Annotated in this window: 106 protein-coding genes and 3 tRNA genes (2 of these 109 cut by a window edge); 59 read left to right on the top strand and 50 right to left on the bottom strand. The window is 69.8% G+C overall.

The window, feature by feature from the left end:
* Both AB0H56_RS07085 and AB0H56_RS07080 read right to left on the bottom strand, forming a co-directional pair.
* Positions 1-353: the 5' portion of a serine/threonine dehydratase gene (locus tag AB0H56_RS07085; RefSeq protein ID WP_357158498.1), read on the bottom strand. The gene continues 568 nt to the left of window position 1, outside the view; 353 of the gene's 921 nt are visible here — the first part of the coding sequence; the start codon lies at positions 351-353; its stop codon lies off the left edge, out of view.
* A 53-nt stretch (positions 354-406) separates the two neighbouring features.
* Positions 407-2473 (bottom strand): cytochrome c oxidase assembly protein, encoded by a 2067-nt coding sequence (locus tag AB0H56_RS07080; protein WP_357158495.1) that lies wholly within the window; start codon positions 2471-2473, stop codon positions 407-409.
* Positions 2474-2608: 135 nt separating this feature from the next.
* Between AB0H56_RS07080 and AB0H56_RS07075 the strand changes: the two genes are divergently transcribed.
* Positions 2609-2682, top strand: a tRNA-Arg gene (locus AB0H56_RS07075).
* A gap of 220 nt (positions 2683-2902) precedes the next feature.
* A complete protein-coding gene (locus AB0H56_RS07070; protein WP_357158493.1) occupies positions 2903-3238 on the top strand; it encodes a DUF4333 domain-containing protein in 336 nt (111 codons plus the stop codon).
* Between the two features lie 39 nt (positions 3239-3277).
* Here the strand turns inward: AB0H56_RS07070 and AB0H56_RS07065 are convergent, their stop codons facing one another.
* Positions 3278-3748 carry a DUF1214 domain-containing protein gene (locus tag AB0H56_RS07065; RefSeq protein ID WP_357158490.1) on the bottom strand — a complete coding sequence of 157 codons (471 nt, stop codon included), beginning with the start codon at positions 3746-3748 and terminating at the stop codon, positions 3278-3280.
* Between the two features lie 277 nt (positions 3749-4025).
* Between AB0H56_RS07065 and AB0H56_RS07060 the strand changes: the two genes are divergently transcribed.
* Positions 4026-4586, top strand: a complete 561-nt coding sequence (locus AB0H56_RS07060) for a helix-turn-helix domain-containing protein (protein WP_357158487.1) — start codon at positions 4026-4028, stop codon at positions 4584-4586.
* Positions 4587-4616: 30 nt separating this feature from the next.
* Here AB0H56_RS07060 and AB0H56_RS07055 read toward each other — a convergent pair whose 3' ends face one another.
* Both AB0H56_RS07055 and AB0H56_RS07050 read right to left on the bottom strand, forming a co-directional pair.
* Entirely contained in the window at positions 4617-5726 is a 1110-nt protein-coding gene (locus AB0H56_RS07055) for an alpha/beta fold hydrolase (RefSeq protein ID WP_357158484.1), read from the bottom strand.
* 91 nt (positions 5727-5817) lie between these two features.
* Complete coding sequence (locus AB0H56_RS07050) at positions 5818-7332, bottom strand: NAD(P)/FAD-dependent oxidoreductase (RefSeq protein ID WP_357158481.1); 1515 nt, start codon at positions 7330-7332, stop codon at positions 5818-5820.
* A gap of 59 nt (positions 7333-7391) precedes the next feature.
* On the opposite strand from AB0H56_RS07050, the gene AB0H56_RS07045 reads away from it, so the two are divergent.
* From AB0H56_RS07045 to AB0H56_RS07030, 4 genes are all read left to right on the top strand, one after another.
* Positions 7392-8510 carry an AraC family transcriptional regulator gene (locus tag AB0H56_RS07045; RefSeq protein WP_357158478.1) on the top strand — a complete coding sequence of 373 codons (1119 nt, stop codon included), beginning with the start codon at positions 7392-7394 and terminating at the stop codon, positions 8508-8510.
* Positions 8511-9120: 610 nt separating this feature from the next.
* On the top strand, positions 9121-9375 hold the full coding sequence (locus AB0H56_RS07040) for a hypothetical protein (RefSeq protein WP_357158475.1): 255 nt from the start codon (positions 9121-9123) through the stop codon (positions 9373-9375).
* 67 nt (positions 9376-9442) lie between these two features.
* A complete protein-coding gene (locus tag AB0H56_RS07035) occupies positions 9443-11299 on the top strand; it encodes a TetR family transcriptional regulator (protein ID WP_357158472.1) in 1857 nt (618 codons plus the stop codon).
* 195 nt (positions 11300-11494) lie between these two features.
* On the top strand, positions 11495-13321 hold the full coding sequence (locus tag AB0H56_RS07030; protein ID WP_357158469.1) for an acyl-CoA dehydrogenase: 1827 nt from the start codon (positions 11495-11497) through the stop codon (positions 13319-13321).
* A gap of 6 nt (positions 13322-13327) precedes the next feature.
* Here the strand turns inward: AB0H56_RS07030 and AB0H56_RS07025 are convergent, their stop codons facing one another.
* Both AB0H56_RS07025 and AB0H56_RS07020 read right to left on the bottom strand, forming a co-directional pair.
* Positions 13328-14443 (bottom strand): Zn-dependent alcohol dehydrogenase, encoded by a 1116-nt coding sequence (locus tag AB0H56_RS07025; protein WP_357158466.1) that lies wholly within the window; start codon positions 14441-14443, stop codon positions 13328-13330.
* A gap of 25 nt (positions 14444-14468) precedes the next feature.
* On the bottom strand, positions 14469-15821 hold the full coding sequence (locus AB0H56_RS07020) for an NAD-dependent succinate-semialdehyde dehydrogenase (protein ID WP_357158464.1): 1353 nt from the start codon (positions 15819-15821) through the stop codon (positions 14469-14471).
* 274 nt (positions 15822-16095) lie between these two features.
* On the opposite strand from AB0H56_RS07020, the gene AB0H56_RS07015 reads away from it, so the two are divergent.
* Positions 16096-16797, top strand: a complete 702-nt coding sequence (locus AB0H56_RS07015) for a TetR/AcrR family transcriptional regulator (RefSeq protein ID WP_357158461.1) — start codon at positions 16096-16098, stop codon at positions 16795-16797.
* A gap of 215 nt (positions 16798-17012) precedes the next feature.
* Entirely contained in the window at positions 17013-18518 is a 1506-nt protein-coding gene (locus AB0H56_RS07010) for an amino acid permease (RefSeq protein ID WP_357158458.1), read from the top strand.
* Here AB0H56_RS07010 and AB0H56_RS07005 read toward each other — a convergent pair.
* Genes AB0H56_RS07005 through AB0H56_RS06995 form a run of 3 tightly spaced genes read right to left on the bottom strand, consistent with a single transcriptional unit; the run spans position 18505 to position 22217 of the window.
* Positions 18505-19731, bottom strand: coding sequence for a helix-turn-helix domain-containing protein (locus tag AB0H56_RS07005; RefSeq protein WP_357158455.1), 1227 nt, complete (start codon positions 19729-19731; stop codon positions 18505-18507). The two genes, AB0H56_RS07010 and AB0H56_RS07005, sit on opposite strands and share 14 nt — an antisense overlap.
* 34 nt (positions 19732-19765) lie before the next feature.
* Positions 19766-20689 carry an alpha/beta fold hydrolase gene (locus tag AB0H56_RS07000; RefSeq protein ID WP_357158452.1) on the bottom strand — a complete coding sequence of 308 codons (924 nt, stop codon included), beginning with the start codon at positions 20687-20689 and terminating at the stop codon, positions 19766-19768.
* Entirely contained in the window at positions 20682-22217 is a 1536-nt protein-coding gene (locus tag AB0H56_RS06995) for an NAD(P)/FAD-dependent oxidoreductase (protein ID WP_357158449.1), read from the bottom strand. The genes AB0H56_RS07000 and AB0H56_RS06995 overlap by 8 nt, the downstream gene beginning before the upstream one ends.
* Positions 22218-22535: 318 nt before the next feature.
* Between AB0H56_RS06995 and AB0H56_RS06990 the strand changes: the two genes are divergently transcribed.
* Positions 22536-22997: a hypothetical protein gene (locus tag AB0H56_RS06990; RefSeq protein ID WP_357158446.1), complete on the top strand. Its 462-nt coding sequence runs from the start codon at positions 22536-22538 to the stop codon at positions 22995-22997.
* 151 nt (positions 22998-23148) lie between these two features.
* Here AB0H56_RS06990 and AB0H56_RS06985 read toward each other — a convergent pair whose 3' ends face one another.
* A complete protein-coding gene (locus tag AB0H56_RS06985; RefSeq protein ID WP_357158443.1) occupies positions 23149-23835 on the bottom strand; it encodes a TetR/AcrR family transcriptional regulator in 687 nt (228 codons plus the stop codon).
* 108 nt (positions 23836-23943) lie between these two features.
* The gene (locus tag AB0H56_RS06980) at positions 23944-24498 is read right to left on the bottom strand and encodes a helix-turn-helix domain-containing protein (RefSeq protein ID WP_357158440.1); all 555 of its coding nucleotides are present in this window, start codon (positions 24496-24498) and stop codon (positions 23944-23946) included.
* A 351-nt stretch (positions 24499-24849) separates the two neighbouring features.
* On the opposite strand from AB0H56_RS06980, the gene AB0H56_RS06975 reads away from it, so the two are divergent.
* Together AB0H56_RS06975 and AB0H56_RS06970 are read left to right on the top strand one after the other, a co-directional pair.
* On the top strand, positions 24850-26289 hold the full coding sequence (locus AB0H56_RS06975) for an APC family permease (protein ID WP_357158437.1): 1440 nt from the start codon (positions 24850-24852) through the stop codon (positions 26287-26289).
* A gap of 38 nt (positions 26290-26327) precedes the next feature.
* Positions 26328-27236: an NAD(P)-binding domain-containing protein gene (locus AB0H56_RS06970; protein WP_357158435.1), complete on the top strand. Its 909-nt coding sequence runs from the start codon at positions 26328-26330 to the stop codon at positions 27234-27236.
* A 57-nt stretch (positions 27237-27293) separates the two neighbouring features.
* Here the strand turns inward: AB0H56_RS06970 and AB0H56_RS06965 are convergent, their stop codons facing one another.
* The 7 genes from AB0H56_RS06965 to AB0H56_RS06935 are packed head-to-tail and all read right to left on the bottom strand — an operon-like array spanning position 27294 to position 35737.
* Positions 27294-28868 (bottom strand): AMP-binding protein, encoded by a 1575-nt coding sequence (locus AB0H56_RS06965; RefSeq protein ID WP_357158432.1) that lies wholly within the window; start codon positions 28866-28868, stop codon positions 27294-27296.
* Complete coding sequence (locus AB0H56_RS06960; RefSeq protein WP_357158429.1) at positions 28861-30309, bottom strand: NAD(P)/FAD-dependent oxidoreductase; 1449 nt, start codon at positions 30307-30309, stop codon at positions 28861-28863. Before AB0H56_RS06960 ends, AB0H56_RS06965 begins: the two co-directional genes overlap by 8 nt.
* A gap of 54 nt (positions 30310-30363) precedes the next feature.
* The gene (locus AB0H56_RS06955) at positions 30364-31128 is read right to left on the bottom strand and encodes a gamma-glutamyl-gamma-aminobutyrate hydrolase family protein (RefSeq protein ID WP_357158426.1); all 765 of its coding nucleotides are present in this window, start codon (positions 31126-31128) and stop codon (positions 30364-30366) included.
* Complete coding sequence (locus AB0H56_RS06950) at positions 31125-32231, bottom strand: Zn-dependent alcohol dehydrogenase (RefSeq protein WP_357158423.1); 1107 nt, start codon at positions 32229-32231, stop codon at positions 31125-31127. The genes AB0H56_RS06955 and AB0H56_RS06950 overlap by 4 nt, the downstream gene beginning before the upstream one ends.
* Before the next feature lie 57 nt (positions 32232-32288).
* On the bottom strand, positions 32289-33785 hold the full coding sequence (locus AB0H56_RS06945; RefSeq protein ID WP_357158420.1) for an aldehyde dehydrogenase family protein: 1497 nt from the start codon (positions 33783-33785) through the stop codon (positions 32289-32291).
* A 28-nt stretch (positions 33786-33813) separates the two neighbouring features.
* Positions 33814-35181: a glutamine synthetase gene (locus AB0H56_RS06940; RefSeq protein WP_357158417.1), complete on the bottom strand. Its 1368-nt coding sequence runs from the start codon at positions 35179-35181 to the stop codon at positions 33814-33816.
* Entirely contained in the window at positions 35171-35737 is a 567-nt protein-coding gene (locus AB0H56_RS06935; protein WP_357158414.1) for a hypothetical protein, read from the bottom strand. The genes AB0H56_RS06940 and AB0H56_RS06935 overlap by 11 nt, the downstream gene beginning before the upstream one ends.
* A gap of 218 nt (positions 35738-35955) precedes the next feature.
* Here AB0H56_RS06935 and AB0H56_RS06930 point away from each other — a divergent pair, with 218 nt between their 5' ends.
* The 8 genes from AB0H56_RS06930 to AB0H56_RS06895 all read left to right on the top strand — a co-directional run bounded on the left by AB0H56_RS06930 (position 35956) and on the right by AB0H56_RS06895 (position 43437).
* The gene (locus AB0H56_RS06930) at positions 35956-36918 is read left to right on the top strand and encodes an alpha/beta hydrolase (protein ID WP_357158412.1); all 963 of its coding nucleotides are present in this window, start codon (positions 35956-35958) and stop codon (positions 36916-36918) included.
* A 68-nt stretch (positions 36919-36986) separates the two neighbouring features.
* Positions 36987-38009: a dihydrodipicolinate reductase gene (locus tag AB0H56_RS06925; RefSeq protein WP_357158409.1), complete on the top strand. Its 1023-nt coding sequence runs from the start codon at positions 36987-36989 to the stop codon at positions 38007-38009.
* A 101-nt stretch (positions 38010-38110) separates the two neighbouring features.
* Positions 38111-38974 carry a phytanoyl-CoA dioxygenase family protein gene (locus tag AB0H56_RS06920; protein WP_357158406.1) on the top strand — a complete coding sequence of 288 codons (864 nt, stop codon included), beginning with the start codon at positions 38111-38113 and terminating at the stop codon, positions 38972-38974.
* 40 nt (positions 38975-39014) lie between these two features.
* Complete coding sequence (locus AB0H56_RS06915) at positions 39015-40286, top strand: aminotransferase class III-fold pyridoxal phosphate-dependent enzyme (RefSeq protein ID WP_357158403.1); 1272 nt, start codon at positions 39015-39017, stop codon at positions 40284-40286.
* Positions 40287-40405: 119 nt separating this feature from the next.
* Positions 40406-41074, top strand: a complete 669-nt coding sequence (locus AB0H56_RS06910) for an MspA family porin (protein ID WP_357158400.1) — start codon at positions 40406-40408, stop codon at positions 41072-41074.
* A gap of 54 nt (positions 41075-41128) precedes the next feature.
* Positions 41129-41794, top strand: a complete 666-nt coding sequence (locus AB0H56_RS06905; RefSeq protein WP_357158397.1) for an MspA family porin — start codon at positions 41129-41131, stop codon at positions 41792-41794.
* 83 nt (positions 41795-41877) lie between these two features.
* Positions 41878-42750: a phytanoyl-CoA dioxygenase family protein gene (locus AB0H56_RS06900; RefSeq protein WP_357158395.1), complete on the top strand. Its 873-nt coding sequence runs from the start codon at positions 41878-41880 to the stop codon at positions 42748-42750.
* Between the two features lie 63 nt (positions 42751-42813).
* Complete coding sequence (locus AB0H56_RS06895) at positions 42814-43437, top strand: TetR/AcrR family transcriptional regulator (RefSeq protein ID WP_357158392.1); 624 nt, start codon at positions 42814-42816, stop codon at positions 43435-43437.
* Positions 43438-43489: 52 nt separating this feature from the next.
* Here AB0H56_RS06895 and AB0H56_RS06890 read toward each other — a convergent pair whose 3' ends face one another.
* Positions 43490-46711: a cytochrome P450 gene (locus tag AB0H56_RS06890; RefSeq protein WP_357158389.1), complete on the bottom strand. Its 3222-nt coding sequence runs from the start codon at positions 46709-46711 to the stop codon at positions 43490-43492.
* Positions 46712-46938: 227 nt separating this feature from the next.
* Here AB0H56_RS06890 and AB0H56_RS06885 point away from each other — a divergent pair, with 227 nt between their 5' ends.
* The gene (locus AB0H56_RS06885; RefSeq protein WP_357158386.1) at positions 46939-48000 is read left to right on the top strand and encodes a zinc-binding dehydrogenase; all 1062 of its coding nucleotides are present in this window, start codon (positions 46939-46941) and stop codon (positions 47998-48000) included.
* Positions 48001-48012: 12 nt separating this feature from the next.
* Here the strand turns inward: AB0H56_RS06885 and phaZ are convergent, their stop codons facing one another.
* Positions 48013-48822 carry a poly(3-hydroxyalkanoate) depolymerase gene (phaZ, locus tag AB0H56_RS06880; protein ID WP_357158383.1) on the bottom strand — a complete coding sequence of 270 codons (810 nt, stop codon included), beginning with the start codon at positions 48820-48822 and terminating at the stop codon, positions 48013-48015.
* Positions 48819-50039: a helix-turn-helix domain-containing protein gene (locus AB0H56_RS06875; RefSeq protein WP_357158380.1), complete on the bottom strand. Its 1221-nt coding sequence runs from the start codon at positions 50037-50039 to the stop codon at positions 48819-48821. Before AB0H56_RS06875 ends, phaZ begins: the two co-directional genes overlap by 4 nt.
* Positions 50040-50304: 265 nt before the next feature.
* On the opposite strand from AB0H56_RS06875, the gene AB0H56_RS06870 reads away from it, so the two are divergent.
* The gene (locus tag AB0H56_RS06870) at positions 50305-52071 is read left to right on the top strand and encodes an alpha/beta fold hydrolase (RefSeq protein ID WP_357158377.1); all 1767 of its coding nucleotides are present in this window, start codon (positions 50305-50307) and stop codon (positions 52069-52071) included.
* A gap of 124 nt (positions 52072-52195) precedes the next feature.
* Positions 52196-54403: an MMPL family transporter gene (locus AB0H56_RS06865; protein ID WP_357158374.1), complete on the top strand. Its 2208-nt coding sequence runs from the start codon at positions 52196-52198 to the stop codon at positions 54401-54403.
* Between the two features lie 9 nt (positions 54404-54412).
* Here AB0H56_RS06865 and AB0H56_RS06860 read toward each other — a convergent pair whose 3' ends face one another.
* From AB0H56_RS06860 to AB0H56_RS06850, 3 genes are all read right to left on the bottom strand, one after another.
* Positions 54413-55609, bottom strand: coding sequence for a cation:proton antiporter (locus AB0H56_RS06860; protein ID WP_357158372.1), 1197 nt, complete (start codon positions 55607-55609; stop codon positions 54413-54415).
* A 69-nt stretch (positions 55610-55678) separates the two neighbouring features.
* Positions 55679-57730, bottom strand: coding sequence for an acyltransferase family protein (locus AB0H56_RS06855; protein ID WP_357159186.1), 2052 nt, complete (start codon positions 57728-57730; stop codon positions 55679-55681).
* A 152-nt stretch (positions 57731-57882) separates the two neighbouring features.
* Entirely contained in the window at positions 57883-58386 is a 504-nt protein-coding gene (locus tag AB0H56_RS06850; protein WP_357158369.1) for a GtrA family protein, read from the bottom strand.
* Between the two features lie 347 nt (positions 58387-58733).
* Here AB0H56_RS06850 and AB0H56_RS06845 point away from each other — a divergent pair, with 347 nt between their 5' ends.
* The 5 genes from AB0H56_RS06845 to AB0H56_RS06825 all read left to right on the top strand — a co-directional run bounded on the left by AB0H56_RS06845 (position 58734) and on the right by AB0H56_RS06825 (position 63861).
* Entirely contained in the window at positions 58734-59429 is a 696-nt protein-coding gene (locus AB0H56_RS06845; protein ID WP_357158366.1) for a phosphodiesterase, read from the top strand.
* Positions 59430-59747: 318 nt separating this feature from the next.
* Positions 59748-61118: an ATP-binding protein gene (locus AB0H56_RS06840; RefSeq protein ID WP_357158363.1), complete on the top strand. Its 1371-nt coding sequence runs from the start codon at positions 59748-59750 to the stop codon at positions 61116-61118.
* A gap of 61 nt (positions 61119-61179) precedes the next feature.
* Positions 61180-62043, top strand: coding sequence for an ABC-2 family transporter protein (locus AB0H56_RS06835; protein ID WP_357158360.1), 864 nt, complete (start codon positions 61180-61182; stop codon positions 62041-62043).
* Complete coding sequence (locus AB0H56_RS06830) at positions 62036-62869, top strand: ABC-2 family transporter protein (RefSeq protein ID WP_357158357.1); 834 nt, start codon at positions 62036-62038, stop codon at positions 62867-62869. Before AB0H56_RS06835 ends, AB0H56_RS06830 begins: the two co-directional genes overlap by 8 nt.
* A gap of 2 nt (positions 62870-62871) precedes the next feature.
* Positions 62872-63861: an ATP-binding cassette domain-containing protein gene (locus AB0H56_RS06825; protein ID WP_357158354.1), complete on the top strand. Its 990-nt coding sequence runs from the start codon at positions 62872-62874 to the stop codon at positions 63859-63861.
* Positions 63862-63867: 6 nt separating this feature from the next.
* Here the strand turns inward: AB0H56_RS06825 and AB0H56_RS06820 are convergent, their stop codons facing one another.
* Complete coding sequence (locus AB0H56_RS06820; protein ID WP_110039425.1) at positions 63868-64188, bottom strand: hypothetical protein; 321 nt, start codon at positions 64186-64188, stop codon at positions 63868-63870.
* A 345-nt stretch (positions 64189-64533) separates the two neighbouring features.
* Here AB0H56_RS06820 and AB0H56_RS06815 point away from each other — a divergent pair, with 345 nt between their 5' ends.
* Entirely contained in the window at positions 64534-65064 is a 531-nt protein-coding gene (locus AB0H56_RS06815; protein WP_357158351.1) for a DUF4254 domain-containing protein, read from the top strand.
* Between the two features lie 4 nt (positions 65065-65068).
* On the opposite strand, the gene AB0H56_RS06810 is transcribed toward AB0H56_RS06815, so the two are convergent.
* From AB0H56_RS06810 to AB0H56_RS06800, 3 genes are read right to left on the bottom strand one after another with little or no spacing between them, the layout of a single operon-like run.
* Positions 65069-65383 carry a hypothetical protein gene (locus AB0H56_RS06810; RefSeq protein ID WP_357158348.1) on the bottom strand — a complete coding sequence of 105 codons (315 nt, stop codon included), beginning with the start codon at positions 65381-65383 and terminating at the stop codon, positions 65069-65071.
* Entirely contained in the window at positions 65384-66532 is a 1149-nt protein-coding gene (locus AB0H56_RS06805; protein WP_357158345.1) for an acyl-CoA desaturase, read from the bottom strand. It abuts the gene before it with no gap.
* A gap of 35 nt (positions 66533-66567) precedes the next feature.
* Positions 66568-67659: a ferredoxin reductase gene (locus AB0H56_RS06800; protein ID WP_357158342.1), complete on the bottom strand. Its 1092-nt coding sequence runs from the start codon at positions 67657-67659 to the stop codon at positions 66568-66570.
* Between the two features lie 170 nt (positions 67660-67829).
* Here AB0H56_RS06800 and AB0H56_RS06795 point away from each other — a divergent pair, with 170 nt between their 5' ends.
* The gene (locus tag AB0H56_RS06795; RefSeq protein WP_357158339.1) at positions 67830-68450 is read left to right on the top strand and encodes a TetR family transcriptional regulator; all 621 of its coding nucleotides are present in this window, start codon (positions 67830-67832) and stop codon (positions 68448-68450) included.
* Between the two features lie 125 nt (positions 68451-68575).
* On the opposite strand, the gene AB0H56_RS06790 is transcribed toward AB0H56_RS06795, so the two are convergent.
* Positions 68576-69910, bottom strand: coding sequence for an MFS transporter (locus AB0H56_RS06790; RefSeq protein ID WP_357158336.1), 1335 nt, complete (start codon positions 69908-69910; stop codon positions 68576-68578).
* A gap of 114 nt (positions 69911-70024) precedes the next feature.
* Here AB0H56_RS06790 and AB0H56_RS06785 point away from each other — a divergent pair, with 114 nt between their 5' ends.
* Together AB0H56_RS06785 and AB0H56_RS06780 are read left to right on the top strand one after the other, a co-directional pair.
* Entirely contained in the window at positions 70025-70579 is a 555-nt protein-coding gene (locus AB0H56_RS06785; RefSeq protein WP_357158333.1) for a PadR family transcriptional regulator, read from the top strand.
* Positions 70576-72606, top strand: coding sequence for an NADPH-dependent 2,4-dienoyl-CoA reductase (locus tag AB0H56_RS06780; protein ID WP_357158330.1), 2031 nt, complete (start codon positions 70576-70578; stop codon positions 72604-72606). Before AB0H56_RS06785 ends, AB0H56_RS06780 begins: the two co-directional genes overlap by 4 nt.
* Before the next feature lie 345 nt (positions 72607-72951).
* On the opposite strand, the gene AB0H56_RS06775 is transcribed toward AB0H56_RS06780, so the two are convergent.
* Positions 72952-74067 carry a phosphotransferase gene (locus AB0H56_RS06775; protein ID WP_357158327.1) on the bottom strand — a complete coding sequence of 372 codons (1116 nt, stop codon included), beginning with the start codon at positions 74065-74067 and terminating at the stop codon, positions 72952-72954.
* 218 nt (positions 74068-74285) lie between these two features.
* Here AB0H56_RS06775 and cmrA point away from each other — a divergent pair, with 218 nt between their 5' ends.
* The 3 genes from cmrA (at position 74286) to AB0H56_RS06760 (ending at position 77048) form a co-directional block, all read left to right on the top strand.
* Complete coding sequence (gene cmrA, locus AB0H56_RS06770) at positions 74286-75089, top strand: mycolate reductase (protein ID WP_280339940.1); 804 nt, start codon at positions 74286-74288, stop codon at positions 75087-75089.
* Between the two features lie 151 nt (positions 75090-75240).
* On the top strand, positions 75241-76572 hold the full coding sequence (locus AB0H56_RS06765) for an alanine racemase (protein ID WP_357158324.1): 1332 nt from the start codon (positions 75241-75243) through the stop codon (positions 76570-76572).
* A gap of 119 nt (positions 76573-76691) precedes the next feature.
* Positions 76692-77048 carry a hypothetical protein gene (locus tag AB0H56_RS06760; RefSeq protein ID WP_357158321.1) on the top strand — a complete coding sequence of 119 codons (357 nt, stop codon included), beginning with the start codon at positions 76692-76694 and terminating at the stop codon, positions 77046-77048.
* Positions 77049-77105: 57 nt separating this feature from the next.
* On the opposite strand, the gene AB0H56_RS06755 is transcribed toward AB0H56_RS06760, so the two are convergent.
* Positions 77106-78773, bottom strand: a complete 1668-nt coding sequence (locus AB0H56_RS06755) for a helicase HerA-like domain-containing protein (protein WP_357158318.1) — start codon at positions 78771-78773, stop codon at positions 77106-77108.
* A gap of 166 nt (positions 78774-78939) precedes the next feature.
* On the opposite strand from AB0H56_RS06755, the gene orn reads away from it, so the two are divergent.
* Both orn and AB0H56_RS06745 read left to right on the top strand, forming a co-directional pair.
* Entirely contained in the window at positions 78940-79578 is a 639-nt protein-coding gene (gene orn / locus AB0H56_RS06750) for an oligoribonuclease (RefSeq protein ID WP_167456361.1), read from the top strand.
* Between the two features lie 55 nt (positions 79579-79633).
* Positions 79634-79709 (top strand) — tRNA-His (locus AB0H56_RS06745).
* A 45-nt stretch (positions 79710-79754) separates the two neighbouring features.
* Here the strand turns inward: AB0H56_RS06745 and AB0H56_RS06740 are convergent.
* Entirely contained in the window at positions 79755-80138 is a 384-nt protein-coding gene (locus AB0H56_RS06740; protein WP_357158313.1) for a VOC family protein, read from the bottom strand.
* Here AB0H56_RS06740 and AB0H56_RS06735 point away from each other — a divergent pair.
* Together AB0H56_RS06735 and AB0H56_RS06730 are read left to right on the top strand one after the other, a co-directional pair.
* A complete protein-coding gene (locus tag AB0H56_RS06735; protein WP_357158310.1) occupies positions 80137-80538 on the top strand; it encodes a TetR-like C-terminal domain-containing protein in 402 nt (133 codons plus the stop codon). The two genes, AB0H56_RS06740 and AB0H56_RS06735, sit on opposite strands and share 2 nt — an antisense overlap.
* A 6-nt stretch (positions 80539-80544) precedes the next feature.
* Positions 80545-81855, top strand: coding sequence for an FAD-binding oxidoreductase (locus tag AB0H56_RS06730; RefSeq protein ID WP_357158307.1), 1311 nt, complete (start codon positions 80545-80547; stop codon positions 81853-81855).
* Positions 81856-81949: 94 nt separating this feature from the next.
* Here AB0H56_RS06730 and AB0H56_RS06725 read toward each other — a convergent pair whose 3' ends face one another.
* Entirely contained in the window at positions 81950-82474 is a 525-nt protein-coding gene (locus tag AB0H56_RS06725; RefSeq protein WP_357158304.1) for a CGNR zinc finger domain-containing protein, read from the bottom strand.
* Between the two features lie 25 nt (positions 82475-82499).
* Here AB0H56_RS06725 and AB0H56_RS06720 point away from each other — a divergent pair, with 25 nt between their 5' ends.
* On the top strand, positions 82500-82676 hold the full coding sequence (locus AB0H56_RS06720) for a hypothetical protein (RefSeq protein WP_357158301.1): 177 nt from the start codon (positions 82500-82502) through the stop codon (positions 82674-82676).
* Between the two features lie 106 nt (positions 82677-82782).
* Positions 82783-83127 (top strand): hypothetical protein, encoded by a 345-nt coding sequence (locus tag AB0H56_RS06715; protein WP_357158298.1) that lies wholly within the window; start codon positions 82783-82785, stop codon positions 83125-83127.
* Positions 83128-83188: 61 nt separating this feature from the next.
* On the opposite strand, the gene AB0H56_RS06710 is transcribed toward AB0H56_RS06715, so the two are convergent.
* On the bottom strand, positions 83189-84397 hold the full coding sequence (locus tag AB0H56_RS06710; protein ID WP_357158295.1) for an Ig-like domain-containing protein: 1209 nt from the start codon (positions 84395-84397) through the stop codon (positions 83189-83191).
* 351 nt (positions 84398-84748) lie between these two features.
* Between AB0H56_RS06710 and AB0H56_RS06705 the strand changes: the two genes are divergently transcribed.
* Together AB0H56_RS06705 and AB0H56_RS06700 are read left to right on the top strand one after the other, a co-directional pair.
* Positions 84749-84821: transfer RNA gene (locus tag AB0H56_RS06705), tRNA-Lys, on the top strand.
* A gap of 173 nt (positions 84822-84994) precedes the next feature.
* A complete protein-coding gene (locus tag AB0H56_RS06700) occupies positions 84995-85144 on the top strand; it encodes a hypothetical protein (RefSeq protein WP_357158292.1) in 150 nt (49 codons plus the stop codon).
* Between the two features lie 86 nt (positions 85145-85230).
* Here the strand turns inward: AB0H56_RS06700 and AB0H56_RS06695 are convergent, their stop codons facing one another.
* Complete coding sequence (locus AB0H56_RS06695) at positions 85231-86244, bottom strand: AraC family transcriptional regulator (protein ID WP_357158289.1); 1014 nt, start codon at positions 86242-86244, stop codon at positions 85231-85233.
* Positions 86245-86406: 162 nt separating this feature from the next.
* On the opposite strand from AB0H56_RS06695, the gene AB0H56_RS06690 reads away from it, so the two are divergent.
* The 5 genes from AB0H56_RS06690 (at position 86407) to AB0H56_RS06670 (ending at position 91204) form a co-directional block, all read left to right on the top strand.
* The gene (locus AB0H56_RS06690) at positions 86407-87612 is read left to right on the top strand and encodes a lipid-transfer protein (protein WP_357158286.1); all 1206 of its coding nucleotides are present in this window, start codon (positions 86407-86409) and stop codon (positions 87610-87612) included.
* 16 nt (positions 87613-87628) lie between these two features.
* A complete protein-coding gene (locus AB0H56_RS06685; protein WP_357158283.1) occupies positions 87629-88063 on the top strand; it encodes an SRPBCC family protein in 435 nt (144 codons plus the stop codon).
* Positions 88064-88065: 2 nt separating this feature from the next.
* On the top strand, positions 88066-88929 hold the full coding sequence (locus AB0H56_RS06680) for a MaoC/PaaZ C-terminal domain-containing protein (protein ID WP_357158280.1): 864 nt from the start codon (positions 88066-88068) through the stop codon (positions 88927-88929).
* A 100-nt stretch (positions 88930-89029) separates the two neighbouring features.
* A complete protein-coding gene (locus AB0H56_RS06675) occupies positions 89030-89911 on the top strand; it encodes an SDR family oxidoreductase (RefSeq protein ID WP_357158277.1) in 882 nt (293 codons plus the stop codon).
* A gap of 24 nt (positions 89912-89935) precedes the next feature.
* Positions 89936-91204, top strand: a complete 1269-nt coding sequence (locus tag AB0H56_RS06670) for an acyl-CoA dehydrogenase family protein (protein WP_357158274.1) — start codon at positions 89936-89938, stop codon at positions 91202-91204.
* Here the strand turns inward: AB0H56_RS06670 and AB0H56_RS06665 are convergent.
* From AB0H56_RS06665 to AB0H56_RS06650, 4 genes are all read right to left on the bottom strand, one after another.
* The gene (locus AB0H56_RS06665; RefSeq protein WP_357158272.1) at positions 91144-91365 is read right to left on the bottom strand and encodes a hypothetical protein; all 222 of its coding nucleotides are present in this window, start codon (positions 91363-91365) and stop codon (positions 91144-91146) included. The two genes, AB0H56_RS06670 and AB0H56_RS06665, sit on opposite strands and share 61 nt — an antisense overlap.
* Before the next feature lie 131 nt (positions 91366-91496).
* Positions 91497-92210, bottom strand: coding sequence for a hypothetical protein (locus tag AB0H56_RS06660; RefSeq protein WP_357158269.1), 714 nt, complete (start codon positions 92208-92210; stop codon positions 91497-91499).
* On the bottom strand, positions 92207-93283 hold the full coding sequence (locus tag AB0H56_RS06655) for an alpha/beta hydrolase fold domain-containing protein (protein WP_357158266.1): 1077 nt from the start codon (positions 93281-93283) through the stop codon (positions 92207-92209). The genes AB0H56_RS06660 and AB0H56_RS06655 overlap by 4 nt, the downstream gene beginning before the upstream one ends.
* Positions 93280-94812: an NAD(P)/FAD-dependent oxidoreductase gene (locus tag AB0H56_RS06650; RefSeq protein WP_357158263.1), complete on the bottom strand. Its 1533-nt coding sequence runs from the start codon at positions 94810-94812 to the stop codon at positions 93280-93282. The genes AB0H56_RS06655 and AB0H56_RS06650 overlap by 4 nt, the downstream gene beginning before the upstream one ends.
* Before the next feature lie 197 nt (positions 94813-95009).
* Here AB0H56_RS06650 and AB0H56_RS06645 point away from each other — a divergent pair, with 197 nt between their 5' ends.
* A complete protein-coding gene (locus tag AB0H56_RS06645; RefSeq protein ID WP_357158261.1) occupies positions 95010-96248 on the top strand; it encodes a helix-turn-helix domain-containing protein in 1239 nt (412 codons plus the stop codon).
* A 41-nt stretch (positions 96249-96289) separates the two neighbouring features.
* Here AB0H56_RS06645 and AB0H56_RS06640 read toward each other — a convergent pair whose 3' ends face one another.
* Entirely contained in the window at positions 96290-97654 is a 1365-nt protein-coding gene (locus tag AB0H56_RS06640) for an FAD-binding oxidoreductase (RefSeq protein ID WP_357158258.1), read from the bottom strand.
* 733 nt (positions 97655-98387) lie between these two features.
* On the opposite strand from AB0H56_RS06640, the gene AB0H56_RS06635 reads away from it, so the two are divergent.
* Both AB0H56_RS06635 and AB0H56_RS06630 read left to right on the top strand, forming a co-directional pair.
* Entirely contained in the window at positions 98388-99017 is a 630-nt protein-coding gene (locus AB0H56_RS06635) for a transglycosylase SLT domain-containing protein (RefSeq protein ID WP_357158255.1), read from the top strand.
* A gap of 74 nt (positions 99018-99091) precedes the next feature.
* A complete protein-coding gene (locus tag AB0H56_RS06630) occupies positions 99092-99433 on the top strand; it encodes a hypothetical protein (protein WP_357158252.1) in 342 nt (113 codons plus the stop codon).
* Here AB0H56_RS06630 and AB0H56_RS06625 read toward each other — a convergent pair whose 3' ends face one another.
* Positions 99434-100054, bottom strand: a complete 621-nt coding sequence (locus AB0H56_RS06625) for a LysE/ArgO family amino acid transporter (RefSeq protein ID WP_357158249.1) — start codon at positions 100052-100054, stop codon at positions 99434-99436.
* A 71-nt stretch (positions 100055-100125) separates the two neighbouring features.
* Between AB0H56_RS06625 and AB0H56_RS06620 the strand changes: the two genes are divergently transcribed.
* The gene (locus AB0H56_RS06620) at positions 100126-101022 is read left to right on the top strand and encodes a LysR family transcriptional regulator ArgP (RefSeq protein ID WP_357158246.1); all 897 of its coding nucleotides are present in this window, start codon (positions 100126-100128) and stop codon (positions 101020-101022) included.
* A gap of 5 nt (positions 101023-101027) precedes the next feature.
* On the opposite strand, the gene AB0H56_RS06615 is transcribed toward AB0H56_RS06620, so the two are convergent.
* A complete protein-coding gene (locus tag AB0H56_RS06615) occupies positions 101028-101831 on the bottom strand; it encodes an alpha/beta fold hydrolase (protein WP_357158243.1) in 804 nt (267 codons plus the stop codon).
* 180 nt (positions 101832-102011) lie between these two features.
* On the bottom strand, positions 102012-102992 hold the full coding sequence (locus AB0H56_RS06610; RefSeq protein WP_357158240.1) for a helix-turn-helix domain-containing protein: 981 nt from the start codon (positions 102990-102992) through the stop codon (positions 102012-102014).
* Positions 102993-103044: 52 nt separating this feature from the next.
* Between AB0H56_RS06610 and AB0H56_RS06605 the strand changes: the two genes are divergently transcribed.
* The gene (locus AB0H56_RS06605; protein WP_357158237.1) at positions 103045-103440 is read left to right on the top strand and encodes a cupin domain-containing protein; all 396 of its coding nucleotides are present in this window, start codon (positions 103045-103047) and stop codon (positions 103438-103440) included.
* 6 nt (positions 103441-103446) lie between these two features.
* Here the strand turns inward: AB0H56_RS06605 and AB0H56_RS06600 are convergent, their stop codons facing one another.
* A complete protein-coding gene (locus AB0H56_RS06600; protein WP_357158234.1) occupies positions 103447-103911 on the bottom strand; it encodes a MarR family transcriptional regulator in 465 nt (154 codons plus the stop codon).
* A gap of 66 nt (positions 103912-103977) precedes the next feature.
* Here AB0H56_RS06600 and AB0H56_RS06595 point away from each other — a divergent pair, with 66 nt between their 5' ends.
* A complete protein-coding gene (locus tag AB0H56_RS06595) occupies positions 103978-104946 on the top strand; it encodes a pirin family protein (protein ID WP_357158231.1) in 969 nt (322 codons plus the stop codon).
* A 124-nt stretch (positions 104947-105070) separates the two neighbouring features.
* Positions 105071-105367, top strand: coding sequence for an excalibur calcium-binding domain-containing protein (locus AB0H56_RS06590; RefSeq protein WP_110039384.1), 297 nt, complete (start codon positions 105071-105073; stop codon positions 105365-105367).
* Positions 105368-105489: 122 nt separating this feature from the next.
* Here the strand turns inward: AB0H56_RS06590 and AB0H56_RS06585 are convergent, their stop codons facing one another.
* Positions 105490-105717, bottom strand: a complete 228-nt coding sequence (locus AB0H56_RS06585; protein ID WP_232997148.1) for a DUF3618 domain-containing protein — start codon at positions 105715-105717, stop codon at positions 105490-105492.
* A gap of 80 nt (positions 105718-105797) precedes the next feature.
* On the opposite strand from AB0H56_RS06585, the gene bcp reads away from it, so the two are divergent.
* Positions 105798-106271: a thioredoxin-dependent thiol peroxidase gene (gene bcp / locus AB0H56_RS06580; protein WP_110039601.1), complete on the top strand. Its 474-nt coding sequence runs from the start codon at positions 105798-105800 to the stop codon at positions 106269-106271.
* A gap of 4 nt (positions 106272-106275) precedes the next feature.
* Here the strand turns inward: bcp and AB0H56_RS06575 are convergent, their stop codons facing one another.
* Positions 106276-106998, bottom strand: a complete 723-nt coding sequence (locus AB0H56_RS06575) for a TetR/AcrR family transcriptional regulator (RefSeq protein ID WP_357158227.1) — start codon at positions 106996-106998, stop codon at positions 106276-106278.
* Positions 106999-107116: 118 nt separating this feature from the next.
* Between AB0H56_RS06575 and AB0H56_RS06570 the strand changes: the two genes are divergently transcribed.
* Positions 107117-108055, top strand: coding sequence for an ATP-binding cassette domain-containing protein (locus tag AB0H56_RS06570; protein ID WP_357158225.1), 939 nt, complete (start codon positions 107117-107119; stop codon positions 108053-108055).
* Between the two features lie 26 nt (positions 108056-108081).
* Positions 108082-108867 carry an ABC transporter permease gene (locus AB0H56_RS06565; RefSeq protein ID WP_357158222.1) on the top strand — a complete coding sequence of 262 codons (786 nt, stop codon included), beginning with the start codon at positions 108082-108084 and terminating at the stop codon, positions 108865-108867.
* A 79-nt stretch (positions 108868-108946) separates the two neighbouring features.
* On the opposite strand, the gene AB0H56_RS06560 is transcribed toward AB0H56_RS06565, so the two are convergent.
* On the bottom strand, positions 108947-110164 hold the full coding sequence (locus AB0H56_RS06560; RefSeq protein WP_357158219.1) for a hypothetical protein: 1218 nt from the start codon (positions 110162-110164) through the stop codon (positions 108947-108949).
* A 313-nt stretch (positions 110165-110477) separates the two neighbouring features.
* Between AB0H56_RS06560 and AB0H56_RS06555 the strand changes: the two genes are divergently transcribed.
* Entirely contained in the window at positions 110478-111098 is a 621-nt protein-coding gene (locus tag AB0H56_RS06555) for a TetR/AcrR family transcriptional regulator (protein WP_233001701.1), read from the top strand.
* 15 nt (positions 111099-111113) lie between these two features.
* Here AB0H56_RS06555 and AB0H56_RS06550 read toward each other — a convergent pair whose 3' ends face one another.
* A complete protein-coding gene (locus tag AB0H56_RS06550) occupies positions 111114-111551 on the bottom strand; it encodes a holo-ACP synthase (RefSeq protein WP_110039378.1) in 438 nt (145 codons plus the stop codon).
* A gap of 11 nt (positions 111552-111562) precedes the next feature.
* Positions 111563-114711: the end of a fatty acid synthase subunit beta domain-containing protein gene (locus AB0H56_RS06545; protein ID WP_357158216.1), read on the bottom strand. The gene runs 6190 nt beyond the window's last position; the window shows 3149 of its 9339 coding nt (coding positions 6191-9339); its start codon lies off the right edge, out of view; it ends in the stop codon at positions 111563-111565.

The following is a 114711-nucleotide window of genomic DNA, read 5'->3' as shown; positions in this document are numbered from 1 at the left end:
CCGTGCCACAGGACCTCGGCGCCGTGCGCCCACATCGCCGCGACCTTGGTGTGCGGCGCCGATTCCGGCACCACGACGGTGCAGGTCTTGCCCAGCTGGGCCGCCGCCAGCGCGACCGCGATGCCCGCGTTGCCCGCCGAGGCCACCACGACATGCTCGGCGCCGTCGCCCGCGGCGAGCAGCGCGTTGAGCGCGCCGCGCACCTTGAAGGTGCCGCCGTGCTGCAGGAACTCGAGTTTCAGCGTGACCGGCACCGGGCCGTCCGGACCGTCCACGCTGGTGTGGAAGACCGGGGTCTTGCGGACCCGGCCGGTCAGTCTGCGCCGCGCCGCCCGTACCTCGGTCCGCAGCACACGATGTGGTCTGCCGTCGGGTGAGGATTCGGGCTCCGGCTCACCGCATCGGCTCACCGGCGCACCTCGCCGTCACGCCGCGCGAGTTCGGCGTACATCGCGTTGTAGGCGGTGAGCTCGGCGTCGTTGTCGCGATCGGCGGCCCGGTCGGTGCGCTTGGCCAGGCGCTGGTCACTGCGCGACCACTGGATCAGCAGGGCCAGCATCACCACGACCAGCGGCACCTCGCCACTGGCCCAGGCGAAGCTGCCACCGTTGCGCTGATCGGCCAGCAGGTCGATGTTCCAGCCCAGGTCGAGGGTCCGGTAGAACCAGCCGCCGAGCACGGTGTTCATGCTCATCAGCGCGATGCCGAAGAAGGCGTGGAACGGCAGGGTGCCGAACACCATCGCGAGCTTGGTCAGCGGCGCGACCTCGCGCGGCTTCGGGTCGATGCCGATCACGACCCAGTAGAACAGGTAGCCGCTGATCAGGAAGTGCGCGTTCATCATCAGGTGCGCGGCATGCGAGTCGACCGCGGCGTCGAAGATCCCGCCCAGGTACAGCGCGTAGAACCCGGCGACGAAGATCACCGAGGCGACCACCGGCTGGGTCAGGAACCGCGAGACCGGGTTGTGCACCGCGGCCAGGATCCACTCGCGCGGACCAGGCACTCCCTCACGTCCCGCAGGCGGCAGCGCGCGCAGCGCGAGCGTCACCGCGCCGCCGAGGGCGAGCAGGATCGGCGCCAGCATCGACAGTGCCATGTGCGCGCCCATGTGCACGCTGAACATGGCGGGTGCGTACCGCCCGACCCCCGAGGAGGTGGCGAGCAGCAGCACCAGGCAGCCGCTGCACCAGGCGATGGTCCGCCCGACCGGCCAGGCGTCACCGCGCTTGCGCAGCCGCCACACCCCGAGCAGGTAGAGCGCGGCCAGGACGATCGCGAGGGTGCCGAAGATCAGGTCGAAGCGCCAGTCGAACAGCAGCCTGCCCACCGACGGCGGGCCTGCGAGGGTGTAGCCGAGCTCCACCTCGACCGGCGTCGGGATCGAGACGGGCGGGGGCGGCGGGGTGCGGCCGAGGCCGACGGCCAGGCCGATGGTCGCCGCGAAGATCAGCGTCTCGACCCCGGCGAACCGGATCAGCGCGGAGCGGTCGCGCGGGTCGGCGGCCAGCGCGGGCAGCGCCGCCCTGCGCTGCAGGTAACCGAGCACCCCGAGCACCAGCAGCGCCGCCGCCTTGGCCAGCACCAGCTTGCCGTAGGTGGTGCTGAACAGGTCCGAGGCGGGCACCCGGACCCAGGCGTTCACCACGCCGCTGAGCCCGATCACCACGAACGAGATGGTCGCCGCGAGCGAGAACCGCCGCGCGGCGATGTCGACGCCGGGGCCGCCGCGCAGCGCGTAGGCCAGCACCGCGATGAGGCCGCCCACCCAGACCGCGGCCGAGACCATGTGCAGGATCAGTGAATTGGTCGCCACGTCGTGGGAGCCACCGGAGGACGAGTGGCCCGTCAGCGCCAGCGGCATCATGGTGATCAGCGAGCCCGCCAGCAGCAGCGGCGTCCAGCTCCAGCGCAGCGCCAAGCGGCACAGCACCACCAGGATCAGCGCGAACACGGTGGTCGTTCGCCAGGCGCCCGCCACCTCGACCTGCGTGATGACCGGCCACAGCACCTCGGGCCGCCAGATGTCGCCGACCGGCTGTCCGGTCGTGTCCGAGACCGTCAGCGGCACCAGCAGCGCCGCGCTCACCGCCCAGACCAGCGCCGAGTGCCCGGCCCTGCGCACCGCGCGGTACCCGCCTGCCTCGAGCAGTCCGCTGTCGCGCGGCGGCAGCAGGAAGGCCGCGAACAGCAGCGAACCGACGGTCACCGCGGCGGCCAGATCGGCCACCGCGCGCAAGGCGGGCAAACCATATGTTGTGATCGGCCCCGGATCGGGTATACCCAGCAGACTCAGCGCCTGCGCCGCCGACAACCCGACCACGATCGCCGCCACGAAGGCGGCGATCGCACCCGCGACAACACTCAGCACCCCGAAGGACGCGGCGTTCCCCGTCGGCGCCGCCCGACCCGGTTCCGCCGGTGGCGCGCCGTCCTCGGCGGTACCAGCGGAGGGGTCTTGCGATAACGACATGCCAACGAGGGTAGTTCGGCCTGCTCGGAGCCGCCTCGAGGGGGCATCGCTCCCAACCCGCCTCCCGACCTGGTCGGTCGCTATACTTTTCGCGCTGGACACCGGGGCCGAGTTCGGCCAAGGTGGATGCGGACTGCCTCCGTAGCTCAGTTGGATAGAGCAAGGGCCTTCTAATCCCTAGGTCGCAGGTTCGATTCCTGCCGGGGGCGCAACACGGCCCTGATCAGTAGAAATGCTCGATCAGGGCCGTTGTCGATCCAGAGCCGACGTTGCATCAGACAGGAACTCCCGAGCGGGCGGCACAGCGCCGCGCCTCGGCGGGATCGTCGAGTTCCGTGATGGCGGAAGGCAACAACGGTGGCTTGAACGGCGCTGACGGCCGGCAGCTCAGTCCTTGTCAGCGGGAGGGGTGGCGGTTAGGAATATCGGGTGGCTGATCAACAGAATGTCGCCCGGATCGTGACGGCCGTCTCCTCGGTCGTGGTCGCGGTGTGCGCGGTGGTGGTGACGGTGAAGGTGGCCGGCGCCGATCTCGACCCGGCCGATCCACCGCGGGTGCTGGACCAGACGGCGCTGGAGCAGCAGGTGGCGAACCGGTTGCAGGGTGTGCGGGAGGAGCCGGTCGGCCGGGTGACCTGCCCCGGGTCCGTACAGGTCATCGTGGGTAACCAGTTCGACTGCGAGACATGGGATTACCTGAAGTCCGCGAAGGTGCGCGTCGCGATCATCAGCGATCAGGGCGAGATCGAGGTGACCAGGTCGTGAAGTGACCGGTCTTCGTGTACCCGGCCGCGATGCCGTTCGCTACGACGCTTCGGTGAGCGGTGGTGGCGCCCAGCCACCGTTGGGGACGAAGGGTTTCGGCACGTAGCAGCGGAAGGTCAGGGCGAACGGTTTTCCCGCCGCCGAGGGCAGCCAGTTGGATTCGGGGACGCCGGTGACCGGTTCGGGTCCGACAGCGAGGACGAGGGCGCCGTCGGGCTCGTAGGTCAGGGGTGAATGGTCGTTGAAGTTGTAGCGGTGCAGATCGTTCGGGATGACCCGGTAGTCGGGCACCGAGACCAGGATGATCGACCAGTAACCCTCGACCGCCGAGGCGGGCAGGTTGTCGGCGGGCATCCCGCCAAGCCACCGGTTCACATAGGGCGCGATGCCGGTCAGGGCGTACTCGCGGAACTCGGGCACGACCCGGTCACGGAGGAAGCGCTCGACGCGGTCCCGTTCGCCGGGATGAGCAGCCAGCCAGGCCGCGATCGAGCCGGCCAGGATCTGCATCCGGCAGGCCACCGGGGAGACGTCGGCCGCGTGACCGCGCCGTCCGGGTCCTCGCCCAGCTCGATACGCGCCAGCATCTTGGCCTTGCCCGAGTGCAGCTCGATGCGGGTGGCGTCCTCGGGAATGCGCGGGGCGGTGCCCGGTTTCACGAGGGCGAAGGCACCGTCGGGTTCGGACGGGGTGGTGCGGTCGTTGATTTCGGGTGAATTCCCTCGGATCTTCTTGAGGGCTGTCCAAGATAGAGTGGTTCGCGGGTCGCGATGAGTCAGGACTGGTGATGCCGAGAAACAGACGCCCCCGGGATCGGGAGGAGAAGCGCGCCGAGATCGTCGCCGCCGCGCGGCGGTTGTTCACCGAACAGGGGTACGACGCGGTTCCGGTGAGCAGGATCGCCAAGGACGCCGGGGTGGTGTCGAACACGCTGTACTGGTATTTCCGGGACAAGGACGCGGTCCTGACGGCGGTGCTTGATGAGGTACTGGCCGAGTCGATGGACCGGTACGGCGAGGTTCTCGACACCGACATCGTCGATCGATTGGTGTGGGTCGTCGCGGAGTTGGAGCACGTGAGCCGGTTGGTGACCACCGTGCACGCGCGCGCGAAGGAGTCGGAGGCCGTTCGGGACTGGCACGAGGCGTTCCACGCGTTGGCCGAGGGCTTGTTCCGGGCAGATCTGGCCATGATCGGGGTTCCCGGGAACGAGCTGGATGCGATGACCTCGATCGGGGTGTTCGTGGTCGAGGGACTCCTGATGCACCCGGTCGACGACGAGCGCAAGCGCGCGGTGATGGAGACGTTGATACAGAGCGCCCGCGGAATGGCCGTAGCCGCCCGCTGAAAACAGCGGGCGGCTGGGCAAGCCGCGGATCTAGCTCGCGGCGTCGGCGAATTGCTTCGACAGGAAGTCGATCTGGTCGCGGACGGCGTCTTCGAAGTAGGTGCCGAGGTAGATGTCGAAGTGGTCGCAGGGGTAGTTCTCCACCTGGACATGAGCCAGGCCCCGCGCGTGGCGCTCGGTGGGTTCGGCGGGGGCGGCGGCATCGTTGTCGCAGACGCACAGCAGGGTCGGGACGCCGGAGCGAGCCATGGCGCGGCCGGGCCGGTAGAGCGGTAGCCGCAACGCCAAGCGGGCGGCCAGTGCGTTGGCGGCGTCGAAGTCGTTGTCCGGGCCGTGCAGCACGCCCCAGACCGAGTCGCGGCCCACCGTGGTGACGGGCTCGCGTTCGTCGCTCGTCAGCTCGATGTTCTGGGCCAATCGCGCACGAACCGAGGGCAGGCGTCGCAGGACGGCGCTGGTGCGGCGGGACAGCCGGGTGCCGGGCGGGAGCAGCGCCGACGCGCCGGCGATGGCGTCGCGTGAGGCGACGAAGGCGGGCATCCACGAGGTTCCGGCCATCGGCAGCAGAATCGGCTTGATCCCGAGCCAGGAGCACGCGGTGTCGAGAATGCCCGCGGCCATCAGCGCGACAGCACTCAGCGGCCCGGTGCGCAGTCGTGCGATCAGCGAGGCCGGTCCATCGGTGAACGGACATTGCGCGACGATGGCCGCGACCTGCGGGTTGCCGCTGCCGACCTGCAGGACGTGTCCACCACCGAATGACGTGCCCCACAATGCGATCCGTTCGACATCGACCTCGGGGAGGGTACGCGCGAAGTCCAGAGCGGCACGCCAGTCGGCGAGTTGGCGATCGATGTCGAGGAGCTGACGCGGCTGTCCGCCGCTGGCCCCGAGGTGACGGTAGTCGAAGACCAGCACCGTCCAGCCGCTCGCGGCGAACCGTTCGGCGAACGCCGCCAGGCGCATCTCGCGCACCGCGCCGAGCCCGTGCCCCATGATCACCGTCGGCCGAGGCTCGGACACACCGGGCGCGGTGTACAACCACGCCGCGCACGGCACGCCGTCGGAGCGGAACTCCACATCGCGCCGCCGAATCGCCGCAGCGGCCCCACCTCGATCGATCGGCTCGTCGGTAGCCATGACTTGATTCCTTCCGCTCGGCGAACCCACCGTTCTTGAACGTCGCCCAAGAACGGTGACACGGCTACGGTAAGCGCTTCTTGAATGTCAGTCAAGAAGCTGTGGCGCTGTCGGATTCTCGCGAGACCGCCGTGGTGTGGAAGTCGGCGAGCGAGAACGTCGCCGTCCGTCGGGCATACTCCGAGACCAGCCCCGGCCAGTTACTGGAGATGCGGCCGGAAGCGGATTTGTACCAGCTCACGCAACCCGCCCACGCCGAGCCCGCGAGGCGTCGCTGGATCTCGTCGTCGTAGCGTTGTTCGACCTCCGCGCGGATCTCCACGACCGCACCCGGGCTGCGCACCACCACCTCGACGGCTTGCCGGATGTAGCGGGCCTGCCGTTCCAGCATGTAGATGATCGAACCGGTACCGAGGTTGGTGTTGGGGCCGTACATGACGAACATGTTCGGAAACTCCGGAACCGTCATGCCCAGGTGAGCGCGGGCGCCCTCGGCCCACGCGGCACGGAGTTCGCGGCCCGCACGCCCGCACACCGTGATCGGTCCGAGGAATTCCTGGGTCGCGAATCCGGTGCCGTAGATGATCACATCGACCGCGTGCTCGACGCCGTCCGCGGTGCGTATTCCCCCCGCGGTGATCTCGGTGACGCGTTCGGTGACGACCTCGACGTTGGGCTCGGCCAGGGCGGGATAGTAGTCGTTGGCGAACAGCACTCGCTTACAACCGATCGGGTAGTCGGGTGTCAGCTTCTGCCGCAGGGCCGGCGAGGCCACCTGCCGCCGCAGCTGCCACCGCGCCGCGGCTTCGACCGCGGCGCTGATTCGCCGGTTGCCGGTGATACCCAGCGTCCACACCTCGCCCAGGGTCCACCACAGTCCGCGTTCGAGTTTCTGCAGCAGCGGAAGTCGCCGGAACGCGGAGTGGTGGATCGACCGGTACTCACCGTCCGGTTTGGGCAGGATGTAGGGCGCCGAACGCTGGAACAGGGTCAACTGCGCCACCTGCGGTCGAATGCGCGGCACGAACTGAATGGCGCTCGCGCCCGTGCCGATCACCGCGACCCGCCGTCCTCGCAGGTCGCAATCATGGCGCCACTGCGCTGAATGAAACGCCACGCCCTCGAAACGCTCGTGTCCCGCGATGTCGGGCATCGCCGGACGGGACAACTGCCCGGTCGCGGGCACGAACACCCGGGCGCGTATCGCACCGCCGTCGGCGGTGCGCAGAACCCACAGCCCCTCGGACTCCTCGAATCGGGCGGCTGTCACCTCCACGTCGTACCGGATCCGGTTCCGCAGGTCGGGCGCGGACGCGATATCGGTCAGGTAGCTCGCGATCTGCGCCTGACCGGCGTAGCGCCTGGCCCAGTCCGGCTTCGGCGCGTAGGAGAACGAGTAGTACGGCGAGGGCACATCGCAGGCGGCACCCGGATAGGTGTTCTCGCGCCACACCCCGCCCGCCCCCTCCGCCTTCTCCAGGATCACGAAATCGCTGATCCCCGCCCGCAGGAGCTCATTGGCGATCGCCAGCCCGGCGAAACCCGCTCCGACGATGGCCACCGACACCGTGTCCGCCGCGCTTGTTGTCCCATCTCGCATGGTCATCGACGCTAGCCACGGACCATCGCGCGGCGTAGATCCGCGCGGCCAGAGAATTGACAATTTTGGCCAAACCCGCGCGCGGTTTTGTAAACTCGCTGGTCATGACGGGATCCATCCCGGCCGCGGCGGTGTCGGGCCACGATTTCCCCCGCTCCGTCGCCGGCGTCGCCCTGATGTCGGAGTTCGCCTGCGACCACGGCCTCTCGCTCGAGCGGGCACTCGACGGCTCAGGGCTCACCCCAGCCCAACTCACCGACCCGCACCTGCACGTGTCAGCGGCGCAGGAACTCGCCGTCGCCACCAATCTGGCCATTGCGCTCACCGACGAAGAGCACCCGGGGCTCGACCTCGGCCGCAGATACCGCACCACCACCTTCGGCATCTTCGGATTCGCCTGCCTGGCCAGCCCTACCCTCGGTGACGCACTGTCGTTCTTCCTTCGCTACTTCGACCTGACCTTCGCCTTCTGCGTTCCCCGCGTCGAACTGTCCGAGGCCGAGGTGATCGTGCGACTCGACGACAGCGCCCTCGCGGCACCGGCACGGCAATTCCTCCTCGAACGCGACGCGGCAGCCATCCTCACCGTGATCGAAGACCTCTTCCCTGGCCAGTTCGCGCCGACGCGAGTCGAGATCCGCCGCACCCGACCAGCCTCGACCACGCCGTTCGAGGACGTGTTCCACCAGCTTCCGATCTTCGACCGACCCGAGAACATCGTCGCGTTCGACCCGCACCTGCTCACCCGGCCGCTCCCGCGCGCCGATCCGCGCACACTGGCCCAGTGTGAAGAGCAGTGCCGACAGCTGGTCACCGCGCGCCGACACCGCCACGGCATCGCGGCGCGGGTCAGAGACCTGCTCACCCACGTCGACCTCGACACAGCGGGGCCCGACGAGGTCGCCCGGGCGCTCCACATCAGTACCCGGACCATGCGGCGACGACTCGGCGAAGCGGGCACCAGCTACCAGATCCTGCGTGACGAGGTCCGCGAAACACTCGCCGAACAGATGCTCGGCACCGGCGCGCTCTCAGTCCACGACGTGGCCATCCGCCTCGGCTATGCCGAATCCGCGAGCTTCATCCACGCGTTCAAACGCTGGAAGGGATTGACCCCCAGACAGTTCCAGCTCACCTCCCGCGCCGCCTCCGCACCGACCCCACGCGCCGCACCGCGCGGCTAGCACCGGCCGACAATTCGAAACGCGGTGAACTCCGCCGGGACTGCTCGACGCGGAGTTCGGCGCGGCGGGTCTTGACGGGATCAGCGTTGCCGGGGTCGTCCATGCGTTCTAGATGCCGGCGTCGCGGTCGGTGCCAGCCAGTGGGCAGCGGCCTCCGCCGTTGTTCGTGCCGGCGGTGCAGCAGGGCCACGACGCCGGGTGTTCGACTCCGCGCCGCCACCCATAGCGCCGAGACCGAGGACGGTGAGCGCTGCGTTCCCCGGTGCCACGCCGCGTTTTCCGGCCCGGTGCGACCGGGGAGCGGATATCTTCACGCCCATGAGCAGCTCAGACACGGTGTTGCCCGCCACTTCCGGCGGACGTCGCCTCTCCTTTCCGATGTTCGCGCTCGTCGTCGTCGTCTACCTGGCGATCATCCAGCTCGGTGGCCTGCTCATGAGCGAATTGTCCGGCGAGGACGACTATCTCAGTACCCGGGCGCTGTTCTTCGGCATGATCGTCCCGCTCGGTGCCGCGCTGGTGTTCACCTACGGTGTGATCGCCTACCTGGGCTGGCTGCCGCGGGTCCTGCACGACGACCGGCCGACCCGGTCGTGGGATCACCCACGGTGTGAGCGCGCTGCCGCAGGCGATCATCGTCAGCGTCGCGGGCTACTTCTTCTACCTCACGCGCCGAGTGAGCCGCGGCAACACCGTCAACTCCGTGCTGCACGGTCTGTTCGATTTCACCCTGCTCACCGGCACCGCGATCCTGGCCGAACAGACCGTCTACCCCGGCACCCTCCTGCCGATCCTGCTCTACCCCGTGCTTGCGATCATCCTGCTGGTCAAGCGCCGCGGCATCGAACCGGCCGCGGCCGCCTGACGTTCGCTGCCGCGTCCCGGATACTCTGAATACTCGAGTATCCAGACTTGATCGAACAAGGAGCGGTATGGCCAGAGTTGCCTCGGCGACCGGACCGTACGGCGGTCGCTCGGCGAGCGAGCGGCGGGCCGAGCGACGGGCCCGGCTCCGGGAGGCCGGGTTGGCGACCTTCGGTGCGGGCCCCGGCTACCGGGAGACCCGGCTGGCCGATCTGTGCCGGGCCGCCGGGCTCTCGACGCGGCAGTTCTACCAGGAGTACGACACCGTCGAGGACCTGCTGTGCGAGCTGTACCTGCACGTCGACCGCATCGTCGAACAGCACGTGCTCGACGAGGTGGACCGGGTCGCCGCCCTGCCGATGCGCGCCAGGATGGCGGCCATGGTCCGCGCGTACCTGTCCTACGCCACCCGCGATCCGCGGTGCGCCCGCATCGCGTTCGTCGAGGTCGCCGGGGTGAGCCCGCGCGTGGACGGGCAGCGGCGGCAGAGCCGCGCGCGCTGGGTGGAGCTCATGTGCTCGCTGCTCGACAGTTTCGCGAGCCGGGGCGAACTCGCGCCGCGTGACCATCGGCTCACCGCCGCGGCCTTCGTCGCCGCGGTCGACGGGCTCATGCGGGACTGGGCCGCGGGCTGGATCGAGACCACGATCGACGAGCTCACCGACGAACTGCTGCGGATGCTGCTCGGTTCGCTGGGCGCGGCGCCGGATCCGGCGCCGCCAACGCCGCGGCCCACCGAACCCACGGTCCGGCGCAGGCCACGCGACCGCAGGGCCATGATCGTGCGGGCCGCCGACGACGCGTTCGCCGAGCACGGCTATCACCGGACGTCCATGGCCGATATCGCCGGGGCGGTGGGCATCACCCCCGGCGCGCTGTACCGGCATTTCCGCACCAAGCAGGAACTGCTCGGGTCGTGCCTGCGCGAAGGGCTGGACGGGATCCTCGCGCGGGTCGACGCCGCGTGCGCCGGCGCGGCACCCGCGGATGCCGCGCTGCCCGCATTGGTGCGTGAGTCGCTGCGGGCGCGGGGTGTCGCGCGCCTGTGGCAGCTCGAGTTCCGCAACCTGACCCCGGTCGATCGGGTGGGCATGCTCGCTCGCGCGGTCCGGCTGACCCGCCGGATCGAGGCCGCTGTCGCGGCGCGGCGCCCCGATATCGCGGCCGGGGAACGGGACGCGCTCGGCTGGGTGGTGCTGTCGGTGGTGACCAGTCCGTCGCACCATCGCACGCGGTTGCCCGAGGACGCCTTCGCCCTGCTCCTCGACGCGGTGATCGACGCGGCCATCGGCGTCGAGTTCCCGCGCGGCGATGCCCCAGCCGGCTCCGAACACGGTGACACACCGAGTGATCCGGGGCGCGAGCCGCGCACCGAACAACTCGTCGACGCCGCCGCCCAGCTGTTCAGCGAGCGGGGTTTCGCCGCGGTCAGCATCGAGGACATCGGTACCTCGGTCGGCGTGCGCGGCGCGGCGCTCTATCACCACTTCGCGAGCAAGTCCGATCTGCTGGACGAGATCATCGATCGCAACAACCGGTGGATCCAGCAGTACACCGACCGGGCCCTCGCCGAGGGCGGCGATCCGCGCGACTCGCTGCGGCTGGTCCTGCGCTACTACGTCGACTTCGCCCTGGACCGACCCGATCTGGTCGGCACCGCGGTCAGCGAGGCAAGGCACCTGCCCGACGACGCGGCGGCCCGCTATCGGCGCATCCATCGGGAGGGCATCATCGGGTGGGCGCGGTTGCTGCAGTCGGTGCGCCCCGAGCTGACGATGCCGACCGCGCGAGTCCTGATCCACGCCGTCACCACCGTGGTCAACGACGCGGTCCGCAATCCGCGGCTCACCCGCCGCCCGGATCTGGTCGCCGAACTCTGCGCGCTCGGTGAGCGGATCGCGCTCGCCGAGCTGCCGGCACCTTAGTAAATGGTGACTTGAAGACTGGATCCACAAATATGCCCAGTTCACAGCCTCAATATTCGCTCTCGTCCACTTATCGTTCATTCACTTACTCTTGCGGAGCCGCCGTGCTTGCGCCATCATTGGCCGCGGCGCGCAGTGCGCGCAGTTCAGCAACCGTCCCGTTCGAGGCGGGGCCAGGCGAGAGGTGCAGGTCCGGTGGGCCACTACAAGAGCAATGTTCGCGATCTGGAGTTCAACCTCTTCGAGGTGTACGGGCTCGATACCGTCCTGACCGCGGGGGCCTTCGGCGACCTCGACGCCGACACGGTGCGCACCATGCTCACCGAGGCGGCCCGGCTCGCCGAGGGTCCGGTCGCCGCGCCCTTCGCCGAAACCGACCGCACGCCACCGGTGTTCGATCCGGCCACGCATTCGGTCCGGCTCCCCGAGCCGTTCAAGAAGGCGGTGCGCGCCTGGCTCGACGCCGAGTGGCCACGCATCGCCAAGAGCGAGCACATCGGCGGGGTGCCCGCGCCGGCCATGGTGGGCTGGGCGATCAACGAATTCGTGCTCGGCGCGCAACCGGCCGCGTACATGTACACGACCGGGTCGCTGATGGCGAGCGTGCTCGACGAGGTCGGCACCGACCAGCAGCGGCAGTGGGCCGCCCAGATGGTCGAGCACAACTGGGGCGCCACGATGGTGCTCACCGAACCCGACGCCGGCTCCGATGTCGGCGCTGGGCGCACGAAAGCCGTCCGGCAGGAGGACGGCACCTGGCACCTCGAGGGCGTGAAGCGCTTCATCACCTCGGCCGACTCCGACGATCTGTTCGACAACATCGTCCACCTGGTCCTCGCCCGGCCCGAGGGCGCCGGCCCCGGCACCAAGGGCCTGAGCCTGTTCATCGTGCCCAAGTTCCACTTCGACCACGACACCTTCGCCCTCGGTGACCGCAACGGCGTCTTCGTCACCAATGTCGAGCACAAGATGGGCCTCAAGGCCTCGGCCACCTGCGAGCTGACCCTCGGCGGGCACGGTGTTCCGGCCGTCGGCTATCTGGTCGGCGAGGTGCACAACGGCATCGCGCAGATGTTCAAGGTCATCGAGGAAGCCCGGATGATGGTCGGCACCAAGGCCATCGCCACCCTGTCCACCGGCTACCTCAATGCCCTCGACTACGCGAAGTCGCGCGTGCAGGGCCCCGACCTGACCCGGGCCGCGGACAAGACCGCCCCCAAGGTCAGCATCATCCACCACCCCGACGTCCGCCGGTCGCTGCTGCTGCAGAAGGCCTACGCCGAGGGCCTGCGGTCGATCTACCTCTACACCGCCGGGCACCAGGATCCCGCTGTCGCCCAGCATCTCTCGGGCGCCGACGCCGATCTCGCCGCCCGCGTCAACGACCTGCTGCTCCCCGTCGTCAAGGGCGTCGGCTCCGAACGCGCCTACCAGTACCTGACCGAATCGCTGCAGACCTTCGGCGGCTCCGGCTTCCTGCAGGACTACCCGATCGAGCAGTACATCCGCGACGCGAAGATCGACTCGCTCTACGAGGGCACCACCGCCATCCAGGCGCAGGACTTCTTCTTCCGCAAGATCGCGCGTGATCGCGGGGTGGCATTGGCGCACCTGCTCGCGCAGGTCAGGGCCACCGTGAAGTCCGACCTCGACGGCGGTGAGCTCGCGGCGGCGAAGACCCTGCTCGGCCGGGCCGTCGAGGACGTCGAGGAGATGGCGGGCGCGCTCACCACCCATCTCCTCGCGGCCGGTGAGCAGCCCGAGCGGATCTACCAGGTCGGCCTGAACGCGGTCAGGTTCCTGCTCGCTGTCGGCGATCTCCTGGTCGCGTGGCGGCTGCTCGTCGGTGCCGAAATCGCGCTCACCGCACTGGATTCCGGCCGTGACGAGGCGTTCTACCGCGGCAAGGTCACCGTCGCCGCCTTCTTCGCCGAGACCGTGCTCCCGCACCTGAGCGCCGAACGGGTGGTGATCGCCGGGACCGGCCTCGCCGCGATGGAACTCGACGAGGCCGCCTTCTGATCGGTCTCAGTACTTGATCACCGAGCGGATCCCGATGCCGCGCTTCATCTCCTCGAAACCCGCGTTGATGTCGGCCAGGTCGATCACGCGGGTCACGAGGGCGTCGAGATCGAGCCTGCCGTGCAGGTAGTGCTCGACGAGCAGGGGGAAGTCGGCGGCGGGATTGCTCGAGCCGTAGTTCGAGCCGATGAGGGACAGTTCCTGATCGGACATGACGAACGGATCGATCGAGATCTTCAAGCCGTCGGCCACCTGGCCCGCGACCACGGCGGTGCCGCCGCGGGCCAGGACGCCGTAGGCGGCTTCGATGGTCTGCGGCAGGCCGATGGCCTCGATGGCGACGTCGACACCGCGCCCGTCGGTGAGCCGGGCGATGCTGTCGGCCAGGTTCGCGTCGGCGCTGTTGATCACCTCGGTCGCGCCGAAAACCTTGGCCTGTTCGAGCTTCTCGTCGGAGATGTCGGCGGCGATGATCCGGCGCGCGCCCACCAGGCGCGCACCCTGGATCGCGTTCAGTCCCACCCCACCGCAGCCGATGACGAGCACGGTGTCACTCGGCCGCACGCGGGCGGTGTTGACCGCGGCGCCGACGCCGGTCGTCACCGCGCAGCCGATCAGCGCCGTGGTCTCGCACGGAGCGTCGGCCGGGATCGGGATCGCCGCGGATTCGGGCACCATCGCGTACTGGCCGAAGGTGCCGAGACCGGCGAAGCTCAAGATGTCGCCGCCGTCGCCCCTGGTGATCCGGGAGCGGCCGTCGAAGGACAGGTGGTTGGCCGAGTGCTGGCTGACCATGTCACACAGGACGGGCCTGCCGGTGATGCAGTAGCGGCACCGGCGACACGACGGTGTCCAGGACAGGACGACGTGATCGCCCGGCGCGAGGGCGGTCACCCCGTCGCCGACGCTCTCGACGACCCCGGAGCCTTCGTGTCCGAGGATCATGGGCGCGGGCACGTCCCACTCGCCGACGAGCACGTGCAGATCGCTGTGGCACAAGCCGGTCGCCTCGAGCCGGACGAGGACGTCGCCCGGCGGCGGGGTCGAGGGGAGCGACACCTTCTCGATGGTCAGTGGTGCGCCGGGCGCGGTGAAGACGGCGGCGTCGAATTCGATGGTCATGGCAGGTCCTTCGGTGGGGGGTCGGTCAGCGGGCGGTGCGGATGAGCTTCTTGTTGGCGAACTCCTCGATCCCCGCCCGGCCGAGTTCGCGCCCGAAGCCCGACCGCTTGACGCCGCCGAACGGCAGCTCCACGCCGTCGAGACCGACACCGTTGACGAAGACCATGCCCGCCTCGATCCGGTCGGCGACCCGCAGCGCCTGCTCGGGATCGGTGGTGAAGACGTAGGAGCCCAATCCGTACGGCGTGGCGTTCGCCAGCTCGACGGCCTCCGCTTCGGACCCGGCCCGGTAGACCGTCGCGACCGGGCCGAAGAGTTCCTCGGTGGCCGACGGGGAGGTGGGCGGCAGCTCGGTCAGCACGGCGGGCGGGAAGTACGCGCCGTCGCGCTGTCCCGCGCCGGTCAGCGTCGCGCCCGCCGCGACGGCTCGCTCGAGCTGGTCCGCCAGGCGTTCGGCGGCGGCGACCGAGGACAGCGGTGCGAGCCCGTCGGCCATGGCGAGCACCCGCGCGGTGAACTTGCCGAGGAACTCGTCGTACAGCTCGTCGGCGACGATGAACCGCTTCGCGGCGTTGCAGGCCTGACCGGTGTTCTCGAACCGGGCGTCCACCGCCGCCTGGACCGTCGCGTCCAGGTCGTGCGTGGACAGCACCACGAACGGGTCGGAACCGCCCAGCTCGAGCACGACCTTCTTCAGGTTCCGGCCCGCGATCTCGGCGATCGTCGCGCCCGCGCGCTCCGAGCCGGTGAACGACACACCACGCACCCTGGGGTCGGCGATGGCATCGGCGATCTGCTCATGGGTCGCGTACGTGTTGACGTAGCAGCCCTCGGGAAAGCCCGCCTCGGTGAAGATCCGCTGCAACGCGGCGGCGGATTCCGGACACTGCGGCGCGTGCTTGAGCACGATGGTGTTGCCCAGCGCGAGATTCGGCGCCGCGAACCGGGCGACCTGGTAGTAGGGGTAGTTCCACGGCATGATGCCGAGCAGCACGCCGATCGGCTGGCGGCGGACGAACGCGTCGCCCTCCCCCGCGAGCAGCTCGACCGGCTCGTCGGCGAGAAACTTCTCGGCATTGTCGGCGTAGTACGCGTAGATGGCCGCGCTGAACTCGACCTCACCGACGGCCTGGTCCATGGGCTTGCCCATCTCGCGGTGAATGATCTCGGCCAATTCACCGGCGCGGGCATTGTGCAGCTCGGCGACAGTGCGCAACAGGTCGGCGCGCTGTCGCACGTCGGCTTGTCGCGACCATTCCTGATAGGCGGTCGTGGCCGCGAGCAGCGCCGCGTCCACCGACTCGTCGGTCGCCGTGGGGTATTCCCGAATCACGTCGCCGGTGGCGGGATCGACCACGGCGTACAGGGGCGTGTTCACGGTATTGACTCCATTCCGCCCGTGATCGGGCTCGGACTCTGCGTATTCGTCGACAGTCGGCGGCGGTGCGGCGCCCGGAAAACCTGCGATCGGACCGGCCGGGCAGGCGACGAGAGGTTCGGACAGGAAGACCCCTGTCTTGCGAACGAACATTCGTTAAGGTAGCCGCCCACCGTGTGGACCGTCAATAGGTCGTGGCACGTCACCATGAATTCCGGCGAGTGCGCGCACACCGAGCGGCTCGCACGCACACGGGCGACGTAATCTGACCCCCATGGGGCTACCAGGCGGACAGACGACACCGGAACGCGACGCGACGCGGCCCGCCGCGAGCCCATCTGGCCTCGACTCCGCCACCGAAATCGCCAGCCTCAGCAGGGTTTTCGATCTCGATGTCAGCCGCGAACGCATCCTGGCCGCGGCGATCACGATCGTCGCCGAACGCGGGTTCGGCGCCTTCACGGTCCGGGAGGTCGCCCAGGCCGCCGGTCTCAAAGCGCCCGGTCTCTACAGCCATTTCCCCTCGAAAGAGGCGATTCTTACCGAGGCGGTCTCCCGGGTCCTGGCGGATTTCATCGCCAACGCGAACTCCGTGGCAGGCCGCGATCCCGGCGAAGAGCTGCGGGAGACGGTCCGCAGGCACGTGCTCTACCAGATCGACAACATGCACATCGCGCGTGTCACCGACCTCGTGCTCAACACGGCCACCGCCGCGCCTTTCCTCTCGGCCGACGACTACGACCGGCTGCTCTTCGAGCAGCGCGCGTACCTGGACCTGGTGCGCGAGCGCGTCGCGGCCTTCGCGCCCGCCCTGCCCGCACCCGCCGTCGTCGTGGTCTCGAACGCGATCGTGGCGATGTGCGATCGCGTCGCGAACTGGTTTCCGGCGGACGACGCGCTCAGCGCGGACGAACTCGCCGACCTGCACTGGCAGATGGCGCGCGCGATGCTCGCCGAACTCGCCGCGGCCTCCTGACCTGCCGCGGGCCCCGATCGCCGCACCGACGAGCGGTGCGCCGGATCGGAGATTTCCGGGGAGTTACGACTCTGTCAACCCGTTGACAGCCGTCATCCGGCGCCAGTAGCGTCCCGCAACCAAGCGAACGAATATTTGTTCGCAACGTAGCGGGTGGTGCGACCCCGCTGCACCGAACCCGGCGGGGCCGCCGGACTCCCAGATAGGTAGGTCGGATGACTGCCGATGAAGATCGAATTCTCGAACAGCTCGGTTACTCCCAGCAATTGGACCGATCCGTCACCGCGTTCGCCTCGTTCTGCGTGGGATTCGCGGTGATCAGCGCGACCACCGCGGTCTACGCCGGCTTCGGTTTCGGAGTGGGCACGGCCGGACCGGCCTTCGTCTGGACGGTGCCCGTCGTGGTCGTCGTGTTCGCGCTCTGGGCGGTGATCGCCGCCGACCTGGCCGTGAAACTCCCCCTGGCCGGCTACGCCTATCAATGGACGAGCCGACTCGTTCATCCCTCTCTCGGCTGGTTCACCGGCTATCTCGGATTGATCGGATTCATTTCCGGATTCACCGGCGTCGCCTACACCTTCTCGGTGTACTTCGCTGGACTCATCGGATGGGATGCCACCACACCCGAATTGGTCGGCACCACGGCGATCGTGTTGCTGGTCTGCGTTCTGATCAACGTCTACGGTATTCGCCTGGCGACGGCGATCAACAATCTCGGTGTGCTGCTCGAAATCTTTCTGACGGTGGGCATCACGTCGTTCGTGCTCATTCTCGTCGTGCTGGTCAACCGGGACGGTCAGCCGCTCAGCTACTTGCTGACCTCGGGTGAAACTGTCACGTCCCCTTATGTTTTCGCGTGGATGGTGGCGAGTCTGGGTGCGATGTTCGGGCTGCTCGGCGTGGAAGCGCCCGCCGACATCGCGGAGGAGACCAAATCCGCGCGCCGCGTCATTCCCCGCACGATGTTTCTCGCGCTCGCGACGGCGGCGGCCATCGAATTCTTCATGTATGTCACGTTCTTGCTGGCCACCGGCGACCCCGCGGCCGTCGCGGGCAGCGCGACACCGATCCAGGAGATCATCGCCACGCAGATCTCGCCCCTGTTCGCGGACTTCGTGATCGCCATCGCGCTCACGAACATCCTGGTGTGTGTCCTGGCGAACATGCTGGTGGCGACGCGGCTGCTCTACGCCATGTCACGCGACAACATGACGCCGTTCGCGCGGGTCTTCGGCACCGTGTCGGCCAGGCACCGGGTGCCCGCGGCCGCGGTGTGGGGAACCGCGGGTGTTTCCGCGTTCTTCCTGATCACGGCGTTGTTCAGCGAGCAGGCGTTCGCCTACATCCTGGGCATGGCGACGATCGGCTACTTCGGGGTCTACATCCTGACGACGGCGGGCATGCTGTTCGCCGACGCTCGCGGGACGTTCCCGCCCGCGGAGCCCGGCCTGTTCGACCTGGGCCGTTTCCGCAGGCCGGTCCATGTCGCGGGTCTCGTCGGCTTCGCGCTCGTCATGGCCGCGCTGGTGCTGCTGCCCGACTTCCGGCCGAATCTGGTGCCCCTGCTGGTGCTGCTGGCGTTGGGCTTCGCCTGGTGGCTGTTCGTCCTCCGGCAGCGCATCGCCGCGGGCACCGCGGGCCCCCGTGGCAACGCACACGCCGGCGGCGGAAACCCGCTCGGACCGAATGAGGCCGCGCCGCAAGCGATCACGGGGCCGTGATGTCCGGCGCGAGGTCGAGCACCAGCAGGGCGGCGGCGACATGGGTGGGGTTGTCCTCCACCTTGACCAGCGACAGCTCGTTGGCCCGGGAGACCCGTCGCTCGACGGTGTTGCGGTGGGCGTAGAGGTCGGCGGCCGCGCGCGTGGTGTTGAAGCCACACTGCACATAGGTCAGCAGGGCCTGGCGCAGCACCACGTCCGCGTCGGCGAGCGGGCCCAGCGTCTTGGTGACGAAACGCCGGGCGCCCGCACGGTCTTTGGTGAGGCCGTCGATGAGTTCGACATCGGCGTAGGCGGTGAACTGCCGGGTCGCGCCGAGCCGGATGATCATGGCTTGGGCGGCGAGAGCGTCCTGGTGGCTGGATCTGAAGCCATCGAGTCCGTGCCCGGGGCGGCCGACCGCGCCGCGCACGTCCTCGGCCTTCGCCACGATCTTCCTGACGTGGCGAAGGTCCGGGGTCGCGGAATCGGAGAGCCAGAGCCACCGCGAGGTGGCGCTCGCCCGCGCCACGAGGGCGCTGCGTCCCACGGTCGCCGAACGGACGGCGGCGACCACCTCGTCCAGCGCGCCCGCCTGCTCCGGATCGTCGGTCCACAACACCAGACCGACGTGTTCGCGCGACATCCGGTAGCGCAGGCGGCCTTCCGCGAGATCCTCGGTCATGGGCGCCCCGCCGGCGATCAGCTGGATCAGGGCGATCGCCTCGGCATCGGCGTTGCCCATCGCGGCCGCGAGACTCGCCTCGCGCATGGCCGAGACCGAGTCGACGGCGTACTGCGCCAACGACTTCGCCGACACGTCGAGGACCTCGACGAGCAGGTCGGGGCTCGGACAGTGCGCCACGCATTCCTCGAGCCAGCGGCGCCAGCCGATGGCGAGGGCCACCCGCCACCCGCCGACGAAGTCCGGCGCGATGCCGCGGGAGACGAGGTCCTGGATGTAGGCCGCCGTCCGCGGGCCGACATAGGGCTCCACCCGCCGCCCCGGTCGCTGCACGTTCGAGGTGAGCCACTGGACGACGTCGGAACGGTTGAGGTGCAGGTCCTCCTCGACGAGGGAGGCGTCCGCGAGCAGGGCGGGCTCGTTCTGTGCCGTGAGGGTCGGCCCCGCGATGGCCTCGCTCAGGGCGTCGGTCTCGGTCAGCAACCGCTGGCACAGCGACCGGATCGCCTCGGCGACCTCGGGCGCGGGCAGGGGCCACAGTTCCTCCATGTTTCCCAGTCTGCCCTGTTCCCGGGGGCCCGCCTCACGAGAGTTCGACGTGGTCGCCCCCTTCGCTCACCCGGTCCGCGTGCTGGGCGATGTATCCGGTGATCGGCTCGACCAGCGCCTCCGGAAGATGGTGCCCCATCCCGGGAATGACGACGTGCTGCGCCGAGCGGATCGCGGCGACCGTCGCGGCACCGCCGCTGGGATGCACGAGCAGGTCCCGATCGCCGTTGATGACCAAGGTCGGCGCCACGATCCTGGCCAGTTGCGCGGTCCGGTCGCCGGAACGCTGGATGGCCTGGATCTGGCGCGCCACACCCGCGGCCGTGTCGCCGGTGCCGCGATCCCAGCCGTGCGCGGCCAGCGCGGCTTCGGCGGCATCGTCGATGGGGTACGCCGTTCCCGCGACGTGCTCGGTGATCCGCAGGTGGGCGCGCACCGCCGCGGTCCTCGTGCGCGCGGGTGGGGCGGCGAGCAACCGGATCGTCGAGACCGCCGGCTTGCCGACATCGCTCGCCCCGGTGGTCGAGTAGAGGGAGGTCAGGGACAGGACCCGCCGCGGTCGCGTCGCGGCGATCGTCTGCGCGATCATGCCGCCCATCGAGCGCCCGACCAGGTGCACCTGCGTGATCCCGAGATGGTCGAGCAGGCCGACACCGTCGTCGGCCATGTCGGCCAGCGTGTAGGCGTCGTCGCGGGGTCGGCCGAGCACCTGACGCCACAGCGCGGGCGCAGGCGTGCTCGCGAACGTCGATCGGCCGACGTCGCGGTTGTCCATGACGACGACCCGGAAGCCCCTGGCCACCAGCGCGTCGACGAACGAGCCGGTCCAATAGGTGAGGTCCTCCCCCAGACCGGCGATGAGCAGGATCGCGGGATCGGTCGCCTCCCCGAAGTCGCGGAAGCAGATCGTCATCCCGGTGGGGAGCGTCGCGTACCGGTCGACGGTGTTGTCAGACATGCGCCTGCCGCCTTTCGTCTCGATCCGACGCGGTCGACCGGCGCACACCGAATTCGAGGTGCTCGTCGGCCACCGGACCGCGCAGGGCCTTGGCGTCCTCGGGGTAGGACATCGCCATCCGCCACGGTGCTGTCGGGCCCTGCTTGGGCAGGATCTTCTCCCCGCGTTTGGCGTACCCGGCCTTCAGGTCCATGACCGGCCTGCGCGCCATGCCCGGCAGCGGGACCGGGACCGCGCTGTCGTAGTCGTTGGCGTCCATGTGCGCGACGAGGTCGACGAAGTAGCGGCACATCAGGCTCACCTTGAGCGTCCACGACGAGGTCGTGTAGCCGATGGCCATCGCCCAGTTCGGGATTCCGCTCAGCAGCATCCCGCGGTAGGCGACCGAGTCGGCGATGTCGATCTCGCGGCCGTCGACCGCGATCGGCATCCCGTCGAAGAGCCGCATGTTCAGCCCCGTCGCGGTCACGATGATGTCGGCTTCGAGTTCCTCGCCCGAATCCAGCACGATGCCGCGCTCACTGAACCGCGCGATCGAGTCGGTGACGACCGAGGCGCTGCCGGACTTGATCGCGTCGAAGAAGTCGCCGTCCGGCGCCAGACACAGCCGCTGATCCCACGGGTCGTACGGCGGGTTGAAATGCTTGTCGACATCGAATCCGGCGGGCAGCCGCTTGATGTTCTCGCGCCGGATCAGCGCGCGACCGGCCTTGGGAAACGTCCGCAGCCCCGTGACGATCGCGTGTTCGAGCCAGATGTTCTTGAACCGCGTCGCGGTGTACCCGCGCCGTGCGCCCAGCAGTTTTGTGAGGGCGAGCGCGACCCGGTCGACGCGCGGCGCCGCCATGACGAAGGTCGGGGTGCGCTGCAGCATCGTCACGTGCCGCGCGGCGCCCGGCCCGGTGGCCATCGCGGGCACCATCGTGATCGCGGTCGCGCCGCTGCCGATGATGACGACGCGCTTGCCGCGGTAGTCGAGATCCTCGGGCCAGTGCTGGGGATGGACCACCACGCCCGCGAAGTCGTCGCGTCCGGGGAACTCCGGTGCGAATCCCTGGTCGTACCGGTAGTACCCGGTGGCGGCGAAGACCCAGCTCGCGCGCATCGTCCGCAGGGTGGTCGATCCGGTGGCGGGGTCGGTCACCTCGACGGTGAGCGTCCACCGCGCCTCCGCCGAGGACCATTCCGACCGCACGACCCGGTGCCGGAACCGGATCAGGGGTGCCAGGTCGTTCTCCTCGACCGTCTCCTGGAGGTACTCCCGGATCAGGGGCGCGTCGGCGATCGCGGCCTGGTGGCGCCACGGCTTGAACTCGTAGCCGAAGGTGTGCAGGTCGGAGTCCGAGCGGATGCCCGGGTAGCGGAACAGATCCCAGGTGCCACCGATGTTGTCGCGGCCCTCCAGCACCGCGAGCGACTTCCCGGGAAGTTCCCGGCTGATGTGCGTCGCCGCACCGATTCCCGAGATTCCCGCGCCGATGATGACGACGTCGAACTCCTCGACGGCGTTCGAGACCCCTGCTGTCATGACTGCACACTCCTCGTTCGTCTTTCCGATGTGTCCACTGTCACAAGCGGTGGTCCCGGGGCACTACGACAGCGCGCACCTGCTTCGGTGGGTGCCGGTGCAGCGTGCACTGCTCCCGACACGACGAGCGCCGAGCGCACGTCCTCGCCGCCGGGGGTGCACGGTGCACCCGGGCGCGGTACAAGGAGGTGCGCGGTGTCGTTGTCCGCGCGGCCAGGGCTTGTGACAGTGGGAGATCACCGGATCTCGAGCCGATTCAGGAAGCGAGTGCGCACCGATGGACAGCGACACCCTGGGATACCGCGCGGGCGGCGCGCGATGACATGGCGGGCGACCTCGTCCTCGCGCGAGGAGATCGCGGCCGCGGCGATGGCGCAGGTGAAGTACTACAAGCAGCGCTGCGGGATCACCGCGTTCCTGCGGGCCGGAAGCGGGCGGATCTTCGTCCCGGCCGGGATCGTCGGCGCGATCGTGGCGCCCGCCGCGCAGGCCGCCACCCTGGTGCGGCGGCTGCCCCTGGTGGTGCCTGCGATCGTGCACCGCCAGGTCGGCCGGCGCACGACCTGGACGCTGCTCACCGCACCCGTTCCCGACCACCTGCGCCGCAGTGCGCGGACGCGGGAAGTCCTGGACCGCTGCGGCGCGGGCCTCGTCGACGAGGGCGACGAGATCGCGCTGCCCTCCCCCGGCGACCCGGCGCTGCGCTGGCACGGTGGCGCCCCGACCGACCGCTACCGGCCCTCGCCGGTGTCGATCCTCACGGCCATGCACGGTCGGTGAACCGCCGTGCCAGCGCAGCGTTCACCGCGCCCGGGGGAACCCGACACTCACCTCAGAGTCGTCGCGGGCACGGTCGTGGCCGACTTCCGCGGCTGCCGCACCGCGGTCCGGAACTTCGTGCGCGACTGGCTTTCTCGCCCTCATCCCACGATCATCGTCGAGGAGATCCGCAGCGGGTTGCTCCCGGTCCGGCGAATGCCGTGCGAGAGCCTGTGGATTCTCTGACCAGCGCGGGCTCGGCCGCCGGGACCGCGTGCGGCGCCGACAACCACATGTCCAGCAGGTCGGCGAGAGTGTCGGCCTGCCCGGCGGCGAGGTCGCGGTCGGCGAAAGCCAGCCAGTTCACCGCGAATCCGTCGGCCATCACCGACAGCACGTGGGCGATCTGCTCGGTGGTCCGCGGCGCGCCCGGTTCCGCGCGCGCCGCCGCGTCGAGGGTGGCGCGCGCGGCCCGATAGGCCTGTTCGTAGACCGTGGCGGCCGAGCCTGCGCGCTGTCGCCGCGCCCAGTTGACCAGCTCGACGACCGCCGCGGCGTGTTCGGGCTGCTCGAGGTAGTGCGTCGTCACCCGGCGCAGGATGCCGTGCGCGACCGCGGCGAGATCGCCGTCGTGGTCGCCGCCGGCGATCACCCGGTGCAGCTCGCGCGCGATGTGGTCGTTGACCGCGGCGAGCAGCAACTCCTTCGACGAGAAGCAATACCGCACCGTCGCCGTCGGCATGCCCGCCCGCTCGGCGATGCGGCGGGTCGTCGCCCCGTCGACCCCGTGCGCGGCGATCACGTGGACCGCGGCGGCGACGAAGTCCCTGCGCCGCTCGACAGCCGGAATACGAGCCACCGCGCGGCCCCTCCTCGGGCTTGATCGTTTGATTCAATCAATCGTATCAGGCCGCCGCGGCACGCGTGCCGGACATCACCCCGGCGCAGATCCGCTATCGACGGCCGGCTAGGCGCCGATGCTGCGGCACATCGCCGGGATGCCCGCGCAGAAGACGTCGAGATAGGCCTCGACGCGTTCCGGATCCTGGTGCGCGGCCCATTGCACGACCAGCGCGTCGCTGGTGGAGATCAGCACCGAGGCGAGCGCCCGGATGCCCTCCGCGCGCGCCGACGGGCCCGCCGCTCGCTGCAGGATGTCGGCCACCGCACCCAGGTAGACGTCATACGACTCGGCCGCGAGCGCGGGCCGGTTGCGGACCATCCACAGATAGAGATCCAGCTGCGCCAGCGCGTAGGCGGGCTGCTCGACGACGAAGCGGCCCGAGAACCGGACGAGGTCGGTGGCGGTGGACTGCAGATCCCCCAGCTCGATCTCGGCGAACGGCTCGGTGGCCCGGGCGGCGAGATTCTCGAAGACCGCGCGGAACAGACCATCCTTGTCCCGGAAGCAGTAGTGCAGCGAAGCCAGCGGCGCGTCGGCCGCGTCGGTGATCCGGCGGGTCGTCGCGCTCGCGACGCCGTGTTCGGCGATGACGCGCACCGCGGCCTCGAGAATCTGCACGGAACGATCCGCTGTCGGCACGTGAGCCAACCTGATCCACCCCTCTCGCTCGTCGGCGTCGTGACGCGCCGCCAATCTTGACTGAATCAAGCGTACAGGCCCCACGACGCCTGTTGATCATGCGCGCCGCGGCGCCACGACCGGCCGCGACAGGCTCGCACGCAGAGCAATCAAACAATTGAATCAATCGATTTAGTCGAATCACTTGATCAAGCGCTTAGTCACCTCTATCGTTCGATGTGCCTCAGGTCACAGTCGTGCCTGTCCGATACGCCCTCCACCGCGAAGGTGAACCCGGTCACCGGCCGTGACCTCGGCTTGCTCGAGTCCACTGAACGAACGGATATGCCGATGACCATCGACGACCCCAATGCCCCACCGGTGCAGCAGGATTCGGAGGGGGCCCAGCAGCTACGGGGCAACCTGGGGATCATCCAGCTGGTGTTCACCGTGCTGGCGTTCAACGGCCCGCTCGGCGTGGTGGCCGCGTTCGCACCCGTGGTGATCGGCTACGGCAACGGCATCGGCGCACCCGCCGCCTACCTCGCCGCGGCGGGCATCGTCGCCTTGTTCGCCGTCGGCTTCATCAAGATGTCGCGCCACATCGCCAATCCGGGCGGCTTCTACTCCTTCGTCACCGCCGGACTCGGCAAGCAGATCGGGCTCGGCGCGTCCTTCCTCGCCGTGACCTGCTATTACATCCTGCTGTTGGCCGTGTACGCGGTCGCCGGTGTCTACCTCGAGATCGTCATCGGCGGCCTGCCGTGGTGGATCTGGGCGCTGGTCCTGCAGGGAGTGGTCGGCGCGTTCGGGTACTTCAACCTCGACTTCTCCGCGAAGGCACTGAGCGTCTGTCTGTGTCTGGAAGTCCTGTTCGTCGTCGTCTACGACCTCTTCGTGGTGGCCAAGGGCGGTGCGGCCGGCCTCAGTGCCGACTCGTTCCTGCCGGAGCACGTCCTGTCGGGCAATGTGGGTATCGCGCTGCTGTTCGGCATGCTGTGCATGGCGGGCTTCGAGGTGACCGTCATCTTCCGGGACGAGGTCCGCGATCCCGATCGCAACATCCCGCGCGCGACGTACGCCTTCATCGCGCTGATCGGCCTCGTGTACGCCGTGTCGACCTGGGCCATCATCCAGGCGATCGGTCCCGCCGACGCCGTCGCGCACACCGCCGCCGACCCGACCGGCTCGTTCCTCAGCACACTGCGCGCCTTCGTCGGTCCCGTCGCCGAGGACCTCGTCGTCCCGCTGCTCACCACGGCCGGATTCGCCGCGCTGCTCGCCACACACAACGTGCTCGCGCGCTACGCGTTCAACCTCGGCGTCGACGAAGTGCTGCCCGCGCGCATCGGCTTCGCCCACCCGCGCCACGGGTCGCCGCACCGAGCCTCGGCGGGCATCTCGGTCCTCGCGCTGATCGGTTTCCTGGCGTTCGTGGTGTGGGGCGCCGAGCCGAAGCTGCTGTACGCCCAGCTGTCCGGTGCGTTCGGCTACGGCCTGATCATGCTGATGCTGATCACCTCCGCCGCCGTCATGGTGTTCCTGACCCGCCGCCGCCCGGACGACACGACCGTCTGGCACCGGCTGATCGCGCCGGGCCTCGCGCTGGTCTGCCTCGCGGTCGTCCTCTGGCTCGCGACCACCAACATCTCCGTGCTGATCACGGCGGGGACCGGCGTCGTCGTGGCCACGCTGGCGGTGCTCTACGGCTCCGTCCTCGTCGGCGCCGCCTATGCCTGGAAACTGCGCCGCGATCGCCCGCAGACCTACGCCAAGATCGGCCGGCAGTAGCCGCTCCGACCACGAAAACTGTTAGAGGAGAAGGAATCTTGGAACAGCAATCGACATTCGACGTCGCCCTGCTCGGCTGCGGAAACATGGGCGCCGCCCTCGGGCGCGCCCTGCTGGGGGCCGGCTACCGCGTGATCGCGTGGAACAGGTCCCCCGAGAAGGCACAGGCACTCGAGCCGGACGGGGCCCGGTCGGCGGAGACCGCGGCCGAGGCCGTCGGCTCGGCGCGCACGACCGTCGCCTGTGTGCGGGCCTACGACGACCTCGAGAAGGTTCTCGCCACCGTCGACATGCCCGCCGGACACACGCTGATCAACGTGACGACCGGCGCACCCGACGACGCCGACCGGCTGCGGCAATGGGCCGAGACCCAGGGGGTGCGCTACCTCGACGGCGCCATTCTGGCTTTTCCCGAGCAGATCGGCAGCCCGGCCTGTCAGCTGCTGGTGGCCGGATCGCCGGAGGTCTGGGAATCCCACGGTGATCTCGTGCGTGCCATGGGCGGGGCGTCCCGGCACGTCTCCGCGAACGCGAACGGTGCGAACGTCCTCGATCTGGGCGGTGTCGGCGCGTTCTACGGCGTGAGCATCCTCGGCTTCATCGAGGCGGCCAGGTACGTGACGGCCTGCGGAGTCTCCGTCGACGAGCTGATGCTGGTGGCTCGGCAGCTGGACCAGATTCTGCATGCCGCGCAACAGCAGTGCGTCGACACCCTGACCTCCGGCGACTACTCGACCGATCAGGCCACCGTCGACGTCTACCACTCGGGATCGCTGACGTTCCGCGACACGATGGCCGAACGGGTCGGCCCCGCGCCCATGATCGAGGCCGCGGCGGGACTGCTCGCCCGCGGGGTCGACGCGGGCTTCGGCAAGGAATCCCTGTACGCGCTGTACAAGCTCTACCAGAACCGTGACGCGAATCAGGCTGTCGCACAGGGACAGTGACACATCGAAAAGGCCCCGGAGCGCATGCGCTCCGGGGCCTTTTCGGTGGTGCCCGCGTCAGGACGGCGAAACCTGCCCGCCGTGTTCCTCGGCCGCCCGGTCGCGCAGCAGGAACTTCTGCGTCTTGCCCGTCGACGTCTTGGGCAACGGACCGAACACGACCCGGTGGGGCGCCTTGTACCGCGCCAGCTGCCGCTTGACGTGCGCCACGAGCTCGTCCGCCGTCGCGTCGGCGCCGGGCACCAGATGCACGAAGGCCACGGGGATCTCGCCCCAGCGCGCGTCCGGGGTTCCGACGACGGCCGCCTCGAGCACGGCCGGATGTTCGGCGAGCACGTGCTCGACCTCCACGCTGGCGATGTTCTCGCCCCCGCTGATGATCACGTCCTTGCTGCGGTCGCGCAGCTCGATGGAGCCATCGGGGTGGCGCACCGCGAGGTCGCCGGTGCGGAACCAGCCGTCCGGAACAGCGTCGCCGGTCGCGGCGTCGTCGTGCAGGTAGCCGAGCATGACATTGTTGCCGCGCAGGGCGATCTCACCGATCGTCGCGCCGTCGGCCGGGACGTCGTCGCCCGCGCCGTCGACCACCCGCGGCGGCAGCGACACGAGATTGCCGACGCCCTGGCGCGCCTTCAACCGGATCACGGTCTCCTCGTCGAGGTCACGCCACTCGGGCACGGCCTCGCAGAGCAACGCGGGACCGAAACTCTCGGTCAAGCCGTAGAGGTGCGTGACGTCGAACCCGAGCCGTTCCATCCGGCGCAACACCGCGGGCGCGGGCGGCGCTCCCCCGGTCCCCACCGACACACTGAGCGACAACGGCGCGGCCGACTCGGCGTGCGCGATCGTGTCGAGCACGGCGGGGGCACCGTTGAGACCGGTGACACCCTCCTGCCGGATAAGCCGCCAGATCTCCGCGGCGTCGACCTTGGGCAGGCAGACATGCGTGCCGCCGGCCGCGGTGACGGCCCAGGTGAAACACCAACCGTTGCAGTGGAACATGGGCAGGGTCCACAGATGGACCGAGTCGGGTCCCAGCGCGAAATGACCCGCCATGGCCAGCGCCTGCAGATACGCGCCGCGATGGTGGTACATGACGCCCTTCGGCGCACCCGTGGTGCCGGAGGTGTAGTTGATCGCCAGCAGCGACCGTTCGTCGGTGACCTCCGCCTGGAACGGTGCGGCGCCCGCGATCAGCGCCTCGTAGCCGGAGTCGGGGTGACCGGCGTCGATCACCACCGGCGGCGTCGCCATCGCGGCGCACACCTCCTCGACCAGATCGGCGTACCTGGCGTCACGGATGAGCACCCCGCTGCCGGAATGCGCCAGAATGTAGGACAATTCGCGGACACCGAGCCTGGTGTTGAGCGCCACCAGGGGAACTCCCGCCCACGGCACCCCGTAGTGGGCTTCCAGGAGTTCGTGGGTGTTGGGCGCCATGATCGCCACGGGCCTGCCCGCGGCGAGTTCGCGCAGTCCGCCGGCGAGCCGACGGCACCGGTCCCGGAATTCGCGGTAGGTCCAGCGCATCTCGCCGTCGACCACCGCCACCCGCGATCCGTGCGCGGCGGCGGCCCGGTCGAGGAACGCCGTGGGTGTCATCGCCGCCCAGGCGTGCGCCGCCTCAGACATAGCGCAGCACTCCGTCGTCCACCGAGTCGAGCAGGCGCAGTGTCTCCTCGTAGTTCTGCGGGTTGAGCCACGGCTCCCGATCCCCCTGCGCGGGCATCCGATCGGCGGCGCGCTGCATGTAGCCCGAGGTCACACCCGCGCTGTAGGGCAGCCGCGGCATGGTCTCGGCGCCGGGCGGCAGCGTGGGGGTGACCTGCCGTGCGCCGACCTTGTCCATGTGCTGGAGCACCCGGCACAGGAAGTCGTCGACCACCTCGACGCGCAGCGTCCACGACGAGTTCACGAAGCCGAAGGCGTAGGTCATGTTCGGCACGCCGGAGAAGGCCAGGCCCTTGTAGGTCCAGCGGCTGCCGAAGTCGACGATCTCGCCGTCGACGTCGAAGATCGCCTCGCCGCCCATGACCACGTTGAGCCCGGTCGCCTTCACGATGATGTCGGCGTCGACGTGGGTGCCGTCGCGCATCGCCAGGCCCGTCGGGGTGAGCCGCTCGATATGGCCGGTGACCACGTCGGCCGAACCGTCCCGGATGGCCTCGAACAGATCGCCTCCGGGCACCACGCAGACGCGTTGATCCCACGGCTCGTAGTCCGGCGTGAAGTGCGCCTCGCGGACCTCGGCGCCGACGATCTCGTCGATGCCGTCGAAGATCATCTTCTTGAATTCCTCGGGGTACTGCCTGGCGTGGCGGTAGGTCTCCTGCTGGGCGTGCAGATTGCGCAGGCGGATCTGCCGGAACGCGGCCTCGGGGCCGACCTCCGCGCGCAACTGCTCGGCGTCCGGATCTACGGTCGGCGCCACGTAGACATAGGTGGGCGAGCGCTGCACCATGGTCACCTTCGCGGTCTCCCCCGCGAGGTTGGGGATCAGCGTCACGGCGGTGGCGCCCGAGCCGATCACCGCGACGTGCTTGTCCTTGTAGTCGAGGTCTTCCGGCCACTCCTGCGGGTGGACCAGCTGTCCCTGAAACGAATCCTCGCCGGGCAGTTCGGGATTGAAGCCGCCGCGGTAGCTGTAGTAGCCGGTGGCGAGGTGCACGAACCGGCAGCGCAGCCGCGACTCGCCGTCCGCACCGGTGAGCCCGAGGGTCCAGGTGCCGTCGGCGCTGCTCCACGAGGCGGAGGTCAGGCGGGTGCCGAAGCAGATCTTCGCCGTGATCCCGAACTCGTCGGCGGTCTCGCGCAGATAGTTCTTGATCGCGGCGCCGGAGGCGATGGCCTCCGGCTCGGTCCAGGGTTTGAAGCCGAAGCCGAGCGTGAACATGTCGCTGTCGGAGCGAATGCCCGGGTACCGGAACAGATCCCAGGTGCCGCCGACGGATTCGCGCATCTCGAGCACCACGAAGCTCTTGTCGGGACAGTTGCGCTGCAGATCCGCCGCGGCGGCGATGCCGGAGATCCCGGCGCCGACGATGACAACATCGACCTCGGCCAAGTCGTTCAATTCCTTCTCCTAATCCGTTGAGCTCGCCGACGACCCGGCGCTGCTGATTGCGCGCTACCGCGCCGCGACGGTGTCGTTCGCCGCGACCACACGGGCCTGCTCGACCAGCCACGGGAAACACGGCTCGAGCTCGACACCGGCCTCGGGATGCCACTGCACGCCGAGGACCGGCTTGCCCGGCAGCTCGATGGCCTCGACCACACCGTCGGGCGCCCACCCCGAGACGACCACGCCGTCGCCGGGGCGATCCACCGCCTGGTGATGCCAGGAGTTCACCCGGGTTCGGGGGCCGTACAGGGCGGCGGCCAGGGTGCCCGCGGCGAAGTCGACCGCGTGTTCGCGATCCGGGCGCCGGTCCGGGAAGGTGGCGAGCGAATAGTGCCTGATCCCCTTGTGGGGCAGATCCGGTACCAGCGTTCCGCCCAGCGCGACGTTGAGGACCTGATGTCCGCGGCAGACGCCGAGCACCGGGATCCCGCGCTCGAGCGCGTGGTGCACCAGGGCGATCTCGTAGTCGTCGCGGCGGCGGTCGATCGTCAGCATCTGGCCGCCGGTGGCGGCCGGCTCCGGCGCTGGTCCGCCCCAGAGTTCCGGATCGACATCCTGGCCACCGGTCACCACCAGCGCGTCGACGCGGGCGATGACCTCGGGTCCCGCGCTCTCATAGGGCAGTTGCACGGAGACGCCACCGGCTTCGGCGATCTTCGCGCCGAACTCCGCCCAGAACATGTCGGCCTCGGCCTCGGCCCATCGGCTGTCGACGCCGACGAGCGAGGTGGCGGGGATGCGCCTGCCGGTGACGGCGATGACGGGTTTCACGATCCACTCCTGATGTCGATGACCACGCGGGTACCGCCCGCGGTCTTCATGAGTTCGAATCCTTCGTTGATCCGGTCCAGGGGCACGATCGTCGACAGCATGTCGTCGAGATTCAGGCGGCCCTGCTCGTAATACCGGACGTAGCCGGGGATGTCGGTGGGGAACTGGTTGGAGCCCATCAGCGCGCCCTGGAGCCGCTTCTCGAGCAGGAACAGGTCCGAGCCGCGGATCGAGATGGGCTGGCTGTCGGGCACCAGGCCGACCACCGTGGCGGTGCCGCCGGGGCCGAGCATCGCGAAGGCCTGCTCCACGGTGGCGGCGAAACCGACGGCCTCGAACGAGTAGTCGACGCCGCCACCGGTGAGCTCACGCACCGCCGCCACCGCGTCGACCGCTCCGGCCCGCACGGTCGCCGTCGCGCCGAACCGCACGGCGTCGGTCAATCTGGCCTCGACCGCGTCGACGGCGATGATCTCGCGGGCGCCGGCCAGGCGCGCGCCCTGGATCGCCGCGATGCCGATCCCGCCGCAGCCGATCACCGCGACCGTCGAGCCGGGTTCCACACGGGCACTGCGGAACACCGAGCTCAGCCCGGTCACCACCGCGCAGCCGAGCACGGCGGCGGGCGCCAGCGGCATGCTGTCCGGAATGCGGACCGCGGAGTGTTCGTGCACCACCATCGCCTCGGCGAACGCGCCGAGGCGCGCCGTGGGGTGCACCGACTGCCCCCGCGTGTTGACCAGCACGGGCCGGGTGCGGCTGCCCAGCGAACCACGCCGGACACACAACGTCATCCGGCCGGACAGGCAGAACCGGCATTCCCCGCAATAGGTGCTCAAGCAGGTCACGACGTGATCGCCGGGTCGCAGCGTGCGGACCTGATCGCCCACCCGGCGCACCACGCCGGAGGCCTCGTGGCCGAGCAGGGTGGGGCAGGTGGCGGGCCAGGCGCCCTCGATCTCGTGCAGGTCGGACCGGCACAGGCCCGAGTAGTGCACGTCGACGAGCACCTCGTCCGGACCAGGATCGTCCAGGACGAGCTCCTCCAGCTCGAGCTTTCCCGGCGCGGTGTTGAGCACGGCCGCGGTGATGGTTGTTGGCAATGTCGTTCTCTCGGTCTGGCCGGCGGCGCGGCGCGATGGGTCAGGCGAGGGGCGCGGCTAGAGGGCGATCCAGGTCGTCTTCAGCTGGCTGTACTTGTCGATGGCGTACACGCCCTTGTCGGCGCCGTTGCCCGACAGCTTCCGGCCCGCGAAGGGCGTCGACGGCACGCCGCCCTCGTAGGAGTTGACCCACACGTTGCCCGCGTCGAGCCCACGCGCCATCCGGTGGATCCGCGAGACGTCGCGGGTCCACACCGACGCGGCCAGGCCGTAGTCGGTGTCGTTGGCGAGCCGGAGCACTTCGTCCTCGTCCCGGAACGGCTGGACGCAGACGACCGGGCCGAAGATCTCCGCGCGGGCGATCTGCATCGCCGGCGTGGTGTCGACGAAGACCGCGGGCGCGACCAGGGACCGCTGCTCGTCGAGTCCCTGCTCCGAGCCCGTCAACAGCGTGGCGCCCTCGGCCACACCGGATTTGATGAACTCCAGCACGGTGTCGTACTGGCTGCGGCTGCTCAGCGGCCCGAGCACGGTGTCCGGGTCGAGCGGGTCACCGATCGTGAGCGCCGAGACCTGTTCGACCACGCCACGCACCACCTCGTCGTACACCGACTGCTCCACGAACAGCCGCGTCCCGGCGGTGCACATCTGACCGGTGTTGTAGGTGAACGCCCACGCGGCGGTGCGCACGGCCTGATCGAGATCGGGGGCGTCGGCGAAGATGATGTTCGGCGACTTGCCGCCGAGCTCGAGCGACACCGTCTTCCCGTTCGACACCGCGGCGTCGCCGAGCAGCTGCAGGCCGACCTCGGTGGAGCCGGTGAAGGCCACACAGGCCACGGAGTTGTGCCTGCCCAGCGCGGTGCCGACGACCGAACCACGACCGGTCACCACCTGCAGCACCCCGTCGGGAAGTCCGGCGGCACTGCTCAATTCGGCCAGGCGCAGCGAGGACACCGACGTCTGCAGGGCAGGCTTGAGGATCACGCTGTTGCCCGCCATCAGCGCGGGCGCGAGCTTGGCCATGGCCAGGCTGATCGGGAAGTTCCACGGTGTGATCGCCGCGACCACGCCCAGCGGCTCCCGGGTGACCAGCGCGACGACGTCGGTCAGCCCGCGCGGGGAGTCGTCCATCAGCTTGTCGGCCAGCTCGCCGTACCAGCGCAGATTGCGGACCGCGGAGACGAGTTCGAGATCCCGCGCTTCGTGGACCGGCTTGCCCATCTCCCGGGAGATCATGACGGCCAGCTGCTCGGCGTCGCGCTCGATCAGATCGGCCCAGGCGATCAGGATGCGGCCGCGTTCCCTGGGCGACATCCGCGACCACACGCCACCGTCGAAGGTGGCGCGGGCCGTCGCGACCATGCGATCGACATCGGCGGTGGTGGCCGCGGGCACCGTGGTGAACTGCTCGCCCGACCACGGATCGCGCAGCGGGAGCGTCTCCCCGCTCGCCGCGTCGGCCCACTCGCCGCCCGCCCACATCCGGAAGGCGGTCGGGACGGCGGCGGCCAGCGCACGCGATCGTTCGCTGCCGGTGATCGTGTTCGTCATGGTCTGCTCTGCCTTCCGTGGATGGTGGTCATGCGAGTTCGAAGTAGCGCAACGACTCCCAGACCGAGATCTGCTCGTCGGTGCGTTCGGCCCCGGTGTGGTAGGAGAACCATTCCCACCGGCGCAGGCCCACCCAGTAGTCGACGAACTCGTCACCCAGGTAGCGCCGCAGCTGGTCGTCGGCGGCCAGCGCGGAGATGGCGTCGTAGAGGTTCTTCGGGACCACGGGAACGGTGCCGGGCGCCAGCGCCCAGGCCATCCGGTCGAAGCGCGGCGGCGGCGTGGTCTTCTCGTCGAGCCCGAGCAGGCCACCGGCCAGGAAGGCGGCCAGCGTGGAGTACATGTTGGAGTCAGAGGCGGGCAGCCGGTACTCCAGGCGGGTGGCGGACGGGCCTGCCAGCACCGCGCGCACGGCGCACGACTTGTTCGCGATGCCCCAGGTCTGCGTGGTCGGCGGGCCTTCCAGTTCCATCAGCCGCCGGTAGGAGGTGATGGTGGGCAGCGCGAAGCTGGTCGAGGCCTCGAGCGTGGCCATCACGCCGCCGAGGAAGTGCAGCATCCGCTCGCTCGGCTCGTCCGGCGCGGACGCGTCGAAGAAGATGTTGCCGTCGGCGTCGCTGACCGAGACGTTGAGGTGCGAGCCCTGCCCGTACTCCGCGGACCACTTCGACATGAAGGTCACCGACCGGCCGAGCGAGTAGGCGACCTCCCGCATGATCTGGCGGGCGCGCGCCCACCGGTCCGCGGCCGTCACCGGATCGGCGGGGGCGATGTTGAACTCGATCTGACCGGTCGCGGCCTCGTCCGACCACGCCTCCCAGGGCAGGCCGATCTCGTCGAAGCGCGCGACCACGGCTTCCATGTACTCGGTGTGGTCCGGCGATTTCGCGTGGACCAGCGCGGCACCGCTGCTGCCGCCGAGCGGCGTGAGGTTCTGGTACTGCTGCGCGCGGGCCTGATCGATGGACTCCTCGAAGACCGTCGCCTCGATCTCGACACACGCCAGCACGCTCAGGCCACGCTCGGCGTAGGCGGCGGCGATCCGCTTGAGCGCCTGCCGGGGGTCGGCCGCCACGGGTTCGCCCTGCAGGGTCCAGAGGTCGCCGATCACCGACGCCATCCCCGGCTTCCATTCGACCAGCGTGTCCTCGTCGGGCCGGAGCTCGATATCGGTGATCAGACCGTTGCGCCGCCACTGCGGGTGGTCGTAGCCGAGCGAGGAATTGTTGTTGAGGTCCAGGCCGAGGACCAGATCGGGTACCGCCACGCCCTTCTCGCGACACGAGCGGTACTTCGCCGGCGAGAGCGTCTTGCCGATCAGCACACCGTCGTGATTGGTCGCCTCGAGCCGCACGCTCGTCACCGGCGCCATGGCGCCGAACCTGTCAGACTTCACCGAACACCACCTTGAGGTTGGCGCCGAACAGCGCCGAGAAACTGGACACGGAACCGTCGACCGCGAGCTCGCCACCGGCGAGTTCGTCGGTGATCAGGGAGCGGCCGCCGAACAGGCGCGCGAGCGCCGCGGACGTGCCGAGCAGCTGGTAGCCGTTGGCGGCGGGATCGCCGAACTCGGCGGCCGCGTCCTCGTCGAAGCAGTAGACGCCGAGGCCACTGGGCACCCCCGGCACCGCGCGCACGCGGTCCCAGAACTCCCCCGCCGCCGAGCGCCAGTCGACGTCACGGCCGGACAGCAGGACCTGGACCTCTTTCGCGAAGCCGTCCATGGCCTCGCCGTCGACCTCGGCCGGTGCCGGATCGGACCAGCGCACGTCCCAGGACAGGTCGGGCTCGGAGCCGTCACCGCTCGCGGCGACGGCGATCTGCGCGCCGATGAAGGTGAGGAAGACCTGTTGCGCGTCGGTCGTCGACGAGAGGCGGACGGTACGCGGTTCATCGGTGGCGGTGAAGGTCGCACCGTGGGCGATCGCCTCGCGCAACCGCCGGGACACCGACAGAAGCATCGGTGTCGGGCCGCTTGTCACCGCCACTTCCCCGGTCACCGCGTGGCTTGTTGATTCGGGCATATCCGCCTCTCTCCATTGAGATGGTGCTCACTCCATCGAGATCGTGTGACAGAATCATGTGATCTAATCAACTGATTTGTCAATACCTGCCGATGGTCTTCCCGCGAAGAAGCGGAGGTAGGCGACCCGGAAGGGAGTCTCGGATGGGCCTGTCCGTAGCCGCGATGATCGACATGCTCGACCCGGATGAGCGGCTGTTCGCGCACGCGCTGCTCGAGCACGCGCCCGCTCCCCCGTACTCCCGCTACGGCGTGGACGGCGTGCGATCGCTCTTCGACTCCACCGCCACCGCCGCCCCACCGGTCCGGTCCGTGCACAGCGTCGAGGAGCGGACCGTCGACAGCCCGGCCGGGCCGCTGCGCGTGCGCTGCTACCGCCCCTCGGCCGCGCGGGACCTGCCCGTGTTGCTCTACATCCACGGCGGCGGGTTCGTCGTCGGGACGCTGGCAGGCGTCGACGAACTCTGCCGGACACTGAGCGTCGAGGCGGAGTGCGTCGTCGTCTCCGTCGAATACCGGCGCGCGCCCGAGCACGTCTTTCCCGCCGCAGCGGACGATTGCCTCTGGATCTACGAATGGATCCGGCGCGAGGCCGCCGCGCTCGGGATCGACCCGTCCCGTATCGCCCTGGGCGGCGACAGCGCGGGCGGCAATCTCGCGCTGTCGATCTGCACCAGTGCGGCCGCGGCGCACCGGCCCATGCCGAGCGCGCTCGTCCTGGCCTATCCCGCGACATCGAACACCCACTCCGGCCCGTCCTGGGAGGCGTTCGAGGACGCGCCGGTTCTCTGCAAGGCCGACGCCCTCTGGTTCTGGTCGAACTACGCCGCGGGCACCGACGCGGACCGGGATCCGCGCGCGGTCCCGCTGCTGTCCAGCACCCTCCACGCCCTGCCGCCGACGCTGGTGATCTCCGCCGAGGTGGACGTCCTGCGGTCGGACTACGAGCATTTCGCCGCCGTGGCCGCGCGCGCGGGCGCCGAGATCGAGGTCCGCCGGTACGACGGCGTCCTGCACGGCTTCTTCACCGAGGTCACCACGATCGGCAAGGCCGCCCTCGCCGCCACCGACGCCGCGCTCCACCTGCGCAAGCACTTCGGCGCCTGAGCGCGCTCGCACACCCCGTCAGCGATACCTCCGCGCCCCGAGCGCGCCCCAGTGAAGGAATGAGCAGAATGAGTCGAACCGGAATCGCCATCGTCGGACTCGGCGCCGTGGGCAGGGAAGCGGCCCGCACCCTCCTGACCCGCGACCGCGCGAGCGTGACCGCCGCCGTGGACCGCGACCCCGCGCTCGCCGGCCGAGATCTGGGCGAACTACTGGGCCTCGGCCCCGTGGGAGTCCCCGTCGCCGGTGACCTCGGCGCCGCGGCGGGCGCCCGCACCGCGCTGGTGGCCACCACCTCACTGCTCGCCGAGCTCGAGCCGATCGTGGCGCAGCTGGCGGCGAGCGGAGTGCACGTCGTGTCCATCTGCGAGGAACTCGGCTTCCCGTGGCGCGAGCAACCCGACCTCAGCCACCGGATCGACGAGACCGCCCGCAGGCACGGGATCGTCGTGCTCGGCACCGGCGCGAATCCGGGGATGCTCATGGACGTCGTCCCCACCGTGCTGTCCTCGCTCGTGCCTGCCGTCGACGGCGTGGTCGTGCGGCGCACCGCCGAGATGGCCGCCTACGGCGGAATCCTGCACAAGTTCGGATTCGGGCTCACCCCTGCGGAATTCACCGCCGCGGTGGCGGAGGGACGCCTGCCGGGACACTTCGGCTTCGCCGAATCGATCGGCGCGCTGTCCTGGGCGCTCGGCCTCGAATTGGACACCGTCGAGGTGGGCACACCGGAGATCGCCGTGCTCGCCGACGGGGAGCGGGTGGGCCCGCACGCACGCATCGCGGCGGGCACGGTCGCCGGGATCACCCATGGCGCCCGCGGTTCGTACCGTGACGATGTCGTCGTGGACCTGAGTATCCACTTCGGGTTCCGCCCGGATCTGGACGCGGTCGAGCTCGGCGATCGGTGGACGCTGCGGACGCCCGGCGGCGACATCGACGTGGCCGCGCCCGCCGGTTTCGCCAGCGCCCCCGCGACGGTCGCGGTCGCCTGCAACGTCGTCGACGAGGCCGCGGCGCTGGCGCCCGGCCTGCGCACGATGCTCGACCTGCCCGTTCGCTCCCTCGCGGCGAAGGGCGGGGCGTGGTGATTCCCGACCGACCCTTGACACATCGTGGTTTCCGTCACACAATCAGATCACTCGATCAGATCATTTGATTCAAACACTTGGTTTACCGAAATGAGGAGCTCATGAACGCGCCAGTGAAAGCCACCCTGCGGTCGGTGACGGAATCGACCCCCCTCGCCGAAATCCTCGCCATCGTGGCCGAGGACGGCGGCGTGATCATCGAGAACTTCCTGTCGCAGGACCAGATCGCGCGGTTCAACAGCGAGATCGAAGCGCCGCTGACCGCGCTCGCGCCCGGCTCGACCCACGACAACGAGATCGTCGCCGACTTCCACGGCAGCAACACCAAGCGGCTGACGAACCTGGTGACCCACAGCAAGACCTTCCGCGAGGAGATCCTCGACAAGGACCTGGTGCACGCGCTCTGTGACGCCACCTTCCTCGAGGAGTCCGGCACCTACTGGATGACCACCGCCCAGGTCATCGAGATCGGCCCGGGCAACAAGGCGCAGATCCTGCACCGCGACCTGGAGAACTGGTTCCCGTTCATCGGAATGGGCCCCCGGGGGCCCGAGGTGACCATCAACTTCCTGATCGCGTTCACCGACTTCACCGAGGAGAACGGCGCCACCCGGGTCATCCCCGGCAGCAACCACTGGCCCGACTTCGAGGATCGCGGCACGCCCGAGGCGACCGTCCCCGCGCTCATGCGGGCCGGTGACGTGCTCGTCTTCAGCGGCAAGACCGTGCACGGCGGCGGCGCGAACGTCACCACCGACGAGTACCGCCGCGCCGTCGCCTTCGCGCTGAACCCGGGCTTCCTCACCGGCGAGGAGGCGTATCCGTTCCTCGTCGACATGGCGATCGCCAAGCAGCTCTCCCCCCGGGTGCAGCGCCTGCTCGGCTTCCGTTCCCAGTACCCCACCGGTTCGCCCGGCCTCTGGCAGGTGGACTACACCGAGCTCGGCGACTACCTCCAGCTCTGAGGCACGACCGGTACCTCTGTCACCTCGAGCAAGGACAACCATGGGAATCGATTCCTCCGTCACCGCCTTCGAACGCACCCGGCGCAGCCTGGGCGGTGGCGTCAGCTCCGGCCTGCGGGCCACGATGCGGCCGGTCCCCCTCTTCGTGGAGCGGGGCAGCGGAGCGTATGTGTGGGACCTCGACGGCGACCGCTACGTGGACTACGTCATGGCCTGGGGGCCGCTGGTCCACGGGCACAGCCACCCGCACGTCGTCGACGCGGTGACCCGGGTGATCACCTCGATGCAGGTCGTCGGCATGGGGCATCGCCTCGAGTACGAGGCCGCCGAGGCGGTCCTGGCCTCGGTGCCGGGCGCGCAGCGGCTGGTGTGGACCAACACCGGGACCGAGGCCGTGCAGGTCGCGTTGAAGTTCGCGCGCGCCGCGACCGGCCGCCACCGCGTCGTCAAGTTCGCGAAGGCCTACCACGGCTGGCACGACAGCGTGTACGCGAGCATGGCGGCCGACGACACGGGTGAGGCGGCCGTCCCCGCCGGCCGCGGGCAGAGCCCGCACGCCCACGCCGACCTCATCATCAGCCGGTTCAACGACACCGCGGGAATCGCGGAGATCCTCGCCGCCGCCGAGGAACGCCAGATCGCCGCGGTGCTCATCGACCCGATCATGAGCAACGCCGGCGTCACGAACCCGGCGCCCGGCTTTCTCGAGACGATCCGCGAACTGTGCGACAAGCACGGCGTCGTGCTGATCTTCGACGAGGTCATCGCCGGCTTCCGGATCGCGCGCGGTGGCGCCGCCGAGAAGTTCGGCGTCCGCCCCGACCTCTCGGTGTTCGGCAAGGCGATCGCCGGCGGGTTCACCCAGAGCGCGGTCGTCGGACGCGCGGACATCATCGATCTCGTCGACGACGGCCTCACCCACGCGGGCACCTTCAACGGCAATCCGGTCGCGCTCGCGGCGGTGCAGGCCGCGATGGAGCTGTCCGCCGAGCCGGGCGCGTTCACGAAGCTGGACGAGCTGGGCGCCGCCTTCGAGACGGCGATCACCGACGTGCTGACCGCGGCGGGCGCACCGGCGGGCCTGCGCCGGGTCGGGTCGCTGTTGCAGTTCGTGCCGCACGATCAGCAGACGAGCCTGCACGGCACCGACGGGCTCTGGGCCGAGATCACCGCGGGCATGGTCGAGTCCGGCGCGGTGTTCATGCCGTCCGGAAAGATCTTCCTCAGTACCGCCCACACGCTCGCCGACATCGAGGAGACGGCCGCGCTCCTCGAACGCGTCCTCCAGCGAGCCCCCGCGCGCCCGGCGTAGCGGAGCGAGGCACCACAGCTTTTCGCACACACCAGCTCAATCGACCATTCCGATCGTCGAGCGAGTCGATGCGGCGTACCCGAAATCAGTACCCGGAATCAAAGGAGATTCGGATCATCATGAGTTCTCGTAGGGCAGGGACCCGCTCGACCACGGCGCTGGCCGTGGCCGGTATCGCCGCGGTGTCCTGCGCCGTGGCGGCCGCGGTACCCGCAGGCGCCGACGCTTTCGTGCCGCTGCCGGACGGCACCAAGTCGGGTCCGGGCGTCACGCTCACCCGCACCGGCGAACACGCACTGGTCTCGCCGTCGATGGCGGCCAACGGCGCGGGCCGGGTGGTGTGGGTATCAGGCCGCGCCAGCGCCGACGTCGCCGTCACGCCCGAGGGTGAGGTGGGCCCGACCAACGGCCCGACCGGCAGGCCGGGCAGCAACAACTCCTCGACCCACGGCGCCTCCCAGCTCAACACCGGCTACCTCGTCGGCTGCCAGGTGAGCATCGCCGACGACGCCATCGGCGCCGGGGTCTCGGGTGGCTTCTCCACCGGCGGGGTGAGCGCGGGCGGATCGATCGGGGTCAACCTCGGCCCCGGCGAGGTGAAGTTCGTGCAGATCGACTACAAGGACATCCTCGAGCCGGGGGTGTACTCGGTGGAATACCGCGACGCCGAGATCGAGATCCAGGGCTGCGCCGGCTACGCGCAGGCCCGTGCCTACACCGTGGTCGAGATCATCGGCGACCACTACTCCAAGACCTCGCTCTACGGTGCCCCGTTCAGCATCGGCTGAACCGGCCCCGTCCTCCCTCGCTTCGCGAAACCTCAAACCCCCAAGGTGAATTCGATGTTCAACCGTCAGTATCTCGCCCGCCTGGGCGTCGGCGCGGTCGCCGCCCTCGCGCTCGGCCTGGCCGCCACCCCCGCCGCGACCGCCGACACCATCGTCGGGCTGCCCGGCGGCGAACTCGTCGAGACCCTGTCCGACGGCACCGTCGTGACCGTCCGGCTGACCGGGGAGTCGGCGAATATCAACCCCTCCCTCGGCTCGACGCCGGTGCACCGCAACGCCTGGGTCTCCGGGACCGCGCGGGTCGACCTCGCCGGGACCGGCGCCGAGGCCGGTGGCCTGGTCCTGCCCGGCTACGTCGTCGGCTGCCAGGTGAACATCGCCGGCGGCGGGGTCGGCGGCGGAGTGGAAGGGGCCTCGGACTGGGAGGGCAACGCCAGCGCAGGCGCCAACACCAGCGGTGAGCTGTCGCTCGGTCCCGGCCAGGCGAAGTCGTTCTACATTCTCGACCGGGAGAAGGCCGACGACTTCGGCAACGAGTCGCACAAGGCCTACAACGTGTTCTCCGGTGGCAGCGGATCGGTGACCTGGTCCGACCAGACCATCGGCCTGTCCGGCTGCGGCGGGTACGCCCAGGCGCGCGCCTTCGTCAGCGTCGAGATCGTCACCGAGCGCGTCACCAGCTGGGTGACGCTGTGGGGCCAGCCGTTCAGCCTCGGCTGACACCTGGTCCGCCGCGGCGGCGAACCCGCCGCCGCGGCTTTCGCGAACAACGTCAACGAATCTTCCCGAACGGAGTCGAAACCATGACCGCAGTACAGCCCACCCGAGCCCTGGAGTCCGTGCCCGCCGACACCCCGATCGCCGACATCCTCGCGATCATCCAGCGCGACGGCGGCGCGATCATCAAGAACTTCCTCACCAAGGACCAGATCGAGCGGTTCAACACCGACGTCGAGGCGCCGCTGCAGGCCCTGCGCCCCGGTTCGACCCATGAGAACGAGATCGTCGCCGCGTTCCACGGCAGCAACACCAAGCGGCTGACCAACCTCGTCACCCACAGCCCGACCTTCCGCAACGAGATCATCGAACACGACCTCGTGCACGGGCTGTGCGACGCGGTGTTCCTCGAGGAGTCGGGCACCTACTGGATGACCACCGCCCAGGTCATCGAGATCGGCCCCGGCAACGCCGCGCAGATGCTGCACCGCGACCTCGGCAACTGGTATCCCTTCATCGGGATGGGCCCGCAGGGTCCCGAGGTGACCATCAACTTCCTGATCGCGTTCACCGACTTCACCGAGGAGAACGGCGCCACCCGGGTCATCCCCGGCAGCAACCACTGGGAGAACTTCGAGGACAGCGGCACGCCGGAGGCCACGATCCCGGCGGTGATGAACGCCGGTGACGCGCTCGTCATCAGCGGCAAGGTCGTGCACGGTGGCGGCGCCAATCAGACCACCGACGAGTACCGGCGCGGCGTCGCCTTCACCTTCAACCCGGGTTTCCTCACCCCCGAGGAGGCCTACCCGTTCCTGGTCGACCCGGAGGTCGCCAAGACGCTCTCGCCGCGCGTGCAGCGGGTCCTCGGCTTCCGCTCCCAGTACCCGACCGGCTCCCCCGGCCTGTGGCAGGTGGACTACGCGGATCTCGCCGACCACCTCGGTCTCGATGCCTGACCGATCCGATCACCGACTTTGTCACTCGACCAGGTTGACGGACAGAGTCGTATAGTGCTCGGCATGGCTCATGTCTCCGCGGCCGAACGCCGCCCGCAGCTCATCAAGGCGGCGATCGACCTCATGACGAGGAAGGGCGTCGCCGCGGGCAGCACCAGGGCGATCGCCGCCGAACTCGGGGTGGCACAGGCGACGGTGCACTACACCTTCGGGACGAAGGAGGACCTCTACGCGGCGGTGATGGAACAGATCACCGAGGACGTCGTCACGCAGCTCGCGGCCGCGGCGCCCGAGGGCGGCGGGTTCGAGGAGACGCTCGCCGCGCTCGCCGATGAGCTGTGGCGCAGCATGGCGGAGCCGGCGACCAACCATCAGCTGCTCACCGAACTCACCATGTACGCGCTGCGGGTCCCGCGCCTGACCGAGGCCAGGGAGAGCCACTACCGCCAGGTCCTCGGGGTGACCACCGCGCTGCTGACCGAGACGGCGGAGCGGACCGGCTTCGCGCTGGCCGAGCCGGTCGAGGTCGTCGCCCGGTTCTTCCTCGCCGGATTCGACGGGCTGACGATGCAACGCCTCAGCCTGCCCGACGGTGACGCCGAACGCGTCGGGCTGCGCGCGCTGGTCGCCGCCACCGTCGCACTCGCCGGTGGCCGGCTGACACTCACCGACGTGCGGCTCGACTGAACGAGATGACCGCCGGGGGCGCGCCCCCGGCGGTCATCTCGTTGTGTTGCCGTCAGCCTGCCCAGACATCCTCGACGAAACGCCCTGACTCGACGAGCTCGGCCAGCCAGGTGGCGGCGTCCTCGTCGGTACCGCCCGCCCACTCCCGGTGGATCCCCAGGAACGCCGCGCGCACGGCGGGCGCCATCCGGTGACCGTCGCCGCAGACGTAGACGCGCCCACCGGCGGCCAGGATCGACCACACCTCCGCGCTCTCGCGGGCGAGGCGGTCCTGCACGAAGCGGGCGCCGTCCTCGGGCGCGTGCATGAAGGTGGGGCGCATGCTCACGGCCCCGGCCGACTCCGCCGCCGCGAACTCCGCGCGATGCAGATAGTCGACCTCGGGGTGGTCGCAGCCGAAGTAGCACAGCAGGGTCCCGATCGCTCCGGCGTGCGCGCGGTCGAGGACGGCGCCGCGGAACGGCGCCAGACCCGTACCCGCGCTGACCAGGATCACCGGTACCGACGGATCGTCCGGGAGGCGGAACGACTCGCTGCACGGCAGCACCCTGGCCTGCACGATGTCACCGGGGCGCAGGGTCTGCGCGTAGTGCGAGGCGATCCCCGCGAAGGTGCCGTCGCCGGCACGGTGGGGCGCGGCCAGCAGCGAGACCATGAGGTCGACCTCGCCGGGCTGGGCCGCGGCCGAGGAGGAGATCGAGTAGTGCCGCGGGCGCAGCACCGGCAGCAGTTCGAGGAACACCTCGAAGGGCAGCTCACACGCGCGGTACTGCTCGAGCAGATCCAGCAGGCTGCGCCCGGCGCCGGTCACCCGCGCGCGGAAGGTCTCGGCGTCGGCCGCGGCGAGTTCGGCCAGCGGCTGCCGCTCGGGCGGGCAGCCGGTGTGCTCGGCGAGCACGGCGACCTGCTCCGGCGTGGCCGGGTCCTGCAGCTCGACGAAGTCGGTGAGCAGCCTGCGCAGCGTCAGCGGACGGTCGACGGGCAGGGCGTTGCGGCTGCGGCGGCGCGCGCGCAGCTGGACGGTCCGGTCCAGGTCGAGGCCGAACCGGGCGGCGACCCGCGCGACGAGCTCGGCGGGGTTGCTCGGCAGCACGGCCAGATGGTCGGCGGTGCGATAGGTGACGTCCGCGGGCAGCCGGATGCGCAGGAATCGCTTGGACCGGCCCAGTGCGTGCTCGGTGTCGACGAGTTCGTAGGCGTCGAGGACCTCCATCGGCCGCAGGCCGTGGCGGGCCGTCAAGCCGCCGAGGACCGACTCGGAGGCGTCGGCCAGTTCGTACAGTCCCTGGTCGGCGTCCGGCGCGGGCGCGTCCGGCGCGGCGCCTGCCACGGGCGTGCCGTAGCGGTCGAGCAGCGCGGTCAGCAGGTCGGCGGTCCACCGGTCGACCGCGCCGGCGAAGTCGCCGGAGGCGTCGGCCACGCCGCGCGCGAGCAACGGGGTGGCCCCCGCGGCGGCCAGGCGCTCGTCGATGAGCGTCGGGATCCGCTGGTAGGTGGCGGCCCAGTTGCGGTCGCCCACACCGAGAACCGCGTAGGTGAGGCCGTCGAGTGAGCCGGGTTCGAGGCCTTCGAGCCAGGTCACGAACTCGGCGGCGTCGTCGGTGGGGCGGCCGTTGTAGGAGGCGGCCACGATCACCAGTGGGCCGTCGAGATCGGCCAGCTTCCCGACGTAGGAGTCGAGGGCTGCGACGGTCGGGGTGAAGCCGCTGTCCTCGCCGTCGACACCGAGGTCGCCGACGATGCCCGAGCAGGTACCGAGATTGGATCCGTGCAGGAGCGTCAGTGCCGTTCCCGCCGCCCGCCGGACGGTGGTGCCCCCGGGTCCGCCGTCGACCACCGTCGTGGCCGCCGCGCGCTCGGGAATCCGGCGCTCGTCGCCGGTGCGGCGGGCCAGGTCGAGGGTGAAACCGTCGGGCTTGATGGTGAGCGAGGACTTGATCTTCAGCTGGTAATCATGGTGGTCGACCAGGCGGTACCGGTGCACGAGCAGACCGAGCAGAAGGGTGGCCTCGTGCAGGGCGAACTGACGGCCGATGCAGGCGCGTTCGCCGTTGCCGAACGGCTTGAACAGGTGCACCGAGCGCGCGGCCTCCCGCTCCGGCGTGAACCGCTCCGGGTCGAAGAGGCCGACGTTCTCGCCCCAGGCCGGGTCACGGTGCAGCGCCGGGGTGAGCACCGTCAGGGTCTCTCCCGCGCGGACGGCGTAGCGCCCGCCGATGACGGTGTCGTGGATCGGTTCGACGGCGAAGCCGGGCGCGGTGGGCCACAGGCGCAGGCTCTCGTTGAGCACCTGCCGGATGTAGGAGAGCTTGCCGATCTCGGCGTAGTCGGGGTCCGGCATGTCGGTGTCGCCCCAGAGCGCGTCCACCTCGGCCTGGGCGCGCGCCAGGACCGCGGGGTGTTTGGTCAGGTAGTAGAGCGCGAACGACAGGGCGCCACTGGTGGTCTCGTGTCCGGCGATGAGGAAGGTGATCACCTGGTGGCGGATGTTGACGTCGTCGAGCGGCCGCCCGGTCACCGGATCGTCGGTGTGCAGCATCATGCCGAGCAGATCGTCGGTGCTGTCGTCGCCGGAGGCACGGCGCTGCCGGATGACACTGTCGACCAGGTCGGTCATCAGCGCGGCATCCTCGCGGAAGCGCTGCGCCTGCTTGCGTTTGAGGAATTCCGTGCCCGGCACGGATTCGCCCTTGTCCTGGGTGAAGCCGAGCGCCCGCGCCATCGCCTCGACGAACGGGTGCAGCTCCTCCTTGCGGAAGGACTCGAAGTCGTAGCCGAAGCCGCACAGCCCGATGGTGTCGAAGGTCAGCCGCGTCATGTCGTCGGGCACGTCGACCGACCGCACCCCGGCGAGCCGATCCCACTTGCCGATGAGCGAGCGGGCCACCCCGAGCATCGTGGCGTGGTAGCCGCGCATCGCACCGAGCGAGAACGCGGGCATCAGGATGTCGTGCGCCTTGCGCCAATTCGGCTCGTGGTTGTACGCCGTGAACAGCCCGTCGCCCGCGATCTGGCGCACCTCGACCAACTCGTTGTGCACGTTCTTACGGAAGCGCGTCTCGTCCGACAGCTCCGTCACCAGGTCGAGGCCACCGACGATGACCATCTCGGTCCCGAACATCCGGACGCGGTAGATCGGGCCGAAGTCCCTGACCTCGTTCATCATGTGCTGGAGCCCGTCCGCGCCCCCGGGAATGGTGAGAGCGTGTCCGACCAGGGGCAGCGCCGGGCGTTCGGGGATCGCCTCGAGCCTGCCGACGGACGTCTCGATCATGGTCATGCCTTTCGTCGCTCCAATGCACTCGGCACCGAGCGTACAAGTGACCTTGTCACCTGACCATGTCGCCTGACAGTGTCGCTTGACACGGTCGCGCCCGGAACCGAATCAAGGGTGAGAACGTTGCCCCGAACCGCGCTTGACAGCAGACATTGTCACTCGACAAGGTTGAGTGACTTGTTCGGTCGAACAAGTCGAGTCGAGAGAAATCGAGGTCCCCCACGATGAGCACCATGCTCGCCGGACGGCTCCGTCTGGACACCCGCTCCTTCGCGGTCGAAGAGGTTCCCATCCCGGTTCCCGGACCGGGCGAGATCCTGGTCGAGGTGCGGGCCGCGGGGGTCTGCCTGTCGGATGTCCACCTGATCGACGGCAGCCTGAGCCCCTTCTTCCCGGTGGATGCCGTCACGGCGGCGGGCGCCGTCACCCTCGGCCACGAGGTCGCCGGCGTCGTCCACACGCTCGGACCCGACGTACGCGGCGCCTGGACGCCCGGACAGCGCGTGGTGCTGCAGGCCGGCGAATCCTGCGGCGACTGCGCCGGCTGCCTGCGCCGGATGATGTGCCACCGGCCCCGGACCCGCGGTCTCGACTACGACGGCGGCTGGGCGCAGTACGCGCTCGCCCGCGAGGACACCCTGCTCCCCATCCCCGACGGTCTCCCCTTCGACCAGGCCGCGATCATCCCCGACGCGGTCTCCACCCCGTACGCCGCCATCGTCGGCACCGGCGACGTGCGGCCCGCGCAGTCGGTCGGGATCTGGGGCGCGGGCGGACTCGGCGCGCACGCCATCCGCCTGGCCCGGATGGTCGGCGCGGCGCCGATCATCGCGATCGACCCGCTGCCGACGGCCCGCGAGCGCGCGCTGCTGTTCGGCGCGGACGTCGCGCTCGACCCGCTCGCGCCGGACTTCGCCGAGTCGGTCCGCGCGGCGACGGCGGGACGCGGACTCGACGCCGCGTTCGACTTCGCGGGCGTCGGCGCGGCCCGCGCGCAGGCCGCGTCCGTGCTCGCCCCGTTCGGGTCACTCGTGCTGGCCGGGCTCACCCCCGAGCCGGTGACGATCGCCGACAGCATCGACTTCTGCTTCAACGTCAATCAGGTCCGTGGCCACTACGGCTCCGAACCCGAGCATGTGGAAGCGCTGGTCGGGCTGGCCTCGGCCGGGCGGATCGACCTCGCCCCGTCCATCACCGCGCATGTGCCGCTGGCCGAGGCTGCCGACGCGGTCGCCCGCCTGGAACACAAGGTCGGCGATCCGATCCGCCTGGTCCTCACGCCCTGAGAACCGGCGGAATCACCGCTCGCCCGGCGCGCGCAGGAACTCCGCGACGCGCGGGGCGAGCTCGTCGGCGCGGGTGATCAGCCCGAGATGACCGTCCGGGTAGACGTGCAGGGTCGCATGCGGCAGCAGCCGCCGCATGATCCGCCCGTTGACCAGCGGGATGATCGGGTCGTCGGACCCGGCGAGAATCAGGGTGCGCTGCCGGATCAGCGGCAGGAACGGCAGGCTGCTCCAGCCCACCCCGGCCAGCAGTTGCAGCGCGTAGCCCGCGCCGGGTTCGCGTGGGCTGTGCCGGTGCAGGATCTCCTCCGCCAGCCGCGGCTCGTCGCGCAGCCTGCCGCCGTAGAGCGTCGCGGCGATGCGCGCGGCATAGGCGGGATCGCGGTAGCGGCGGGGCGTGATCATCTTGCTCAGCACCCGCGGGTGCGCGGGGACCATCAGCGAACCGGTCGCGGTGGCGACCAGCACCAGCCGCCGGCAGCGGCGGGGATGCTGGAAGGCGAACTGCTGGGCGAGCCCGCCGCCCCACGAGATCCCCAGCACGTCGACCTCGCCGTAGCCGAGTTCGTCGAGCACCCGGCCGAGCAGGTGCGCCAGGGTCGCGAAGGTGTAGGGCAGGCGCGGTGATTCGGAACCACCGATGCCGGGCACGTCGAACCGGACGACGGGGATCGCGGGGTCGAGCCGGTCGACGAACGGCTGCAGCAGTTCCAGGCTCGCGCCGATGCCGTTGCACAGCACGAGTGGACGCCCCGGCCCCGGCCGCACCGCGACGCGCAGCCGCCGCCCGTTCATCCGCAGCTCGCGAACGGCGGTGCTCATGGCGCCGAGGCGTCGATGCGCCGGCCGAGCTCGGGAAAGGTGCGGATCGCCTGCAGGGCGATGGTCAGGTCGCTCACCTGCCGCGGATCGTCGAGTGAGCCACCGAGATGCTCCTCGAGCCTGCGGATGCGGTGCCGGACCGTGTTCTCGTGGCAGTAGAGCAGCCGGCCCGCCTCGGCGGCCGAACCGTGGGTGTCGAGCCACGCCCGCGCCGTCGCCAGCAGCATCCCGCGCTCGTAGTCGGGCAGGACGAGCACCCCGCGCAGCACCCGCAGCACGAACACGCGCGTCGTCTCGCGGTCGCGGACCAGCAGGTCGATGTGCGGATCGTCGTCGAGCTGACGGACGTCCTTCGTCCCCGGCGGCAACGTTTCCAGCGCCACCTGCGCCAGGCGCAGGGCGCGCGCCGCGCCGTCGAGGCACCCGAAGGCCGGACTCACCCCGACGCGTCCGACGGCCACCTGGTCGAGCAGCGCGAGGATCTCCGCGGGATCGCGACGGCGCCCCAGCGACAGCACCCCGATCTCGTGGTCGGGCTGCGACCGCCAGGCCGACCCGACGTCGAGTTGCCGGAGCCGGTCCTCGAATCGCGGCAGTGGTGACGACTCGCCGTCCGGCGCCTCGGCGACGAGCACCAGGAAGGTCCCCTCGTAGGGCAGGTCGAGGAGCTTGGCGACCTCCCAGGTGCTGTGCGAGCCGGATCCCGGGCCGTCCAGGATCGCCGAAAGCAGGCCGGACCGGCGGCGGTCGGCGGCGATCACGCGCTCGCTCGTCTCCTGCCGATAGGCGTCGGTCAGCGCCAGCGAGTAGTCGTCGGCCAGCTCCCAGATGGTCGTCGCGGCGTCGAGCAGCGCGTCGACCGAGCGTCGTCCCGACCGGCGGGCCGCGTCGAGCAGCCGCTGCCACACGAAGGCGAAGCCGAGCCGGTAGGCACGCAGGACCTCCGGCAACGGCACGCCCTGCGCCGCCCGCCTGCGGCCGATCTCGCGCGGCGCCGAGACGTCGGTGTCCCGGTCGCCGCGCATGTGGCCCAGGATCTGGCGCATGTTGTCCACCAGCGATCGCCGAAGCTCTCGGTGGTCGACGATGCGCGCCTGCCGGTAGACCTCGATCTGTTCGGTGATCCGGCGGACGAGTTCGTCGGCCAGGGTGTCGACTTCGTCGTACAGAGCGCCGGCGAGCTCGGCGGCCGGCGGAGCGAGGCTGGCGGGAGGCACCTCGAAAGGCTATCCAGGCCCCGGCGCTTGCGCTGTGGCCGGCGGCGGGACTGTGCGCCGCGACACGATGGCGGCGCGGTCGTTGTCGCCGCCGACATTGGCGCCCGCCCGCCCGTCGGTCACTGTGTGTCCACGCGTTCGGCACGGTGGCCGCACCTGAGATGCGGCACTTGTCACCGACGCCGGGCAGCCACCTCTCCCCCGACGACCACCGCGCCCACTTCGACGCGGAGACATCGGAGCACGCCGCGCGGTACCCACCCGCGTGGCCCACAGGAGTGGAGGCATCATCATCACCCTCGGCACGAACCGCGACCCGGCCGCCGACGACACCCTCGCCACAGCCGACCCCGCGACCGGAGACGAACCCGAGCACGCGCTACCCCTCGACCAGATGCTGATCCAGGCGGCACTCGGCACGGCGGGCCGGTGGCTGCCCGGCCGGTCCGGCGTGCGATTCCTCGACGCGCTGGCCAAGCACCCCGATCGGGTGACGGCCCGGCTCGGTGGCCTCGTCGACGAGCTCGGCCGCATCGCCAAGGGCACCTCCACCGTGGCGCCGCATCGCAAGGATCGCCGGTTCGCCGATCCGGCCTGGTCGGCGAATCCCCTGCTGCGACGCGTCGTGCAGGCCTACCTGGCGACGGCGGCGACGGCCGAGGGCCTGGTGGCCGACGCGCCGCTGGAATGGCGCGACGCCGAGCGGATGAGATTCGTGGTGTCCAACCTCGTCGAAGCCGCGGCGCCAAGCAACAATCCGCTGATCAGCCCGGTGGCGTGGAAGGCCTTCCTGGAATCGAGCGGGTCGAACACCATCGCGGGCCCGCGCAATCTCGTCGGCGATTTCGCGAGTTCACCGCGGATCCCGACGATGGTGGAGCCCGACGCGTTCGCGGTCGGCGTCGACCTCGCGATCACCCCGGGCGCGGTCGTGTACCGGGCGCCGATGTTCGAGCTGATCCAGTACATGCCGCAGACCGACACGGTCCGCGACGTGCCCCTGCTGATCGTGCCGCCGACCATCAACAAGTACTACGTGCTCGATCTCGCGCCGGGCCGCAGCCTGATCGAATACCTCGTCCAGCAGGGGCAGCAGGTCTTCGTGATCTCCTGGCGCAATCCCGACGAGCGCCACAGCGACTGGGGCGTCGACGCCTACGCCGCCGCCGTGCTCGCGGCGTTCGACGTGGTCCACCGGATCAGCGGCGCCCCGTCGGTGCACACGCTGGCCGCGTGCTCGGGCGGCCTGATCACCGCGCTGGCGGCCGGGCACCGCGCGGCCACCGGCGGACTCGGCCCGCTCGCGAGCATGAGCCTGCTGGTCACCATGATCGACCAGAATCGCGCGGGCGTGGTCGGCTCACTCATCGACGAGGGCATCGCGCGCGCCGCGATCGCCCGCTCGGCGCGCAAGGGGTACCTCGACGGCAGGCATCTCGCCGAGGTCTTCGCCTGGATCCGGCCCGGTGATCTGGTCTGGAACTACTGGGTCAACAACTACCTGCAGGGCAAGCCGCCGCCGAAGTTCGACATCCTGTTCTGGAACGCCGACACCACGCGCATGCCCGCCGCCCTGCACCGTGACTTCATCGAGGCCGCGGTGGGCAACAAGCTCGCGACGCCCGGCGCGGTCTCGGTCCTCGGCACCCCGGTCGACCTCGGCGCGATCACCGTCGACTCCTACATCGTCGCCGGGTCGGCCGACCACATCTGCCCGTGGCGCAACTGCTACCGCAGCGCCGGGCTGTTCGGCGGCAAGGTCCGTTTCGTGCTGTCGACCAACGGCCACATCGCGGCGCTGGTGAACCCGCCGGGCAATGCCAAGGCCGGCTATCAGGTGTCGGAGGACACCTCGCTCGACCCCGCCGCCTGGCGCGCCGCCGCCGCCACCGCCAAGGGCTCGTGGTGGCCGGACTACGCCGCGTGGCTCGGTGACCGCTCGGGGCCGGACCGGCCCGCCCCGACGACCCTGGGCAACGCGGAGTTCCGCCCACTCGGGACCGCGCCGGGCACCTACGTCATGGACAGATAATCCGCCGAAGGCCCCGGTGGTGCGCTCCGAATCACACGCCGAAATCGCCGCTGACCCCGACGTTGCCAGCTGATCCTCAGGTTCGCCTGGAAATGTCGGTGGCGCGAGAGACAGAGGAGTCGGTGTGTTCAACCGTTGGGGCGACGTGGTGAGTCGCTGTCGTTTCGCGGTCATCGCGCTCGTCGGTGCCGCACTGCTGGGGCTGGGCGTGTACGGACTCGGTTTGTCCGACCACCTCACCTCGAGCGGCTGGGACGACCCCGGTTCCGAATCCGCGCAGGGCTCCCGGATCGCGGACCAGGCCTTCGGCCGCGACCACACCGCCGACGTCATCGTGCTCTACAGCGCGCCCGACGGGAAGACGATCGATGATCCGGCGTTCAGCGGCACCGTCGTCGCCGGCCTGAACCGGGCGCTGGCCGAGCATCCCGGCGAGATCGACAAGATCAACGGCGCCTACTGGCGGGTGGGTGACGCGCCCGCGGTGCCGTCGGTGTTCGGCTCGGCCGACAAGAAGCACGCGTTCGCCTCGGTGGCGCTCGTCGGCGACAACGACACCGATCTGCTGCGCAGCTACCGCGCGGTGAGCGATGCCTTCCGCATCGACGGTGTCGACGTGGAGGTCTCGGGGCTACAGGCCGTCGGCGGCACCCTCAACGACACCATCGCCACCGATGTCCACCGCATGGAACTGCTGGCCATCCCCGCGGTGGCGGTGCTGCTGTTCTTCGTCTTCGGTGGCGTCGTCGCCGCCGCGCTGCCGCTGATCATCGGCGGGCTCACCATCTTCGGCGCCAACGGCATCGTCATGGCGATCACGCACTTCACCGACGTCAACTCGTTCGTCTCCGCCGTGGTCTCGATGATCGGCCTCGGCCTGGCCATCGACTTCGCCCTGTTCATCGTCAGCCGGTTCCGCGAGGAGCTGGCCAACGGCTACGACACGCCGACGGCGGTCCGGCGCTCGGTCGCGACGGCGGGCCGCGCCGTGGTGTCCTCCGCCACGATGATCATCGCCAGCCTCGGTGGCATCCTGCTGTTCCCCCAGGGCTTCCTGCGTTCGGTCGCCTACGGCACCATCGCGACCGTCTCGCTCGCCGCCCTGACCGCGGTGACGATCCTGCCCGCCATGCTGGCCGTACTCGGCCCGCGCGTCGACATGCTCGGCATCAAACGGTTCCGCAGGACCAAGACCGCCGAGGAACTCGACAACGGACTCTGGGGCAGGCTCCCCCGCTGGGTGATGCGGCACCCCCTGCGGGTCGCCGTGGCGGTCGTCGTCGGCCTGCTGCTGCTGATCATCCCGATCAAGAACCTCGCCTTCGGCGGTATCAACGAGAAGTACCTGCCGCCCGACAACAGCACCCGGCTCGCGCTCGAGCACTTCTACGAGGTGTTCCCGCTGAAGAAGACCGACCCGATCCAGCTGGTCTTCGTCGGGGAGGACACCACCGCCATCGGCGCGGCCTGGAAGCAGGCCAATCAGGCGCCGGGCCTGGTCGGCCAATTCGGCGTGCCGAGCAACACCGGCTCCACCGATCCCGCGGTGTATCGCACCTCGGCGACGCTGGTGGATCCGACCGGCAACGCCGAGCCGACGATCGACTACCTGCGCGCCATCGACGTGCCCGACGGCGTGCGGATGTATGTCGCGGGGCAGCCCGCGATCATGGCCGACAGCATCGACACCCTGCTCGACCGGATGCCGCTGATGATCGCGCTGGTGCTGCTGGTCACGACCGTGCTGATGTTCCTCACCTTCGGCTCCCTGGTGCTGCCGATCAAGGCGGCGCTCATGAACGCCCTCGGGCTCGGTGCCACGCTCGGCATTCTGACCTGGATCTTCATCGACGGTCACGGGGCAGGGCCGCTGAACTTCACGCCGCAGCCGATCAGCGCGCCGGTCCTGATGCTGATCATGGCGGTGGTCTACGGACTCTCCACGGACTACGAGATCTTCCTGGTCTCCCGCATGGTCGAGGCGCGCGCCTACGGCGCGTCGACCACCGAGGCGATCGGGATCGGGACGGCGCGGACGGGGCGCATCATCACCGCGGCCGCGCTCATCCTGCTCGTCGTGACCGGCGCGTTCGCGTTCTCCGATCTGGTCATGATGCAGTACATCGCCTACGGCATGATCGCCGCGCTGTTCATCGACGCGACGATCCTGCGCATGCTGCTCGTCCCGGCCATCATGAAGCTGCTCGGCGACGACTGCTGGTGGGCGCCCAAGTGGGCGAAGCGGATTCAGGAGAAGGTCGGTCTCGGCGAGCCCGTCCTGCCCGACACCGTCGGCGCACCGCCGCGGCGCGGCGAACTCGTCGGGCGCTGACCCGGCGGGTCACCCGCCTTCGCGTGCGGCCGCCCGTCTGCCGAGGCGGGCCGCGAGCACGGGCGCGCCGATGCCGTGCAGCAGGATGCTGCCGCTCACCACGACCAGGGTCACCCCCACCACCAGTTCGGTGTCCGGCGAGTCCGCCATGCTGTTCATGGCCAGCAGGCCGAAGACGATCGAGGCGACGCCGCGCGGGCCGAGCGCGCACAGCATCACCCGTTCGGACAGGGTGAAACGCGACCCGATCAGCGCGAGCCAGGTCGGCACCATGCGGAACAGGGTGAGCGCCAGCAGGCCGTAGACGACCACCGTCCAGTGCAGCCACGGGCCGGCCATCGCGATCGCCCCCACGACGAACCACAGGCTCAGGCCGAGGAACTGGCCGAGGCGCTCGGTGAGCTCCAACGGCTCGTCGGGGATGTCGCGATGGGTCGCCCGGTAGGCGATGCCTGCGAGGAACGCCGCGACGAACCCGTTGCCGTCGATGAGGATCGCCAGCGTGAAGGTGAGCACCGGGATGGCCAGGATTCCGCAGCGCACGGTGCGCGGATCGGTCCAGCCCCGCGCCGCGGCCGCGGAGAGCCCGACACCGGCGGCGATGCCGATCGGGACGCCGACCAGCACCGACTTCGCCACCGCCGCCACCGCGTGTCCGAGTGCCCCCAGCGCGTCCTCGGAATCGATGGCGCGCCGGTAGGCCTCGAGGGCGAACAGCATGATCGGGGCGACGAGCCCGTCGTTGAGGCCGCTCTCGACGTTGAGCGTGTCGCGCACCCGCTTGGTGATCCTGTTGTCCCGCAGGATCGATTGCGCGGGAACCAGATCGGTCGGCATCACGATGCAGGCCACGATCAGGAGCAGGGGCCACGAATCCAGGCCGAGTACGAAACGGCCGACGACCGTGGCCACGACGATGCTGACCACGAAGGCCACCAGCATCCTCGTCACCCCGGTGTTCCTGGCGACCCGCTCCCGGATCTCGGTCGCGTCGTTGAACAGGAACAACGCCAGCCCGAACTCGACGACCCGCAGTGCCGTGCCGGTGTCGATCGTCTCCAGCAACCACTCCCTGTCGGTCAGCCCGACAGCGGCACCGGCGACGATCATCGCGACCGGCTCGGTCACGCTCCACCGGACGAGGGCTCTCGACACGCACGCCCATGCCAGCACGATGGCCATCGTCAACGCGATCGCGAGAAACATCGCCCTCCCGCGGCTACTCGAACGGTCGTTGGTTTCGCTCAGGCTACGGCTGACCAGCGGCGATCGCGACTACCACCAGCCGAGGACGGGCTGTAGTGCCCGGCCGAGTGGTCCGGCCAGGGAGCGGGAGTAGCTCGCGGTGAGGTGGTGTTCGTCGTGATAGATCAGGACGTTTCCCTCGGCCACCGAGCAGAGGGCCGGTTCGCAGACCGCGTCGCTCAGGTCGATCGGGAAGACGCTGGGGAAGGCCGAACTCGGGGCGAGGGCGGGGTTGACCGGGGCGAGGGCGTCCGCGCGGCGCATGCCGCAGGTGATGCGGTCGCCGCCGGCCGCCAGGCAGTCGGTGGCCTTGTAGCGCACGGTGCCGCGGCGCAGCCAGGGCGTGTCGCGGATCGCGACCACGTTGAGGCCGCGATCCGACAGTGCCGCCCACACGGCGAGGTAGTCGTCGGGGGTCTCGTCGCCGCCCTCGTCGCGGGGACGGGTCCCGGTGGTGAACACCCAGTCGGGGCGTTCGGCGCCGAGGCGGTCGATCACCTCGGCCGACCAGTCCCGGCAGTCCGGGTTCGGCTCGCCCATGTACAGGGCGTCGGCGGCCAACGTCAGCGGGCAGCCCATCTTCAGGTACACCTGAACGCGGAACGCGTGTTCGTCGGCGAGGACCTGCAGGGCCGGGAGCCAGTGCTCGGCATGGGAACTACCGACCAGGGCGAGGGTGCGGTCGGCCTCGGGATCGCCGTAGGTACACGTGACGACTTCGCGGGTGTCCCAGTCCGCGATGCAGCCGTCCCGGGTAGGTGGCGGGACGTCGGCGGCGGCCTCGAACAGCGTCGGCCGCAACGGTTCCACCGAGGTGGGCACGCCCGAGGCCAGGGCCTCGGCGCCGGGATAGCGCTGCGGGTTCTGCGTCTCGGCCACCGCCGCCGGGCTCGCGCGCAACGCACTCTGCCAACCGACGGTGATGACGGTCGTGACCGCGAGCAGCAGCCCCACCACGACCCAGACCGCACGGGTCGCCACCCCGCGTCGCAGCGGGAGTTCGACCCAGCGGTGGGTGAGCCAGGCCAGCACGAGCGAGATCCCGATCACCGCACTGCCCTCGGCGAGATCCGCGTGCGCGCTGCCGCTTTCGGCGAGGCAGAAGATCAGGACGGGCCAGTGCCACAGGTAGAGCGGATAGGCGTGGTCGCCGAGCCACCGCATGACCGGATGCGCCAGGATCCGGGTTGGCCACGGCCGCTCGGCGGGCGAGAGACGGGTGGCCGACAGGACCACCGCCGCGGTCGCGGCGACCGGCAGCAGCGCGGCCGGTCCGGGAAAGCGATTGGCGCCGTCGACGATCAGCCAGCCGCACAGCACCACGCCCGCGAGCCCGGCCGCGGCCAGCACACCGCCCACCCGGCGCGCGAGGACGACGTGCGGTGCGAGGACGGCGAGTCCGGCTCCGGCCAGCAGCTCCCAACCGCGCGCGAGGGTGTCGTAGTAGTTCCAGCCCTGGTGTGTCGCGGTGCCGGACGCCGCGTAGCCGAACGAGGCGAGCCCGGCCGCGACCACGACCGCGCCGAGCGCGAGGCGGGTGCGATCGGTGCGCCCGCACAGCCAGGCGAGCACCGCCACCCCCAGCAGGACGCCCACATAGAACTGGCCCTGCACCGACATCGACCACAGGTGCTGCAGCGGGCTGACCGACGGGTCGGCGGCCAGATAGTCCGACCATGTCCACGCCAGCTGCCAGTTCTGGAAATACAGCATCGACGCGAGAACCTGTGCGGCCGTGGACGACCACTGCGTATACGGCTGCCACGCGATCGTGGCCGCGACGACCGCGGCGAGCACCACCGCCATCGCCGGCACCAGCCGCCGCGCGGTCCGCCGCACCACCGCCCACGCCCAGCGCGCCCCCGCGCGCTCGGCCCGCCGCAGCACCAACCCCGTGAAGAAGAAGCCCGACAGCACCAAGAACACGTCGACGCCGCCGGAGACCCGGCCGAACCACACGTGGAAGACGACGACCAGCGCGATCGCCAGTCCGCGCAAGCCGTCCAGGTCGTCCCGGTGAACCGAAGGGGTGGAACGGCTCTCGGCGCGGGCGCGCACCGCCCCGACGCGCACACCGGTCATCGCCGTCGGCTCCCGCTCGTCGAGATCGGCTCGGGCACTGGCGAACCCGAGTTTCGGCGACGGGGAGATGACCAGCACATGACTAGTCTCCTACCACGCCCTCCGCCGCCGGGTCCATTCGCGACCGACCGACCGGTTCAGCGCGACGACGCTCAGAAGACGAAGCCGCGCAAGGCCAGAAAGCGCAGCCCGCCGACCGCGGCCATGACGGCGAGCACGGCGCCCGCCTGCGCGGCGTCGGCGAGGCCCGGCGCCCAGAAGTCCAGGCAGGCCAGCGCCGCCGTCGTGGCGAGCAGGCCGAGCAGCGCCAGCCCGCCGCCCTCCCACTGCGCGGTGAACCAGCCGACCCGGCCGGCCGCGCGGAAGGTGAGCCGCCGGTGCAGTTCGTTCGCGACCACCGTGCTGACGACCGATCCGGCGACATTGGCCACCAGCGCGCCGGTCCCGTGCAGCGCCAGGAACAGCAGGACATAGGCGATGTTGCTCAGACCCCCGACCAGCGCGAAGCGGATCAGCTGGGCGAGGACGTGCCCGCCGTTCAGGTACCGCACCGCGCGAACGAACCGGCCAGGGTAGGCGAAACCCGCGACAGGCCACAGCGCGGACAGGTCGGCGCCGGGGAGCACTCCCTGGCGGGTCAGCGGCAGCGTGGTCATGGTTTTTCCGATCGAGCGCGGGGTCGTCGTCGCCGGTGCGATGACACGACTGACTATACGTAGATGTATACGTACACGCAAGATCGCGGGACGGCCCCCGGCGCGCCGGACACCTGCCCGCCGAACTCCGCGCCGCACCGGATTCGGCGTTTATCCGGTTCCCCAGCGGGCAAGCGCACGTCGTTCACCCGAGCGACCCGCCGGGCCACCCGGCCGGCTCGCCACCGCGAAAGGAGAAGTGCTGTGTCCACACGTGCAGGCGACAACCGGCCGCACCTCGGGCCGGGTCTCGGCATGATCGAACTCGGCGTGCTCCTCGGCCGCCGGGCCACGGTGGGGCGGCGCCCGTGATCGACAAGCAGACACTCACCGACCTCCCGAATACCCTGGTGCGCACCGTGTTCGAGACCGGAGCGCGGGTCCGGCACGCCAGGGTCTTCCATCCCAGGGGCGTCCGCCTGGCCGGGCGCTTCCACGCCACGGGCGACTTCGAGCCGTTGTTCGGCACGGGCGAGCGTGCCGTCATCGCGCGGCTGTCGAAAGGATTCGGCGCTCCGGGCGGGGTCCCCGATGTGCTCGGCCTGGCCTTTCGCGTGCTCGATCACGACGACCACCCGTGGGATTTCGCCCTGGCCACCACCGGGCGCGGCGCCCTGGGCCGGTTCGTCGTCACCCCGGCCCGCGGCTGGGCGGGCGCCCGTTTCGGCTCGCTCATGCCCTACCGATTCGGCGGCGGATCCCCGGTGTGGGTGTTCGCCGACCCGCTCGACAGCAACGACCTCCCCGCGGTCGCCTCGCTGCGGGCACTGAACGACCACCTCGACCACGGCCTCCTGCGTTTCACCCTCACCGCCGACGGCCTCGGCCACCCGCCGGCCACCCTCGGCGAACTGGACCTGCGCCGCGCCGAGCCGGGCGAGCACCGCACCGACTTCTTCGACCCGGTCCTCAACCGGCCCGCCGGTGTCGACCTGGTGCCGAACCTGGTCAACCGCGTCCGCGAAGCCGCCTACAGCGGCAGCCGACGCGGGCGCGAGGACTGAAAGCCCCGGCACCACGGTGACCGCCCTCGGCTCGCATCCGGGCAGCAGCTGCGGCTTGAACTGAGGGAAGCCGCCGTGACCTGCGGCGACGACCGGTCTCGGCGGCCCCGTGTCCGATTCGGGCGGTGCGCTGCCGGAGGGCCGGTGCGGGCCGGGTAACCTTCCCCCTCATGTGGACAATTCTCGCCATTTCCGTGGTCAGCTCCGTGATCATCGCGATCCTCTTCGCGACCGGCTTCCCGGAGCACTGAGCGACATCTCGTAGCTGACCCGTTGCTGTTGACCCGCGCCACGCGGGTCGGGTGAGAAGATCGCTGGGTGCCGACCAGTAGCCAGCCCAGTGCGCGGTCCGATGACGGCCGCTCGTTCGTGATCGCGGATGCCACCGGCAGCGCGCTCGTCGCGGGGTCGCTGGCGGTGATCGCCGCCGACGGACGGCGCCAATTGGTGCTCGTCGAGGATCGGTCCGAGACCACACCGGTCCGGTTGCGCGGCAGGCTGATCGGCGAGGTGGCCGAGAACGGTATCGACACCCGCGCCGGATATCCCTTCGCCGACGGCACCGTCGAACTCGTCGACGCGGCCACGGTCCAGACCCTGCACGACACCACCGGCGCGGTGCTCGAGGTCGGCGTGAACCTCACCCCACCCGGCGGACCCGCCCGGCTGCTGCCCCGGCGATTCAACCGGCACACCTTCTGGTGCGGTCAGAGCGGCTCCGGCAAGACCTACGCGCTCGGCGTGGTGCTCGAGCAACTGATCGCGCACACCGCGCTGCCGGTGGTGATCCTCGACCCGAACTCCGATTTCGTCCGGCTCGGCGAGCTCGATCCCGCCGCGAGCGGACCGACGGCCGCGGCGCTGGCCCGGCGCGACATCCAGGTCCTGCGCCCGCGCGGCGACAACCCTTTGCGCGCCCGCTTCACCGAGCTGCCGCTGCCGTCCAAAGCCGCTGTCCTGCGGATCGACCCGATCGCGGACCGCGAGGAGTTCAACGAGCTGATCCACCTGGCCGACGAGCTCGCCGCCGCCGAACTCGACCAGGCACTGCCGAACCTGCTGGTGTCGGAGTCGGCGGCGCAGCGCCGACTGGCCCTGCGGATCGAGAACCTCGGTCTGCTCGACTGGGAGGTCTGGGCACGCGGCGACCGCGCGGTCACCGACGTGATCGCGCGGCGTCCCGACGCGACGGTGCTCGACCTCGGCGGATTCTCCACGGCCGCACAGCAGCTGGTGGTCGCGCTGGCGCTGCTCGACGAGCTGTGGGCGCGGCGCGAGGAACGACGGCCGGTCCTGCTGGTCATCGACGAGGCGCACAACCTGGCCTCACCGCGGCTGGAGTCGCCGATCGCGGTCGCGGTGCGGGAACGGCTGATCCAGATCGCCGCGGAGGGGCGCAAATTCGGGCTGTGGCTGCTGCTGTCGACCCAGCGGCCGTCGAAGGTGCACCCCGGCATCATCTCCCAGTGCGACAACCTCGCGCTGATGAAGATGACCTCGCCGGTCGACCTCGCCGAGCTCGGTACCTACTTCGGGTACGCGCCCTCGGCGCTGCTCGGCCGCTCCCCCTGGTTCCGGCAGGGCGAGGCGCTGTTCGCCGGCGGTTTCGTCCCCGCGCCCGCCCTGGTGAAGGTGAACCAGCGCATCACCCCGGAAGGCGGCGCCGACGTGGGAGTGCCGCTGCGCTGACCGGTCGCGATGGTGCCGTTTTCGTCCGGATTCGCCGGAAACGGCCTAAAGTTGACTGATTGTGTGGGGCGATGTCGAGGGGAACGGACGAGTCGCCCTCGCCGTGTTCCGTCGGCGCAGGCCGAGCACTGTCGGCGTCTACTGGAAACTGGCGCGCGCCGGATTCAAACGGCAGGCCCAGTACAAGCTGGCGATGTTCGCCGGGCTGTTCACCAACTGCGTCTTCGGTTTCGTGCGCGCCGCCGTCCTGGTCGCCGCGGTCCGCGCCGCCGGTGATTTCGGTGGCTACACCGAGGGAACCATCGGCGCCTACGTGTGGCTGTCGCAGGCGCTGCTCGGCGCGACCCAGTTCATGGGACCACCGCTGGACCTGGTCGACCGGATCAAATCCGGCGACGTCGCCATCGACTTCCTGCGCCCTGTCGACATCCAGCTGAGCTACCTCGCCACCGACATGGGCCGTGCCGCCTGCACTTTCCTGCCGCGCGGCGTGCCGAGCATCATCATCGGCGCGGCCACCTTCGGGCTGTCGATGCCGACGACGCCGCTCGCCTACCTGCTCGGGCTGGCCAGTGTGTTGCTCGCAGTGGCGCTGTCGTTCCTGTGCCTGTTCGCGGTGGCGCTGATCGGGTTCTGGGTGGTGGAGATCCGCGGGATCCGGGTGCTGTACCAGATCGTCGGCACCTTCCTCGCCGGGCTCTTCGTCCCGGTCCACATGTTTCCCGACTGGTTGCGCGTCGTCGCGATGACGACGCCGTTTCCGTCCATCCTGCAGGCCCCGATCGATACGCTGTCAGGGCGGGCCGCCGGGACACAGGCGTTGACCACCGTTGCGGTGCAGTGCTTCTGGGTCCTGGCGATCGGACTGCTCGGCAGGGTGTTGCTGCGGGCGGGACAACGCAGGCTGGAGGTACAGGGTGGCTGAACCGGATTCCGCGCGCATCGTGGCCGGGACCTGGTTCACCCCCTATCTCGCAGTATTGCGTTCGCGTGTGAAAGCACAGCAGGTGTACCGGCTCTCGTTCGCCAGCGAGGTGTTCAGCGCCTTCCTGATCGGCCTGGTCGAGTTCGCCGAGGTGTGGGTGATCTTCCACAACGTGGGCGTGCTCGGCGGGCTCGACACCGACGCCGCTCTGCTGCTCTTCGGCCTGTCCAACACCTCGTTCGCGCTGGCCCAGGTGCTGGTCGGGCATCTGGACTCGCTGCCGACGATGATCCGCATGGGCACACTCGACGCCTACCACCTACGCCCGCAACCGCTGCTGCTGCAGTTGATCACCAGCGACATCTCGCTGCGCAGGCTCGCGCGCGCCGCCGTCGCGGTGATCGTGCTGTCCATCGGGCTGTGGCGCAACGATATCGACTGGGGCATCGCCCCGGTTACCTTGATCGTGATCACCCTGCTGAGTGGAATCGCGCTGTTCTGTGGCCTTTTCGTATGCGCGGCGGGACTACAGTTCTTTCTGATCGACGGTGCCGAGCTCACCAACAGCTTCACCTACGGCGGATCCTTCGCCGCGATGCAGCCCGCTTCGGTGTTCCCCGCGCCGTTGAAGCTGTTGTTCGGGTTCGCGATTCCGGTCGCGTTCACCGCCTACGTGCCGACGATCGCATTGCTCGGCCTGCCGGGGCCGCCGCTGTTGCCTGCGTGGTCGGCGTGGTTGACCCCGTTCGCGGCGGCATGGGTGTGGATATTGGCGTTCGCGGCGTGGCGGATCGGCACGAGGCACTATCAGGGAGGAGGGGGATAGCGATGCACGAGCACAGCACCGAACCGATCATCGACATCGACGACCTCACCCGCCAGTTCACGGTCTACCGCAAGAACGGCAGCCGCTGGCGCAGACATCGCGACACCATCACCGCCGTCGACCGGATGAGCTTCCGGATCGAACGCGGCTCCGCCGTCGGCTACATCGGCGCCAACGGCGCGGGCAAGTCGACCACGATCAAGATGCTCACCGGAATCCTGGTGCCGACCACCGGCACCGTCCGCACCTGTGGGCTGGAACCGGTGCGCCAGCGCAGGGAACTGGCCGCGCGCATCGGCGTGGTGTTCGGGCAGCGTTCCCAGCTGTGGTGGGATCTGCCGCTGCACGAGTCGTTCTCGATCCTCGCGGCGATCCACCGGCTCGATCCCGACATCGCCGACAAGCGCACCCACGAACTGGTCGAACAGCTCGAGATGGCCGACACGCTCGACACCCCCGTGCGCCAGCTCTCGCTCGGGCAGCGCATGCGCGCGGAAGTGGCCGCCGCGCTGCTGCATTCGCCAGAACTGGTGATCCTGGACGAGCCGACGATCGGGCTCGACGTGATCTCCAAGCAGCGGCTGCGCGAGTTCCTGCGGGCCGAGCGGATCGAACGCGGGACGACACTGCTGCTCACCACCCACGACATGGGCGATATCGAACGGCTCTGCGAGCGGGTCCTCGTCGTCGATCACGGCAGGCTGGTGTACGACGGTTCACTCACCGGACTGGGCGCCACCGTCGGCGCGCGCCGGGTCCTCGTCGTCGATCTGGCCGCGCCGACACCGGATCTCGACGACCTGCCGTGCGGGGCGCAGTTGCTCACCAGCGAGGCGGGCGGGATGCGACAGCGGCTGGCCTTCGACGCCGAACACACCACCGCGGCGGCGTTACTGGCCGCGGTGTCGGACCGGGCGAAGGTGCGCGACCTGTCGATCGAGGAACCCGGCATCGAGGACGTGGTGCGCCGCATCTACGAGTCGGCGCGGTGAGCGGGTTCAGCTGGGCGCGTGCGGGTTTCCCGAGTACAGGCTCACTTCGCCGTTCTCCCCGAGGAAGGCGTTGACCAGCATGATCCGCTGTTCGCGCAGGTCGGTGGCCTCGGGCGCGCTGGTGGTGATCGAGATCTGCGGGATGGCGGCCCAGTTCACCACATAGCGCTCGGGCGGGCCCGCGTCGTCGGACAGGCGCGCGATCCGGAACACCGAGATGGCGCGCCGCTCCATCAGGTCACCGACCACGTCGGCGATTCGCTGCGGGTCTTCCAACGCGAACAGGAACCCGAAGGTCAGTTCGGGTGAGGACACATAGGCGGGCACATTTGTCGAGGCTAGTCCATGCGCGCGGATTCGCGGTGGGCTCCGCGGATCCGATTGCCGGAAATGCGCCGCCGCGTCACACCGGAGACGTCCGCCGGTGACTTCGCCGTAACGGTCGATAACGATTTCCACTGGCCCGGCGTTTTGTACACCATACTATTGCGCGGCCACGCCGAATCGCGCTTTCCTGAGAGAGTCCCGATTTCCCGGGTCGTCTTCCTCGCCGCAGCGTCGCGGATATTCGTCGACGCCCGGGTGGGGCTGCGTCGGCGCCGGGGAGTACACGTCCCGAGTCCTCTCCGGCTCCGCGTATCCGCCAGCTCGATATTTCCAGGGGCGTGCACCATGCCGATCGATCCCGGCCTCCGTGTGGATACCGCGCAAATTCCGCCGCCGTCGGCGTTGATCCGGGCCTTCCTGGAACACGGTGGGCCCGAGATCCGGCGCCACCCCGTGCTCGACGCCGCAGGCGGACTCGCCCGCCACCACGAACGCAGGCGTGCCGCGATCGAGACGGCCCGCGTACCGGGAATGCCGAGCAGCCGGGTGGCGGCCTGCGGCAGGGTGATCGACGACATCGATCGCGAGCGGGCAGGCCTGATCGCCCGGATCGACGAGTGGGTCGCGGTCAATGTCGCCCACCGCGCGGGCGCGTCGCTGCACACCGAGACGCTCGGCGCGGTGATCGACCGGATGGCCGCGAAATGGATCGCCGCCCAGCAGGCGCTGGGCGGCGATCCGGTCGAGATGACGACACCGCGGCAGCGGGAGGCACGCACCCATCTGCACTGGTGCCGGTTGGCCGAATTGACCGACGGCTACCGGGACCTGATCACCGATGTCACCGAGCACCGCAGGCGGCTGCCGGTGTGGTGAGGGCTCAGGCCTTGTCGGCCTTGTCGCCGGGGGCGACGTCGGCGTCGGCGTCGGCGTCGGCGAACACCGTCGGCGCCGGCTCGTCGAGGTCGACGGCCCGGCCGAACTCCGGCTCGACGTCGAGATGCTGTTCGGCGTCGCGGCGCGCGGCCGCGGCGGCCTCGTTCATCTCGATCGCGTCGGTGACGAACTCACCGATCTCCCTGGCGACCTCGGCGACGACCCCGGTGATCAGGGCCGCGATATTGCCGACATGCCTGGCACCGGAGGACGTCAATTCCTGGACGAGATCTTTGTTGCTTTCGAATTTCCCGATCATTTACACGCCCACTTCGGTTGCCTTCCGATTACGCACCACGATAACACCGGGCTTGGGCGCCCTCTTGACGAAGCGATCCGGCACCGCCAGCAGGAAGATCTTGGCCCAGACCGAGCCGATCTGCTTCGAGAAACGGCCGGTGTTGTAGGGCAGGCCGTACTTCTCGGCCAGCGCCTTCACCTCGGGCGCCATCTCCGGGTAGCGGTTGGCCGGGATGTCGGGGAACAGGTGGTGCTCGATCTGGTGCGACAGGTTGCCCGACATGATGTGGAACAGCTTGGAGCCCTTGATGTTGGCCGAGCCGAGCATCTGCCGGACGTACCACTCACCGCGGGTCTCGACCTCGGTCTCCTCCTTGGTGAACGTCTGTACACCGGCCGGGAAGTGGCCGCAGAAGATGATCGAGAAGGTCCACAGGTTGCGCACCAGGTTGGCCGCGGCGTTGCCCGCCAGCGTGTGCAGGAACAACGGGCCGGTCAGCGCGGGGAAGACCACGTAGTCCTTGAGGACCTGCTTGCCCGCCTTCCTGGCCTGCCCCTTGAGCAGCGGCTTGAGCTCGGCCCAGGTGCGCTTGCCCTTGATGATGTTGTCGGCCTCGAGGTCGTGCACCATCACGCCCCACTCGAACAGCACCATCAGCAGGAAGGCGTAGAGCGGGTTGCCCAGGTAGTAGGGGTTCCACTTCTGACCCTCGTCGATGCGCAGGATGCCGTAACCGATGTCGCGGTCCATGTCGTGGACGTTGGTGTAGGTGTGGTGCATGTAGTTGTGCGAGTGCTTCCACTGGTCGGCCGGGCAGACCGTGTCCCAGTCGAATTCGCGGGAGTTGATGCCGCGCTCACGCATCCAGTCGTACTGGCCGTGCATGACGTTGTGGCCGATCTCCATGTTGTCGAGGATCTTCGACACACCGAGCGCGGCCACGCCTGCCAGCCAGAACGGCGGCAGGAAGCCCAGGTACATCAGGCCGCGGCCGGCGATCTCGAAGCCGCGCTGGGTCTTGATGATCTTGTAGATGTAGTCGCGGTCGCGTTCGCCGAGATCGGCCTCGATGCGCGCGCGCAGTTCGTCGAGCGCCTGGCCGAGTTCCTCGACCTGATCGGGGGTCAGGATGACCGGGCCGTCTTTGCCTTCGGTGAGAATCGTCATGGCTGTGTCTCCCCTTGGTTGTGTTCGGTCGTCGTCTAGAGGGCGATGTCGACGTCGCCGACAGCGGTGTTCACGCAGATCTGGATCTGCTTGTCGGGATCGGCGTCGAGTTCGCCGGTACGCAGGTTGCGGGTGCAGCCGGAGACCTTGGTCGCCGTGCAGGAGAAGCAGATCCCCATGCGGCAGCCGTACTCCGGGGTCAGGCCCGCCGATTCGGCCTGTTCGAGCAGCGATGCTCCGGTGTTGTCGGCGGCGACGGCGCTGTCGGAGAAGGTGACCGTGCCGGTGGCCTCGGCCGGGTCGGTGGGCACCGTGGTGAGGGTGAACTCCTCGCTGTGCACCCGATCCTCGAGACCCTCGGCCTCGAACAGGGTGCGCACCGCGCGCATCAGCGGCGGCGGCCCGCAGACGAAGGTCTGCCCGCCGGCGAACCACGGCGCCACCCGCTCGAGCTCGTCGTAGTCGAAGAACCCGCTGCCGGTGGAGGTCTCACCGTCGACGACGGTGCCGGGCTCGACCGGGTACCGGTACTCCACGCGGACGTTGGGGCGGCGGTTGGCGATCGCGGTCAGCTCGGCACGGTGCGGCACCAGCTCGGGCGAACGCGCGTAGTGCAGGAAGGTGACCTCGCCGGCGAAGCCCTCGGCATCGAGGGTCCGCAGCATCGACAGTACCGGGGTGATGCCGCTGCCGCCGCTGATCAGCAGCACCCGGTCGGGGCGCCGCTCGGGAAGCGCGAACACGCCTGCGGCCGGCGCCAGGTCGACGACCATGCCGGGCTTCGCGTGCTCGTGCAGGTAGTTCGAGACCAGTCCGCCGGGGTGACGGCGGACGGTCAGCTGGATGAAGCGGTCGCCGCGGCTCTCCGGGTCGATCGGCGAGTAGCAGCGGGTGTGGCGCACACCGTTGATCGAGACGCCGATCTGCACGTACTGGCCCGCGGTGTGGCCGCGCCACTGCCGGGAGGCCCGCAGGGTGAGGGTCACCGAGTCCGGCACGGCGTGCGAGACGTGGGTGACCTCGGCGCGCAGTTCCCTGGCGGTGAGCGCCGGGCTGACGAGCTCCAGATAGCGGTCCAACGGATGCGGCGTCGTCAACGTCTGCACCAGATCGATCAGGCCAACCATGCGTCTTGCCCCTCTGCGGAAGTCCTTCGGCATGCCATTCACATTTCAGTGCACGCCTGTACACTCACTAGTGTGCCGGATGGCCCCGGCCCACTGTCAACCGGCAAAGATGTGAGCCGGGCAACATCTCGAGGGAAGCGACTATGGTGCACGGATGTATGCTCACCGATGTGACTGAGCAGGCAGGAACCCGCAACGAGCGCAAAGCGCACACCAGGGCGGCCCTCCTCGACGGCACCCTGGCGCTGGCCGCCGACCGCGGATTCGCGGCGCTGAGCCTGCGTGAGATCGCCCGCTCGGCGGGGATCGTGCCGACCGCGTTCTATCGCCATTTCGCCTCACTCGATGATCTCGGCGCCACCCTGGTCGACGAGGGCGTGACGGCGTTGCGACTCGCATTGCGCGAGGTCAGGCGCAAACCGGACGCGCATCTGGCCGATACCGTGCGGTTCGTCTTCGAGCAGGTGGGAGCCAAGCGCGCACTGTTCGGCTTCCTCATCCGGGAGCGCCACGGCGGCCCGGCGGCGCTGCGCCAGGAGATCGCGCGGGAGATGCAGCTGATCGTGCGCGAGATCGTGGCCGACCTGTCCCGGCTGCGCGCGCTCGACACCTGGAGCACCACCGAGCTCGAGATCGCGGCCGACCTACTGGTCACCACGGTCACCGACGGGATCGCGGCCTACGTCGCCGCGACACCGCGCGAGGAGGCGGCGGTGGTCGAACGCACCGTCATGCAGATGCGCCTGATCGCGCTCGGCATCGGCGGCTGGGTGCCCAAACCCGCTGACTGAGGGGTGTTTCCGCTGCTGTGGCCGCATGCGGTCCATGGTGTAACACACCGCACACCGGGGACAGCCCGAAACTCAGAGTACGGGCGTACACACAACCCGGGTCGGGCACGCGTAGTGAAGTAGCACTATTTCGCGTGGTGCGCGACGGCGGGCGCGCGCACCGGCAACAGCACGAGCAACCCCGCGGCCAGCACCACGAGCAGCCCGGCGATCCCGGCGCGGTCGCTGTGGAACACCGAGACGAACACGCCGAACAGCGCGGGCGCGAGGAACGACACCGCCCGCCCGGTGGTCGTGTACAGGCCGAACAGCTGACCCTCGCGCCCCGGCGGCGCCAGCCGCGTCAGGAACGAACGCGCCGAGGCCTGCGCCGGGCCGACGAACACGGTGAGGGCGAGCCCGAAGACCCAGAACATCACCGAGCCCGAGACCACGAGCAGCACCACCCCGCACAGCAACATCCCGATCAGCGAGGCCACGATCACCCGCTTGGGCCCGAGCCGGTCGTCGAAGCGCCCCGCCGCGATGGCCGCCGCGCCCGCGACGACATTGGCGGCGATCCCGAACAGCAGCACGTCGGCGTCGGCGAAGCCGTACACCTGCACCGCCAGCACCGCGCCGAAGGTGAACACCCCGGCCAGTCCGTCGCGGAACACCGCGCTGGCGAGCAGGAACCACACGGTGTGCCGGTCGCTGTCCCACAGCTCGCGCACGTCGCGCCACAGCACCCGGTAGGAGCCGAGGAGACCCGCCCGCGCCGCGCCGGGATCGGCGGTGGTGCGCGGCAGTTCGGGCACCGCGAACAGCACCGGCAGCGCGAAGACCGTGAACCAGACCGCGGCCAGCACGATCGCCAGCCGCACATTGAGGCCCTGATCGGTCGGCATCCCCAGCACGCCGCGGCTGTCGCCGTCACCGGCGAGGAACCCCACATAGCAGATGAGCAGCAGCACGATGCCGCCGAAATAGCCCATCGCCCAGCCGAATCCGGAGACCCGGCCGACCGTCGCCGGCGTCGACACCTGGCGCATCATCGCGTTGTAGGGCACCCCGGCCAGCTCGAACACCGCCGAGGCGAAGGCCAGCAGGGCCAGCCCGAGCCAGAGGTCGTGGTAGTCGTCGTGCACGAAGAACATCAGCGACATCGCGCCCACGGTGAGCGCGGTCAGGGTCGCCAGCGCGCGTTTGCGTGAGCCGACCGCGTCGAAGTACTGCCCGCAGACCGGCGCCGTCAACGCCACGACCAAGCCCGCGGCGGCCAGCGCCCACCCCAGCCAGGCACTGGCCGGGGTGTCGCCCGGCAGGTCGTCGCCGACCTTGTCGGTGAGATACACCGAGAACACGAAGGTGAGCGTGACGGCCTGAAAGGCCGACGATCCCCAATCCCACAGTCCCCACGCCACTACCTGCCCGCGTCCGGCCGCCTCGCCGACGGTCGCGGACGCGTTCACCTCGGTCATGGCCGAAGCGTAATGCGCGCCGGCGCGCACGGCAGGACACACGAGCGTTTCGGCATGCCGACCATCATATGAACCTGGTTGCATAGTACCGAGCGTTCCGGATACGCTCGTCCCATGGCACTCGAACACGCGCTGCTGGTCTCGCTCAGCGAACGCGCCGGGTCGGGCTACGAGCTCGCGCGCCGATTCGACAAGTCGATCGGCTACTTCTGGAGTGCCACCCACCAGCAGATCTACCGGGTGCTCAAGCGTATGGAGGATTCCGGCTGGGTGACCGTGGAATCGGTCGAACAGCAGGGAAAACCCGACAAGAAGGTGTACTCGGTGGCGCAGGCGGGCCACACCGAACTGGCCCGCTGGATCGCCGAACCCACCGAGTCGAGCCCGGCCAACTCCGAACTGGGCGTGAAGGTGCGCGGCGCCGCGTACGGCGATATCGACGCCGTGTGCGCCGAGGTCGCCCGCCACCGCGAGCAGCACGCGCGGCGCCTCGACGAGTACCAGCTCAGCGAGAAGAAATTCTTCCCGGCGCCGGATCAGCTCTCCGGCACCGCTCTGCACCAGTACCTGGTGCTGCGCGCGGGCATCCGCGCGGAGTCCGGCTACGTCGAATGGTGCGACGAAGTCCTGCAGGCCCTGCGACCGCGAAAAGGTGACCATCGCCCATGACCGCATACCCCCACCTGTTCGAACCCCTCGACCTCGGCCACACCACCTTGCGCAACCGGGTGGTCATGGGTTCCATGCACACCGGTCTCGAGGACCGCGCCTGGGACACCAACAAGCTGGCCGCCTACTTCGCCGAGCGCGCCCGCGGCGGCGTCGGCCTGATCATCACCGGCGGCTACGCGCCCAACCGCACCGGCTGGCTGCTCCCGTTCGGCGGCAAGCTCACCACCAGGACCGAGGCCTACCGGCACCGCCGGATCACCAAGGCGGTGCACGCCGAGGGCGGCAAGATCGCCATCCAGATCCTGCACGCGGGCCGCTACTCCTACATGCCGACCAGCGTCTCGGCCTCGGCGATCAAGTCCGCGATCAACCCGTTCAAGCCGCGCGCCCTCTCGGCCAAGGGCATCGAGAACACCATCGACGACTACGCCCGCTGTGCCGAACTGGCCAAGTTCGCCGGGTACGACGGCTGCGAGATCATGGGCGGTGAGGGCTATTTCATCAACCAGTTCCTCGCGCCGCGGGTGAACAAGCGCACCGACAAGTGGGGCGGCACGCCGGAGAACCGGCGCCGCCTGCCGGTGGAGATCGCCCGGCGCATCCGCGCCGCCGTCGGCCCCGACTTCATCATCGTGTTCCGTTTGTCGATGGCCGAGCTGGTGGAGAAGGGCCAGACCTTCGACGAGATCGTCGCGCTGGCACAGGAATTGGAGGCCGTCGGCGTCGACATCCTCAACACCGACATCGGCTGGCACGAGGCGCGGGTGCCCACCATCGTCACCTCGGTGCCGCGCGCGGCGTTCGTGGAGTTCACCGCCAAGATCGCCCGCAAGGTGAACATCCCGGTGTGCGCGTCGAACCGCATCAACATGCCCGAGATCGCCGAGGAGATCCTCACCCGCGGCGACGCGGCGCTGATCTCGCTGGCCCGTCCGCTGCTGGCCGACCCGGAATGGGCCAACAAGGCCAGGGGCGATCGCGCCGACGAGATCAACACCTGCATCGCCTGCAACCAGGCCTGCCTGGACCACGCCTTCGGCAACAAGAAGGTGTCGTGCCTGGTCAACCCGCGCGCGGGCAGCGAGACCACGTTGCAGCTGCTGCCGACGCGACGGGCCAAGCGCATCGCCGTGGTCGGCGCGGGCCCGGCGGGGCTGTCGGCGGCGGTGAGCCTGGCCGAGCGCGGTCATCACGTCGACCTGTTCGAGGCCGACGACAAGATCGGCGGCCAGTTCGACATCGCCCGGCGCATCCCCGGCAAGGAGGAGTTCGACGAGTCGATCCGCTACTTCCGCCGCAAGATCGAACTCACCGGCGTCACACTGCATCTGGCCAAGCGCGTCACCGCCGAGGAACTCCTCGCCGGCGGCTACGACTCGGTGGTGCTGGCCACCGGTGTGCGCCCGCGCATCCCGAACATTCCCGGCATCGACCACCCGATGGTGCTGTCCTACGCCGAACTGGTGAAGGAGGAGAAGCCGGTCGGCAAGAAGGTCGCCGTGATCGGCGCGGGCGGTATCGGCTACGACGTGAGCGAATTCCTCACCGTCGAGGGGCATCCCACGCTCAAGCTCGACGAGTGGAAGGAGGAGTGGGGTGTCGACGCCGACGACGAACAGGTCCGCGGCCAGCTCAAGCAGCCCAAGCCCGCCCCCGCCGCCCGCGACGTGGTGCTGCTGCAGCGCAAGTCGACCCCGTTCGGCAAGGATCTCGGCAAGACCTCCGGCTGGGTGCACCGCGCCGCGCTCAAGGCCAAGGGCGTCGAGCAGGTCGGCCGCGTGAACTACGAGCGCATCGACGACCAGGGGCTGCACATCAGCTTCGGCGAGAAGCGCGAGAAGCCGCGCGTGATCGAGGTCGACAACGTGATCGTCTGCGCCGGACAGGAATCGGTGCGCGAGCTCGAGGAGCCGCTGCGCGCGGCGGGCGTCGACCTGCACCTCATCGGCGGCGCCGACCTGGCTGCCGAACTCGACGCCAAGCGCGCCATCGATCAGGGCACCCGCCTGGCGGCCCGCCTGTAATCCCCTCGACCCGGTCGTCCGACGCGACGGACGACCGCCACACCGCCCCGTCCGCCGAACTCGCATCCGGTGGGCGGGGCGGTGCTCTGCGTGGTGTGCCAGCGCTCTCGGAGGAGGACGATCGGATCGGACGATCGCGAGGGTCGGCACCTGCGTGCCCCGCGCCCGACCTGCGGGCGCGGCACCGTGCCCCGCGCCCGACCTGCGGGCGCGACACCGTGCTCCGCGCCCAACCTACGGACGCGACACCGCGCTCCGAGCCCAACCGGCGGACGCGACACCGTACTCCAACCTGCGGACGTGACACCTGGGTGCGCGACAGCGTGGAATCCGGGTGCGTGGTGGCTAACCGGCGGCGGCGTCGCGGACCAGGGCGCGCAGCGAATGGCCCGTTGGCGTGCGGAACCACGCGAGGTGACCGAGAAGCCAATCCTGGTAAGCGATTTCGGCGTTTCGTGGTTGGCCGGCGACAGCGAGGAAGTAGTCGATCTCGGAGAGCTCGTAGCCGAGGTGGACCAGCGGGAGCAGGTCGGCGAGCGCGGCCTGTTCGGCGCGGTCGAGCGGGCGCACCGATCGATAACCCGCGAACAGGGCACCCACCTGGTCTTCGCGCACGTGCGCAGCGCCACCGTCGCGCAGCGAAACCCAGTCCACCGCCGTACGTTCGACGGCCGTGGCGAGGTCGAAGACGGCGGTGGTGCGGTCGGCGAGACCGAAGTCGAACACAGTGGTCACCTCGGCGCCGTCCCAGAGCAGGTTGGTGGGATGCCAGTCGCCGTGCGTCCACAGCGGCGTCACGCCGGTGAGATCGACGCGCAGGTCGGGGATCTCGGCACGCCAGTCACGATCGGCGAGGAATCGCGCCAGCGCGGGGCGCCGGGCGAGCTGCCACTCGAACGCGCTGACCGCGCTGTCGCCGTGCAGACCGGCCACCAGGGGCCGGGCCGGCCTGGCGGGTGCGTCGAACCCCTGAGCGGCCACGTGCAGTCGGGCCAGCATCGCCCCCGCTCCCGCCGCGTCCCGGGTATCGCGATACGGCGACCACGAGAAGTCGGCCCGATACCGGTCCTCCCCCACCCCCGCCCGCTGAACTTCATAGACGAATCGCGCAGGACCACAACACATCTCGCCCCCAGCATCGCGATCACCCACGGCCGCACGGACTTCGGGCACGGGGTTGCCGCGTGTGCGCAGGTGGGCCATGAACCGGTGTTCCTCAGCCAGGGCCGCCGGGTCACGCAGCCGCACCGGGAGCCGCTTGACGACCACCCGCGCACCGTCGGTCAACCGCACGCCCACCGTCGACGACAGCGGGCGCGCGCTGCGCCACTCGATCTCGGCAGGCCCGGGCCCACCCCAGGTCGCGGCGATCGCCCTGACGATCTCGTCCTCGGTCAGCGCGGGCCAGGTCGGCACGGCCGTCGGCTCGTCCCCCATCCCGAACACCTGGGCGCCGGTCACGTCCGACCTCCGCCGATCGAGGCCGTCCGTGTCGACGAGGGCGCGGCGGGGCCGCACCGGTCGGCTCGGTGGTGACCAGTCGTGGCGCCATCCTCCGGGTGGGGTGGTGCGATGTCGGTGCCTGTCATGACAGCTGTCAGCCTAGGGCCGCGGGGCCGGGTCTCCGCGATCCCGGCTCGGTCGGCGCCGTCGCGCGCAGATCCCCTAAGCTCGCCCTGGTGAGCTTGCCCTCCCCCACTGCAGACAATCGTGCCGTCGTCACCGGCGCGTCCTCCGGTATCGGCACCGCGCTGGCCGCCGAGCTGGCGGGGCGCGGCTACTCGTTGATCCTGGTCGCGCGGCGCGGTGAGATCCTCACCGAACTGGCCCAGCGGCTGACGCTGGCGCACGGGATCACCGCCGAGGTGCGCGCGGTCGACCTCGCCGATCGGACCCAGCGGGCCAGCCTGGTCGACGAACTCGCGGTGCGCGACATCGCGATCCTGTGCAACAACGCGGGCATCGCCACGTTCGGCCCGGTCGCCGAGCTGGACTTCGCCTACGAGCGCGCGCAGATGGAACTCAACGCGACCGCCGTGCACGATCTGACCCTGGCCGTGCTGCCCGGCATGCTCGAGCGCAAGGCGGGCGGCATCCTGATCAGCGGCTCGGCGGCGGGCAACATGCCGATCCCGAACAACGCCACCTACGCCGCGTCCAAGGCGTTCGCCAACACCTTCTCCGAGTCGCTGCGCGGGGAGCTCAAGGGCAGCGGCGTCCATGTCACGCTGCTGGCCCCCGGCCCGGTCCGCACGGAAACCCCCGCGCCCGAGGACGAGTCGATCGTCGACAAGATGGTCCCCGACTTCCTGTGGGTCTCCTCGGAGTACACCGCCAAGGTCTCCATCGACGCGCTGGCCCGCAACAAGATGCGCATCGTCCCCGGCCTGATCAGCAAGGGCATGAGCGTGGCGGGCAACTACGGTCCCCGCGCGGTGACCGCCCCGATCGCGGGCGCGTTCTACAAGAAACTCGGCGGCTGATCGCCCCGTGACGGGTGGCGCGTCAGCAACACGTCAGGAACGTCCGCCAGGGGGTCAAGGACTCGTCAACAGCGCGTTCGACGGCCTCCGAACGGCGTAGTCCTGGAGTCGGCCCCGCCGTCGGAGCGCGGGGGCGTCCCCAGGAGACACCGTGACGTTGCTCGAGATCTTCCCTTCGTTGCGCGCGACCACCGTGCCGCGGCTGGATCCCGCGGTCTGGCCCGCCGACACCCACTACGACGACGAGGGCCGCGTCACGCTGGGCGGAGTGGCGCTGACCGACATCGCCGACGAGTTCGGCACCCCCGTCCACGTGGTCGACGAGACCGAGGTGCGGGACCGCTGCCGGGCCTATCGCAAGCACTTCCCCGACGCCGAGATCGTCTACGCGGGCACCGCGCTGATGGTCGGCGCGGTGGCGCGCTGGGTCGCTGAGGAGGGCCTGTCGGTGCAGGTCGGCTCGGCCGGTGAGCTGTCGATCGCGCTCGCCGCCGGCATCGATCCCCGCCGGATCGTGTTGCACGGCAACGGCAAGACCTTCGACGAGCTGCGGACCGCGGTGGAGTCCGGGGTCGGGCGCATCGTGGTCGGCTCGCTCACCGAGATCACCCTGCTGGCCGCGCTGGCGGTCACCCCGCGGCAACTGCTGCTGCGCGTCGACCCGGGCATCGACGTTCCGGGCAGCCCGCATTTCGGCTTCCCGCTGGGCAGCGCGTCGTTCGAGACCGCCGTCGCCAGGATCGCCGCCCAGCCCAACCTCCGGCTCGTCGGGCTGCACTGCCATCTCGGCGCGCAGATCCACAATCCCGACCACTACGGCGAGGCGATCCGCCGGATGATCCGCGAAATGGCCTGGATCGACCACGAATACGGTCTGCTGCTCACCCACCTCGACATCGGCGGCGGGCACGCGGTGGCCTATCGCGGCGGCGACGCGGAACTGAATCTGCGCGAGCTCGCCGACATCCTCGACGACGCCCTCGACGCCGGGTGCGCGCGCCACCGCTTCCCCCGCCCCGTGATCGCCATGGAACCCGGGCGCGCGATCGTGGCCAGGGCGGGGGTCACGCTCTACCGGGTGCTCGCCGTCACCGAGACCGCCGAGGGCGGGCACCGCGTGCTCGTCGACGGCGGCGGGTGCGGCCGGGGCCGCGGGCACGACGGCGCGGTGGTGGTGAACCGGCATCCCACCGGCGCCCAGCGGACGACCTCGATCGCGGCCAGGCACACCGAGTCGGGCGAACTCCTCGCCACCGGCGTGCGGCTGCCCGCTGACCTGCGGCCCGGCGAAGTGCTCGCCGTGCCGTGCACCGGCGCCTATCACCACGGACTCGCCTCGACCTACAGCACCGTCGGCCGACCGCCGATCGTCGCCGTCGCGGGCGGCCGGACCAGGCATCTGCTGCGCCGTGAGACGACCGCGGACCTGCTGATGCGCGAGATCACGGATCCGCCGCGGCCGAGCGCGCCCGCGGCGGTGTAGCGGCCCGCATTCGCGGCCGAACAGCGGCTTGCGGGGCTGGTGGACGCCCCGGTCACGCGCCTACGATCGAGGTGGTCGGGGAATGTCAACCACACTCGACACACGGTGCGTGAAGTCCGGTGACCAGCGCACCGGAAGAGGCGATCATGAAGACCGAGACGACACACCAGGCCGGTCTGCGCCGGCTTATTCTGTGCGCGGCGGTGACCGGTGCGGCGGCCATCTTCCCGCTGACGACGGCGGCGCCCGCCGTCGCTCTCCCCGCGGCCACGCCCTCGGTGGTGCACACCAACCCCCACCACCCGCGCTGTGACAACTGGAATCACCACGACTGGGAGTACTGCGACCGCGATCGCGGCCACCGCTGCGACAAGGACTGGGGCCGCAACCACTGGAACGACCGCGACTGGGACCGCTGTGACCGCGGCCGCGGCGGCCACCACTGGTTCCCCTGGGGCTGGTTCGGCAGCAGCTGACCCACACCCATGACCTTCGGGGACACCGCACGACCTGCGGTGTCCCCCCGTCGCGCGCTAACGCCGCCGGGTGCCGAACAGGCTGCGGCTGATCTCCCGGCCCGCCGCGCTTGCCGCTGAGCGCAGGAAGCTCTTCACCGCCGGGTTCTTCATGATCCGTTCGGCCGCGGAGTCCTCCTCCCGCTGCGCCTGCGCGCGGCCCGGCGCCTGCGGCGGCTCCGGCGCCGGTTCGGCCGCGGCGACGCTGGCCAGCAGCATCTCGTAGGCCGACTCCCGGTCGACGCTCTGTCCGTACTTGCCCTGCAGCGGACTCGACAGCGCCTTGGACTTGACGGCGTCGTCACCGATGGTGTCCATCAGCGAGCTCGGCGGCGCGATCCTGGTCCAGGCGACCGGCGTCGGCGCGCCCTTCTCCGAGAGCACGGTGACGATCGCCTCGCCGGTGCCCAGCGAGGTGAGCGCCTCCTCGAGGTCGTAGACCGCCGACTTCGGGTAGGTCCGCACCGTCTTCGACAGCGCCTTCTGATCGTCGGGGGTGAAGGCGCGCAGGGCGTGCTGCACGCGGGCGCCGAGCTGGGACAGCACCGGATTCGGGATGTCGGTGGGCAACTGCGTGCAGAAGAACACACCGACCCCCTTGGACCGGATCAGCTTCACCGTCTGTTCCACCTGCTGCAGGAACGCCTTGGACGCCTCGGCGAACAGCAGATGCGCCTCGTCGAAGATGAAGACCAGCTTCGGCTTGTCCAGATCGCCCTCCTCGGGCAGCGTCTGGAACAGGTCGGCGAGCACCCACATCAGGAAGGTGGAGAAGAGCACCGGCCGCGCGGCCTGCTGACCGAGTTCGAACAGCGTGATCACGCCCTGCCCGCCCGCGGTGCGCAGCAGGTCGGCGGGGTCGAGCTCGGGTTCGCCGAAGAAGGTGTCGCCGCCCTCGGCTTCCAGATTCACCAGCGCGCGCAGGATCACCCCGGCGGTCTGGGCCGACACCCCGCCGATGCCCTTGAGGTCTTCCTTGCCCTCCGGGCTGGTCAGGTGGGTGATCACCGCCCGCAGGTCCTTCAGATCGAGCAGCGCGAGACCACGCTGATCGGCCCAGTGGAAGATCAGGCCGAGCGTGGATTCCTGGGTGTCGTTGAGGCCGAGCACCTTGCTGAGCAGGATGGGGCCGAACGAGGTGATGGTCGCCCGGATCGGCACTCCGATGCCGCCGGTGCCGAGCGAGACGAACTCCGTGGGGTACGAGCGCGGCGCCCAGTCGGTCGCGCCGGTCTCGGCGGCGCGCGCCCTGATCTTCTCGTTGTCCTCGCCGGGTTCGCTCAATCCCGACAGGTCGCCCTTCACGTCGGCCATCACCACGGGCACCCCGGCCCGCGACAGCTGCTCGGCGATGCCCTGCAGCGTCTTGGTCTTGCCGGTGCCGGTCGCGCCGGCGACCAGGCCGTGCCGGTTCATCATCCGTAGCGGAACGCGCACGCGCGCAGCGGGATCCGCGGCGCCGCCGACCATCACGGTGCCGAGTTCGAGCGCTGCGCCGTCGAAGGCGTAGCCCGCGGCGATCTCGGCGGCCTCACCGGAAGCCGCGGGCGCCGCCGATGATTCGCTGTTCGCGGCCGCGGCCTCCTGCTCCGCGGCTTCGGCGGCGGCCGCGGCCTCCGCGGCGACCCGGGCCGCCTCCTCGGCAGCCTTGCGTGCCGCTGCCGCCTTCTCCTGGGGGGTGGTCATCGCGCGTCCTCCGTCTGGTCACAACTGCCGTACGCAAGAAATGCTCGAAACGTGGTGCGGGGAGATCAAGGCAAACTGTATCGCCGCCGGTCAACTCCCGGTCCCGCCTCGCCCGCACGACACACCTGCCGCCCGGGCGCACCCGCCCACCGTTAGGGTGGCTCAGGTGTCCGACAAACTCCTGGTCTGGATGGATTGCGAGATGACGGGGCTCCGTCTCGACAGCGACAAGCTGATCGAGATCGCCGCGCTCGTGACCGACAGCGACCTGAACATCCTCGGTGACGGTGTCGACATCGTCATCCACGCCGACGACGCCGCGCTGGCCTGCATGCCACCGGTCGTCGCCGAGATGCACGCGAAATCCGGTCTCACCGAAGAGGTTCGGCGTTCCACGGTGACGCTCGAGCAGGCCCAGGCCGAGGTGCTCGCCTACATCCGCGAGTACGCGCCCACCGCGCGCACGGTTCCGCTGTGCGGCAACTCGATCGCCACCGACCGCGGCTTCATCGCCCGCGACATGCCCGAACTCGACGAGCACCTGCACTACCGCATGGTCGATGTGAGCTCGATCAAGGAGCTGTGCCGGCGCTGGTACCCGCGCATCTATTTCGGGCAGCCGGAAAAGGGTCTGGCCCACCGGGCGCTGGCCGACATCAAGGAATCCATCCGCGAACTCGAGTACTACCGCCGCACGGCGTTCGTGCCGCTGCCCGGCCCGTCGACCACTGAGATCGCCGCGGTCGCCGAAGCGGTCACCGAGGCCGTGGATGTCACCGGAACAAGCCCCCGACCAGCGGATTAGGGCCTGACGCCCGAAACACGCTAGTATCTACGGCGCCGGTGATTCACCGGCGATGGTGAGTGTAGTTCAGTTGGTAGAGCACCAGGTTGTGATCCTGGCTGTCGCGGGTTCGAGTCCCGTCACTCACCCCACCGAGGCCCAGGCCGGGAGCGATTCCCGCCCTGGGCCTCACTCGTTCACCAGGTTTCCCCGGCCTTCGGCTCGAACAGCTCGATCGGATTGCCCGACGGGTCCTCGATCACGGCCTGCCGCCCGCCCCCGCCCGCGACGATGCCGGTCCGGACGCGCACGCCCGCGTGTTCGAGCCCGGCGAGCACCTCGTCCAGATCCGGCACGGCGAGCTGGAAGCGGTTCCAGCCGCCCGGCGCCGGGGGCCTGCCCGTGTCGTCGGGGTGTCCGGCGCCGCCGGCACCGGGCCGGTTCAGGAGCAGTCTGAGTCCGTCGCGGTCGAGCATCGCGAAGCCCGCCGGAGCGTGCATGACGACGGCGAAGCCGAGCCGCTCGACGTAGAAGGGCACGGCCGCGTCGACGTCGTCGACGATGTAGCGAACGGTGATCATGCCGACCTCCTCGGTCACCTACGAAACGGTAGCGTCTCGCTATAGAACGATACCGACGGCATTCACCGGCTCGATCGTCGCCGACTGCACCCCCGCGCTCATCGATGCCGCCGAGCGCAACGCCGAGCTGCGTGAGCTGTTCCACCGATACAACGCCGAACGCCGCGCGACGCTCGTGGCCGCGGTCCGCGACGGCATCGCCACCGGGGACTTCCCCGCAGACACCGACCCCGAACTGGCCGCGACCGCGCTGGCGGGCGCCGTGATCTACCGCCGGCTGATGACCTCCGCCGCCCTCGATCCCACCGAGGTCGAGGACCTGGTGCACACGGTCCTCGGACCCGGTGTGTCACAGTCCTCTTCCCCGCGTCGTCTACCGGGTGAAGCCACGAGGGAATGAGGAAACATGGGAATCGACGCGCTGCGCACCGCCGTTCGCGGGACGGTACTGCTGCCGGGCGAGGACGAGTTCGAGCAGGCGGCGCGGCCGTGGAACACCGCCGTGCGACAGCCGGTCGCCGCCGTCGTCACCGCCGCTGACGCCGAGGACATCGCACAGGTGGTGCGCCACGCCGAGCGCACCGGCCGCACCGTGGTGACCCAGCCGACCGGCCACGGCGCCACCGGCGACATCGCCGACGCCATCCTGCTGCGCACCGGCCGCCTCGACGAGATCACCGTCGACCCGGCCCGGCGGACCGCCCGCGTCGGCTCCGGCGCCCAGTGGGGACGGATCCAGGCCGCGGCCGCCGCCCGCGGGCTCACCGGCCTGGCGGGCAGCAATCCCGTCGTCGGCGTGACGGGCTACACCCTGGGCGGCGGCTTCGGCTGGTTCTCCCGCGCGCACGGCTGGGCGGCGAACGCGGTCACCGCGCTCGAGATCGTCGACGCGGCGGGCGAGCGGCAGCGGGTCAGCGCCGACTCCGACCCGGAGCTGTTCTGGGCGCTGCGCGGCGGCGGTGGCGACTTCGGGATCGTCACCGCTCTGGAGTTCGACCTGTTCGAGCTGCCGCAGCTCTACGGTGGCCGCGTCAGCTGGCCCGCCGACCGCACCGCCGAGGTCTTCGAGACGTTCGCCGCACTCACCGCGGCGGCGCCGACCGAACTGTCGGTGTGGCTGCAGCGCTACCAGCCCCCCGGCGCGGCGCCGACCGTCGCGATCGACTTCGCCTACCTCGGCGACCCCGCCGAAGGCCGCGCGCTGACCAGCGCACTCGACACGATCACGGGCGCGCTCACCGACACCCGCGGCGCCATGACCCCCGACCGGATCGGCGCCATCACCGCCGAACCCACCGACCCCACGCCCTCGCTGTCCCGCGGCGAACTGCTCACCGACCTCGGCGACGCCGTGGTGAAGACGATCATCGAGGCACCGGTCGCTCCCCTGCTCAACATCCAGATCCGCGGGCTCGGCGGCGCACTGGCGACGGCCGAGCCCGGCGACGGCGCGCGCGGGCCGCTCACCGAGCCGTACGCGCTCTACCTGCTCGGCCTCGGCCTGCCGCACCTGGTCGACGAGGTCCGGGCCGGCTTCGCGACGATTCTCGACGGGCTCGGCACCCACATCACCGGCGCCAAGCCCTACACCTTCCTCGCCCCCGGCGAATCGGCGAGCGCGGCCTTCGACACGGACACGCTGACCCGGCTGCGCGAGATCAAGCGAACCCGAGACCCGCGCAACGTCCTGCGCGCCAACTTCCCCGTCCTGGAGTGACGACCCGACGCGGGTGACCGGCGCTCGCGGACAGCGGGCGAGTCCGGGCGCCACCCGTGCCCGCGAGGCATCGGTGGCGCGCCCGCGCAGCGGCTCACCCCGCGGCGCGCCCGGCCCGATGCCTGCGCACCGCCGCGCGGTTCGCGCAGGCCGGGCTGCAGAACCGCTGCCTGCCGTTGCGTGAGATGTCGGCGTAGGCCCGCGCGCACCCGTCGGTCTCGCAGACGCCGAGCCGGTCCATGCCGAGTCCGGTCAGGTGCAGTGCGGTGCCGACCGTGATCAGCGCGGCGATCTGCCGGTCGGTCGCGACGCCGGGGTCGCGGAAATGCAGGTGCCAGCCGTCGCCGACGTGATCGGTGAGCCGGGGCGCCGAGGCGTACTCGGCCAGTAGCGCGTTGAGCAGCTCGGCGCGGGCGGGCCGGTCCGTGCACTCGACCACCCGCCGCCAGCGCGCCAGGAAGGCCGTCACCGAGACCACGTCCGCGTCGGTCGGCGGAACGGACAGGACCAGTCCGGCGGCCGCGCAGCGCTCGGCCAGTTCCGCCGCCGAGGCACAGGGCGCGTTGAGCAGCTCGATGCCGAGCTGCACGGGCTCCCGTCCGTAATGGTTGTAATGCACAATGCCATTACATCAGACTCGGGACATGAGCAGCCACGCCTCCCACACCTGGTGGATCGAATCGTGTCATCGGACCAGCGAGGGCCTGGTCGCCTATCAACGCTGCCGCTGCGGCGTCCGGCGCGTGGTCGTCGGCGACCCCGGCGTCAGCATCTCGGCCGAGCTCCGCGGCCACGAGCACGGTCTCGCCGCGACCGCCTGACCGGCCCAACCGGTGTCATGACGAAGATCACGTTTGCCCGCTACACTCTGGACCACCGCCCAGTTGTGCGGCATCTCACGTCAGGTTCGACCGGAAAGACCCCTTGATGAAGCGTTCCACCGTCGTCGCCGTCCTCGCGGCCACCACCGCGCTCGGCCCGATCGCGGGGACCGCGGCGGCTGCGCCCGGCCTACCCCTGTCCCCGTATGTCGCCGCGGCGCCGACCGGCGATTTCGGTCTGCCCACCGAGCAACCCGAGTCCGGCTCGGCGCAGAGCGGTTCGACCACCGGCCTCGAGACCACCGGCTCCTCCGGCACCGGCTCGGCCGGGCTGCCCAACCTGGACCGCCTGCTGTTCGGCGGCCGCATCCTCTGCGGCGCGCTCGGCAGCGCCCTCGCCGTCGCGGGCGAGGCGATGATGGACTGCAGCGAGCTGCCCAGCCCCGCCTGATCCTCCCCTGGAACCACGAAGGGCCACCGGAAACATCCGGTGGCCCTTACGCTTTCGCGCGTCAGGAGACGTCGGCGTTGCCTGCCTTCCATTCCGCCCACGGGATGTTCCAGTCGCCGAGCCCGTCGACGCCGGACAGCGTGCCGCCGACGGTGTTCTTCACGATCGTGATGTCACCGCGCTTGGCGTTCTCGTACACCCAGCGCGCGTTGGCCGGGCTCAGATTCAGGCAGCCGTGGCTGGCGTTCGAGTAGCCCTGCTGCCCCACCGACCACGGCGCGGAGTGGAAGAAGATGCCGCTGTAGGAGATTCGCGTCGCGTAGTCCACCGGGGTGCGGTAGCCGTCGGGCGAGTTGATCGCGACACCGTAGGTCGAGGAGTCCATGATCAGCTTGTCGTGCTTGTCCGCGACGATGTAGATGCCGTTGTCGGTGGGCGTGGAGTCCTTGCCCATCGAGGTCGGCATGGTCATGATCACCTCGCCGTTGCGTTCGACGGTCACCTGGTGGGTGTTGTCGTCGGCGGTGAAGATCTGCGCGTCACCGATGGTGAAGAACGAGTGGATGTTGTCCTGGCCGTACAGGCCCTTGCCCAGGTCCTTGCCGTAGACGTTCACATCGATCGTCACCTTGGTGCCCGGAGCCCAGAAATGCTCGGGGCGCCAGCGCACTTCGCGATTGTTCACCCAGTAGAACGCACCCTCCACCGCCGGCTCGGTGGTGATCTTGATGGCGTCCTGCACCGCCCGGCGGTCCGGGATGTTCTCGTCGAACTGGATGGCCACCGGCTGACCGATGCCGACCACCTCACCCTCACCCGGCATCAGGTAGGGCTTGGTCTGGTTGTTCGGCGAGCTGGTGGTGAAGCTGAGCGTCGAGGCGTTCGCGCCGCCGAGACCGATGGCCGACGCCGTCAGCTGGTAGGTCTTGCCGTAGCCGAGCACCTCGGTGGTCGCCCACGAGCGCCCGTCCGCGGCGAGCTGCCCCGCGACCGCCTTGCCCTCCTTGTTGGTGAGCTTCACGTCGGTGAACTTGCCGTCCTCGACCTGGAAGGCCAGCGGCATGCCGGGCGAGACACCGACCTGCCCGTCCTTGATCGCCGATACCAATTTCGGCTTCATCAGCTCGGTGATCGGGTTACGGTCGATCGCGACCTCGACACCGGCGCCCTCCGCGGCCGAGCAAGCACTCGCGCCCAACGCGAACACCGCAAGCAGCACCACCGGGACGATCGTCCGCAGCGACCGAGGTCGCCCCCGCTTCTTACCCATGTCAACCCCGTTTCCATACCGACGCAGTCACTGTGCGCCGCAGATCCCACCGACGGTCCACGCCCGTGCCATCCACGCCGGCTGGGGCGTACGGTTCGTCGTCCCAGCCATTCTGCCAGTCAGCCTGGCCGGGACAAACGGGAAAGCCCCCGCGACACGACCAAGTCACACCCCTTAGATACGCACTCGGCCCCCGATCGTTAACAACGCGGGTCGCCCGACATCGTCGCTGGTCAGAGCCCGATTTCACTTTCCGGCCCCAAGCCTGTTAATGTTTGTTCCGCACCGGAGAGCGGGGCCGAGGGAGAAACCGAGAGGTTTTCCCCCAGAGTCGCGAGCCGAGCAACACAAGCGCCATTAGCTCAATTGGCAGAGCAGCTGACTCTTAATCAGCGGGTTCGGGGTTCGAGTCCCTGATGGCGCACAACAAGAGCAGGTCGGGCCCGATCATCGGCCCTGACCTGCTTTTTTGCGTCCCGCACCGAAACTTCGCCGATTGTGCGCTTTTCATCACAGTAGCGGGCGAGTTCACCAGGTGTTCGCTTACCTCCTTGATCCGACGCCGACGCCGACGCCGACGCCGTCGACGCGGCGGGCTTGGCGGCGATCGACCGAGCCGAACGCACCGACGGTGCCGCGACGGGCCGACCGCGGCGCAAGATCACCGATCGGGAGGCGCTGATCGAGGCCGCCCGGCACCGTCCGCGGCACCGGCTCGCGCTGTCGGTGCTGACCCGGTCACGCTGACACACAGTCGAATTCGAGTCCGGCGACGGGCCCTTCCTCGGTAGCTATCGGGAAGGGCCCGTCGCCGTCTTCGCGGCGCGGGCCGGTCAGGCGGGCGGATCCGTGGACCGGGTGGCGCGATAGTCGCTCGGCGCGCTGCCGGTCCATCGGCGAAACGCCCGGCGAAAGGCGCTGGCTTCCGAAAACCCCAAGCGGGCAGCCAGTTCCGCGATCGACTCGTCGCCGTGGACCAACGCCTCCACCGCGCGATCGCGCAGGATCTCCTCCTGGATCCGGCGCTGCGTCGTGCCTTCGGCGCGAAGCAGCCGCCGCATGTGCGGCGCGCTGACCGACAGTCGGCGGGCCACCTCGTCGGCACCGAGCCAGGGTCCGTTGGGGTTGCGTTCCATGATCGTGCGCACCCGCGCCGCGGTGGACGCGGTGCGCTCTTGGGCGTAGAGCAGCACGCCGGGCGCGTCCCGCAGGAATTCCTTGAGATCGGCCTCGTCCCGCACCACGGGTTTGGACAGCAATGCCGCGTCGAAGGAGACCGCGATCCGCGGCGCGTTGAAGCGGGGACGGACACCGAAGATGAGCGCGTATTCCTCCGCCAGATGCTCCGCGTCGAAGGGAAACTCGATGGCCCGCAACGTGATCGGCGCGCCGATCAGCCACCCGGCGAACCGGTGCACTCCCCCGGTCATCGCGAACGCGACGAGCGGATCGATCCGGGCCTGCGGTGGTTCCTCGCTGCTGAGCGTGGCCGGCCCCGCCTCGTCCACCCGCAGCGTCCACCGGATGCCGGTGGACACCTTGCCCAATTCGACCATCCGGCTCAGCGCGCTGCGCAGATCCCGGGTGTGGATGATGGTCAACCCGGCCAGCCGCAGGGTACCGCGCGACACCGGCCGAGGGCCGAGGCCCAGGAGCTCGTCGTCGGCTTGTTCCCAGAGCGCGCGAACCACGTTGGTCGCCTGCTCGGGGGTCATCCTGGCGCGGTCTTCGGCGTAGAGCCGCCAGTCCAGCCCCGCGCCACGCAGCGCCTGCTCCACATCGACACCGCGCTTCACCAGCGATTCCACCGTCGCCCGGAAGAACCGCATCGGAATTGTGTGCGCCACCCGGCTCCTCGGACTCGATTTCGGCGACCGATCCGAACGCTACCAGCGGTCGATGATCGTTTCGGTCCCCCAGGTGGCCCGTTGCAGTCCTCGTCGGCCCCGACCCGCGCTCATACCGTCATAGGAGATGGCTGAACAGCTGATCGAGGGAGAGGAAATCCTGTGACACAACGGGTATTCGTCGTCGGTGTCGGCATGACGAAGTTCGAGAAGCCGGGGCGGCGTCTCAACGACGACGGCAGCGTCTGGGACTACCCCGACATGGCGCGGGAAGCGGGCACCAAGGCGCTGGCCGATGCCGGCATTTCCTACGACGAGGTGCAGCAGGCCTACGTGGGGTATGTCTACGGCGAGTCCACGTCGGGACAACGCGCGGTGTACGAGCTCGGCATGACCGGTATCCCGGTGGTCAACGTCAACAACAACTGTTCGACCGGTTCCACCGCGCTGTACCTGGCCGCGCAGGCGATCCGCGGCGGCCTGGCCGACTGCACCCTGGCGCTCGGTTTCGAGAAGATGCAGCCGGGCTCCCTCGGCACCACCTTCGACGACCGCGAACAGCCGATGGCCAATCACATGCAGGCCCTCGCCGAGATCTCCGAGGTGCTCTTCCCGCCCGCCCCGTGGATGTTCGGCGCGGCCGGTCGCGAGCACATGAAGGAGTTCGGCACCACCGCCGAGCACTTCGCCAAGATCGGCTACAAGAACCACAAGCATTCGGTGAACAACCCGTACTCGCAGTTTCGCGACGAGTACACCCTCGACGAGATCCTCGGATCCCGAATGATCTACGACCCGCTGACCAAGCTGCAGTGCTCGCCGACCTCGGACGGATCCGGCGCCGCGATCCTGGCCAGCGAGGACTTCGTCGCCGAGCACGATCTGGCCGACCAGGCCGTCGAGATCGTCGGCCAGGCCATGACCACCGACTTCGCGTCGACTTTCGACGGCACCTGCAAGAACATCATCGGCTACGACATGAACGTCGTCGCGGCCCGCAGTGTCTACGATCAGGCCGGCCTCGGCGCCGACGACTTCCAGGTCATCGAGCTGCACGACTGCTTCTCGGCCAACGAACTGCTGCTCTACGAGGCCCTGGGCCTGTGCGCTCCCGGTGAGGCCGGCCGGCTGATCGACGACAACCAGACCACCTACGGCGGCAAGTGGGTCGTGAACCCCTCCGGCGGGCTGATCTCCAAGGGGCACCCGCTCGGCGCCACCGGGCTCGCGCAGTGCTCCGAACTCACCTGGCAGCTGCGCGGCACCGCCGAGGCCCGCCAGGTCGACAACGTCACCGCCGCCCTCCAGCACAACATCGGCCTCGGCGGCGCCGCCGTCGTCACCGCCTACCAGCGCGCCAACCGCTGAACACAAGGAGAACGCCATGGGTCACATCGAGAAGACCGCAACCCTGTCCGCCCCCGCCGAGAAGCTGATGGGCGTCATCACCGACCCGTCCACCTGGGGTGACTGGTTCACCATCCACGAGCGCTGGATGGTGGAGCCCCCCGCCACCCTCACCGCGGGCACCGCGCTGACCGCCAAGATCTTCATGCTCGGCATGGCCAACAAGATGGAGTGGGTCGTGCAGGAGGTCGCCCCGACCAAGCTGGTCATGACGGGCACCGGGATGGCAGGCGTGAAAGCGACCTTCTCCTTCGAGCTGACCCCGGCCGGCGACGAGACCGAGGTGCACGTCTCCGGTGAGTTCGAGGGCGCGCTGATCAAGGGCGCGCTGGGCAAGGCCGTCGAGAAGGACGGCACCAAGCAGCTGCAGAACTCGCTGGACAAGCTTGCCGCCCTCGCCGCCGGGGCGTGAGCATGGCCGACGTATTCGAATTCGACCGCGACGGCTTGAACCTGTGGTCGGACGAGGAACGGTTCGAGGTCACCCGCGAACGGCTGGCCGAGTACGCGGCGGCGACCAACGACCCGATCGCCGCGCACCGCGCCGGTGACGTGGGCTCGCCGGTCTTCGCCATCGTGCCGGTCTTCGACGCGCTGATGGCGCCCGCGGTCGACGTGGTACCGATGGACATCTTCGGCCGGATCACCCACGGCGAGCAGGACTTCCACTTCCACCGTCCGATCAGGCCCGGCGACAAGCTGGTCTCGCGGGGACGGGTCATCGGCTGGGAGACCAAGTCGACCGGCTCGCTGGTCTACATCCACCTCACCTGTGCCGACGAGGCGAGTGGTGATCTGGTCAACGAGCAGTACCTGTCCGGCTTCTTCCGCGGTGTGGACGCGGGTCCGAACGTCGGCGAGGCGATCCCGGTCATCGAGCCGTACGCCGACGTGAAGACGACGCCTCCGCTGGCCGAGGCCACCCACCATGTCGACGACGACCAGACCTTCCGGTACGCGCCTGCCTCGGGAGATCCGGTGCCGCTGCACCTGGACGAGGAGGTCGCCAAGGACGCCGGTCTGCCCGGCATCATCGCCCACGGGCTGTGCACGATGGCGATGGCCGGGTGGGGTGTCCTCGCCGAGGTCGCCGACTCCGACGTCTCGCGGGTGAAGCGCCTTGCCGTGCGGTTCTCCAAGTTCGTCTTCCCCGGCGACGACCTCGAGACCCGCATCTGGCGTGCCGGCGCCGAGAACGGTGTCACCACCTACGCGTTCGAGACCGTGCGGGGATCCGATGTGGTCCTGAGCAACGGTATCGCCGAGATCGCGGACTGAGAACGGTCCCCGCGCCTGTCGGGCGCGGGGACCTTCGGGGTTGCCCCGACCTGCCGCCCGCCCGGCGCGGCAGACCAAGACTTTGTACGAAGGAGTAGACATGGGTGCGTTGGAAGGTCGTGTCGCCGTCATCACCGGCGCCGGTCGCGGCATCGGACGCGAGCACGCGCTGCTGTTCGCGCGCGAGGGTGCCGCGGTCGTGGTGAACGATCTCGGCGGCAGCAACAGCGGCGACGGCAGCGACGCCGGACCGGCCGAGGAAGTGGCGAACGAGATCGTCGCCGCCGGTGGTCGCGCGGTCGCCAACACCGACAACATCGCCACCTGGGCAGGTGCCGAAGCACTTGTCGCACAGGCTGTTTCCGAGTTCGGCGGCCTCGACATCGTCGTCAACAACGCCGGTATCCTGCGCGACGGGTTCATCCCGAGCCTGTCGGAGAGCGACTGGGACGCCGTCGTCGCGGTGCACCTCAAGGGCCACTTCGCGGTGATCCACCACGCCTCGGCGTACTGGAAGGCCGAGTCCAAGGCGGGCCGTCAGCCCAACGCGGCCATCATCAACACCGCCTCCGCCTCCGGTGTCACCGTGCCCAACGCGGGCCAGGCCAACTACGGCGCCGCCAAGGCCGCGATCGCCGCGCTCACCCAGGTCGCCGCCGACGAACTGCAGCGCTACGGTGTGCGCGCCAACGCGATCGCGCCGATCGCGCGCACCCGCCTGACCCTGGCCACCCCCGGCATGGGCGCGCTCATGGCCGCCGAAGCCGCCGACGCGGAGGCCCAGGGCAGCTTCGACGCCTTCAGCCCGGCCAACATCTCGCCGCTCGTCGCCTACCTCGCCACCGACAAGTGCCCTATCACCGGCAAGGTGTTCGCGGTGCAGGGTGGCGCGATCAGCGAACTCGCGGGCTGGCACGACGTCAAGACCATCGAGACCGACGCGGCGTGGTCGATCGACGACATCGCCACCCGACTGCCCTGAGCCGACGAAATCTGGAGAACGACGATGTTCGAATGGTCTGAGACCGACGAGATGATCCGCGAGTCCGTGCGCGAGTTCATCGCCAAGGAAGTTCGTCCGCATATCGACGAACTCGAACACGGCGACCTGCCGCCCTACGACATCATGCGAAAGTTGTTCGCCGACTTCGGCATCGACGTCATGGCGGGCGAGGCCGTGGACAAGATGCTGGCCAGGGAGCAGGCGAAAGCCGATCGGATCGCCGCGGGCGAGCCCGCCCCGGAGAAGAAGAAGTCCTCGGACAAGAAGGGCGGCAACCCCCTCGCCGCGCAGGGCAGCATGGCGGCGGTGCTCATCAGCGAGCTCACCGGCGTCACCCTGGGCAGCGTCGCCGCCGTCGGCGTCAGCCTCGGCCTCGGCGCGGCGACGATCGCCTCGCGCGGCACACTCGCGCAGAAGCAGCGCTGGCTCAAAGACATCGTCACCCTGGAAAAGGTTGCCGCGTGGGCGATCACCGAGCCCGATTCGGGTTCGGACGCGTTCGGTGGCATGAAGACCTATGTGCGCCGCGACGGCGAGGACTACATCCTCAACGGGCAGAAGACCTTCATCACCAACGGTCCCTTCGCCGACACGGTGGTCGTCTACGCCAAGCTCGACGAGGGCGACGGCGGCGACAAGCGCGAACGCAAGGTGCTCACCTTCGTCCTCGACAAGGGCATGGCGGGCTTCACCCAGGGCAAGCCGTTCAAGAAGATGGGCATGCACTCCTCGCCCACCGGCGAGCTGTTCTTCGACAACGTGCGCCTGAGCAAGGACCGGCTGCTCGGGGAAACCGAGGACCACAAGGGCGGCGACGGCCGCGAGAGCGCTCGCACGAGTTTCATCGTCGAACGGGTGGGGTGCGCGATCCTGTCGCTGGGCATCATCAACGAATGCCATCGGCTGTGCGTCGACTACGCCAAGTCGCGCAAGCTGTGGGGCCAGGAGATCGGCCGATTCCAGCTCGTCCAGCTCAAGCTGGCCGAGATGGAGATCGCGCGTCTCAACGTCGAGAACATGGTCTTCAACGCGCTCGAACGGGCGGCCGCGGGCAAGATCCCGACGCTCGCCCAGGCGTCGGCCATGAAGCTGTACTCCACCCGGGCCGCGACCGAGGTGGCGATGGAGGCCGTGCAGTTGTTCGGCGGTAACGGCTACATGGCCGAATACCGGGTCGAGCAGCTGGCGCGCGACGCGAAGTCGCTGATGATCTACGCGGGCAGCAACGAGATCCAGGTGACGCACGTCGCCAAGGGTCTGCTGGCCGGCTGAGTCGATCCGGCGGCTCGCTGCAAGGCCCTCGCGGCGTTCAGCGGGCCGCCGTGCCCCATGTCGACCAGCTGGGTCGGGATCAGCACGTAGGTGTGGAACATGCGGGCGACGTGCTCGGCGAACAGCGAGCGCGACTCCGCGGGCAGGTCGTCGGCGCCCATCGACGTTCTCGTACTGATCGAGAACAGCTTGCGCGTCGGCGAAGAACTGCGCCAGCTGGTCGTCGATCATCGCCGAGATCAGGTCGTCTCGGCCGACGCCGATCGCGGCGAGGCCAGGGGTTCGGCCCGGCCTACGCGGTTGTTTCTCGCGGGATGGCGCCTTCCGGAACCGACGTGCGTTCGCCGGCCTGCGCGTTGATTCGTTCGAGGGCGAGGTAGCCGCGCGAGAAGGTCACGATCATCAGGGCCCAGATCGTCAGCGAGATGATGTAGAACAGTGTGTGGTCCGCGTCGTCGCCGGGGATCGGGAAGTAGTCGTAGATGATGGCCACGTAGGCGCCGAGCGCGGCGCCGATCGCCACCCAGGTCGCGTTGCCGCGATCGCCAGCGCGCCACAGCTTCGGGACCAGGTAGACGAACACGAACAGGGCGGCGGCGAGGTTCATCACGAGGTAGAAGATCGCCCAGCTCGGTTCCACCGCACGGGGTTCGAGGGCACGGTTGAGGCCCACCGCGATGCCGGCCACGATGGCGAGGGCCTCCACCACCCAGCTCGGGCGGTATCGGTGTGTCACCGCCATCAAGCCGAGGACGAGGATCACCGTCATACCGAACGAGCGGGAGAAGGCGTCGAAGAAGACCATGGCGTGGTAACTGAGGCTCTCGTGGTCCACGTTGATCGCGGCGAGGTACAGCACGTTCACGCCGGACACCGCCATCACGACCCATTCGAGGCCGAGCAGGAAGTTGCGGTTGCCGCGCAGCAACTTGATGCCGTAGTAGAAGCCTGCCCAGACCATCGCCAAGTCGGCGAGCAGGACGAGGATCATGCGGGTGGTGCTCATCGGAACTCCTGGAGGGTGGTGCGGATGGTGCCGGTGACCCGGTCGAGCGCGGCGCGGGCGGTGGGGCTGATGCGGGTCATCGAGACGTAGCCGTGCACGAGGCCGCTCTCACGGAAGACGCGCACCGGGACGCCCGCCTCCTCGAGGCGCCGGGCGTACGCGAGCGCCTCGTCCCGGAGGGGATCGAAACCGGCCACGGTGATCAGCGTCGGCGGCGCGCCGGACAGGTCTTCGGCGAGGATCGGCGAGACCCGCGGGTCGACCGCGTCCAGCCGGTCCGGCAGGTACAGGTCCGTCAGCCAGGCGATCTGCTTGGCCGACAGTGCGGCGTTGCCGGCGAACTCCCTGCGCGAGGGGTAGTTCCCCACCGCGTCCACGACCGGGTACATGAGTACCTGTAGACAGGGCCGGACCTGCTCGCCCGCCACGATGTTGGCCAGCACGGCGCACAGGTTGCCGCCCGCGCTGTCGCCGAGCAGCACGATCCGCGCGGGGTCGACTCCCCACTGAGCGCAGTGCTCCACGGCGAACCGCCAGGCGGTGACGGCGTCGTCGACGGGGCCGGGGAACGGGGATTCCGGCGCCACGCCGTACTCGACCGAGAGCACGTTGACGCCGGCACCGTCGGCGATCAAGCGGACGGGCACGTCGTAGTCCTGTCTGCTGCTCAGGACGAAGCCGCCGCCGTGCAGGAACAGGACCAGGGCGTTCGAGGGCACCGCAGGGCGGTACATGGTCGCGCGCAAACCGGTCGGCAGCACGATCTCCGGCTCGACACGTACGCCGGCGGGTGCCTTGTCGGCGAACACCCGGGAGTCGTTCGCGACGATCGCGCGTGCCTGCTCCGGAGTCCCGTCGCTGAAGTCCGGGGCGCCCGCGGTGGCCTTCAACAGCAACGCGATCTCGGGCGCCAGCACGTCACCGTCGGCGTTGACCACTCGCGGCGCGAGCCGCCGGAGCAGACCGCCGGGGAGGCTGCCGAGGCCGGTGAACGCGGCGCGCTGAAGCCGCTCGGCAACGCTCAACGCCGCGGGCGCCTGAACGGGCGCGAGCGCCTGGGCGGTCACGGTCATGAGAGCGCCTCTTCCGCGACGGTGCGGCCGCAGACCTCCCGCTCGAGACGCGAGCTGAACCGGAGATTCCGATCGATCACCGAGCCGCGATACATCTTCCGGTCGTCGAGAAAGACGTTCTCCATCTTCCAGGGCACGGCATCGCCCTGGCGCGGCAGATCGTTCTTGGCGCGCTGCATGTAGCCCGAGTTCAGGTCGAGCATCGAGCGGGTGCCGACGCCGTCGGGCGCGTGCGGCACGGCGGTGTCGTAGCCGTGGGTGTCCATGTGGCGCAGCAGCTCGACGATGCTCTTGCCGAGCAGTCCGATCTTGAGTGTCCAGGACGACTTGGTGTAGCCGATCGCGTTCATCCAGTTCGGCACGCCGGACAGCATCATGCCGCGGTACACCACGGAGTTGGGCAGGTCGACGGGGCGCCCGTCCACCGTCAGGTCGATGCCGCCGAACAGGCGCAGGTTCAGCCCGGTCGCGGTGACGATGACGTCGGCGTCGAGGTGCTCGCCGGACTCGAGTTCGATACCGGTGGCGGTGAACCGGCGGATGCGGTCGGTCACCACCGAGGCGCCGCCGTCGCGGATGGACGCGAAGAAGTCGCCGTCGGGCGCGAGACAGAGGCGCTGTTCCCACGGGTTGTAGGGCGGGTTGAAGTGCTTGTCGACATCGAAGCCGGCGGGCAGCTCCTTGACGTTGATCCCGCGGATGAAGCGGCGGGAAGCGTTCGGGAAGCGGGTCAGCAGCTCGACGACGGCCCAGTCGGTGAGGATGTTCTTCCACCGGGTGGCCAGGTAGCCGCCGCGCTCGCCGAGCAGGCGGGTGAGCTTCAGGCTCAGGGCGTCCACCCGCGGCAGCGTCAGGATGTAGGTCGGCGTGCGCTGCAGCATCGTGACGTGCGCGGCCGCGCCGTCACCCTTCAGCATCGACGGGATCAGCGTGATCGCGGTGGCGCCGCTGCCGATCACCACGACCTTCTTGCCGGAGTAGTCGTACCCCTCGGGCCAGTGCTGCGGGTGGATGACGTCGCCGGTGAAGTCCTCGCGGCCGGGGAACTCCGGGGTGAAGCCCTTCTCGTAGTCGTAGTAGCCGGTGGCGCCGAACACCCAGCCGGCCTTGACGACCTCGCGGCGCACGGTGCCGTCGGCCTCCGTCACGTCGACCTCGAGCAGCCACTGGGCGTCATCGCTCGACCATGCGGCCGAGACCACCTTGTGCCGGTAGCGCACGCGATCGGCCAGGCCGTTCTCCGCGACGGTCTCGGCGAGGTAGTCGAGGATCAGTGGGGCGTCGGCGATCGCGTTCTCGTTCTTCCAGCTCTTGAACTCGTAGGCGAAGGTGTGCAGGTCCGAGTCGGAGCGGATGCCGGGGTACTTGAACAGGTCCCACGTGCCGCCGAGGGAATCGCGCCCTTCGAGCAGCACCACCTTCTTGTTCGGGAACTCCCTGGTGATGTACGTCGCGGCGCCGATCCCCGAGATCCCTCCGCCGATGACGACGACGTCGAAGCACTCCGGGCCGGATACTGAGTTGCTCATCCTTCGCTACCTTCCCCGCGCCGAGCGCGTCGTGAGGTATCCAGGTTGCCGGGTCGGGTGTGGCGCACACCACATCGAATCTCAGCGTCTTGCGGGCCACAGTGGTGGAAATCTCACCCCTCCCGGCCCGCCGCCCCGATCGCCGGGGCGGGCGGCGCATACTCGTTGGCACGGCGAGCGAAGGAGGTTCGTGACCGATGACCGTGGGATCCGGTGAGCTGTGGCCCGCGCCTTCCGATCGGGTGCGCGAGCTCCTCCGCGACATCGCCGAGACCATGCTCGCCAGGCACACCGAGATTCTGGCCGACATGGAGGAGGCGACGCTGCGGGATCCCCGCTACCTGGAGATCTCCCGGGACCCCGTGCTGGCCGAGGCCAGCGACCGCGTCGGAGTCTTCTCCCTCAAGAAGTGGCTGACGGCGAACATCGCCGCGCCCGGCGCGCGAGTCGCTCCGGCGGACAGCGAGGAGACGCGAACCTACGCGCGCAACGTCGTTCTCCGCGGCCTCACCACCGACGAGGTCACCTCGTGGCGGGCCGGACAGTACGTCGTGTGGCGGTGGTGGCTCGCCGAATGCTTCCGGGCGGCAGGCGATCTCGAGGAGCTCGAGGAGCTGGTGGCGATCTCCGCGTGCTCGGTGACCACCTCCGTCGACGACGACATCGCGGCACTGGCACAACAGGTCGACGAGGTCCGCGCGGAGTTCGCGGGCGGCGCGCAGCTGCAGCGCTACGCCACCGTCGAATTGCTGCTGCAGGGTGCCGACATCGCGCAGGCACGGGCCGAGGCCCAGCTGGGTTACGCGCTGACCGGCTCACACATCGGCGCTGTGGTGTGGACGGATTCCGAGCGCAACGCGCACGCGCTCGAAGCCGTGAGCGAGCAGTTGATGCGGGCCTGCGGCGCGACGAGCAGGCTGACCGTTGTGGCGGGAACTTCCGCCCAGTGGCTGTGGATTCCGGGGAGGACCGTACCGCCCGCCGCGGATCTCGAGGAGTTGATCAGCCGCCACCCCCGGGCCCGCGTGGCGCTGGGCCGCGCGGCCGCGGGTATCACCGGATTCCGGCGAACCCACCTGGATGCCGCGGCGGCACAACGCCTTCTCGCGCGGCTCCGCTCGAATCTGGCCGTGATCCGCTACGAGGACGTCCAGATGATCGACCTGATGTCGGCCGATGTCAGCCAGCTCGATCAGTTCGTCACCGATGTCCTCGGCGACTTCGAGGACGCGAGTCCGGTCCTGCATCAGACGGTGCTCACCTGCGTCGAGGAAGGACTCAACCGGTCGAGTACCGCGGAACGGCTGTTCACCCACCGCAACACGATCGACCGGCGGCTCGCCCGCGTCGACGAACTGCTCCCCCGCCCGTTCGCCGAACGGCCGACGGAGGTCGCCACGGCGCTGACAGTGCTCCGGATCCGCGGCACGGGCTGACCGCCGCCCGCTCGCGGCGGCAGGGTCACCCCGACCGCACGTCAGCGCTTCGCGCGTCCTCGGCGACGCAGCTGCCGCCGTGCCAGCGTCTTGCTGCCGCTGAAGAAGTCGTTCATCCGGTCCACGCTCCAGACGAGCCTCAGCACCAACGGGTTCATGACCAGGTCCATCGATGCCGGGTACTTCGGGGCGTCCGACCAGATGCCCGCGAGGTCCTCCGGCATCTCGTCGTCGACGATGTAGTCGGCGATCATCTTGCCCACATACGGAACCTGACAGAGGCCGTGGCCGTTGCAGGCCATCGAGTAGTAGACGTTGTTGCCCACCTGGCCCGCGACGGACAGCCAGTCCGCGCTGATGCCGATCCAACCGCCCCAGGCCTGTGCGATGGACACATCGGCCAGCGTCGGGAACCGGTCGGCCAGGTCGGCCGCCATGTCCTGCACGAGGATCGGGGACGGAACCCGATCCGGCAGCGGGTAGCTCGCACCGCGCTCCGGCCTGCGGACCCCACAGACGATGGTGTTGCGCTCGGTGAGCCGGTAGTGGGTCATGACCTGGTGCTGGGTGATGATGCCGGACCGGCTGGTCCAATCCAGCTCGGCGAGCCGCTCGGGCGCGATGGGTTCGGTCTCGATCTCGATGACGTACAGCGGCACCGAGAGGTTCTTGGGCGTGATGTCCCATTCGCCGGCGTAGGCGCTGGTGGCCAGCACCACTTTGTTCGCCCGCACAGTGCCGTTGGGGGTGGTGAGTTCGACGATGCCGCTCGTCCTGCGGACGTCGCTCACCGGAGTCCGCTCGTAGAGCTTGACCGGCGAGTCGAGTACGGCTCGCCGTACACCTCGGGCGAGTTTGCCGGGGTTCAGCATGCCGCCGATGGCCTCTCGCATACCGCCGACGAAGCCGGTCGGAAGGCCGAGCTGCGCACGGTTGCCGACTGTCCCCTGCCCGCCGACGGCGCGCAGAATCGCCGCCTGTGTGCGGACCCTGAGCATCATGAGCGGGGAAATCGCACCCCACACCAAGCCGTTCGGCACATAGTCGCAGTCGATGTCATGGGTCTTCATGAGATCTTCCACGTAATGGCCCGCGTGCTCGGCCAGCTTAGCCATCACCGAGAGCTTGCTGCCGGAGAACAGGCCGAGCATCCGCAGGTCCCCACCCGGCGCCCCGGCGATCTGACCGCCGTTGCGCGAGGCCGAGCCGTAGCCGCAGAACTCGGCCTCCAGCAGGACGATGTCCTGGCCGCGCTCGGCGAGGCGCAGGGCGGTCGCCATGCCGCCCATGCCGCCGCCGACCACCGCGATGTCGCAGGTGAGATCGCCGTCCAGAGCGGGCTGCACATCGTCGGGTCGATCGATCCAGCCGGTGAAATTGCTGTATCTCGTGCCGTCGGTTCTCATGCTGTCCTGATCTCCCTCGACTCGTGGGTGTGACCGTGCGGTATGAAGCCTTCCCCCACTATGGCGAGCCCTTTCCGGCGTCACCATGGTGAGTCGTGGCAGGTTGGCGCGGATCGCGGTGCGAATTGCACACCCCGGCTCGAGCCGGCCCGCGGCCGCCGATGACACCCCATCGCGGAGTCATCCGACGGTCACGGCGTCGTGATCGAACCGCCATGAGGAGAAGCCCGGCAAGCCACTGCTGTCCCGATCCGGACACGCTGGAGCTGCGCAAACGCTCGTGAAACCCGATCTGGGCAAACTTTTTCTGTGAGGCGGACCACACTGATTACGGTCGCAAACCCCCTGCATACATAACGATTCCGCAACTGCCGGACGAAGCGACCAAGATCGGCATCGTTTGCCGTTCAGATCCCGTTCACCTTCTGTTAACCAGTCGTGACCATTCTGCAATCAGGTCAAAAACGGACCTGCGGTTTGGTCAGCCCGGGAGTATCCAACCTCCGGAGCGAGGGATCGAACAGCGCGTGGTCTCCCCGCAGCCAGCTGTGGAGCACCGTGCGACGCGCGGACCGCCATCGAGCGAGTCCGACCCCGACAGCGTCGCACATTCCCATACAGACAGAAACAACACATCGCCTGACCGGCGTGCGCCGCCGCGTGCGCGCTGCGCGATCCACCGCGCCCTCATGGGCCCGCGGTCGCCAGACAGAGATGAAGGAACAGAAAAGCAATGCTCAACAAAGACAAGCTCAGCACCGTTATCGGCCGTCGTTCCCGCCGTGAGGCGTTCACCGTGGCGGTCGCCGCGGTCGGCCTGGTCGCCGTAGCCGCGTCCTCCGCCGTCTCCTTCGCGGACGACAGCGTGCCCGAGCGTGCTGCCATGGTCGTCGAGCAGGCGGAGAACATCCCCGCCGTCGGCGCCGCCCCCGCCGTCGAGGCGATCCCGGCTCCGGCCCCCGCGCCGGAAGTCGCCCCCGCGCCCGCACCGGAGCCCGCTCCGGCCCCGATGCCCGAGCCCGCGCCCGCCCCGCCGGCGTACCCGGACAACCTGGACGGCTGGATTCGCCAGGCCCTCGACATCATGGCCGCCAAGGGCATCCCCGGCACCTACGAGGGCATCCACCGCAACATCATGCGCGAGTCCACCGGCAACCCCCAGGCGATCAACCTGTGGGACTCCAACGCCGCGATGGGCATCCCCTCCAAGGGCCTGCTGCAGGTGATCGACCCCACCTTCGCCGCGTACCACGTCGAGGGCACCCCGTTCGACGTCTGGAACCCGGTCTCCAACATCGTCGCGGCCTGCAACTACGCCGCGCACCGCTACGGCTCGATGGACAACGTCAACAGCGCGTACTGAGCCACCTGACGGGTGCACGCCCGCGCCCCGGTCACCACGACCGGAGCGCGGGCGTTCGTCGTAGAATCGCCCCCGTGCCAGACAGCGCCGATCAGGCACCCGATCACGCGCACTCCGACGCCGCCACCGCGAGCCGCGTCGCCAAGGCCCGCCGCCTGGCCGCCTACGTCTGGGCCCGCGATATCCGCAGCGCCGAGCTGCTCGCGCTGCCCGCGGCCACCCTGCGCAAGCTGGCCAGGGCCGCCGACACCAATCCGCCGAGCACCGGCGAGACGTGGCGGGTGGTCGCCGACCTGCTCGACCAGAAGGACGCGTGGGCCGCGCGCAATCCCGGACACGCCGCCGCCGTGCGCGCGCACGCGGACGAGAAGCTGCTGTGGGTGAAGCCGCCCGTCACGCCGTGGTCCGGGTCCTGATCAGGCCAGCAGCAGACCGGCCGCCAGCGCGAGCATGATCGCCGCGATCACCGAGTCGAGGATCCGCCAGGCGAGCGGCCGCGCGAACAGCGGGGCGAGACGGCGCGCGCCGTAGCCGAGCGCCAGGAACCAGAGCACGCTCGCCAGCATCGCCCCCGCGGCCAGGAACCACCGTTCCGGCGCGGCGTAGGTGCTGGCGAACGAGCCGAGCAGGACCACCGTGTCCACGTAGACGTGCGGATTGAGCCAGGTCAACGCGAGGCAGGTGAGCACCGACGCGCCGACGGCCACCGTCGCGCCCGCCCCCTCGGCGATCAGCGTCGACGAGCTCAGCGCCCGCCGTACCGCCAGCACGGCGTAGCCGAGCAGGAACGCCGCGCCCGCGTACCGCGCCACGGTGAGCAGGGCGGGCATCGCCTCGACGATCGTGCCGAAACCGGCGACCCCCGCGGCGATGAGGACGATGTCGGACACGGCGCACACCGCGATCACCGGCAGCACATGCAGGCCACGAATGCCCTGACGCAGTACGAACGCGTTCTGGGCGCCGATCGCCACGATGAGCGAGAGCCCGAAGCCCAATCCGGAGAGCGCGGCCAGTGCCGCGGAGGAAGCCGTCACCCGTTCGACGTTAAGAGTCCGTAGATTTTCAGGCCAGCTAATGATTCTTCAGCACCATTAGAATCTCTTACGTGGATTTCCAGCTCGACCAGTTGCGCGCGCTCGACGCGGCACTCACCGAGGGCACCTTCGACGCCGCCGCCCGGCGCTTGAACGTGACCCCGTCCGCCATCAGCCAGCGGATCAAGGCACTGGAGGAAGCGGCGGGCCGTATCCTGTTGCAGCGCTCGAAACCGGTGCGCGCCACCGACTCCGGGCTCGCCGTGCTGCGCCTGGCCCGCCAGGTCGAGTTGCTCGCCCGCGACACCGCGCGCGAACTCGGCGACGCCGATCGGCCCGCCGGCCGCGCCGCCCGCATCCCGATCGCGGTGAACGCCGACTCGCTCGAGACCTGGGTGATGCCCGCGCTCGCCGGCGTCGGCCACCTGGTGTGTGTCGAACTGCACCGCGAGGACGAGGAACACACCACCCGCCTGCTCCGCGACGGGACGGTGATGGCGGCCATCACCGCCACGGCCACGCCCGTGCAGGGCTGCCGGGTCGAGCCGCTGGGGGCCATGCGCTACCAGGCACTCGCCCGTCCGGACTTCGTCCGGCGATGGTTCCCGGACGGGGCGCGGCCGGGGTCCTACGCGCACGCCCCGATGATCCAGTTCGACCGCAAGGACGACCTGCAGTTCCGTCACGTGCGCGGCCAGTCCCCGGACCCGATCGACCCGCCGACCCATTACGTCCCGTCCTCGAACGCCTTCGGTGACGCGGTGCGGCTGGGCATGGGCTGGGGCATGCTCCCCGACCTGCAAACCGAAAAGGACAGGGCGGCAGGGACTCTCGTCAACCTGGACGGGTACGCGCACATCGACGTGCCGCTGTACTGGCAGCAGTGGAAACTCGACTCCCCCGCGCTGGGCGCCGTGGCGTCGGCCATCGCGGCGGCCGCCGCCGCGGCGCTGATCCAGCCGTCCTGACTACCTCACGCGGCGGTCAGGAATTCGACGAGGACGCGGTTGATCTCGTCGGGCTGTTCGAGGTAGCCGTAGTGGCCACAGCGTTCGATCTCGGCGTAGCGGGCGTGCGGGATGGCCTCGGCGACCTCGCGGCAGAACCGGGGCGGCACCATCTGGTCGTCGGCGAAACCGACCACCAAGCTGGGCACGGTGATCGCGCGGTAGGCCTCGCGCCGGTCCTGCGAACGGTCGAGTCCGAGCTGGGCGCGGGTGCCGGGAGTGCCCTTGCCCGAGGTGAATTCGAAGATGTCGAGCCATTCCTGTGCCTTGGCGGGATCGGCCAGGGTGTGCGGGGAGAGGTTGAGCATCGCCTTCACCGCGGCCGCGTACTCCGGCGGCAACTGGATGCCCTTGTCGTACAGCGCCTGCTCACCCCGGTTGAGCGTGCCCGAGACCGGATGCGGCCGCGCGGTCGCGGCGAACATGACCGCCTTGCCCAGCAGTTCGGGCCGCGCCAGCGCGAGTTCGGCGACGACCCGCGAACCCATCGACGTGCCGACCACGTGCGCGGGCGCGCCCAGGTGCTCGATCAGCGCCGCGGTGTCGCCGACGAGATCGGCCATGGTGATGCCCGCCGCCGACTCCGACGACGGCGCGATCCCCCGATTGTCGACCGTGGCGACCCGGAATCCGGCCTTGACCAGGGCGGGCACCTGATAGGTCCGCCAGACCCGGCCGGGGCTGCCACTGCCCATCACGAGCAGGACCAGCGGCCCCGAGCCGGTGACGTCGTAGCTGAGCTGGATGCCGTTGAGCGAAGCGATGGGCATGGCTCACCTTATCGCCACAGCGGGACGGGGTTCACCACGGAGCCGGGACCCCCTCGGCCATCCGGTCCGCGTCCGGATGCTCGAGTTGCTCAGCGAGCGCGAACACGCGGCCCCCGGGATTTCCTCCGCCCCGCTGACGGGCTCGCGCAAGGCCGTGCGGCGAGAGCGCAGGACGCCGGATCACCTTGCGCTGGCGCGGAATTGGGTGCGGTAGGCGGTGGGGGTGAGGCCGGTGGCGGCGGCGAGGTGGGTGCGGAGGTTGGCGGTGGTGCCGAGGCCGCACTCGGCGGCGACGCGGTCGATGGGAAGGTCGGTGGTTTCGAGGAGGCGGCGGGCGTGGTCGAGGCGGCGGGCGGTGAGCCAGGCCAGCGGGGTGCAGCCGAGTTCGGCGCGGAAGTGGCGATGCAGGGTGGCCACGCTGACGCGGGCGCGGGCGGCCAGGTCGGCGACCGTGAGGGGTTCGGTCGCATGGTGTTCGGCCCACTCCAGGGTCGCCGCCAGGGACGGGCCGGGCGCGCTCGGCACCGGGCGCTCGATGAACTGGCGCTGGCCGCCGCGACGGTGCGCGGCGAAGACGAGGCGCCGGGCGACCGCGGTGGCGATCTCGGTGCCGTGGTCGCGGCCGACCAGGTACAGGGCGAGGTCGAGGGCCGCCGCGCTGCCCGCCGAGGTGAGGATGTCGCCGTCGTCGATGAACAGGACCGTGTCGTCGACCTCGGTGTCGGGGAAGCGGCGGCGGAATTCGTCGGCCCACTGCCAGTGCAGCGTCACCCGTCGACCGCGCAGTACCCCGGCATCGGCCAGGGTGAACGCGCCGCTGCACATGCCGACCAGCCGCGCCCCGCGGGCGTGTGCTCGCGCGATCGCCGCGAGTACCGCCGGATGACGCGGGGCGGCGGTGTCCGGCCGGTTGGGGACGATCACCGTGTCGGCCGCATCGAGCAGGTCCAGCTCGGCCAGCCCGGTCATGGTGAAGAAGTTCTGCCGCATCGGCACCTCGCGCTGGTGCGCGCACAGCCGGAAGTCGTAGAGCAGCCCGCCCACCTCAGACCGCTCGATGCCGAACACCTCGGTCATGCAGGCCAGCTCGAACGGGTTGGAGCCCTCGTCGACGAGGGCCGCGACCCGGTGCAGACCCGGCTGCGAGAAATCTTTCGACATATGCCATTCATCGCACTGTCGCGGGGGTGACCGCAAGCGCGACCATGAGGGCATGACCGATCGACCGAGGAACATCGACACCGCGCTCGCCGCCTTCGACGAGCTGTGGAGCCCCCGCATCCTGACCCGCGTCAACGACTGGGACGTGCGCCTGGCCAAGGTGCGCGGCGAGCACCTGTGGCACGCGCATCACGACACCGACGAGTTCTTCCTCGTCCTCGACGGCACGCTCGACATCGACCTGCGCGAGCCGGGCGCGGCGCCGCGACGAGTCACCTTGTGCCGCAACGACACCTACGTGGTTCCGCGCGGCGTCGACCACCGCCCGTCCTCGGCCGAGGGCGCGACCCTGCTCCTGTTCGAACCCGCGGGCACCCTCACCACCGGTGACTACGCGGGCGAGGTGCCCGCCCACATCTCCGCGACCACCGGGACGGAACTGACTTAGACGAGGTCACGCGGGCAGGGCGCCGCGCGCGTCGCAGGCGGAAACCACCTTCGCCGCCAGCGTCCGGATCGCGGTGCTCTCCTCCTCGGACAAGCGGTCGACGAACACCGCGCGCACCAGTTCGACGTGTTCGGGCGCGGCGCGGCCGAGGACGGCGCGGCCCTCGTCGGTGAGCGAGACGACGATGCCGCGCGCGTCGTCCTCGGCGGGGCGCCGGTCGACCAGGCCGCGCGCGGCCATCCGGGCGAGTTGCTTGGAGAGCCGGGACTTGTCCCAGCACACCTCGGCCGCGAGTTCCTTGGCCCGCATGCACCCGTTCGGTGTGGCCGACAGTGCCACCATCAGCTCGTAGTCCGGCATGGACAGACCGTGCTCGGCCAAGCCTGCGGCCAGGGCCGCGTCCAGACGCTGGCGCATGCGGATGTAGGCCTGCCAGGTCTGCTGCTCTTCGTCGGTCAACCATCGGGTCACGGGAATGATCCTAGAACGCATTTGGTTGACATGGAAACAAAGCCACTCGACCAGGAGGCGCATCCCATGCCCGCAATCACCGTCGACGACATCATGGTGCTGCCCCGGCTGCCCCGCCCCGACGTCACCGCGACCCAGCGACCGGTCCGCCGGCTCGTCACCGCCGCGCGCCAGCAGGAAGGCGCGGGCTTCGAGGTGACCCGGCCGTTCCCGAGCCTGGACCTGCGCTCGGCCGATCCGTTCATCCTGCTCGACCAGATGGGCCCGGTCGCCTACGAGGCCAAGGGCGCGCCGTGGCATCCGCATCGCGGCTTCGAGACCGTCACCTACATGCTCGACGGCACCATGGTCCACCACGATTCCCAGGGCGGCGGTGGCGTGATCAGCGAGGGCGACACACAGTGGATGACCGCGGGCTCGGGCATGCTGCACGACGAACTGCCCGAGGAGAAGCTGGTCATCTCCGGCGGCACCTTCCACGGCATCCAGCTGTGGGTCAACCTGCCGCGGGCGAACAAGTTCGCCACCCCGCGCTACCAGGATCTGCGCGCCGGGGAGCTCACCCTGGTGAGCTCGCACGACGGCGGCGCCCTGGTCCGGGTGATCGCCGGTGACCTCGCCGGTTTCGCGGGCCCCGGCTCCACCTACACCCCGATCGCCTACGCGCACGCCTCCCTCAGCCCCGGCGCGCAGCTGGAGACGCCGTGGCCGACGGACTACACCGCGATGGCGTACGTGCTGGCGGGCAGCGGCACGGTCGGCCCCGATCGCAGGCCGATCCGCGCCGGTCAGCTGGCGGTCTTCGGCAAGGGCGACGCCATCACCCTCGCCGCCGACACCGAACAGCACACCACCACCGGCGACCTCGAGGTCCTGCTGCTCGGCGGAATGCCGTTGCGCGAGCCGGTGATCCAGTACGGGCCGTTCGTGATGAACACCAAGGAGGAGATCATCGAGGCCATGGAGGATTTCCAGGCGGGCCGGATGGGGACCGTTCCCGCCGAACACCGCACCGGTCGACGCCTGGGCGAATGATCGGCCACGGGCCGGGACACGCGCGCGGTTGACAACGGGCGGCCCCGTCACAAAGGTGGACGGGGCCGCCCGACGCGTGAAGTGTCCGGGCCCACAACCGAAACGCGCAGACATCGAGGAATCCATGAACGTTCGTCGGCTGACCGTCAGCCTCGCCGCAGTGGGGATTTCCCTGCTCGCCGTCCCCGCCGCCCACGCCAACGTGCCCACCGGCTCCGCGGGCACCGGCTCCTCCAGCTTCGACTCCCTCCTCGGCGCGACCGGCTCGGCCAACCTGGTCCAGTCGGGCTCGGCGGGTGGCGCGTTCCGCAGCTGCGACGACGCCTACGCGCAGGGTCGCGCTCCCCTGTTCCGCGGCGAGGCGGGCTACTCCCCCCACCTCGACCCCGACGGTGACGGGCTGGCCTGCCCCACGCAGTAGTTTCGGCGGCTGGCGCCGCGGGTTTTCGGCCTCGTGACCTCGCCGAAAACGTGGTGATCGGCTGACACAGAAACACCCGATGTGGCTGTGCCGCATCGGGTGTTTCGCGTTGTGGCCGCGTGTCAGCGGCGGAAGATCTTGACCAGGACCAGGCCCGCGACGAGCGCGCCCGCGCCGATCAGGGTGTATTTGACCTTCGGCTCGTTCAACTTGGCGACCACGACCGCCTTGGTGTCGTCGGCGATCCGCTGCGGATCGGCACGCACCGCCAGTTCGTCGAGCGTCGTCGCCAACCGGGCGCGCGCGATCTCGATCTCACGCTCGATCCGGTCGGTGTCGTTCTTGGCCACCGTCACCTCCAGTATGTGTCTGCTGCTCGCCGACGAGTCTATCCATGCCCACGCCGGGCCCGGTCGGTTACCGTGCGGTGGTGACCGACAACCATCGCCTCTCCCCCGGAGACACCGCACCCGATTTCACGCTGCCCGACGCCGACGGCAAGGACGTGTCGCTGTCGGACTATCGCGGCCGCAAGGTGATCGTCTACTTCTACCCGGCCGCGAGCACCCCCGGCTGCACCAAGCAGGCCTGCGACTTCCGCGACAACCTGGCCGAGCTCGGCGGCGCCGGGATCGACGTCGTCGGCATCTCGCCGGACAAGCCCGCCAAGCTGGCCAAGTTCCGCGACGCCGAGGGCCTGACCTTCCCGCTGCTGTCGGACCCCGAGCGCACCGTCCTGCAGGAGTGGGGCGCGTTCGGCGAGAAGAAGATGTACGGCAAGACCGTCACCGGCGTGATCCGTTCGACCTTCCTCGTCGACGCCGAGGGCAAGATCGAGGTGGCCCAGTACAACGTGCGGGCCACCGGGCACGTGGCCAAGCTGCGCCGCGACCTGTCGGTGTAGCCGCTCAGGCGAAGGTGCGGACGAAGACCTCGTAGCCGTCCAGCAACCGCGCCAGACCGAATTCGAAATCGGCCTTACCCCAGTCGATCTCGTCGTCGTAGAAGGCGGAGGCGGACAGCGCGGCCGTCACCGAGGGAAAGCGCTGCGGGTCGAGCACCCTGGCCAGCACCCCGGCGAAGTCGCCGTCCGCCTCCGTCTGCAGATCGCGCACCGCGCGCTGCTTGGACACCACGAACATCGACAGGTTCATGACCAGCTGGAGCTTGATCGATTCGGGTACCGCGGTCGTGCTCAGGGTCCGCAGCCCCGCGTCGAGCCAGGCCATGTTGTTGGGCCCCAGCGGTGGCCGGTTCAGCGGGACGTCCACCCACCACGGGTGGATCCCGATCCGTTCGAATTCCGCGTGCGCCCACGTCTCCAGCCCCGCCCGCCACGGCATGTCCGGGTCGATCTCCGGCGGTGGGCCGACCACCCGGTCGACCAGCAGGTCGACCAGCGTGTTCTTGCTGTCCACATAGCGATACAGCGACATCGCCGTGAAGCCGAGTTGCTTGGCGACCCGGTTCATCGACAGCGCCGCGTACCCCTCCGCGTCGGCGACGGCGATCGCGGCGTCGAGGATCTGGTCGAGGGTGAGCCCGCGCCGGGGTCCCCGGCTTCCCGGTTGCTCCAGACCCCACATCAGCTCGACCGCTTTCGGTAGCGCCGTGTCGCCGGATGTCGTCATCTAGTCCCTGCCTCCTCGGTTCCCCCGACTCTATCGCCACCGGACCCTTGCGCCCGAGAACTGCTTACTCTATAAACTATGTTTATCACATAAACAGTTTCTCGATCGGAGCGAACCCATGACCACCGCACCCGCCCTCGCGATCCGGGGGTTGCGCAAGACCTTCGGCGCGCACGTCGTCCTCGCCGACCTGGACCTGGAGGTCGCGCCGGGCACCGTGTTCGCCCTCCTCGGCCCCAACGGCGCGGGCAAGACCACGCTCGTGCGCATCCTGACCACGCTGATCCGTCCCGACCACGGGCGGGCGCTGGTCCTCGGGCACGACCTGCTGGCCGAGGCCGACACCATCCGCGGACTGATCGGCGTCACCGGGCAGTACGCGGCGGTCGACGGTGTCCTCACCGGCGCCGAGAACCTGCGCCTGACCGGTCGCCTGCTGCATCTGGGCGCGCGGGAGACCGCCCGGCGCGGCGCCGAACTGCTCGAACGCTTCGACCTCGCCGACGCCGCCGATCGCGCGGTCGACTCCTACTCCGGCGGCATGCGCCGCAGGCTCGATCTGGCCATGAGCCTGATGGGCAGGCCGCGCATGGTCTTCCTGGACGAGCCGACCACCGGCCTCGACCCGCGCAGCAGGCGCGACCTGTGGGCCGCGATCAGGGAGCTCGCCGCCGACGGCACCACCATCGTCCTCACCACCCAGTACCTCGAGGAGGCCGACCAGCTGGCCGACCGGATCGCCGTGCTCGACGGCGGCGTCATCGTCGCCGACGGCACCCCCGACGAACTCAAACGCCGTGTCCCCGGCGGACACCTGCTGCTCCGCTTCCCCGACCACCGCCGGCTCACCGCGGCGCACCACGCCGTCCCGGACGCGCTCGCCGATCCCGAGCAGCTGACGCTGCAGGTGCCGACGAGCGGCGGCACCGCGCAGATCAAAGACCTGCTCGACCGGTTCGCCGCCCTCGACATCACCGTCGAACAGCTGACCGTGCACACCCCCGACCTCGACGACGTCTTCTTCGCGCTCACCGACCGCGACCACGTCGCGGCATGATCCACCGAACGAAAAGAGCCACCGCCATGTCCCTTTCGCCCGCGGCCAGGCTCGTGCGCGCCGCCAAGGACTCCACGACCATGCTCGACCGCAACATCCGCCACACACTGCGCAGTCCCGACACGATGATCATGACGATCGCGCTGCCGGTGATGATCCTGCTGATGTTCGTCTACGTCTTCGGCGGCGCCATGGACGTCGGCCCCGGCGCCTACATCGACTACGTGGTGCCCGGCATCATCCTGCTGTGCGCGGGGTTCGGCGCGTCGACCACGGCGGTCGCGCTGTCCACCGATCTGGCCGAGGGCATCGTCGACCGGTTCCGCGCCATGGCCATCGCCCGCTCGGCAGTGCTCACCGGGCACGTGGTGGAGAGCGTGCTGCGCAACCTGCTCACCTCCGCGATCGTGATCGGTGTCGCGGTGGCGCTCGGGTTCCGGCCGACCACCGATCCGCTGCGCTGGCTCGGCGTGTTCGGCGTGCTGGCGATGTTCGTGTTCGCCCTGTCGTGGCTGTCGGCCGCGCTGGGGCTGCTGGCCCGGAACCCGGAGGCTGCCAACGGCTTCACCTTCGTGTTCATGTTCCTGCCGTACGTGAGCAGCGCGTTCGTGCCGACCGAGTCGATGCCGACCTGGCTGCACGCCTTCGCCGAGAACCAGCCGGTGACCCCGGTGATCGAGACGACGCGCGGCCTGCTGATGGGCACGCCGATCGGCGACAGCGGGTTGCTCGCGGTGCTGTGGTGCGCGGGCATCGCGGGGGCCGGATTCCTCGCCGCCGGTGTGCTGTTCCGCCGCCGCACCAGCGTGTGAGCACACGACCGGTGGCAGCGGGAAGGGCCGCGCGAAAGTCCGCGCGGCCCTTCCCGATCTGCCCGATTCTCCGCTCTGCTCAGTCCGCCGATTCGGTGCGCGGCCCCTCCGGCAGCACCGGCGCCTGCGCGGGCTGCATGCCCATCGGAATCCCGGTGCCCGGCACCGTCTGCGCCGCGGCCGGTGTCTGCGGGACCACCGGGGCGGGCTCGAGCGGCAGCGGATCGCCCTGCGGCGCATCGCCGTACAGCTGGGTGGGATAGTCCAGCGGGAACTGACTCGGGTCGATCAGCTGCGGGTTCGGCGACATGTGTTCGTAGGTCGAGGTGTCGACCGGCTCACCGGCGGGATCCACCTGGAGTCCGCTCTGCGAACCGACACCGCCCGTCGACCCGGTGTCGGCGGCGTCCTGGACGCCGGGTCGCGGCGGAACCACCGGCGCGGGACCGGCGGCGGGCTCCGACGACACCGCCGTGTTGTCCACCCCCTGCGGTCCACCGTTCATCACCGCGTACGCGCCGCCGGCGACCAGACCGCCCGCCAGCAGGCTCGCGGCCGCCGCGACCATCGCGGTGCCGCGCTTGGACTGCGGAGCGGCCGGGACGGGCGCCTCGGTGACATCGTTCAGCGCGACCAGCGCCGCGCCCGCGGCGGGCGCGAACGGCGCCAGCCTGCACGGCAGCACCGGCACGCCGAATCCGGCGACGGCGTCGCGCACCGCGGGCGCGTCGGCCGAGGAGCCGACCAGCACCACCGCGCTGGGACGCACATCCGCGGCCTCGAACTGGTCCCACGCCGAGGACACCCCGGCCTGCAGCGCCCCCGGCGTCGGCGCGCCGGTCTGCGCCGACGCGGCCAGGACCCGGTGCCTGCCCGGATCGAGCAGCGTCATCGCCTGGTGGCCGGGCACGGCCTCGTAGACCAGCAGATTGTCGAACTCGTCGAGCCAGGTCATCGCCCCCGCGAGGAACAGGTGCGCGGACTTGGCCGAGACCAGCGAGGCCGTGTGCCACGGGGTCGACGCGAGCCTGGTGACGATGGCGCGGCGCTCGACGGCGTCGCGGTAACTCACTGCCACCCCGGCGATCTCGTGCTCGTCCTCGAGTTCGGCGGCCATCGTGTCCAGCGCGGTCTGCACCGCGGCGGCGATGTCGGCCTTTCCGTCTCCCCCGGCACGGACCGTGCGCCGCAGCAGCATCCGGTCGGTGAGGGTGGCGCCCGAGTCGGCGAACGCCACCGCGTGCACGGCGCCTCGCTCGGTACTGACGCCGAGCGTGATCACAGATCCTGCAGCCACAAGTCAAGCCTTCCCTGTGCGAAACGATGCGGGACGGACCACGCGGGGCCCATCACTTCGCGGTAGGTCGGTTGCGGCAAAGAGATCGCCGCGAATAAGCGTGCGGATGCACGCACGCTCATCTCATGATTCGTCACCATCCTCCGCCTGGATGGGAGGAATTTCGCCCAGTTGTTGACACGCTGTCGGTAGACGCGTGTCGCCGGACTGTGTATACCGCTAGCCTGGGTGGGTGGAGGTACACGCGCAGGCCCGGTCGAAGCACACCCGTCTGGACCCTGCGCTGGAATTGCAGGACGACCCGCAGGAGCTGATGCCCCGCAAGCGGCCGACCCAGGAACGCAGCAAGCGCAAGTTCGACGCGCTGTTGCAGTCCTCCCGGGAGCTGCTCGTCGAAGTCGGGTTCGAGTCGTTCACCTGTGAAGAGGTGGCCCAGCGGGCCGAGGTGCCGATCGGCACGCTGTACCAGTTCTTCGCCAACAAGTACGTGATCGTCTGCGAGCTCAATCGGCAAGACCTGGTCGCGGTTTCGCGTGAGCTGGCCGACTTCCACGGTGAGATCCCCTCGCTGGACTGGCTGCGGCACATGAACCAGTTCGTCGACCACCTGGCGAACCTGTGGACCACCGATCCCTCGCGACGTGAGGTGTGGCTGGCCATGCAGTCCACGCCCTCCACCAGGGCCACCGGCGCGCTGCACGAGAAGGAGTTCGCCGAGGTCGTGTCGCAGATGCTGCGGCCGCTGACTCCCCGCACCCCCCGCGCGCGGCGCACGATGATGGCCGAAGTGCTGGTGCACGTGGTGTATTCGATGCTGAACTTCTCCGTCCAGGACGAGCAGACCAACGCCGACGCGGTCGCCGAGCTCAAGCGACTGATGGTCGCCTACCTGCTGGTGGCGGAAAAGGAATCGCGGACCGCGCACGAGAAGTGAGCGGTCCGCGACGGTCTAGCGGGTGGTTTCCCTGCCCTCGATCAGGTCGGCCAGCTCGCCCGGATCCTCCAGGACGACCATGGCCGCGGCCGTGTCGCCGTCATGGGTCAGCGACAGGTGCACGCGCACCCGGGGCAGGAACTCCGCGGCCAGGCCGTGCAGCTTGATGCTCGGCCTGCCCCAAGCGTCGTTGACGACTTCGATCAGCGGATACGGGTTGTCCCCGATCTGCGGGCTGCGCGCGAAGCGAGACGATGCCCAGGCCTTGAGCACCGCCTCCTTCGCGGCCCAGCGTGCGGCGAAGCTGCGGGCCGGGTCCGTCTGCTTGCTCTGGCAGTAGCGGCGTTCACCAGCGGTGAAGCTCTCCCTGAGCATCGTCGTCCCCGACCGTTGCAGCTGCTCGGCGAACTCGGAGATGGTCACCAAGTCCAAACCGATACCGAGAATCGTCACGAAGCGGCAGCCTACGACGCTTCGCTCGGCTGCGGAGCGGAACCGGGCTGTCCTGCGCCGCAACCCCATCCGTTCGCGCGGTACAGGCCTTCGCTGTCGAGCCGGGCCTCCGGCGAGAGCAGCATGTCGGCCTCGAGCTGACGGATCTGCTTGGCCGGGGTGCCGTCGGCGCCGAGGCGACGATCCGCGGGCTTCTCGTAGAGCGCCGCGCCGCCGCACATGGCCTCGGCGAAGCGCTGCCTGCCCGCGAGCTGACGCGCCTGCGCCCGCTCCTGGTAGTCGGCGCGCGCCGACGGCTCGATCGCGGCCAGGAACGCCTGCGGATGGACCACCGCGAGCAGCCCGGACACGTGACCGAAGCCGAGCGAGGTCACCAGGCCCGCCTTCAGCGCGAACTTCTCGCCGAAGCGCAGGGGTTCGCGGGCCCACACCAGGTGCGGGTAGGCCTGCATCTTCTCGTCGACGCAGTCCAGGCTCCGGTTGGGCGGCACCACACCGTTCTCCAGCACCTGGCACAGGCCGATGAGCTGGAAGGCCGCCGCGCCGCCCTTGGCGTGGCCGGTGAGGCTCTTCTGCGAGACCACGAACAGCGGGGCACCGTCGGTGCGGCCCAGCGCGCCGGCGAGCCGCTCGTGCAGCTCCGACTCGTTGGGATCGTTGGCGGCGGTGGAGGTGTCGTGCTTGGAGATCACCGCGATGTCGTCCGGGGTGACGCCGAGCTTGCGCAGTTCCGCGGCCAGTCGCGAGCCGCTGCCGCCACGACCGGCACCCAGCGCGCCGAGGCCCGGTGCGGGGATGGAGGTGTGCACGCCGTCGGCGAAGGACTGCGCGAAGGCGAGCACGCCGAGCACCGGCAGACCCATCTCCACGGCCACGTCACCGCGGGCCAGCAGCACGGTGCCGCCACCCTGCGATTCCACGAACCCGCCGCGACGGCGGTCGTTGGCGCGGGAGAAGTACCGGTCGCTGATGCCCTTGGCGCGCATGGCCGCCGAGTCGGCGGTGGCCGACATGTCACCGAAGCCGACGATGCCCTCGATGCCGAGATCGTCGTAACCACCGGCGACCACGACCTCGGCCTTGCCGAGCCGGATCTTGTCGACGGCTTCCTCCACCGACACCGCCGCCGTGGCGCACGCCGCGACCGGGTGCACCATGGCGCCGTAGCTGCCGACGTAGGACTGCACCACGTGCGCCAGCGCGACGTTGGGCAGTGCCTCCTGCAGGATGTCGTTCGGGCGCGGCTCGCCGAGCAGGTTGTCGACGTAGAGCGAGCGCATCGAGGACATGCCACCCATACCGGTGCCCTGGGTGTTGGCCACCAGGCTCGGGTGCACCCAGCTCATCAGCTCGTCGGGGCTGAAGCCGGCGCCGACGAACGCGTCGACGGTGCAGACGATGTTCCACAGCGCGACCCGGTCGATCGAAGCGGCCATGTCGGCGGAGACACCCCAGATCGTGGGGTCCCAGCCGGTCGGGATCTGGCCACCGACCACCCGCGAGAGCTTCGCCTTGCGCGGCACCCGGATCTCGGTGCCCGCCTTGCGGGTGACGGTCCAGTCACCGGAATCGGCGACGGGGGTGATCACCGTGTGCTCCGGATCGGCGGTGTGGAAGGCACGCGCCTCGGCCTCGTTGGCGACCGTGAAGCTCAGGTCCTGGTCCAGGAACACCGAGGTCAGCAGCGGCGCGGCATTGTCGACCATGGCGGCGTCGTCCTCGTAGCGGCGCACACCGCAGCGCTCGACGACGGTGTCGTGGTAGCGCTCGGCCACCTCCGACTCCGGCACGAAGTCACCGGATTCGGTGTCGTACCAGCCGGGCTTCGGGTCGTTCTCCCAGCGGATCAGACCGGTGGTCCAGGCCAGCTCGAGCACGCCGGCGGCCGAGAGCTTGTCCTCGACCTCCATCTCGAAGCGGGTCCGCGAGGAACCGTACGGGCCGAGCTCGGCCGCGCCGACGATCACGACCATGTCGCTGAGATCAGCGGTGACCTGCCCCCACTCCGGCACCGGCAGCGCCGAGCTCAGGGTGGGCGGCGCGGGCAGCGCGGCGATGGTCGCGGCGGTGACCGCCTCGTCCTCCGCGGCGGCCGCGGCCTCCTGCGCCTGCTTGGCCAGCGCGGGCAGGTCCAGCTTGGCGCGCGCCAGACCACCGGTGAGGTCGATCTGCTGCGGGCCGGTGACCGTCACCTGACGGGCCCGCGAGGTGCACCACTTGAGCAGCTCGTCGGCCATCTCGGTGGTCGACCAGGTGTGCACGCCCGCCTTCTCGACGGCCTCGACCATCGGGTCGTTGTGGCCCATCAGCCCGGTGCCGCGCACCCAGCCGATCAGCGCGTGCACCATGGTGACGCGGGTGGCCCAGGACTTCTCGGCCTTCCACTTGGCGACGATCGCGTCGAGCGCGGCCTTGGACTCGCCGTAGGCGCCGTCGCCGCCGAAGAGGCCGCGGTTGGGCGAACCCGGCAGCACCACATGCAGTTTCGCGTCGACGTCGTGGTCGGCGCCGAGGGCGGACAGGCCGCCGATCAGCCGCTCGACCGACCAGAGCAGGACCCGCATCTCCATCTCGGCGCGGGCGCCCGCGTCGGCGAGGTCACCGGCGACGCGCGGCGCCGCGAACGGCAGCAGCAGCGTCGGGGTCATCGCGTCCTTGGTCTTGATCTTGGCGCCGCCCGCGTTGTCGACCTGCTCGGTCCCGACCCACTCGATGAGCGCGTCCAGGTCCTGGTAGGAGGCCATGTTCGCGGGTACCACCCACAGCGCCGCGCCGTGGCGGGCGTTGTCGCGGTAGAGCGAGCGGTAGAACTTCAGCCGCTCGTCGTTGAGCCCGGAGGTGGTGACCACCACGGTGGCGCCGCCCGAGAGCAGCCTGCCGGTGACGGCGGCCGCGATGGAACCCTTGCTCGCGCCGGTGATCACGGCGACGTCGTCGGACCACAGGCCCGGGTCGGTGGTGTCGAGGGCGGCCTCCGCGATCTTCGCGTAGACCCCGGCCAGCACCGAGCGCGCCTCGCTCATGGCCCGCTGCCGCCACCAGTTCGCCTGCGCGGCAACCGCTTCGCCCGCGCCGATGTAGCCGGCGATCGACTGCTCGGCGGTGGTGGCGTCATCGCCGAGCCACATGGTCGCGAGGTCTTCGCGGGCGGTGGCCCAGC

It is taken from the genome of Nocardia sp. NPDC050717, assembly GCF_040654275.1.
Lineage (GTDB): Bacteria > Actinomycetota > Actinomycetes > Mycobacteriales > Mycobacteriaceae > Nocardia.
Note: the sequence above shows the minus strand (reverse complement) of the source record. Positions and strands in the feature narration are given on the sequence as shown.

Coding starts and splice junctions, on each gene's coding strand:
- AB0H56_RS07080 (WP_357158495.1), bottom strand. CDS start 2,473: ATGTCGTTATCGCAAGACCCCTCCGCTGGTACCGCCGAGGACGGCGCG.
- AB0H56_RS07065 (WP_357158490.1), bottom strand. CDS start 3,748: ATGCAGATCCTGGCCGGCTCGATCGCGGCCTGGCTGGCTGCTCATCCC.
- AB0H56_RS07060 (WP_357158487.1), top strand. CDS start 4,026: ATGCCGAGAAACAGACGCCCCCGGGATCGGGAGGAGAAGCGCGCCGAG.
- AB0H56_RS07055 (WP_357158484.1), bottom strand. CDS start 5,726: ATGGCTACCGACGAGCCGATCGATCGAGGTGGGGCCGCTGCGGCGATT.
- AB0H56_RS07050 (WP_357158481.1), bottom strand. CDS start 7,332: ATGACCATGCGAGATGGGACAACAAGCGCGGCGGACACGGTGTCGGTG.
- AB0H56_RS07035 (WP_357158472.1), top strand. CDS start 9,443: ATGGCCAGAGTTGCCTCGGCGACCGGACCGTACGGCGGTCGCTCGGCG.
- AB0H56_RS07025 (WP_357158466.1), bottom strand. CDS start 14,443: ATGACCATCGAATTCGACGCCGCCGTCTTCACCGCGCCCGGCGCACCA.
- AB0H56_RS07015 (WP_357158461.1), top strand. CDS start 16,096: ATGGGGCTACCAGGCGGACAGACGACACCGGAACGCGACGCGACGCGG.
- AB0H56_RS07010 (WP_357158458.1), top strand. CDS start 17,013: ATGACTGCCGATGAAGATCGAATTCTCGAACAGCTCGGTTACTCCCAG.
- AB0H56_RS07005 (WP_357158455.1), bottom strand. CDS start 19,731: ATGGAGGAACTGTGGCCCCTGCCCGCGCCCGAGGTCGCCGAGGCGATC.
- AB0H56_RS07000 (WP_357158452.1), bottom strand. CDS start 20,689: ATGTCTGACAACACCGTCGACCGGTACGCGACGCTCCCCACCGGGATG.
- AB0H56_RS06995 (WP_357158449.1), bottom strand. CDS start 22,217: ATGACAGCAGGGGTCTCGAACGCCGTCGAGGAGTTCGACGTCGTCATC.
- AB0H56_RS06990 (WP_357158446.1), top strand. CDS start 22,536: ATGACATGGCGGGCGACCTCGTCCTCGCGCGAGGAGATCGCGGCCGCG.
- AB0H56_RS06975 (WP_357158437.1), top strand. CDS start 24,850: ATGACCATCGACGACCCCAATGCCCCACCGGTGCAGCAGGATTCGGAG.
- AB0H56_RS06965 (WP_357158432.1), bottom strand. CDS start 28,868: ATGTCTGAGGCGGCGCACGCCTGGGCGGCGATGACACCCACGGCGTTC.
- AB0H56_RS06945 (WP_357158420.1), bottom strand. CDS start 33,785: ATGACGAACACGATCACCGGCAGCGAACGATCGCGTGCGCTGGCCGCC.
- AB0H56_RS06930 (WP_357158412.1), top strand. CDS start 35,956: ATGGGCCTGTCCGTAGCCGCGATGATCGACATGCTCGACCCGGATGAG.
- AB0H56_RS06925 (WP_357158409.1), top strand. CDS start 36,987: ATGAGTCGAACCGGAATCGCCATCGTCGGACTCGGCGCCGTGGGCAGG.
- AB0H56_RS06920 (WP_357158406.1), top strand. CDS start 38,111: ATGAACGCGCCAGTGAAAGCCACCCTGCGGTCGGTGACGGAATCGACC.
- AB0H56_RS06915 (WP_357158403.1), top strand. CDS start 39,015: ATGGGAATCGATTCCTCCGTCACCGCCTTCGAACGCACCCGGCGCAGC.
- AB0H56_RS06910 (WP_357158400.1), top strand. CDS start 40,406: ATGAGTTCTCGTAGGGCAGGGACCCGCTCGACCACGGCGCTGGCCGTG.
- AB0H56_RS06905 (WP_357158397.1), top strand. CDS start 41,129: ATGTTCAACCGTCAGTATCTCGCCCGCCTGGGCGTCGGCGCGGTCGCC.
- AB0H56_RS06900 (WP_357158395.1), top strand. CDS start 41,878: ATGACCGCAGTACAGCCCACCCGAGCCCTGGAGTCCGTGCCCGCCGAC.
- AB0H56_RS06895 (WP_357158392.1), top strand. CDS start 42,814: ATGGCTCATGTCTCCGCGGCCGAACGCCGCCCGCAGCTCATCAAGGCG.
- AB0H56_RS06890 (WP_357158389.1), bottom strand. CDS start 46,711: ATGATCGAGACGTCCGTCGGCAGGCTCGAGGCGATCCCCGAACGCCCG.
- AB0H56_RS06885 (WP_357158386.1), top strand. CDS start 46,939: ATGAGCACCATGCTCGCCGGACGGCTCCGTCTGGACACCCGCTCCTTC.
- phaZ (WP_357158383.1), bottom strand. CDS start 48,822: ATGAGCACCGCCGTTCGCGAGCTGCGGATGAACGGGCGGCGGCTGCGC.
- AB0H56_RS06860 (WP_357158372.1), bottom strand. CDS start 55,609: ATGTTTCTCGCGATCGCGTTGACGATGGCCATCGTGCTGGCATGGGCG.
- AB0H56_RS06855 (WP_357159186.1), bottom strand. CDS start 57,730: ATGACCGGTGTGCGCGTCGGGGCGGTGCGCGCCCGCGCCGAGAGCCGT.
- AB0H56_RS06850 (WP_357158369.1), bottom strand. CDS start 58,386: ATGACCACGCTGCCGCTGACCCGCCAGGGAGTGCTCCCCGGCGCCGAC.
- AB0H56_RS06825 (WP_357158354.1), top strand. CDS start 62,872: ATGCACGAGCACAGCACCGAACCGATCATCGACATCGACGACCTCACC.
- AB0H56_RS06815 (WP_357158351.1), top strand. CDS start 64,534: ATGCCGATCGATCCCGGCCTCCGTGTGGATACCGCGCAAATTCCGCCG.
- AB0H56_RS06810 (WP_357158348.1), bottom strand. CDS start 65,383: ATGATCGGGAAATTCGAAAGCAACAAAGATCTCGTCCAGGAATTGACG.
- AB0H56_RS06805 (WP_357158345.1), bottom strand. CDS start 66,532: ATGACGATTCTCACCGAAGGCAAAGACGGCCCGGTCATCCTGACCCCC.
- AB0H56_RS06800 (WP_357158342.1), bottom strand. CDS start 67,659: ATGGTTGGCCTGATCGATCTGGTGCAGACGTTGACGACGCCGCATCCG.
- AB0H56_RS06790 (WP_357158336.1), bottom strand. CDS start 69,910: ATGACCGAGGTGAACGCGTCCGCGACCGTCGGCGAGGCGGCCGGACGC.
- AB0H56_RS06785 (WP_357158333.1), top strand. CDS start 70,025: ATGGCACTCGAACACGCGCTGCTGGTCTCGCTCAGCGAACGCGCCGGG.
- AB0H56_RS06780 (WP_357158330.1), top strand. CDS start 70,576: ATGACCGCATACCCCCACCTGTTCGAACCCCTCGACCTCGGCCACACC.
- AB0H56_RS06755 (WP_357158318.1), bottom strand. CDS start 78,773: ATGACCACCCCCCAGGAGAAGGCGGCAGCGGCACGCAAGGCTGCCGAG.
- AB0H56_RS06735 (WP_357158310.1), top strand. CDS start 80,137: ATGCCGACCTCCTCGGTCACCTACGAAACGGTAGCGTCTCGCTATAGA.
- AB0H56_RS06740 (WP_357158313.1), bottom strand. CDS start 80,138: ATGATCACCGTTCGCTACATCGTCGACGACGTCGACGCGGCCGTGCCC.
- AB0H56_RS06730 (WP_357158307.1), top strand. CDS start 80,545: ATGGGAATCGACGCGCTGCGCACCGCCGTTCGCGGGACGGTACTGCTG.
- AB0H56_RS06720 (WP_357158301.1), top strand. CDS start 82,500: ATGAGCAGCCACGCCTCCCACACCTGGTGGATCGAATCGTGTCATCGG.
- AB0H56_RS06715 (WP_357158298.1), top strand. CDS start 82,783: ATGAAGCGTTCCACCGTCGTCGCCGTCCTCGCGGCCACCACCGCGCTC.
- AB0H56_RS06710 (WP_357158295.1), bottom strand. CDS start 84,397: ATGGGTAAGAAGCGGGGGCGACCTCGGTCGCTGCGGACGATCGTCCCG.
- AB0H56_RS06685 (WP_357158283.1), top strand. CDS start 87,629: ATGGGTCACATCGAGAAGACCGCAACCCTGTCCGCCCCCGCCGAGAAG.
- AB0H56_RS06680 (WP_357158280.1), top strand. CDS start 88,066: ATGGCCGACGTATTCGAATTCGACCGCGACGGCTTGAACCTGTGGTCG.
- AB0H56_RS06675 (WP_357158277.1), top strand. CDS start 89,030: ATGGGTGCGTTGGAAGGTCGTGTCGCCGTCATCACCGGCGCCGGTCGC.
- AB0H56_RS06670 (WP_357158274.1), top strand. CDS start 89,936: ATGTTCGAATGGTCTGAGACCGACGAGATGATCCGCGAGTCCGTGCGC.
- AB0H56_RS06665 (WP_357158272.1), bottom strand. CDS start 91,365: ATGGGCGCCGACGACCTGCCCGCGGAGTCGCGCTCGCTGTTCGCCGAG.
- AB0H56_RS06660 (WP_357158269.1), bottom strand. CDS start 92,210: ATGAGCACCACCCGCATGATCCTCGTCCTGCTCGCCGACTTGGCGATG.
- AB0H56_RS06655 (WP_357158266.1), bottom strand. CDS start 93,283: ATGACCGTGACCGCCCAGGCGCTCGCGCCCGTTCAGGCGCCCGCGGCG.
- AB0H56_RS06650 (WP_357158263.1), bottom strand. CDS start 94,812: ATGAGCAACTCAGTATCCGGCCCGGAGTGCTTCGACGTCGTCGTCATC.
- AB0H56_RS06645 (WP_357158261.1), top strand. CDS start 95,010: ATGACCGTGGGATCCGGTGAGCTGTGGCCCGCGCCTTCCGATCGGGTG.
- AB0H56_RS06640 (WP_357158258.1), bottom strand. CDS start 97,654: ATGAGAACCGACGGCACGAGATACAGCAATTTCACCGGCTGGATCGAT.
- AB0H56_RS06635 (WP_357158255.1), top strand. CDS start 98,388: ATGCTCAACAAAGACAAGCTCAGCACCGTTATCGGCCGTCGTTCCCGC.
- AB0H56_RS06615 (WP_357158243.1), bottom strand. CDS start 101,831: ATGCCCATCGCTTCGCTCAACGGCATCCAGCTCAGCTACGACGTCACC.
- AB0H56_RS06610 (WP_357158240.1), bottom strand. CDS start 102,992: ATGTCGAAAGATTTCTCGCAGCCGGGTCTGCACCGGGTCGCGGCCCTC.
- AB0H56_RS06605 (WP_357158237.1), top strand. CDS start 103,045: ATGACCGATCGACCGAGGAACATCGACACCGCGCTCGCCGCCTTCGAC.
- AB0H56_RS06595 (WP_357158231.1), top strand. CDS start 103,978: ATGCCCGCAATCACCGTCGACGACATCATGGTGCTGCCCCGGCTGCCC.
- AB0H56_RS06590 (WP_110039384.1), top strand. CDS start 105,071: ATGAACGTTCGTCGGCTGACCGTCAGCCTCGCCGCAGTGGGGATTTCC.
- AB0H56_RS06575 (WP_357158227.1), bottom strand. CDS start 106,998: ATGACGACATCCGGCGACACGGCGCTACCGAAAGCGGTCGAGCTGATG.
- AB0H56_RS06570 (WP_357158225.1), top strand. CDS start 107,117: ATGACCACCGCACCCGCCCTCGCGATCCGGGGGTTGCGCAAGACCTTC.
- AB0H56_RS06565 (WP_357158222.1), top strand. CDS start 108,082: ATGTCCCTTTCGCCCGCGGCCAGGCTCGTGCGCGCCGCCAAGGACTCC.
- AB0H56_RS06555 (WP_233001701.1), top strand. CDS start 110,478: ATGCCCCGCAAGCGGCCGACCCAGGAACGCAGCAAGCGCAAGTTCGAC.